General features: G+C 57.1%; 102 protein-coding genes and 1 pseudogene (1 of these 103 running past the window's edge). 60 read left to right on the top strand and 43 right to left on the bottom strand.

Annotated features, from left to right (window positions below; genetic code table 11):
* Positions 1-16, bottom strand: partial view of an ABC transporter substrate-binding protein gene (locus ACIQT8_RS06925; RefSeq protein WP_400964525.1) — the 5' portion only. It extends 1,547 nt beyond the left edge of the window; 16 of the gene's 1,563 nt are visible here — the first part of the coding sequence; the start codon lies at positions 14-16; its stop codon lies off the left edge, out of view.
* Positions 17-50: 34 nt separating this feature from the next.
* Positions 51-773, bottom strand: coding sequence for a FadR/GntR family transcriptional regulator (locus ACIQT8_RS06920; RefSeq protein ID WP_138792238.1), 723 nt, complete (start codon positions 771-773; stop codon positions 51-53).
* A gap of 212 nt (positions 774-985) precedes the next feature.
* Here ACIQT8_RS06920 and ACIQT8_RS06915 point away from each other — a divergent pair, with 212 nt between their 5' ends.
* From ACIQT8_RS06915 to ACIQT8_RS06905, 3 genes are all read left to right on the top strand, one after another.
* Entirely contained in the window at positions 986-2,116 is a 1,131-nt protein-coding gene (locus ACIQT8_RS06915) for an N-acetylneuraminate epimerase (protein WP_400964524.1), read from the top strand.
* Between the two features lie 67 nt (positions 2,117-2,183).
* The gene (locus tag ACIQT8_RS06910) at positions 2,184-3,161 is read left to right on the top strand and encodes a Gfo/Idh/MocA family protein (protein ID WP_400964523.1); all 978 of its coding nucleotides are present in this window, start codon (positions 2,184-2,186) and stop codon (positions 3,159-3,161) included.
* 1 nt (position 3,162) lies between these two features.
* Positions 3,163-4,146, top strand: a complete 984-nt coding sequence (locus ACIQT8_RS06905; RefSeq protein WP_138792241.1) for a Gfo/Idh/MocA family protein — start codon at positions 3,163-3,165, stop codon at positions 4,144-4,146.
* A 92-nt stretch (positions 4,147-4,238) separates the two neighbouring features.
* On the opposite strand, the gene ACIQT8_RS06900 is transcribed toward ACIQT8_RS06905, so the two are convergent.
* Positions 4,239-5,282 (bottom strand): SMP-30/gluconolactonase/LRE family protein, encoded by a 1,044-nt coding sequence (locus ACIQT8_RS06900; RefSeq protein ID WP_400964522.1) that lies wholly within the window; start codon positions 5,280-5,282, stop codon positions 4,239-4,241.
* 392 nt (positions 5,283-5,674) lie between these two features.
* Between ACIQT8_RS06900 and ACIQT8_RS06895 the strand changes: the two genes are divergently transcribed.
* A complete protein-coding gene (locus ACIQT8_RS06895) occupies positions 5,675-7,597 on the top strand; it encodes a methyl-accepting chemotaxis protein (protein ID WP_400964521.1) in 1,923 nt (640 codons plus the stop codon).
* A 91-nt stretch (positions 7,598-7,688) separates the two neighbouring features.
* On the opposite strand, the gene ACIQT8_RS06890 is transcribed toward ACIQT8_RS06895, so the two are convergent.
* A complete protein-coding gene (locus tag ACIQT8_RS06890; RefSeq protein WP_400964520.1) occupies positions 7,689-8,588 on the bottom strand; it encodes a LysR family transcriptional regulator in 900 nt (299 codons plus the stop codon).
* A 113-nt stretch (positions 8,589-8,701) separates the two neighbouring features.
* Between ACIQT8_RS06890 and ACIQT8_RS06885 the strand changes: the two genes are divergently transcribed.
* A complete protein-coding gene (locus ACIQT8_RS06885; protein ID WP_400964519.1) occupies positions 8,702-9,874 on the top strand; it encodes a mandelate racemase/muconate lactonizing enzyme family protein in 1,173 nt (390 codons plus the stop codon).
* Between the two features lie 11 nt (positions 9,875-9,885).
* Here the strand turns inward: ACIQT8_RS06885 and ACIQT8_RS06880 are convergent, their stop codons facing one another.
* On the bottom strand, positions 9,886-10,911 hold the full coding sequence (locus ACIQT8_RS06880) for a LacI family DNA-binding transcriptional regulator (protein ID WP_400964518.1): 1,026 nt from the start codon (positions 10,909-10,911) through the stop codon (positions 9,886-9,888).
* A 240-nt stretch (positions 10,912-11,151) separates the two neighbouring features.
* Between ACIQT8_RS06880 and ACIQT8_RS06875 the strand changes: the two genes are divergently transcribed.
* Genes ACIQT8_RS06875 through ACIQT8_RS06855 form a run of 5 tightly spaced genes read left to right on the top strand, consistent with a single transcriptional unit; the run spans position 11,152 to position 16,733 of the window.
* Positions 11,152-12,132, top strand: a complete 981-nt coding sequence (locus ACIQT8_RS06875) for a tripartite tricarboxylate transporter substrate binding protein (RefSeq protein ID WP_138792247.1) — start codon at positions 11,152-11,154, stop codon at positions 12,130-12,132.
* A gap of 58 nt (positions 12,133-12,190) precedes the next feature.
* Positions 12,191-12,670 carry a tripartite tricarboxylate transporter TctB family protein gene (locus ACIQT8_RS06870; protein WP_400964517.1) on the top strand — a complete coding sequence of 160 codons (480 nt, stop codon included), beginning with the start codon at positions 12,191-12,193 and terminating at the stop codon, positions 12,668-12,670.
* Positions 12,671-12,708: 38 nt separating this feature from the next.
* On the top strand, positions 12,709-14,208 hold the full coding sequence (locus ACIQT8_RS06865; RefSeq protein WP_400964516.1) for a tripartite tricarboxylate transporter permease: 1,500 nt from the start codon (positions 12,709-12,711) through the stop codon (positions 14,206-14,208).
* A gap of 47 nt (positions 14,209-14,255) precedes the next feature.
* Entirely contained in the window at positions 14,256-15,992 is a 1,737-nt protein-coding gene (araD, locus tag ACIQT8_RS06860) for an L-arabinonate dehydratase (protein ID WP_400964515.1), read from the top strand.
* A gap of 30 nt (positions 15,993-16,022) precedes the next feature.
* Positions 16,023-16,733, top strand: coding sequence for a ribonuclease activity regulator RraA (locus tag ACIQT8_RS06855; protein ID WP_400964514.1), 711 nt, complete (start codon positions 16,023-16,025; stop codon positions 16,731-16,733).
* A gap of 320 nt (positions 16,734-17,053) precedes the next feature.
* Here ACIQT8_RS06855 and ACIQT8_RS06850 read toward each other — a convergent pair whose 3' ends face one another.
* The 3 genes from ACIQT8_RS06850 to ACIQT8_RS06840 are packed head-to-tail and all read right to left on the bottom strand — an operon-like array spanning position 17,054 to position 20,530.
* Positions 17,054-18,277: an amidohydrolase family protein gene (locus ACIQT8_RS06850; protein WP_400964513.1), complete on the bottom strand. Its 1,224-nt coding sequence runs from the start codon at positions 18,275-18,277 to the stop codon at positions 17,054-17,056.
* A gap of 8 nt (positions 18,278-18,285) precedes the next feature.
* A complete protein-coding gene (locus ACIQT8_RS06845) occupies positions 18,286-19,851 on the bottom strand; it encodes a gamma-glutamyltransferase family protein (protein WP_400964512.1) in 1,566 nt (521 codons plus the stop codon).
* A gap of 1 nt (position 19,852) precedes the next feature.
* A complete protein-coding gene (locus ACIQT8_RS06840) occupies positions 19,853-20,530 on the bottom strand; it encodes a GntR family transcriptional regulator (protein WP_400964511.1) in 678 nt (225 codons plus the stop codon).
* Positions 20,531-20,779: 249 nt separating this feature from the next.
* On the opposite strand from ACIQT8_RS06840, the gene ACIQT8_RS06835 reads away from it, so the two are divergent.
* The 8 genes from ACIQT8_RS06835 (at position 20,780) to ACIQT8_RS06800 (ending at position 30,265) form a co-directional block, all read left to right on the top strand.
* On the top strand, positions 20,780-22,333 hold the full coding sequence (locus ACIQT8_RS06835) for an ABC transporter substrate-binding protein (protein WP_178340646.1): 1,554 nt from the start codon (positions 20,780-20,782) through the stop codon (positions 22,331-22,333).
* An 81-nt stretch (positions 22,334-22,414) separates the two neighbouring features.
* The gene (locus ACIQT8_RS06830) at positions 22,415-23,380 is read left to right on the top strand and encodes an ABC transporter permease (RefSeq protein ID WP_138795819.1); all 966 of its coding nucleotides are present in this window, start codon (positions 22,415-22,417) and stop codon (positions 23,378-23,380) included.
* 11 nt (positions 23,381-23,391) lie between these two features.
* Positions 23,392-24,348, top strand: a complete 957-nt coding sequence (locus ACIQT8_RS06825) for an ABC transporter permease (protein WP_400964510.1) — start codon at positions 23,392-23,394, stop codon at positions 24,346-24,348.
* Positions 24,349-24,357: 9 nt separating this feature from the next.
* Positions 24,358-25,551: an amidohydrolase family protein gene (locus ACIQT8_RS06820; protein WP_400964509.1), complete on the top strand. Its 1,194-nt coding sequence runs from the start codon at positions 24,358-24,360 to the stop codon at positions 25,549-25,551.
* On the top strand, positions 25,548-27,053 hold the full coding sequence (locus ACIQT8_RS06815) for an amidohydrolase family protein (protein ID WP_400964508.1): 1,506 nt from the start codon (positions 25,548-25,550) through the stop codon (positions 27,051-27,053). Before ACIQT8_RS06820 ends, ACIQT8_RS06815 begins: the two co-directional genes overlap by 4 nt.
* Positions 27,050-28,051 carry an ABC transporter ATP-binding protein gene (locus tag ACIQT8_RS06810; RefSeq protein WP_400964507.1) on the top strand — a complete coding sequence of 334 codons (1,002 nt, stop codon included), beginning with the start codon at positions 27,050-27,052 and terminating at the stop codon, positions 28,049-28,051. Before ACIQT8_RS06815 ends, ACIQT8_RS06810 begins: the two co-directional genes overlap by 4 nt.
* Entirely contained in the window at positions 28,048-29,028 is a 981-nt protein-coding gene (locus tag ACIQT8_RS06805; protein WP_400964506.1) for an ABC transporter ATP-binding protein, read from the top strand. Before ACIQT8_RS06810 ends, ACIQT8_RS06805 begins: the two co-directional genes overlap by 4 nt.
* Positions 29,029-29,068: 40 nt before the next feature.
* Positions 29,069-30,265: an amidohydrolase family protein gene (locus tag ACIQT8_RS06800; RefSeq protein WP_400964505.1), complete on the top strand. Its 1,197-nt coding sequence runs from the start codon at positions 29,069-29,071 to the stop codon at positions 30,263-30,265.
* Between the two features lie 88 nt (positions 30,266-30,353).
* Here ACIQT8_RS06800 and ACIQT8_RS06795 read toward each other — a convergent pair whose 3' ends face one another.
* Positions 30,354-31,367, bottom strand: coding sequence for a LacI family DNA-binding transcriptional regulator (locus ACIQT8_RS06795; RefSeq protein ID WP_138795900.1), 1,014 nt, complete (start codon positions 31,365-31,367; stop codon positions 30,354-30,356).
* Between the two features lie 129 nt (positions 31,368-31,496).
* On the opposite strand from ACIQT8_RS06795, the gene ACIQT8_RS06790 reads away from it, so the two are divergent.
* The 6 genes from ACIQT8_RS06790 (at position 31,497) to ACIQT8_RS06765 (ending at position 37,686) form a co-directional block, all read left to right on the top strand.
* A complete protein-coding gene (locus ACIQT8_RS06790; protein ID WP_400964504.1) occupies positions 31,497-32,531 on the top strand; it encodes a Gfo/Idh/MocA family protein in 1,035 nt (344 codons plus the stop codon).
* Positions 32,532-32,543: 12 nt separating this feature from the next.
* Positions 32,544-33,449 carry a sugar phosphate isomerase/epimerase family protein gene (locus ACIQT8_RS06785; protein ID WP_400964503.1) on the top strand — a complete coding sequence of 302 codons (906 nt, stop codon included), beginning with the start codon at positions 32,544-32,546 and terminating at the stop codon, positions 33,447-33,449.
* 92 nt (positions 33,450-33,541) lie between these two features.
* Positions 33,542-34,774, top strand: coding sequence for a sugar ABC transporter substrate-binding protein (locus ACIQT8_RS06780; protein ID WP_138795828.1), 1,233 nt, complete (start codon positions 33,542-33,544; stop codon positions 34,772-34,774).
* A gap of 112 nt (positions 34,775-34,886) precedes the next feature.
* On the top strand, positions 34,887-35,789 hold the full coding sequence (locus ACIQT8_RS06775; RefSeq protein ID WP_400964502.1) for a carbohydrate ABC transporter permease: 903 nt from the start codon (positions 34,887-34,889) through the stop codon (positions 35,787-35,789).
* Entirely contained in the window at positions 35,786-36,613 is an 828-nt protein-coding gene (locus ACIQT8_RS06770) for a carbohydrate ABC transporter permease (protein WP_262528117.1), read from the top strand. Before ACIQT8_RS06775 ends, ACIQT8_RS06770 begins: the two co-directional genes overlap by 4 nt.
* Complete coding sequence (locus tag ACIQT8_RS06765) at positions 36,610-37,686, top strand: ABC transporter ATP-binding protein (protein ID WP_400964501.1); 1,077 nt, start codon at positions 36,610-36,612, stop codon at positions 37,684-37,686. Before ACIQT8_RS06770 ends, ACIQT8_RS06765 begins: the two co-directional genes overlap by 4 nt.
* 144 nt (positions 37,687-37,830) lie before the next feature.
* Here the strand turns inward: ACIQT8_RS06765 and ACIQT8_RS06760 are convergent, their stop codons facing one another.
* The 5 genes from ACIQT8_RS06760 to ACIQT8_RS06740 are packed head-to-tail and all read right to left on the bottom strand — an operon-like array spanning position 37,831 to position 43,041.
* Positions 37,831-38,592, bottom strand: a complete 762-nt coding sequence (locus tag ACIQT8_RS06760) for an ABC transporter ATP-binding protein (protein ID WP_210271325.1) — start codon at positions 38,590-38,592, stop codon at positions 37,831-37,833.
* 5 nt (positions 38,593-38,597) lie between these two features.
* Positions 38,598-39,449, bottom strand: a complete 852-nt coding sequence (locus ACIQT8_RS06755) for an ABC transporter ATP-binding protein (protein WP_400964500.1) — start codon at positions 39,447-39,449, stop codon at positions 38,598-38,600.
* Entirely contained in the window at positions 39,442-40,356 is a 915-nt protein-coding gene (gene nikC, locus ACIQT8_RS06750) for a nickel transporter permease (protein WP_262528120.1), read from the bottom strand. The genes ACIQT8_RS06755 and nikC overlap by 8 nt, the downstream gene beginning before the upstream one ends.
* A gap of 5 nt (positions 40,357-40,361) precedes the next feature.
* The gene (locus ACIQT8_RS06745; RefSeq protein ID WP_400964499.1) at positions 40,362-41,423 is read right to left on the bottom strand and encodes an ABC transporter permease; all 1,062 of its coding nucleotides are present in this window, start codon (positions 41,421-41,423) and stop codon (positions 40,362-40,364) included.
* Positions 41,424-41,448: 25 nt separating this feature from the next.
* Positions 41,449-43,041 carry an ABC transporter substrate-binding protein gene (locus tag ACIQT8_RS06740; RefSeq protein WP_400964498.1) on the bottom strand — a complete coding sequence of 531 codons (1,593 nt, stop codon included), beginning with the start codon at positions 43,039-43,041 and terminating at the stop codon, positions 41,449-41,451.
* A gap of 119 nt (positions 43,042-43,160) precedes the next feature.
* On the opposite strand from ACIQT8_RS06740, the gene ACIQT8_RS06735 reads away from it, so the two are divergent.
* From ACIQT8_RS06735 to ACIQT8_RS06725, 3 genes are read left to right on the top strand one after another with little or no spacing between them, the layout of a single operon-like run.
* A complete protein-coding gene (locus tag ACIQT8_RS06735; RefSeq protein ID WP_400964497.1) occupies positions 43,161-43,871 on the top strand; it encodes a GntR family transcriptional regulator in 711 nt (236 codons plus the stop codon).
* Positions 43,872-44,792: a dihydrodipicolinate synthase family protein gene (locus ACIQT8_RS06730; protein ID WP_400964496.1), complete on the top strand. Its 921-nt coding sequence runs from the start codon at positions 43,872-43,874 to the stop codon at positions 44,790-44,792.
* 13 nt (positions 44,793-44,805) lie between these two features.
* Complete coding sequence (locus ACIQT8_RS06725; protein ID WP_400964495.1) at positions 44,806-45,945, top strand: mandelate racemase/muconate lactonizing enzyme family protein; 1,140 nt, start codon at positions 44,806-44,808, stop codon at positions 45,943-45,945.
* Positions 45,946-46,032: 87 nt separating this feature from the next.
* Here the strand turns inward: ACIQT8_RS06725 and ACIQT8_RS06720 are convergent, their stop codons facing one another.
* From ACIQT8_RS06720 to ACIQT8_RS06700, 5 genes are read right to left on the bottom strand one after another with little or no spacing between them, the layout of a single operon-like run.
* A complete protein-coding gene (locus ACIQT8_RS06720) occupies positions 46,033-47,526 on the bottom strand; it encodes an FAD/NAD(P)-binding protein (protein ID WP_400964494.1) in 1,494 nt (497 codons plus the stop codon).
* Entirely contained in the window at positions 47,523-48,599 is a 1,077-nt protein-coding gene (locus ACIQT8_RS06715) for an LLM class flavin-dependent oxidoreductase (protein WP_400964493.1), read from the bottom strand. The genes ACIQT8_RS06720 and ACIQT8_RS06715 overlap by 4 nt, the downstream gene beginning before the upstream one ends.
* Positions 48,600-48,654: 55 nt before the next feature.
* Positions 48,655-49,389 (bottom strand): ABC transporter ATP-binding protein, encoded by a 735-nt coding sequence (locus ACIQT8_RS06710; RefSeq protein ID WP_400964492.1) that lies wholly within the window; start codon positions 49,387-49,389, stop codon positions 48,655-48,657.
* The gene (locus tag ACIQT8_RS06705) at positions 49,386-50,255 is read right to left on the bottom strand and encodes an ABC transporter permease (RefSeq protein ID WP_400964491.1); all 870 of its coding nucleotides are present in this window, start codon (positions 50,253-50,255) and stop codon (positions 49,386-49,388) included. The genes ACIQT8_RS06710 and ACIQT8_RS06705 overlap by 4 nt, the downstream gene beginning before the upstream one ends.
* Positions 50,252-51,247, bottom strand: coding sequence for an aliphatic sulfonate ABC transporter substrate-binding protein (locus tag ACIQT8_RS06700; protein WP_400964490.1), 996 nt, complete (start codon positions 51,245-51,247; stop codon positions 50,252-50,254). Before ACIQT8_RS06700 ends, ACIQT8_RS06705 begins: the two co-directional genes overlap by 4 nt.
* Positions 51,248-51,462: 215 nt before the next feature.
* Here ACIQT8_RS06700 and ACIQT8_RS06695 point away from each other — a divergent pair, with 215 nt between their 5' ends.
* From ACIQT8_RS06695 to ACIQT8_RS06660, 8 genes are all read left to right on the top strand, one after another.
* The gene (locus ACIQT8_RS06695) at positions 51,463-51,999 is read left to right on the top strand and encodes a sigma-70 family RNA polymerase sigma factor (protein ID WP_400964489.1); all 537 of its coding nucleotides are present in this window, start codon (positions 51,463-51,465) and stop codon (positions 51,997-51,999) included.
* 105 nt (positions 52,000-52,104) lie between these two features.
* Positions 52,105-53,055, top strand: a complete 951-nt coding sequence (locus ACIQT8_RS06690; protein WP_400964488.1) for a FecR family protein — start codon at positions 52,105-52,107, stop codon at positions 53,053-53,055.
* A gap of 132 nt (positions 53,056-53,187) precedes the next feature.
* The gene (locus ACIQT8_RS06685; protein ID WP_400964487.1) at positions 53,188-55,632 is read left to right on the top strand and encodes a TonB-dependent siderophore receptor; all 2,445 of its coding nucleotides are present in this window, start codon (positions 53,188-53,190) and stop codon (positions 55,630-55,632) included.
* A 63-nt stretch (positions 55,633-55,695) separates the two neighbouring features.
* On the top strand, positions 55,696-56,676 hold the full coding sequence (locus tag ACIQT8_RS06680; RefSeq protein ID WP_400964846.1) for an iron-siderophore ABC transporter substrate-binding protein: 981 nt from the start codon (positions 55,696-55,698) through the stop codon (positions 56,674-56,676).
* Position 56,677: 1 nt separating this feature from the next.
* Positions 56,678-57,517 carry a siderophore-interacting protein gene (locus ACIQT8_RS06675; RefSeq protein ID WP_400964486.1) on the top strand — a complete coding sequence of 280 codons (840 nt, stop codon included), beginning with the start codon at positions 56,678-56,680 and terminating at the stop codon, positions 57,515-57,517.
* Between the two features lie 26 nt (positions 57,518-57,543).
* The gene (locus tag ACIQT8_RS06670) at positions 57,544-58,572 is read left to right on the top strand and encodes an iron chelate uptake ABC transporter family permease subunit (RefSeq protein WP_400964485.1); all 1,029 of its coding nucleotides are present in this window, start codon (positions 57,544-57,546) and stop codon (positions 58,570-58,572) included.
* Positions 58,569-59,699 carry a FecCD family ABC transporter permease gene (locus ACIQT8_RS06665; protein ID WP_400964484.1) on the top strand — a complete coding sequence of 377 codons (1,131 nt, stop codon included), beginning with the start codon at positions 58,569-58,571 and terminating at the stop codon, positions 59,697-59,699. The genes ACIQT8_RS06670 and ACIQT8_RS06665 overlap by 4 nt, the downstream gene beginning before the upstream one ends.
* A gap of 60 nt (positions 59,700-59,759) precedes the next feature.
* Complete coding sequence (locus ACIQT8_RS06660; RefSeq protein WP_400964483.1) at positions 59,760-60,158, top strand: RrF2 family transcriptional regulator; 399 nt, start codon at positions 59,760-59,762, stop codon at positions 60,156-60,158.
* Between the two features lie 47 nt (positions 60,159-60,205).
* On the opposite strand, the gene ACIQT8_RS06655 is transcribed toward ACIQT8_RS06660, so the two are convergent.
* A complete protein-coding gene (locus tag ACIQT8_RS06655; protein ID WP_400964482.1) occupies positions 60,206-60,805 on the bottom strand; it encodes a CDP-alcohol phosphatidyltransferase family protein in 600 nt (199 codons plus the stop codon).
* Positions 60,806-60,924: 119 nt separating this feature from the next.
* Here ACIQT8_RS06655 and ACIQT8_RS06650 point away from each other — a divergent pair, with 119 nt between their 5' ends.
* The 6 genes from ACIQT8_RS06650 to ACIQT8_RS06625 are packed head-to-tail and all read left to right on the top strand — an operon-like array spanning position 60,925 to position 66,557.
* Positions 60,925-62,661: a bifunctional alpha/beta hydrolase/class I SAM-dependent methyltransferase gene (locus ACIQT8_RS06650; RefSeq protein WP_400964481.1), complete on the top strand. Its 1,737-nt coding sequence runs from the start codon at positions 60,925-60,927 to the stop codon at positions 62,659-62,661.
* Positions 62,662-62,680: 19 nt separating this feature from the next.
* A complete protein-coding gene (locus ACIQT8_RS06645) occupies positions 62,681-64,003 on the top strand; it encodes a phosphatase PAP2/dual specificity phosphatase family protein (RefSeq protein ID WP_400964480.1) in 1,323 nt (440 codons plus the stop codon).
* Positions 64,000-64,437, top strand: coding sequence for a hypothetical protein (locus ACIQT8_RS06640; RefSeq protein ID WP_400964479.1), 438 nt, complete (start codon positions 64,000-64,002; stop codon positions 64,435-64,437). The genes ACIQT8_RS06645 and ACIQT8_RS06640 overlap by 4 nt, the downstream gene beginning before the upstream one ends.
* Positions 64,437-65,087, top strand: a complete 651-nt coding sequence (locus tag ACIQT8_RS06635; RefSeq protein ID WP_400964478.1) for a lysophospholipid acyltransferase family protein — start codon at positions 64,437-64,439, stop codon at positions 65,085-65,087. The genes ACIQT8_RS06640 and ACIQT8_RS06635 overlap by 1 nt, the downstream gene beginning before the upstream one ends.
* Positions 65,084-66,016 carry a phosphatidate cytidylyltransferase gene (locus ACIQT8_RS06630; protein ID WP_138795856.1) on the top strand — a complete coding sequence of 311 codons (933 nt, stop codon included), beginning with the start codon at positions 65,084-65,086 and terminating at the stop codon, positions 66,014-66,016. Before ACIQT8_RS06635 ends, ACIQT8_RS06630 begins: the two co-directional genes overlap by 4 nt.
* Positions 66,017-66,071: 55 nt before the next feature.
* Positions 66,072-66,557: a hypothetical protein gene (locus tag ACIQT8_RS06625; protein WP_400964477.1), complete on the top strand. Its 486-nt coding sequence runs from the start codon at positions 66,072-66,074 to the stop codon at positions 66,555-66,557.
* A gap of 48 nt (positions 66,558-66,605) precedes the next feature.
* Here the strand turns inward: ACIQT8_RS06625 and ACIQT8_RS06620 are convergent, their stop codons facing one another.
* Both ACIQT8_RS06620 and ACIQT8_RS06615 read right to left on the bottom strand, forming a co-directional pair.
* A complete protein-coding gene (locus tag ACIQT8_RS06620) occupies positions 66,606-67,922 on the bottom strand; it encodes a replication-associated recombination protein A (RefSeq protein ID WP_400964476.1) in 1,317 nt (438 codons plus the stop codon).
* A 227-nt stretch (positions 67,923-68,149) separates the two neighbouring features.
* Positions 68,150-70,561 (bottom strand): membrane-bound PQQ-dependent dehydrogenase, glucose/quinate/shikimate family, encoded by a 2,412-nt coding sequence (locus ACIQT8_RS06615; protein ID WP_400964475.1) that lies wholly within the window; start codon positions 70,559-70,561, stop codon positions 68,150-68,152.
* A gap of 127 nt (positions 70,562-70,688) precedes the next feature.
* Between ACIQT8_RS06615 and ACIQT8_RS06610 the strand changes: the two genes are divergently transcribed.
* Positions 70,689-71,609, top strand: a complete 921-nt coding sequence (locus ACIQT8_RS06610) for a LysR family transcriptional regulator (protein ID WP_400964474.1) — start codon at positions 70,689-70,691, stop codon at positions 71,607-71,609.
* Between the two features lie 63 nt (positions 71,610-71,672).
* On the opposite strand, the gene ACIQT8_RS06605 is transcribed toward ACIQT8_RS06610, so the two are convergent.
* The 10 genes and pseudogenes from ACIQT8_RS06605 to ACIQT8_RS06560 form a co-directional block, all read right to left on the bottom strand.
* Positions 71,673-72,638 (bottom strand): magnesium and cobalt transport protein CorA, encoded by a 966-nt coding sequence (locus ACIQT8_RS06605; RefSeq protein ID WP_400964473.1) that lies wholly within the window; start codon positions 72,636-72,638, stop codon positions 71,673-71,675.
* A 96-nt stretch (positions 72,639-72,734) separates the two neighbouring features.
* Positions 72,735-73,595 (bottom strand): annotated as a pseudogene (locus tag ACIQT8_RS06600) (lipid kinase); the annotation flags it as partial.
* 132 nt (positions 73,596-73,727) lie between these two features.
* Positions 73,728-75,641 (bottom strand): potassium transporter Kup, encoded by a 1,914-nt coding sequence (locus ACIQT8_RS06595; protein ID WP_138795863.1) that lies wholly within the window; start codon positions 75,639-75,641, stop codon positions 73,728-73,730.
* Positions 75,642-75,866: 225 nt separating this feature from the next.
* Entirely contained in the window at positions 75,867-76,766 is a 900-nt protein-coding gene (locus ACIQT8_RS06590; protein ID WP_400964472.1) for a DMT family transporter, read from the bottom strand.
* Positions 76,767-76,923: 157 nt separating this feature from the next.
* A complete protein-coding gene (locus tag ACIQT8_RS06585; RefSeq protein ID WP_400964471.1) occupies positions 76,924-78,723 on the bottom strand; it encodes a thiamine pyrophosphate-binding protein in 1,800 nt (599 codons plus the stop codon).
* Between the two features lie 25 nt (positions 78,724-78,748).
* Positions 78,749-80,038: an NAD(P)/FAD-dependent oxidoreductase gene (locus ACIQT8_RS06580; protein ID WP_400964470.1), complete on the bottom strand. Its 1,290-nt coding sequence runs from the start codon at positions 80,036-80,038 to the stop codon at positions 78,749-78,751.
* 92 nt (positions 80,039-80,130) lie between these two features.
* Positions 80,131-81,252: an enolase C-terminal domain-like protein gene (locus ACIQT8_RS06575; RefSeq protein WP_400964469.1), complete on the bottom strand. Its 1,122-nt coding sequence runs from the start codon at positions 81,250-81,252 to the stop codon at positions 80,131-80,133.
* 27 nt (positions 81,253-81,279) lie between these two features.
* A complete protein-coding gene (locus ACIQT8_RS06570; RefSeq protein WP_400964468.1) occupies positions 81,280-82,053 on the bottom strand; it encodes an amino acid ABC transporter ATP-binding protein in 774 nt (257 codons plus the stop codon).
* Positions 82,050-82,712, bottom strand: coding sequence for an amino acid ABC transporter permease (locus ACIQT8_RS06565; RefSeq protein ID WP_262528155.1), 663 nt, complete (start codon positions 82,710-82,712; stop codon positions 82,050-82,052). Before ACIQT8_RS06565 ends, ACIQT8_RS06570 begins: the two co-directional genes overlap by 4 nt.
* A gap of 66 nt (positions 82,713-82,778) precedes the next feature.
* A complete protein-coding gene (locus ACIQT8_RS06560; RefSeq protein WP_400964467.1) occupies positions 82,779-83,612 on the bottom strand; it encodes a transporter substrate-binding domain-containing protein in 834 nt (277 codons plus the stop codon).
* A gap of 232 nt (positions 83,613-83,844) precedes the next feature.
* Between ACIQT8_RS06560 and ACIQT8_RS06555 the strand changes: the two genes are divergently transcribed.
* The 9 genes from ACIQT8_RS06555 to ACIQT8_RS06515 all read left to right on the top strand — a co-directional run bounded on the left by ACIQT8_RS06555 (position 83,845) and on the right by ACIQT8_RS06515 (position 94,056).
* Positions 83,845-84,744 carry a LysR substrate-binding domain-containing protein gene (locus ACIQT8_RS06555; RefSeq protein WP_400964466.1) on the top strand — a complete coding sequence of 300 codons (900 nt, stop codon included), beginning with the start codon at positions 83,845-83,847 and terminating at the stop codon, positions 84,742-84,744.
* A 224-nt stretch (positions 84,745-84,968) separates the two neighbouring features.
* Positions 84,969-85,961 carry an MsnO8 family LLM class oxidoreductase gene (locus ACIQT8_RS06550; RefSeq protein WP_400964845.1) on the top strand — a complete coding sequence of 331 codons (993 nt, stop codon included), beginning with the start codon at positions 84,969-84,971 and terminating at the stop codon, positions 85,959-85,961.
* 19 nt (positions 85,962-85,980) lie between these two features.
* Positions 85,981-87,318, top strand: coding sequence for an LLM class flavin-dependent oxidoreductase (locus ACIQT8_RS06545; RefSeq protein ID WP_400964465.1), 1,338 nt, complete (start codon positions 85,981-85,983; stop codon positions 87,316-87,318).
* A 63-nt stretch (positions 87,319-87,381) separates the two neighbouring features.
* A complete protein-coding gene (locus tag ACIQT8_RS06540) occupies positions 87,382-88,569 on the top strand; it encodes a M20 aminoacylase family protein (protein WP_400964464.1) in 1,188 nt (395 codons plus the stop codon).
* A gap of 25 nt (positions 88,570-88,594) precedes the next feature.
* On the top strand, positions 88,595-89,134 hold the full coding sequence (locus ACIQT8_RS06535) for a GNAT family N-acetyltransferase (RefSeq protein ID WP_400964463.1): 540 nt from the start codon (positions 88,595-88,597) through the stop codon (positions 89,132-89,134).
* Positions 89,135-89,144: 10 nt separating this feature from the next.
* A complete protein-coding gene (locus ACIQT8_RS06530) occupies positions 89,145-90,947 on the top strand; it encodes an amino acid ABC transporter permease/ATP-binding protein (protein WP_400964462.1) in 1,803 nt (600 codons plus the stop codon).
* A 19-nt stretch (positions 90,948-90,966) separates the two neighbouring features.
* Positions 90,967-91,911 carry an ABC transporter substrate-binding protein gene (locus tag ACIQT8_RS06525; protein ID WP_400964461.1) on the top strand — a complete coding sequence of 315 codons (945 nt, stop codon included), beginning with the start codon at positions 90,967-90,969 and terminating at the stop codon, positions 91,909-91,911.
* 138 nt (positions 91,912-92,049) lie between these two features.
* Complete coding sequence (locus tag ACIQT8_RS06520; protein ID WP_400964844.1) at positions 92,050-92,943, top strand: ABC transporter substrate-binding protein; 894 nt, start codon at positions 92,050-92,052, stop codon at positions 92,941-92,943.
* Between the two features lie 39 nt (positions 92,944-92,982).
* The gene (locus ACIQT8_RS06515; protein ID WP_400964460.1) at positions 92,983-94,056 is read left to right on the top strand and encodes an LLM class flavin-dependent oxidoreductase; all 1,074 of its coding nucleotides are present in this window, start codon (positions 92,983-92,985) and stop codon (positions 94,054-94,056) included.
* 9 nt (positions 94,057-94,065) lie between these two features.
* Here ACIQT8_RS06515 and ACIQT8_RS06510 read toward each other — a convergent pair whose 3' ends face one another.
* The 10 genes from ACIQT8_RS06510 to gluQRS all read right to left on the bottom strand — a co-directional run bounded on the left by ACIQT8_RS06510 (position 94,066) and on the right by gluQRS (position 104,535).
* Entirely contained in the window at positions 94,066-95,004 is a 939-nt protein-coding gene (locus ACIQT8_RS06510) for an aldo/keto reductase (RefSeq protein WP_400964458.1), read from the bottom strand.
* Positions 95,005-95,073: 69 nt separating this feature from the next.
* Entirely contained in the window at positions 95,074-95,934 is an 861-nt protein-coding gene (locus tag ACIQT8_RS06505) for a VOC family protein (RefSeq protein WP_400964454.1), read from the bottom strand.
* Between the two features lie 11 nt (positions 95,935-95,945).
* Positions 95,946-96,554, bottom strand: a complete 609-nt coding sequence (locus ACIQT8_RS06500; protein WP_400964452.1) for an alkylhydroperoxidase domain protein — start codon at positions 96,552-96,554, stop codon at positions 95,946-95,948.
* A gap of 11 nt (positions 96,555-96,565) precedes the next feature.
* Positions 96,566-97,159: a CMD domain protein gene (locus ACIQT8_RS06495; RefSeq protein ID WP_400964450.1), complete on the bottom strand. Its 594-nt coding sequence runs from the start codon at positions 97,157-97,159 to the stop codon at positions 96,566-96,568.
* Positions 97,160-97,176: 17 nt separating this feature from the next.
* Positions 97,177-98,217, bottom strand: a complete 1,041-nt coding sequence (locus ACIQT8_RS06490; protein WP_138795882.1) for a putative FMN-dependent luciferase-like monooxygenase — start codon at positions 98,215-98,217, stop codon at positions 97,177-97,179.
* Positions 98,214-99,893, bottom strand: a complete 1,680-nt coding sequence (locus tag ACIQT8_RS06485) for a dipeptide ABC transporter ATP-binding protein (protein WP_400964448.1) — start codon at positions 99,891-99,893, stop codon at positions 98,214-98,216. The genes ACIQT8_RS06490 and ACIQT8_RS06485 overlap by 4 nt, the downstream gene beginning before the upstream one ends.
* On the bottom strand, positions 99,890-100,771 hold the full coding sequence (locus ACIQT8_RS06480; RefSeq protein WP_400964446.1) for an ABC transporter permease: 882 nt from the start codon (positions 100,769-100,771) through the stop codon (positions 99,890-99,892). Before ACIQT8_RS06480 ends, ACIQT8_RS06485 begins: the two co-directional genes overlap by 4 nt.
* Positions 100,768-101,712 carry an ABC transporter permease gene (locus ACIQT8_RS06475; protein WP_400964444.1) on the bottom strand — a complete coding sequence of 315 codons (945 nt, stop codon included), beginning with the start codon at positions 101,710-101,712 and terminating at the stop codon, positions 100,768-100,770. Before ACIQT8_RS06475 ends, ACIQT8_RS06480 begins: the two co-directional genes overlap by 4 nt.
* Before the next feature lie 48 nt (positions 101,713-101,760).
* Positions 101,761-103,389: a TIGR04028 family ABC transporter substrate-binding protein gene (locus ACIQT8_RS06470; RefSeq protein ID WP_400964442.1), complete on the bottom strand. Its 1,629-nt coding sequence runs from the start codon at positions 103,387-103,389 to the stop codon at positions 101,761-101,763.
* Between the two features lie 246 nt (positions 103,390-103,635).
* On the bottom strand, positions 103,636-104,535 hold the full coding sequence (gluQRS, locus tag ACIQT8_RS06465; RefSeq protein ID WP_400964440.1) for a tRNA glutamyl-Q(34) synthetase GluQRS: 900 nt from the start codon (positions 104,533-104,535) through the stop codon (positions 103,636-103,638).
* A gap of 55 nt (positions 104,536-104,590) precedes the next feature.
* Here gluQRS and ACIQT8_RS06460 point away from each other — a divergent pair, with 55 nt between their 5' ends.
* Complete coding sequence (locus ACIQT8_RS06460) at positions 104,591-105,235, top strand: DNA-3-methyladenine glycosylase family protein (RefSeq protein ID WP_400964438.1); 645 nt, start codon at positions 104,591-104,593, stop codon at positions 105,233-105,235.
* A 3-nt stretch (positions 105,236-105,238) separates the two neighbouring features.
* Here the strand turns inward: ACIQT8_RS06460 and ACIQT8_RS06455 are convergent, their stop codons facing one another.
* Positions 105,239-106,657: a short-chain fatty acyl-CoA regulator family protein gene (locus ACIQT8_RS06455; protein ID WP_400964436.1), complete on the bottom strand. Its 1,419-nt coding sequence runs from the start codon at positions 106,655-106,657 to the stop codon at positions 105,239-105,241.
* 121 nt (positions 106,658-106,778) lie between these two features.
* Here ACIQT8_RS06455 and ACIQT8_RS06450 point away from each other — a divergent pair, with 121 nt between their 5' ends.
* From ACIQT8_RS06450 to ACIQT8_RS06415, 8 genes are all read left to right on the top strand, one after another.
* Complete coding sequence (locus ACIQT8_RS06450) at positions 106,779-108,311, top strand: acyl-CoA carboxylase subunit beta (protein WP_400964434.1); 1,533 nt, start codon at positions 106,779-106,781, stop codon at positions 108,309-108,311.
* A gap of 101 nt (positions 108,312-108,412) precedes the next feature.
* A complete protein-coding gene (yghU, locus tag ACIQT8_RS06445) occupies positions 108,413-109,309 on the top strand; it encodes a glutathione-dependent disulfide-bond oxidoreductase (RefSeq protein WP_400964432.1) in 897 nt (298 codons plus the stop codon).
* A 125-nt stretch (positions 109,310-109,434) separates the two neighbouring features.
* Positions 109,435-109,812 carry a hypothetical protein gene (locus tag ACIQT8_RS06440; protein WP_138795892.1) on the top strand — a complete coding sequence of 126 codons (378 nt, stop codon included), beginning with the start codon at positions 109,435-109,437 and terminating at the stop codon, positions 109,810-109,812.
* Positions 109,760-110,041 carry an RNA 2'-phosphotransferase gene (locus ACIQT8_RS06435; protein ID WP_400964430.1) on the top strand — a complete coding sequence of 94 codons (282 nt, stop codon included), beginning with the start codon at positions 109,760-109,762 and terminating at the stop codon, positions 110,039-110,041. Before ACIQT8_RS06440 ends, ACIQT8_RS06435 begins: the two co-directional genes overlap by 53 nt.
* Entirely contained in the window at positions 110,038-112,047 is a 2,010-nt protein-coding gene (locus ACIQT8_RS06430; protein ID WP_400964428.1) for an acetyl-CoA carboxylase biotin carboxylase subunit, read from the top strand. The genes ACIQT8_RS06435 and ACIQT8_RS06430 overlap by 4 nt, the downstream gene beginning before the upstream one ends.
* A gap of 107 nt (positions 112,048-112,154) precedes the next feature.
* Entirely contained in the window at positions 112,155-114,296 is a 2,142-nt protein-coding gene (gene scpA / locus ACIQT8_RS06425) for a methylmalonyl-CoA mutase (protein WP_400964426.1), read from the top strand.
* Positions 114,297-114,306: 10 nt separating this feature from the next.
* Positions 114,307-114,729 (top strand): methylmalonyl-CoA epimerase, encoded by a 423-nt coding sequence (gene mce, locus ACIQT8_RS06420; protein ID WP_138795896.1) that lies wholly within the window; start codon positions 114,307-114,309, stop codon positions 114,727-114,729.
* A gap of 153 nt (positions 114,730-114,882) precedes the next feature.
* On the top strand, positions 114,883-115,343 hold a 461-nt coding region (locus ACIQT8_RS06415; protein WP_400964423.1), incomplete at its 3' end, for an FAD-dependent oxidoreductase.

The raw sequence follows: 115,343 nt of genomic DNA, 5'->3' as shown, positions 1-115,343 counted from the left end.
TTGCAAACGTTGTCATTGGTTCCCCTTTTTTTGGTATTGAAGTCCGGATGTCATTTTCCAGTCGGCGGCGTCTTGTTGTGTCGGATGACGCGTTCGATACCGTCGTAGTGTTTATCGAGCTGCTCCTTGGCCGCCTTGATGTCGCCAGCCTCTATGGCGTCGACGATTGCCGCGTGCTCGCGCCAAGTTTGCATTGGGTCGGCGTTGCTCAGGTTCACGAAGTCGGATGCCTTGTAGAAAGCGAGCCAGAAAACTTCGAGCAGCCGCAACAGGATTTCATTTTCCTGGCAGCGAAATAGCAGTTGGTGGAAGAGCCTATCCTCATCGGGGAAGCTTTCGCCCTTTTCTGCCCGCTCACGCATCCTGTCGAGCGCATCGCGCAGTTCCTGGATGTCACGGGGTGTGATGCTGGCTAAAGTCTTCTCGATCAGTCCGACCTCAAGGGTTCTGCGAATGATGATGACTTCTTCAATCTGCTGCAGGGCGCTACCGAGGCCGTAGGCAAGATTGTCGAGCAATGGCTCGAATGAAAACGCCTTCACGAAGACGCCAATACCCCGGCGCGATTCAAGGACGCCGACAGATTCAAGCGCCTTGATGCCTTCTCGGACGGAGTTGCGGCTGACTCCCAGTTGTTGTGCAAGTTCGCCTTCAGGAGGCAGTGGAGAGCCGGCTTTCAGATTGTTGTCGTCGATATAGCTCCGAAGGCTCTCCTGCACCGATACGTGCAACAGGGGCGCTTTTTGCAGGGGCTTTATCGTTTTCAGGCTCATCGTCCGTCTCCAGGGTTGGTTGGCTTCGGCTGAAACCTACCCGTTGCTCGTTAATTATCCACTTGTAGGATATCTGTCAACAGGATATTGGGTCTCTATCGTCGATGGGGAGGACCCTCAAGCCTGAGGGACGCCCTCGAGTGCGGTTGGGATCTGAGTGAATTCCACCGTGGCAAATCGATATTTGAAGCAAGCAGCAGCAAGAGGACGCGATGAGAGCAGTGTTACCGGATACGAAATCCGCGCCGAAAGAAGCCCCACAACTGACCGCGTCGCACACTTCAGGGAAATGGCCGGATCTACCCGTGGCGATCAAAGGTGGAATTGGTGTTCAGTTTGACGACGTCGCCTATGTCGGTCTCGGTTCAGCAGGTCGAGATCTCTATTCACTTGATCTGAAAAATCCTGAAGCAGGGTGGAAAGGGCGAGCCCCCTTTCCCGGTGCGCCGACAAACGGTGCGGCTGCCGCGGCAAGTGGTGGCAGGATTTTCGTATTCAGCGGCAATGGGAAGGAGACGCCGGACGCCAAGTCCGCGATCATCTTCGACTGCGTTCATATCTACGACCCTGCAGACGATAGCTGGAGCAGAGTGGAAACGCGCACACCGGTCGGTCTATCTGGTGCAAAAGCGCTATCACTGTCTAACGGCCGCATTGCCATTGTCGGCGGATACAACAAGCAGCTTTTCGACCGATATCTCGCTGACCTATCGGTTCTGGACAAGGACACGAACCCGCTGGAATTTGACCGACTTGTACGCAGCTACATGAGTATGGCGCCGGACGAGTATCGCTGGAACGGTGACGTGCTGTCCTATGATCCCAGGACGAATTGCTGGGGTTTGCTTGGGCAAAATCCGTTTCCGCCGAACTGCGACAGCGCAGCGGTTGCTATCGGGCAGGATGATTTTGTCCTCGTCAGCGGCGAGGTGAAACCGGGTTTGCGAACGGCAGCGGTCAAGAGCGTGTGTTTCAAAGAAAACCTGTGCGACTGGCGACAACTGACAGATCTGCCGAAGCCAGCCTCGGACGAGGTGCAGGAGGGATTGGGCGGCGCTTTTGCCGGTTATGTCGGAAAGCAGATTCTGGTTGCCGGTGGCGTCAACTTCAAGGGCGCTCGTGTAAACGCCGATGCCGGCAACTGGTATGCGCATGAAGGCCTCACCAAAAGCTGGCGTGACGAAATCTACGCATTTGACGGCAAGGACTGGCGTGAGGTTGGAAAACTCCCGCATGGCCTAGCTTACGGCATTTCGTTTTCCGTGCCCGACGGACTGCTGATCGTCGGCGGTGAGGATTGTACAGGCAATGCGCGCGCAGAAGTCTTTGTTGTCAACGTCTGAAACCGGTCTTGGCAGACGATAACAATCAATCTGAACGACAGATATCAACAGCAAATTGGATGGAACGATGAAGCTGGCCTTCTTTGGGGTAGGACATTGGCATGCAGCGATGCATGCGGAATCTGCGCGGGCATCAGGTGCGGAGATTTTGACGGCATGGGATGCGGACGTCGCGAAAGCGCAGAGATTTGCAGACACCTACGGTGCAAAGGTCGTCAGCAGCATTGAAGAGGCGCTGCAACAGGAACCCGATCTGGCTGTCGTCATGGGCAAGCCTTTCGAAATGGCAGATCTTGCCCGGCAAATGATTGCCATCAAAATGCCGATCCTGATTGAAAAACCTGTTGGCGTTTCGGGACAGGTTTTGAAACCGATTGTCGATCTGGCGGAGGAGACTGGCGCTTTTGTCGCTGTCGCGCTGGCGCACAGCTACAGCCCGCTTCTTGAAGAGTTCCGAAAGCTGAAGGAAGACGGGCGACTTGGACCGGTTTCCCATTCCCATTTCCGCCTGATCAACGGTCCTCCTCAGCGATATGTCGACGACGGTTGTGCATGGGTACTGGACGAAGCGATCAGTGGCGGCGGGGCATTGCGAAATCTCGGTGTCCACGGTGTCAACGCGTTCATCGATGTGGTGGGCAATCAGAAAATCGACGTCGTGAGTGCGTCTTTCGGACCCAAAATGCACGGGACAGCGGTCGAAGACTATGCCGTGGTGATCCTGCGTGCCGAAGATGGCAGCATCGGCATGGTCGAAGCCGGATACACCTTTGCGTCAATGAGCAGGGGGATTTTCGAATGGCGTGTTTCAACACGCAATGCGAGCCTTTGTGATCGCGGTGATGTGCTGGAGATCGTCACGCTGGATGACGGTTGCGTCCGTGAAGTTCAAGCAACGCCGGTTGCCAGACGTTACGACGCCATGATGGCGAAAACGATCGATCGGTTACGCGATGGCGGCGAGCCGGCTGTAACGCTCGCGCGCCACTGGCGCGCGATGGACATTATCGACAGATGCTACGCGTCTGCAGGCAGGGAAAAGTAAGATGCTGCAGGTTGGAATTATCGGTGCCGGTCACTTCGGCGCAGAACATGCGCGTGCCTTGAAACACCTGTCCGGTGTCCGGCTGGTCGCGTCTTGCCGTAATGACCCTGAAGGACTTGCTGCATTTACGGCAGAGTTCGGCGGCAAGGCCTATCTCGACTGGCGCGATCTGCTGGCCGATCCGGATGTCGATGCTGTTGTCATTTCGTTGCCGCATCATCTTCATGCCGAGGTCGCGATTGCGGCAGCAGATGCGGGCAAGCATCTCATGGTGGAAAAGCCGTTGGCCCCGAATGTGGTCGATTGTGTCAGGATCATCGAGGCGGCCGACAGGGCCGGGGTTATTTTGATGCCCGGTCACACGATGCGGTTCACCTTGCCGTTCCTGACTGCGAAACGCGCAATGGAAGAAAATGGCCTGGGTGCAATGCGATTTGGCCACAGCCGCATGATCAAGTTCTGGATGGAGGAAAACCGCCGGCAATGGCATCTTTCACCGGAAATGGGTGGTGGTATGCTGTTTACGGCGGGAATTCATGCGCTCGACAGATTGTTGGCTTTTGCGCCAACCCCTGCCACTCATGTCAACGCGATCTCGACCACCGCCTTTCACCAGCAAGCGGCTGATGATGCGGCACTCCTACTGCTCAATTTCGGCGGAGCGGCTGCCGGACAGTTGACGAGCATCGGCTTCAGCAATGGTGCCTTCATTTCCGGGGACGAACTGATCTGTGAAAACGGCGTGATTGTCGTCGACTTCTTCAAGGGGGTTTCGCTTGGACAAGGCAATAAATGGCGCATGCTGGAAAACGCTCTGGAAGAAAATGGCGGCGCCAGAGCTCTGGTTCGTCAATGGGAAGATTTTTTGGGCGCTGTGAAAGATAGAAAGATGCTGTCAGTTACCGGACAGGATGGCCTGCATGTTGTTGCCTGCATAGAGGCCGCGTTCGTCGCGTCGAGAGAACGAAGGGAAGTCGCGATTTAGTTCAGGCTTTCTGTCGGCGCCGTGTCGATACGTGAGAAGGGTCGGTCCTTTGCCAGGACCGGCCCTTCTTATTCTAATGGGCAGGCGTGCTGTCAGACAGCGCCGCGGGTCTCGACGTAGAGTGCATAGACCGAGTGGCTGCTCGCCATGTAAAGACGGTTCTTCTTTGCACCGCCAAAGACGAGGTTCGGGCAACGTTCCGGCAGCTTGATGAAGCCGATCGCCTTGCCTTCAGGGTTGAAGACCTTGACGCCATCAAGGTCTTCCGGCTTTGCACCGGGCGCACCATTGGTTCCCCAGCCGCACCAGATGTTGCCGTCGATATCGACCTTGATGCCATCAAGGCCGCCATTGTCATCAGCCGTAACCAGAGCTGTCTTGTTTGACAGTTCCACGCCATCCTTGCCGACGTCATAAGACCAGATGATGCGATGCGGAGCTGCACGGCCTTCGACGATGTAGAGCTTCTTTTCATCCGGCGAAAACGCCAGGCCGTTGGGGCCTTTCAACTGATCGGTGACGAGATCCAGTTTGCCTTCCGGCGAAATGCGATAAACGGAATGTGGTAGCTCAGGCGTCGCCTTTTCGCCTTCCCATTCACCACCGATGCCAAAGGGGGGATCGGTGAACCAAAGCGAACCGTCCGATTTGCAAATGATGTCATTCGGTGAATTCAGCTTCTTGCCGTTGAAGTTGTTGGCCAGCACCGTGATGGAACCATCGTATTCCGTGCGCGTCACGCGACGGGTCAGATGCTCGCAGGACACGAGGCGACCTTGCTTGTCGCGGGTATGACCATTGGTGTAGTTGGCGTTATCGCGGAACACGCTCCAGGTCTCGTTGGCCTCATCATATTTCATGATGCGGTTGTTGGGGATGTCGCTGACGAGCAGATAGCGACCATCGCCGAACCAGACCGGTCCTTCTAGCCAGCGTGCGCCTGTTGCAACTTGCTCCAGGGTGCTGGAGCTGATGCGGTATTTTGCAAAGCTCGGATCAAGAATCTGGACTGCAGGGTCCGGGTAACGTGCGTTCGGTTGGAACGGCATCGCCTGTGCAGAGGCAAGCTTTGTTGTAACGCCTGTTGCCACGGCGGCAGCAGACAGCGCGAAAATATTGCGGCGTGTAAAATCCACGGAAAAGTGCCCTTCAAGATGATTTTGATGTCATATCAATCTGCCCGCATAGGGGGAGCCTAGAGCATGGCCCGGGGCGGAATTAACGGCAGTCTATTGTGCGCTGCAACATGAGGTGAACGCTGACCTCTCGCCATAGTTAAGCAGTTCGGAACGCCGCATTACAAGATTTTGTAAGAGGTTGATATTTTTCGAAAAGGCCATGTTGCATCGCAATAAAAGTAAGATTTTCTTATCACAATTCTCCTAGCGTCCGAGCCAGGACATATCGATCGATCCCGGTCCCTCGCGCGCATGATGTGCGCCGCCTGCTGCGGCGGTTCCTGCATTCCTTTCCCGCCTGACGTGTTGCAAAGCGTGCCGTCTCTTCAGCGCCGCTCTGAGGTTTTCCGATGCTGCAAAATTTAAAGATCAAGACCAAGTTTCTGATGACAATCGCCATTCTCGGCGTGATTTCGCTTGCTGGACTGCTGTATGTTACGCACAGTTTCAGTGCTGCAAATCAGGCATATGGCAACTTCCTGCAAAATGAGAGCAATGCCGCGACCTTCGGTCCGCGTGGTGCCGCAGGCATGTGGACAGCGACGACGTGGCTTAGCCGTGCGTTGGCGCAGGACCCGGCATCACCCGCATTCAAGGATCTTTCCGCCCGTTTCACCAAGGAAATTGCCGGAGCCCGCGACCGGCTCGCGCAAATCCCCGGTATCGTTCCAAGCCGCAAGGCGGCAATCGATGAATTGATCGCCGGTGCCGATGGTCTGAAGGCGATTGGGGAAAACCTTCTTGCTGCGCACACGGCAGGCGATGAAGTCAAGGTTGCGGATCTCTCCAGCAAGCTTGACCAAGCCATCGTCGATCTCTCCCCGAAATTTGGCGCCAACAATGGCGCCATGGCAGAAATCCTCAATAGTGGTGCAAAGCGGCTTTCTGACGAGGTTTCCACCACGATCCTCTATGCGATCGTTGGCATGCTCCTCGGCATTGGTCTCGCAGTCGTTCTGGCAATGGCGATTGCCCACAAGGGAATTACGGCACCGATGGCACGTCTGCGTGAACGCATGGTGTCGCTTGCCGCCGGCGAAACGGATGCCGAGGTGGTCGGCCTTGATCGCAAGGATGAGATCGGTCAGATGGCCGAAGCTGTCGCGATCTTCCGCACCAACGCCCTTGAGCGCACCCGCCTTGAGCGCGAAGCCGAAGACAACCGCAGCCTTTCCGAGCGCGAGCGCATTGAGCGCGAAAAGCAGCGTGCCCGTGAAGCATCGGAAGTCAAATTCGCTGTCGAAAGCCTTGCGGAAGGCCTGAGCAATCTGTCTGACGGCAATGTCGTCTACCGTATCGAGAAGCCGTTTACCGCCGTTCTCGATGGCGTCCGCAACGACTTCAACGCGTCGGCCAGCAAACTTCAGCGGGCGCTGGAGCAGGTTGCCGAAAATGCACGCAGCATCGAGGCCGGTTCGTCTGAAATCCGATCCGCTGCCGATGATCTTGCCAAACGGACCGAACAGCAGGCCGCGTCTGTCGAAGAGACTGCCGCTGCACTCGAAGAAATCACAACGACAGTCAAGGACGCGGCTCGCCGCGCCCATGAGGCAGGCGTGCTCGTCACGCGCACCCGCGCCGGTGCCGAGAAATCCGGCGAGGTCGTCCAGAATGCCGTCAAGGCAATGGAGCAGATCGAGAAGTCGTCGGGTGAGATCAGCAACATCATCGGTGTCATCGACGATATCGCCTTCCAGACCAACCTTCTTGCTCTCAATGCCGGCGTTGAAGCCGCTCGCGCCGGTGATGCTGGAAAGGGCTTTGCCGTGGTTGCTCAGGAGGTTCGTGAGCTTGCCCAGCGTTCCGCCAATGCTGCGAAGGAAATCAAGGCACTGATCAACAATTCGAACCAGCAGGTCGAGAGTGGCGTGGAACTGGTCGGAGCAACCGGTGTTGCGCTGGAAAGTATTGTTGCCGAGGTGCAGGAGATCAACCGTCACGTGAACGCAATCGTAGAATCGGCTCAGGAACAGTCGTCTGGCCTGCAGCAGATCAACACGGCCGTCAATGCGATGGATCAGGACACGCAGAAGAACGCTGCCATGGTGGAGGAATCCACGGCCGCAAGCCACGGCCTGGCACGCGATGCCGCTGCGCTGAACGCTCTGCTGTCGCAGTTCAAGCTCTCGACCCGTCCTCAATATGCTGTACGTCCGGCAGGTCAGCAGGATGCACCGGCAACCTCTCCAGCCCGTAGTCTCGCGCGCAAGGTTGCATCTGCCTTCTCGGGCAACGCCGCGCTCGACACGTCAAACGATTGGCAGGAATTCTAAGCGGACCAATCGGGCGAATAAGCTACTGCAGATCAAAAAATGCACGCCGCGACCAGCAGGTCGCGGCGTTTTTCGATTGCGGAACTGAAGCCTATGGATGCCGGCCGGGGTCAATCTGAGATGCGATGATGTCACGTATTTCCGGTAGCAAGGGATTGCGATTATCTGGGCTCCAGATGGCGTGAAGCTCTGCCGTGCATTCCTCCCGCATGTCCATCGCGCGAAAGACAACATTGTCGAAGCAGGCGTTCTGAGTGCCTGCGGGCACCACCGCCAGGCCGATCCCGGCGCTGACAAGTGAGAGAATGGCCTGTGAATGGGTCATGCTTTGAACGATGCGGGGTGTGACACCATTTTCCGTCATCACCTTATTCAGCTTCTCATGCAGATATCGCGCTGCCGGCGAAAACATGATGAAAGCTTCCCCACTCAGGGATGTCAGTGAAGGCCGCCGTTTGCTTGCAAGCGGATGCGAGCGCGGGATGGCCAGCATCATGGGCTCTCGCTCGACACACAGGCTCTGGAGATGATGGCTGCCGCTGAGTGGGCGTGACAGCCCAAGATCGACCTCACCAGAATTGATGGATTGAAGCTGCTCGGCCGTTTCCATTTGCACCAGTTCAAGATCGATATGGGGGGCTGCGGCGCGGGCCTGAGCAATGAAGCGCGGGAGAAAGCTGTAAGTGGTGGCGCCCACAAAGGCGATTTTTACCGTACCGACGTTGCCGCGCGCGATCCTTCTTGTTGCCGTTATCGCCGAGTTGCCGAGCTCAAGAAGTTTCTGTGCCTCAATCAGAAATGCCATGCCGGCAGGCGTCAGGACCACGCGTCTGCTGCTTCTTTCAAAAAGAGTGACGTCAAGCTGCTGCTCAAGCAACTTGATTTGCCGGCTGAGTGGCGGCTGGGTGATGTTCAAGCGTTTTGCCGCACGGCTGAAATTCAGTTCCGTTGCAACAACGACAAATGAGCGAACCTGTGTCAAATCCAGCATTTATTCAAATCCGGTATAGATATCCAACAATAAACAACTTGGACTTAAATTGATCGCGGCGCTATCAGTCAAGGTAAGAGATCCCCGAGTGGGGAGCGAAGCGAGGTGATGACATGGATACGCAGTCGGCAAAGACAAACCATCTGCAGCAAAGCGTCGGCAGCGACAGTATTGCCTGGATCAGGCTGTCATCGATCTTTCTGCCTTTGAAAACACCGATCAGTGATGCCAAGGTTCTGACCGGCAGGCAAAAACCTCTGACCGAGGTGGCTTTTCTCTTTGCGGAGATTGAAACGAAGCAGGGGCATAGCGGGATCGGTTTCAGCTATTCCAAACGTGCCGGCGGGCCTGGACAATATGAACATGCAAAGGAAATCGCCAACGTCCTGATTGGTGAAGATCCTAACGATATTGGCAAGCTCTGGAACAAGCTATGTTGGGCAGGCGCCTCGGTTGGGCGTAGCGGCCTAGCCGTGCAGGCGATTGCGGCATTCGACGTGGCACTGTGGGATTTGAAGGCGAAGCGTGCGGGTCTGCCATTGGCAAAATTGCTGGGCGCGCATCGCGACTCTGTTCGATGCTACAACACCTCTGGCGGTTTTCTATCGTCGCCGATCGAGGAAGTTCTTGAGAATGTCGAGCACTCCATTGCGGCCGGCATCGGCGGCATAAAGATCAAGGTTGGTCAGCCGGATATGAGCGTTGACCTGAAGCGCGTCGCGGCGGTTCATGAGCGCATTGGCGGGCGGGCAGCGATGATGGTCGATGCCAACCAGCAATGGGATCGTCCCAGCGCCATGCGTTTCGGACGGCTCATGGAGCCATATAACCTCACATGGATCGAGGAGCCGCTCGATGCCTATGACGTCGAAGGTCATGCGGCACTTGCAGCGCAGCTCGATACGCCGATTGCCACCGGCGAAATGCTGGCGAGTGTTTTGGAGCACATCTCGCTGATCCAGAACAATGCCGTGGACTTCATTCAGCCGGACGCACCGCGCGTCGGCGGTATTACGCAGTTCCTCAAGATATGTGCATTGGCGGAGGCGAAAAAACTGCAGCTCGCCCCCCATTTTGCGATGGAGATTCATCTCCATCTGGCAGCGGCTTACGAGCTCGAGCCGTGGGTGGAGCACTTTGACTGGCTCGATCCGCTGTTCAATGAGCGGCTGGAGATCCAAGGGGGGCGAATGCTGGTCCCAAATCGTCCAGGTCTGGGCATTACTTTGTCGGAGCAGGCTGCACATTGGACACGGTCGACGGCCGAATTTGGCATCCGGCCGTAGCGTCGTTCCTGTCAGGCCGTTCCACGCGCAACGATGTGGAAGTCGATGTTGATCATCGCTTCCACAGTCTCGTCACCGTCAATCTTGCGCAGGATGGATCTTGCGGCTTTCGTGCCAATATCGCGGCGATCGATCCGCACAGTCGTGAGCGGTGGATGGGTGTAAGGCGCAAAGTCGAAATCGCCGAAACCGATGATTGCCAACTCATCCGGCATTCGGCAGCCGCGTGCATGAGCTTCAGCCAGCGCACCGTGTGCCACGACGTCGGAGGAGCAGAACACGCCGAGTGAGCCTTCACCACGATCAAGAAGCTGCGCCATTGCGATGCGCCCGTCCCGGAACGTGGAGGGCGAGTTCATCTCCAGAGCCGGCAACTCGACATCTGCAATCCCCTTCAGACGATTAACAAAACCATCCCGACGTTGCACGGCGCGTGGATCGTTCGCGCCAACCTGCGCATAGCGATCGTAACCCCTGATCAAAAGATGTTCGGCGACCAGCGCCCCAACGGCGGAATGCGAGAAACCAACGGCTGTGTCGAGCGGCGAGGGTGTGGAATCCCATATCTCGACGATTGGCAGCCCCGCACCGGTCAACATGGCACGGGTTTCTTTCATGTGGGTGATGCCTGTCAGGATGATGCCGTCCGGGCGCCGCGCGAGAATTGCACGTGTCAGTTCCAGTTCGCGGCCTGGATCGTAACCGGAGAGGCCAAGCAAAAGCTGGTAACCGGCAGACACCAGCTCGGCATTGAGGCCTTCGATGGTCTCGGCAAAGATGGTGCTTGCGACCGAAGGAACGACGGCCGCGATCAGGCGCGTTCTTCTGGACGCGAGGCCGCCAGCCAGCAGATTGGGCACATAGCCTGTTTTGGCGATCACGCGTTCAATTGCTTCCAACGTGCGAGGTTTGACCAAGGCAGGGGTGTTGATGGCGCGAGATACTGTGACCGGAGAGACGCCCGCCAGCTTGGCGATATCGGCAAGCGTCACCGGGCCGCTTGCCGAGGCATATTTGTTCCTGTCGTGTTCGGACATTGTCATCACTCCTGTCAGAAATGATTTACGCTTTCATTTTTGTATCAATCAAGAGGCAGTCGGAAAAAATCGTCTCTGACACATCAATATATTGAATCTGTTATATTTAAAAAATGGGTCGAATGCTTGCAGGCACGTTTTTTGGCGATACAATGAAAGCGCTTCCATTTCTTCGTTAGGAGGGTTTCGGAGAATGGATCGTTATCACTGGCAGGAGGCCAGAAAAGTGGAGGAAATAACATGAACCTCAAGCGTTTCATGACGCTCGCTGCGGCGACGGCCGCACTATGTACCGTCGCTCTGCAGGCAAGCCATGCTGACGAATACCCGACCAAGACGGTAACGGTGATCGTTCCTTTCGCCGCAGGTGGCAACACAGACACGTTCGGTCGCCTCGTTGCGGAGGAGCTGGACAAGAGGCTGGGGCAGCGCTTCATCGTTGAAAACAAACCGGGCGCAGGTGGCAACATCGGTCTCGGTGACCTCGCGCGCTCCAAGCCGGATGGCTACACGATTGGTATGGGAACGGTCAGTTCCAACGCCATCAACCAAACGCTCTACAAGACACTGCCTTACGACAAGGAAAAAGGCTTTGCGCCGATCTCCCTGATTGCCAGCCTGCCAAACGTTCTTGTGGTCAACCCGGACAAGATCAAAGCCAATTCGGTAGAAGAGCTGGTTGCATTCCTGAAGACGGAGCCAGGCAAACACACCTACGCGTCTTCAGGGGTCGGTACATCCATTCATCTTGCCGGCGAGCTTCTGGCGACCAAGGCCGACATCAAGATTACCCACGTGCCCTATAAGGGCAGCAGCCAGGCTATACTCGATGTCGTTGGCGGGCATGTCGATATGATGTTCGACAATATCCCGACAGCGGCGCAGCAGGTGAAGGCAGGAAAGGTCAAGGCGCTTGCCGTGACAAGCCTTGAAAAAGCAGACCTTCTGCCGGACGTGCCTACGATGGCAAGTGTCATCCCTGGCTTCGAGGCGACCTCGTGGCATGGACTGTTTGCACCTCCAGGCACGCCCCCTGAAATCGTCGAAAAGCTTAGCAAGGAAGTGCAGGCCATCATTGCCGATCCCGCGATGAAATCGAAACTGGAAGCGATGGGTGTAACGCCGGTCGGCAATAGCTCCGCTGAGTTCCAGGCGTTCATCGACAAGGAAACGGCCAAGTGGGCCGAGGTCATCAAAGCCGCCAACGTGCCGCTGCAGTGAGACCATCTGCCGGCCGGATTTTCCGGCCGGCACATCTTTCACACGCGAGTATCATGCCATGCTTAAAATAAGGAACGGCCGCGACTTTCTCGGCGGCGTTACGATGATCTGTGTCGGCCTACTGTTCATCTGGTTCGGCAGAGAACTGCAAGTCGGCAATTCCTTCCAGATGGGACCGGGTTATTTCCCGATCATGCTGAGCCTGCTTTTGATCGTAATCGGCGGCCTGATCGTCTGTCAGTCGATGATGGTCGATGCGGGAGACGATGAACCGGAAGCGTGGAACTGGAAAGCCTATTTCTGCGTGATCCTGGCACCTGTCGGATTTGGTCTGGTGCTCTCAGGGCTTGGTCTGGCGCCCGCCATGTTTTTCCTGATTGCAGGCGTCGCCACCGCCAGCCGTTATGCAAAATGGCGTCACTCCATTCTGCTCGGTCTGTTCATGGCTGCTGCCTCGGTCATTCTGTTTACCAAGCTCCTGTCGCTCCCCGTCAGTGCATTCGGACCTTGGGTGCCGTTCATTGGCGACTTCTTCTGACGCTCGCCTGCCAGCCGCGAAACCGGATTGGACTATTTATGGATATCTTCTCTAATCTCTGGCTCGGTGCATCGACTGCCTTCATGCCGATGAACCTGCTTTATGGCTTTATTGGCTGTCTGCTGGGTACCGCAATCGGCGTGTTGCCAGGACTTGGTCCGACAGCGACCATTGCCATGCTTCTGCCCATCACGTTCGGTCTTCCACCGGAATCCGCCCTCATCATGCTGGCCGGTATCTTTTATGGCGCGCAATATGGTGGGTCGACGACAGCGATCCTGATCAATCTTCCAGGCGAAAGCTCGTCCGTCGTGACGGCAATCGACGGCTATCAAATGGCCCGCAACGGTCGTGCAGGCGCCGCACTCGCGACAGCAGCCCTTGGTTCCTTTTTTGCGGGCACGGTGGCGACCGTTCTCCTTGCTGTCGCGGCACCACCGCTCGCAGCCGTCGCGCTCAATTTCGGGCCTGCGGAATATTTCTCGCTCATGGTGCTCGGCCTAGTGGCTTCGGTCGCACTTGCGAGCGGTTCCCTGCTCAAAGCGTTCGCGATGATCGTCTTCGGTCTGGTCCTTGGCACAGTCGGAACTGACGTGGAAAGCGGTGCACCCCGCTACGTCTTCAACATTCCCGAACTCTATGATGGGTTGAATTTCGTTGCCGTCAGCATGGGCATCTTCGGGATCTGCGAAATCCTGCGCAATCTTGAGAACGAGCAGGAACGTTCGGTTGGCGTCAAGCGTGTGACGGGTTTGATGCTGACAAGGGAAGATTTCCGCCGCATCAAGGGACCTGTCCTACGCGGTACTGCACTCGGCTCGTTCCTTGGCATATTGCCTGGCGGCGGTGCGATGCTGGCATCCTTCGCATCCTATGCAATGGAAAAACGCCTGTCTCCCAATAGCTCCGAATTCGGCAAAGGTGCGATCGAAGGTGTCGCTGCACCTGAATCGGCAAATAATGCCGGTGCTCAGACCTCTTTCATTCCCATGCTGACGCTCGGCATCCCCGGCAACCCGGTTATGGCGCTGATGGTAGGTGCGATGATCATCCAGGGCATCACCCCCGGTCCGAATGTCATCTCGGACGAACCGGATCTGTTCTGGGGCATGATCGTGTCGATGTGGTCGGGTAATCTCATGCTCGTCATCCTGAACCTGCCATTGATCGGGCTTTGGGTGCGTATGCTGACTGTTCCCTATCACCTGCTTTTTCCGGCGATTATCGGCTTCTGCTGCATCGGCGCCTACAGCATCAACAACAGCGTTTTCGATGTGTTCGTCATGGCGGCTTTCAGCGTTATCGGATTTGCACTGAGCAAGTTGCGATTTGAGCCCGCACCGCTGCTCCTCGGTTTCATCCTCGGCCCGATGCTGGAGGAAAACCTGCGGCGCGCCATGCTGATCAGTCAGGGTGATCCGTCGATCTTCGTGCGCAGTCCGCTCAGCCTGTCGCTGTTGATCTTTGCCGTCATCGTACTGGTTCTCGTGCTTTCGCCGAGCATCAGCCGCAAACGCGAAGAAGCTTTCACGGAATAGTGGATCGTCGCGATCCAGAGAAGTGCCGGTCGGCACAGGAGTTTGGAATGGCAGTTAAAAAAAACTACGAGGAATTGCGCTCAGCACGCTGGATGCTGCCGGACGATCAGCGTTCTTTCGGCCACAGATCGCGAACCATGCAAATGGGCTATGCGCCGGAAGACTGGGAAGGACGGCCGATCATTGCGATCATCAATACCTGGTCGGATGCGCAGCCCTGCCACATGCATTTTCGCGAGCGGGTGGAATGGGTGAAGCGAGGCGTGCTGCAGGCTGGTGGCTTTCCGATGGAGCTGCCTGCGCTTTCCCTCTCTGAGAATTTCGTCAAGCCAACGACGATGCTTTACCGCAATATGCTGGCGATGGAGACTGAGGAACTGCTGCGTTCGCATCCCGTCGACGGTGCCGTTCTGATGGGTGGTTGTGACAAGACGACGCCCGGGCTTGTTATGGGGGCAGTCTCCATGGGGTTGCCCTTTGTCTATCTGCCAGCCGGCCCCATGTTGCGCGGCAATTATGCAGGCAAGGCGCTCGGCTCGGGGACCGACGGCTTCAAATATTGGGATGAACGACGGGCTGGCACCATTTCCAAGGAGGAGTGGCAAGGCATCGAGGGTGGAATTGCCCGCAGTTACGGCCATTGCATGACAATGGGAACAGCCTCGACCATGACGGCGATTGCGGAGGCCATGGGATTGACGCTTCCGGGTGCCTCCTCCATTCCTGCCGCTGATGCCAACCACCAGCGCATGTCGGCGACTTGTGGGCGGCGGATTGTGGAGATGGTGTGGGAGGACCTGACACCGGAAAAAATCATCACCCCGGCGGCCGTCACCAACGCGGTGACGGTGGCGATGGCGACCGGTTGTTCGACCAACGCTATCATCCACCTTATTGCCATGGCGCGCAGAGCCGGTGTGCCGCTGGAACTTGACGATCTCGATCGTATCGGCCGCACCACCCCGGTTATTGCCAATATTCGTCCATCCGGTACGACCTATCTGATGGAGGATTTTTTCTATGCAGGCGGGTTACGCGCTCTGATGAAGCAGCTCGGAGACAAGCTGGACCCGACCGCGATCAGTGTCACTGGCAAGCCGTTGGTTGAAGGCCTGGAGGACGTAAAAATCTGGAACGAGGACGTTATCCGTCCGCTCTCCAACCCCGTTTATCACGAGGGTTCCCTTGCCGTGCTGAAGGGCAATCTTTGCCCTGATGGCGCCGTCATAAAGCCTGCGGCTTGTGATGTGAAATTCCACCGGCATAAAGGCCCCGCTTTGGTGGCAAACAGTTACTCTGAACTGAAAACGATCATCGACGATCCGGATTATCCGCTGACGCCGGAGACCGTTCTCGTGTTGCGCAACGCTGGCCCTCAGGGCGGTCCCGGCATGCCGGAATGGGGGATGATCCCGATGCCAAAGGCGCTGCTGAAACTCGGTCTGCGCGACATGGTACGTATCTCTGACGCCCGCATGTCGGGGACGAGTTTCGGTGCCTGTGTGCTGCATGTTTCGCCCGAAGCTTTTGTTGGCGGTCCCTTGGCGCTCTTGGAAACCGGCGATTTGGTGGAGCTCGATATTCCGGCGCGCAGCCTCAACATGCTCGTTTCTGCCGATGAGCTTGAAGCGCGCCGCGCCGCGTGGGTGGCGCCCGAGCCTCGTTATGAACGGGGCTATGGCTTCATGTTCACCAAGCACATCGAGCAAGCCGACAAAGGTTGTGATTTCGATTTTCTGAAGACTGAGTTCGGCGCCAAGGTGCCGGAGCCGGCGATCAATTGACAAAATCTATTGCCCTATCAAGGAGGAACGATGAAATCCGAAACCCGTGACAAGCTGATGGGTGTATCCGTCGCCACGCTCTGCTCGGCGCTCTACAAGCGCGGACTGAAAAACCAGACGATCCAGGACGTTCGGCCGGTCCGGCCGAAGGGCCGCAATATGGTCGGTCCCGCCTTTACCTTGCGCTATATGCCGGCGCGGGAGGATCGCAATCCGATGACGGTGTTTCGTGATCCGAAACACCCGCAACGCCATGCGATCGAAACCTGCCCGGAAGGCCATGTGCTGGTCATGGATAGCCGCAAGGATGCCCGTGCGGCTTCGGCTGGCGATATTCTCATTACCCGCCTGATGGTGCGCGGCGGGGCAGGGGTGGTCACCGATGGTGGTTTTCGCGATGCCATGACGATCGGCGAACTGGATATACCCGCCTACCATCACCGGCCATCCAGCCCGACCAATCTGACGTTGCATGAAGCGATCGATATCAATGTGCCGATCGGCTGCGGTGATGTTGCGGTGTTTCCGGGCGACATCATGGTGGGCGACGACGACAGCGTGATCGTCATTCCGGCGGAAATCGCCGACGAGATTGCCGATGAAGCGGTCGAAATGACAGCCTATGAGGATTTCGTCGTCGAAAGGGTCAAGGAAGGGCACACCATCATCGGGCTCTATCCGGCGACGGAGGAAAGCAATCTCGCGCTCTTTGCCAAATGGCGTGAAGCAAACGGGCGGTGAGCTGTCCGCACAATGTAATTCTTGATGCGATGATGCCTGCTGGTTTGTCATCTGCGGGCATCTTTCGTCATGACGCTTCGAGCTTTTTAATGAACAGATTCCGAAGCAAGACCTAAGGATAGGATCGCGACCCATCCGTATAATAGAAGCGACGCCTGCTCGGTGGCACCTTTCATACCAGAGCAGTCGACGGGTTTGCTCGTAACGACGTATACCAGCACTGAGAAGAGGGCTGCACTCAAGATCGCCGTAGAATAAGCGGTCTTCCGCGATCAAGTGGCCAGGGCAGCAGTGTTCTGCCTTTGCACTCGCGGGTTGGCTTATCTGAGAAGTGCTGCTCTCGGCCGAACGAAGGTCTTCTTGCCGGCCTTCCAGCCAGCGAGTGCCGGTGCGGAACAGCGGATAACGTCGCAGGCATCTGTTGCGTCGAGGATGACGATGTCCGCTGAGGTGCCGACTGCCAGATCATATTGCGCGCCAAGGATTTTCGCTGCCTGTGAGGTCACCATATCGAAAGCAAGCTCGATGTCGGCGTCACGGGAAAGCTGCATCACATTGGCATAGAGATTGGCCATACGTGCCAGCGAGGCGTCGCCGAACGGCGTGAATGGATTGAGAATATTGTTGGTCGCGATTGCTGTCCGGACACCAAGTGCGGACAAGGCATGCGCTGGCGCAATTCCTCGTGGGACATTGCGGGTAAATTGTCGGCCCATGAGGAAGAGATCGGTCGCGGGCAAGACCGTCAGTGCAATACCGGCTGCCGCGATCCTTGTACCGATCATCGCGAGCGTGTCGGTGTCGAGTGCCGAAAGATTGGTGACGTGGCCGATCGTCACTCTGCCTGAATAGCCATTGGCCTTTGTCGCTTCGATCACCGAAGGCAGATGCGTTTTTTCCGGGTCGAGGCTGAAGTCGAGGTGGAAATCAACGTCCACGTCATGTTTTCGCGCCAGTGCAAAGATGCGCCTTACATGTTCCGCCGGATCGATATCGGTATAGGGGCAGCCACCGATCAGATCTGCGCCATCAGCCAAAGCGGCATCAAGCATTGCCTCGGTTTCGGGCTCCTGCGTCAGTCCTTCCTGTACGAAGGCGCAAATTTGAATATCGATGGCGAAGGCATATTCGTCTCGGACCCGCTTGATTGCTTCAAAAGACCGCATTCCGGCGCGAGGATCGATTTCAACGAAGGTTCGCATGCGATTTGTGCCGTGCGTGATTGCTTTGGCAACAAGTGCCGACGCTCTTTCGTAAACGTCTGCCTCAGAAAAATCGGCCTTGGCTTTCGCCGTCTCCCGCACTGCCTCCTCCAGCGTTCCTGCGCAGATGGTGCAGCGTCCAAGAATGCAGGCTTTGTCGAGATGGATATGGCTGTCGACAAAGCCGGGAAAAGCGAAGGCGCCGTCGAAATCCTCCTCCTGCACCGCTTCGCAACGGATTGCGGTTCCAATCTCAACGATCTTGCCGTCTTTGATCGCGATGTCCGACAGTCCCCGCTGTCGCGCGGTTCTGATGTTGCGAAGGATGAGATCGACTTGCATCTGAGCCCTTATACGCCGATAGCGCAGCCATCGCTGCGAGGATCATGTGCGCCGTCCATCCAGCCGTCATCGTTCAGTCTGATGACACCGGCTTGGCCAGAGAGTGGGCTCAGGGCTGGAATGGCAATCACTTCATGACCACGTTCAGAAAGCATTGTCAGTACATCCTGCCCCGCCGCCTCTTCGATTTTGAGGTTGTCGCGGGTGTCCGAGAATGTCCTGCCCAACAGAAAACGTGGAGCGGAAAGCGCCGCAAGTGGATCGAGGCCGTGGTCGATCAGCCTGCTGAGAAGTACGGCCAGCGTCTGTGGCTGGCCGTCGGCCCCCTGTGTCCCGTACAGAAGATGAGGAAGCCCATTCTTCAGGCCAAGCCCGGGATTGAGCGTGTAGAACGGTCGCTTGCCGGGTGCCAGGACATTGGGGCTTGCCGGGTCCGTGCTGAACGCGGCCCCGCGGTTTTGCCAGAGAATACCGCTATCTGGCAGGAGAACGCCACTTCCCCAGTCGAAATAGGTGCTTTGCAGCACGCTTGCCGAGCGTCCCTCGGAATCGACCGCTGCGAGATAGACGGTGTCGCCAGTCTTGAAACCATGTGGCCAGGGCATTGCCGACAAGGGATCAATCGCCGCAGCTTTGTTGGCCAGATTGGGAGGGCTCAGCCAATCGGCGCATTGTTGGGCGACAAAGTTTGGATCGGCGATCATGCCCCGATCAAGAAAAGCCTGCTTCACCGCCTCGACGCATAGGTGAAAAAAGTCTGCAGACGTTGGGTCCAGATCGCCCATGCGGAAATTGGACAGGATTCCCATGATCGCCAGGGTCGCTGTGCCCTGCGAAGGCGGTGGCGGTGCCAGCAGTTCAAGTCCCCGATATGTGATGGAAACCGGATCTTCGATCGTCGCGGCCGTTTTTTGCAAATCACTTCGTCGAATTGGGCTTCCTGCCGCCTCCAGTTCCTTGGCAATGCGATTCCCGAGCGCTCCGTCGTAAAACTCGCGGTGTCCGTGAATGGCAATCTGTTCCAGAACCGTCGCAAGCTCCGGCTGGCGCTGCAGCCCGTCAGTGACGAATGAAGTCGCGACACTGGTCCAGTTCTCGATCTCGCCGCTGCGATAGGCATGCCAATGCTGTTGAGAGCGGCTGACCGGGAAACCCGACGCTGCCAGTTCGATCGCGTCATCAAGAAGAGAGGTGAGAGTTTCGGTGCCTTGCCAATTCTCGCGAGAATAGCTGAGCGCAAGCCCCCAGCTATCGACGACGGCTGCCGTCGTTAGCGCCGAAAGCGGACCGCGTGTTGGAATGACGTCGAATTCGGGCAATTGGGCTGCTGCCTGACCTATGCCCATGATCGCCTTGCGCCGGCCTTCCGGGTCAGCCACGATCCAGATGGCGTCGCCGCCAAGTCCGCAGAAATGCGGATAGAGAACCGTCAGCGCCGCGCCTGCCGCAATCACGGCCTCAATTGCTGTGCCGCCACGGCGCAAAACCTTTGCGCCAGCTTCACTTGCAAGGTGGTGCGGGCTGGTAACAATGCCACGCCTGGAGCGAGCGCCCTTTTCCTTCGTTTGGTGCATGCTATTCGGTAGCCGTCATGTAGTGGCTGAGGATTTCTGCGATATCAGGGCCGTCGTCCTTGTCGTCAGCCTTCGCGCGGTCTTCAACGGCGTGCAGGTGATGATCCATGATACGAATTGCCGTTTCGGCATCCTGATTTTTCAAGGCCTCAATCAGTTGTATATGTTCATCAATGCCGCATTCCGCCGAATGTGGGCGCCCAAAACGGGCGAGGATCAACGATGAACGCGAAACGACCTGGCTGATGAAGTCGATCAACAGTTTAGAGCCGGTCAGCTCGCCAAGCAGAATATGAAATTCGCCTGCAAGCCGAATGGAGCGTGGTGAGGAAGCCTGCAAGGCGCGTTCTTCCTCACGGACATGGCTGATTAGCGCATCAATGCCGTCTCTCGGCATGCGTTTGCACAGCCGTTCGATGACCTCGCGTTCGAGGCAACGGCGTAATGCGAAGACTTCTTCTGCCTCCTCCAGCGTTGGCATGGCGACGGCAGCACCCCGGTTTTGCTTGATCTCAACAAGACCATCAGATGCAAGTCGCAAAAGCGCGTTGCGTGCACTCGTTCGGCTAACACCGAATGTATCGCCGATCGAGTCTTCCGGAAGCTTAGTACCCGGTTTCAACGCCTGCTCAAGAATGGCACGTCGAAGTGACGCGTAGATCGCATCGCTTCTGCTCATGTTCGTGGACATCGCTGTCACTCTCTTTTGAATGCACTTTTGCAAGTCTATTGCACAAAAATTGTACGACATCCAATAAAATAAATTGCATGCAATTTCATATTGATTTTGTATTCTTGTTGATCTAGCCTTTTGAACAATCCGCATAGAATGGCGCAAAAAGCCACCCGCTGGGTTCATTCCGTTGGATGACCGTTCAACGTTTTTGCCTTGTCACAAATATTGCATGCAATCGTAGGGGAACAAATAATGCAATTATCGAAAATTCTGGCGACAGGTGCGGCCCTGCTTGCTTTCACGGCGCCGGTGATGGCTGGGACGCTCAAATGGGGGGCGTCACGCGATATCAGCTCGCTTGATCCGTATTCTTACGGTGACAGTTTCGCCCTGGGTGTTCTGAACCATGCCTATGAGGGGCTGGTGCGCTACAATCGCGATCTCAAACTCGAGCCAGCGCTTGCAACGTCCTGGGAAATCGTTTCCCCGACGACATGGCGTTTCAAGCTCCGCGAAGGCGTTAAGTTCCATAATGGTGCTGACTTTACGGCCGAAGACGTACAGGCGTCGCTTCTGCGGGCGTCCAACCCCAAGTCGCCACTGCGTGGCAATATTCCGGCTTACAAAGGTTCGCGCGTCATCGATGATCATACGATCGAGATTGACGTCTCTGCCAACTATCCGCTTCTGCCGAATGACCTGACGACGATCTACATCTTCGATGCAGGCTGGTTGAAGGATAACAACGCCGAAGCGCCAACGGATGTCGGTTCGGGAACGGAAGGTTACGCCACCTATAACGAAAACGGTACAGGGCCATTCAAGGTCGAGAGCCGGCAGCCAGATGCCAAGACGGTTTTCGTCAAGTTTGATGGCTGGTGGGACAAGCCTCAGCACAATATCGACCGCATTGAGCTGACGCCGATTGCCTCACCTGCGACGCGGGTTGCTGCTCTTCTTGCTGGCGACATCGACTTTACCGACCAGGCGCCAGTTCAGGATTTGCCGAGGCTCGCAGCGTCTCCCGAAGTCAAGATCCTGGAAGGCACTGATCTGCGTACCGTGATGATTGGTTTCAGTCAGCGCGACCAACTGCTGTCGGGTGCGGCAAACCCGATGAAGGATCTCCGTGTCCGTCAGGCCATGCAGCTCGCTATCGACCTCGATCTTATCCAGAAACGGGTGATGCGTGGGAAGTCCCGAAATGCCGGCGCATTGGTCGCGCCGCAAATTCCCGGCTATGACGCAGCACTCGATACGCCTGTCAAGGCTGACCCCGAAAAGGCGAAGGCGCTGTTGAAGGAAGCCGGCGCGGAAGGTTTCGAATTCGAATTCAACTGTGCTGACAGCCTCGTCAATGAAGAACAGATCTGCCAGGCTGTCGCTTCCATGTGGTCGCGCGTTGGCCTGAAACCGAAGCTGGATCAGGGAACGCGTGCGGTCCAGACACCGAAGCGCTCTGCCGGCAAGGTCGATGTTTACACGTTGGGTTGGGCAACATTGCCGATGCTCGACACCTACAGCCTCACATCGCAGGTTCTGCATACGAAAGAAGGCTCTTTCGGCATCTTCAACTGGGGCGGATGGTCCGACAAGGAGTTCGACAAGGTGACGGAAGCCTCTGCCGTTGAAATGGATCAGACCAAGCGCCTGGCAATGGAGGCGGAGTCACTGAAGATCGCCAAGGATCATGCTCTCATGATCCCGTTGCATCAGCAGCCGCTTGCATGGGCGACAAGCGCGAAGGTCAAGGATTTCCCCTTGTTCTCCGACAATCTGCCCCGTTTGTGGCTTGTGCAGATGTAAGTCGCTGCGTCGTCCCCATCGCCTGAACAAGTCAGGCGATGGGGCATTCCTCCTCATTTTTCATTCGGGGACGCTGCGCGCATGATCGCCTTTCTCGTCAAACGTATCGGCAACGCAATTCTCGTGATGCTGACCGTTGCATTCTTCGCCTTCCTCATCTTCCGTTTCCTTGGCGACCCCGTCGAGTTGATGGTCAACGAAAGTGCTACCCAGGTCGAACGCGACGAGTTGCGCGCGCGGCTCGGGTTGAACGAGAGTTTTCTCGTTCAATATGCCCGCTTTGTCGGCAATGCAGCGCAAGGGGAGTTCGGACTTTCCTGGCGCAACCAGCAGAACGTTATCACGCTGATTGCGGAAAGGTTTCCAGCGACCTTCGAACTGGTCATCATCGCAACCATTTTGTCGCTGGTTATCGGTATACCGCTTGGCGTCTTCACGGCCATTGGGCGCGGACGCTGGTGGGCTGAAAGCCTTCAGTTCTCGTCTATTGTCGGTGTGTCGCTGCCAAGTTTCTTTGTTGGCATCATTCTCATCCTCGTTTTCTCCGTCAGCCTCGGTTGGTTGCCGGGTTATGGGCGAGGAGAGGTGGTGAGGCTTGGCTGGTGGTCTACCGGGCTTTTGACCGCGTCCGGCCGTTCCGCCCTTGTGTTGCCCGCGCTGTCACTGTCGCTCTTCCAGATCACACTCGTCATGCGACTTGTCCGTGCAGAAATGCTTGAGACACTGCGTGCCGACTTTATCAAATTTGCCCGTGCCCGGGGCGTCAGACGGCGGGCGTTGTGGTTCCGTCATGCACTGAAAAACTGTTTGATGCCGGTTGTGACGCTGACCGCCATGCAGATCGGCAACCTGATTGCCTTTGCGCTGGTGACGGAAACCGTCTTCCAGTGGCCGGGAATGGGAATGTTGTTCATGCAGGCCGTGACATTCGTCGATATCCCCGTCATGGCCGCGTATCTCTGCATCGTATCTTTCATTTTCGTGACGCTGAACACGGTCGTTGATATCGCTTATGCGGTGATCGATCCACGTCTGCGTGCCGTGTGACCGGAGTTCCCATGAGCTTGACCGACACAGCCCCCAAAGTGGCAACCAGCCAAAGCAAACCGCTCTTCTCGCGTCTGCGCAATTCCGATCTGTGGTGGAGCTTTTGGCATCATCCATCGGCCGTTGTGGCTGCCATTCTCCTCATTCTTCTGATCTGTTCCGCCTTCTTTGCGCCGTGGATCACTGTGCAGAACCCCTATGATCTTGCCTCGCTCGATCTGCTCAATGCGGAAATCCCGCCGATCTGGAACGCAGATGGGCAATGGCCTTTCCTACTCGGCACGGATACGCAAGGTCGCGACCTTCTGTCTGCCATCCTTTACGGATCTCGTGCGTCGATTGTCATTGGTGCGGCATCGGTGGCGGTTTCTCTCATCGTCGGAGCGGCCTTCGGTCTGGTGGCCGGGTATTACGGCAAATGGGTCGACGGCCTTCTCATGCGCGCCGGCGACGTGCTGCTATCGATGCCAACAATGCTGATCGCCATTCTCGTCTCTGCTTTGGCAAGGCAGGCGTTGCCAGCGTCCTTGCGTGAGATCGGAGCTTCGGCGGTTATCGTTCTTGCCATATCACTGTCGGCGTGGGTGCAATATGCCCGTACTGTGCGTGCTCTCACCATGGTTGAGCGCAACAAGGAATATGTGCAGGCCGCACGGCTGATACGTGTGTCCACTTGGCGTATTCTTCTCAAGCACATCCTGCCAAACACCACCACGCCGCTTCTGGTGACCGCGACCTTGAATTTCGGCCTCGGTATCCTGATCGAGGCGACGCTCTCCTTCCTCGGTGTTGGCATGCCGCCCGAGCAACCTTCGCTTGGCACGTTGATCCGCATTGGCAACCAGTATCTCTTTTCCGGCCAGTGGTGGATCGTGCTTTTCCCTGGTCTGCAGCTTTGCCTGCTGGTCGTTTCCATCAATGTCCTGGGCGACTGGCTTCGTGACGCCCTTAATCCCAAACTGCGCTGAGGCATATCCATGAGTGATCTTCTCATCCAAAACACCAGACCGATGGGCGGCGCTGCCGCCGACATCCTCATCAGGAACGGTCGCATCGTTGCGATCGAATCCGGTTTGGTCGCAGATAACGTTACAGTCGAGGATGCCGGTGGCCGCGTCGCCATTCCCGGCCTCGTGGATGCTCACACCCATCTCGACAAGTCGCTGCTGGGATACCCCTGGTACAAAAACGAGGTCGGCCCGCGTCTGATCGACAAAATCGACAATGAACGCGCAGTGAAAAAGGAATATGGCCTTGATGCGCATATCCAGTCCATGCGGCAATCGCTGCAATCGGTCGGCTATGGCACCACGCTCATTCGCACCCACGTCGATATCGACACCGATCAAGGGCTGGTTGCGCTGGAAGGTGTAATGGAAACACGCCGCCAACTGGCCGGTGTGGTTGAAATCGAAATCGTTGCCTTCCCGCAGTCAGGACTGATGCGTCGGCCCGGTACGGTAGAGCTTCTCGACAAGGCAATGGCCATGGGCGCCGATCTCGTCGGCGGGCTTGACCCGTGTGGAATGGATCGTGATCCGAAGGCCCATCTCGATGTGATCTTCGGGCTTGCGGAAAAATACGGCAAGGGCATCGACATCCATCTGCACGAAGGCGGTGAACTCGGTGCGTTTTCGATGGAAATGACCTTCGAGCGTATCAGGGCACTTGGCATGCAGGGCAAGGTGGCTGTCAGCCATGCCTTCTGCCTTGGTCACTCTGACTGGAACATGACGCAGGGATTGATCGATACCTGTGCGGAGTTGGATGTTCCAATCCTCACGACCGCTCCGCCCTCGCGTGAAGTACCGTCACTGAAGCGTCTGCGTGCGGCTGGGGTTCGTTTCGGCGCCGGCGTTGACGGGTTCCGCGATACCTGGGGCCCCTATGGGAACGGCGACATGCTTGAACGCTCCATGTTGCTCGGAATGAAGAACAATCTGCGCCGCGATGACGAATTGGCGATGGCACTTGACGTCTGCACCACTGGCGGTGCGATGGCGATGGATCGCGCAGATCATTCACTTATGATCGGTGGCCGTGGCGATGTCGTAATTGTTGAAGGGGAAACGGTCGGTGAGGCGATTGTAACCCATCAGCTCCGTAAGCTCGTCGTGGCTGCTGGCAACGTGGTCGCACGGGACGGCAAAAGCCTGAAAGTGCGCCCATGAGCAATCTTCAAAGCTGGTCCAGGCTTCCACTTGGCGCACGACCTCCCGGTCGTTGGGCTCTCAAAGCGCGTTTTGTCATCGCGGATCTGCCGCAGGGCCGCCGCCTGATCGAAAACGGCGAGGTCGTTATCGAGGACGATCGGATCATCTGGGTCGGCAGTCAGTTCGAAGGTGAACTCTCTGCCTGTTATGACATGGGCGATATGCTGGTTGGCCCCGGTTTCGTCGATCTCGATGCGTTGTCCGATCTCGATACGACCGTGCTGGGCATGGACAACCAGCCGAGCTGGAAAAAGGGCCGGGTTTGGCCAGCCGATTATGCCGCGCAGGCTTACGAAATGTACTCGGCGGAGGAACTCGCGTTTCAGAAGCGTTACGCCTTTGCGCAACTACTTTTGAACGGCATTACCTCGGCTTTGCCAATTGCCTCCCTCTTTTATCGTGCCTGGGGCGAAACCGTTGCGGAGTTTGAGGCCGCCGCGATTGCGGCGGAAGAGCTGGGGCTGCGCGTCTGGCTCGGTCCTGCTTATCGAAGTGGTGGGGTGATCCTTGATAAAACAGGTGCGATGCAGCCCGTTTTCGACGAGGAGCGGGGGCTTGCCGAGCTCGCTGAGGCCGCATCATTCGCCGGGAGAATTCATGGTGCGGCCGGCGGGTTGATTTCCGGGATGTTTGCGCCGGACCGCGTTGAGACCTGCACGGAGGCGCTGCTGCGACAGACCTTCCTGCATGCCAATGACATGGATCTGCCGGTTCGCCTTCATATGGCGCAGGGCGAAATGGAACTGCAGACCGTGCGCCGCCTGCACGGCAAGACGGCTCCGGAATGGCTTGATGGGCTTGGCCTTCTTTCCCCAAGATTGATCGCGCCACACGCGACGGTCGCGACTGATGATGATCTCGCCCGCTATGCTTCCAACGGCGTGACGATAGCGCATTGTCCGCTGGTGTCGGCCCGACATGGCTCATCGCTGAAATCCTTTTCCCGGGTGAAGGCTTTGGGCATCAATATCGGCATGGGGACCGATACGGCGCCGCCCGACATGGTGTTGAACATGGCGATCGGGCTGATGGCAAATCGCATCACTGAGAGCCGTGGAAACGCCGCGTCTGCCGCGGAATTCTACGATGCCGCGACAGTTGCGGGTGCAAAAGCCCTGGGGCGCAACGATCTTGGACGCCTTGCACCCGGAACAAAGGCCGACATCGCTGTTTTTGATATGGCAGACGGGATGGTCGCGCCGCGCATAGATCCGGTCCAGACGCTGGTTTATGGCGCAACTGGTCGCGTGACCCGTGCAACGATCGTGGATGGTCGTCTGTCGATGCGAGACGGACAGGTTGCGGGCATCGATCTCGCGGCCGCGCGTGGCCAGGCTCAGGTGCAATTTGACGCGCTTGTTGAACGTTACCCGGAAAGAACCTTTGAGCATCCGACCGTCTCGGACATCTTCCCCCCGAGTTATCCGCTGCATGGTTCGAAGAGTGAGGTCACCAGATGACTATAGCCGAGCATTCCGCCGCCTCCGATATTCTTGCGCTTGATGTCAGGGGGCTTTCGGTCGAATTCCCAACCCGAAGCGGCAATCTCCAAGCCTTGACAGATGTCTCCCTCACCATCCGTCGCGGAGAAATCCTGGGTGTTGTCGGCGAATCCGGAGCTGGGAAATCCATGACGGGAATGGCCGTACTTGGCCTTCTGGAGCCGCCTGGACGGATCTGTGCAGGAGAGATCCGGATTGCCGGGCAACGCACCGACAATCTCAGCGATCTGGAGATGGAGGAAGTTCGCGGCCGCATGGTTGGTGCCGTGTTTCAGGACCCGCTTACCTCCCTCAACCCGTTGTTTTCTGTGGGGCAACAGCTGGTCGAGACGATCCGCCTGCATTCGGATCGTAACCGAAGTGAAGCCCGTAGCCACGCTGTCGATCTGCTCAAACAGGTGGGCATCCCCGGTGCGGAAGAGCGTATCGACCATTTTCCGCATCAGTTTTCCGGCGGCATGCGTCAGCGTGTGGTGATTGCACTGGCGCTCGCTGGCAACCCAAAGCTGATCATAGCCGATGAGCCAACCACTGCGCTTGATGTCTCCATCCAGGCGCAGATTACCTCGCTCTTGCGCCGGCTTTGCCGTGACCATGGCACCGGTGTGATGCTCGTAACGCACGACATGGGTGTCATCGCCGAAACAGCAGATCGCGTTGCGGTCATGTATGCCGGGCGGGTGATTGAGATTGGTCCGGTGGATGAAGTTCTGAGCCGTCCCAAGCATCCTTATACCCGTGGCCTGATGGGATCGATCCCGGCACTTGGAGCGCGCGTCGAACGCCTTGCCCAGATCGACGGGGCGATGCCTCGATTGAATGCCATTCCAACCGGTTGCGCTTTCAATCCACGCTGCCTTGAGGCGGGATCGCGTTGTCGACAGGTGCGACCGGCAATGGTCACGGAAGGGCAGGGCGGTGTTGCCTGTCTGGTTCACGATGGAGGTGTGCAATGAGAAGTGCAAGCAATGCATTGGAGGTCGATCAGCTCACGCGTGTCTTCGACGTTTCCGCACCTTGGCTCAATCGCGTCCTCGACCGGAAGCCTAAACGTTACCTCAGGGCCGTACAGGACGTCACGTTCGTCGTAGAAAAGGGAAAATGTCTGGCGCTTGTCGGCGAGTCCGGCTGCGGAAAATCGACCGTTGCCCGGCTTGTGACCGGCCTTTATCCGCCAAGTGAAGGCGCGATCCTTTTTGCGCCAGCGCAGAAGGGCCGCAGCCGCGGCAGGCCGATGGAAGCCCAGATGATCTTTCAGGACCCACATGCGAGCCTTAATCCGCGCTGGCGTGTGGGAGACATTATCGCCGAGCCAATCCGTGAATTCGGCCTAAGGGAAGGCGTCGATGCTATCTCTGCGCGGGTTGCCGAACTTCTGCGCACGGTTGGTCTGTCTCCGGACGATGCAAACCGTTACCCGCATGAGTTCTCGGGTGGTCAGAGACAGCGCATTTCGATTGCCAGGGCGCTTGCCAGTGAACCGGAGTTCCTCGTCTGCGATGAGCCAACCTCTGCGCTCGACGTTTCCGTTCAGGCGCAGACCCTCAATCTGATGCGGCGCCTGCAGGATGAATTTGGTCTGACCTACCTGTTTATCAGCCACAATCTGGCGGTCGTGCGACACATGGCAGACCGCATCGCGGTGATGTATCTTGGAAGGATTGTCGAGGAAGCAGAAACGGAAGCACTTTTCGCCAATCCGCAGCATCCCTACACGAAGCTGCTACTGCAGACCATTCCCGATGTCACCGCACCCAACCGCGACCGCGAACTGATGTGTGGGGAGCCGCCAAGCCCACTCAATCCGCCCAAGGGTTGTGCATTTCATCCACGCTGTCCAATGGCCACTGACCTGTGCAGCCAAACGGCTCCGGAGGTTCGAGCAAGGGACGGCGGCGGAAACGTGGCCTGTCACTTCGCCTCGGCAATCTGACCGCTGCTCGAATGATAAAAATCAGAGGAAACACTCGATCATGACAACAACGATTTTCACCAACGCAAGACTTGCGAACAGAGAACTGCACGATATCCATGTCGACAATGGCCGGATCGTTGCAGTTCAACCGGCGCAGCCACAATCGAACGGCCAAGCTGTCGTCGACATCGCTGGTGATCTCCTGGTTCCAGGTTTTGTTGAAGGGCACATTCACCTCGACACGAGCTTTTATGGTGGGAAATGGGTCCCACATCGCCCCTGCACCAACGGGTTTGACGTACATGAGCGGGTCGCCTTTCAGGCCGAAAACATGGCAAAGGCTGAACCGATGGCAACACGGGCCATCAATCAACTCGAATTGTGCATTTCCCACGGTACGCTTCAGATGCGCAGCCATGTGATGGTCGACGGTTCAGTCGGTCTGAAATCGCTTGAGACAATCCTTGCTGTCAAAGAGCAATACAGGGATCTGATCGATATCCAGTTGGTGGCCTTTCCCCAGAGCGGCATCCTGAAAAGCCCTGGAACGCCGGAGCTTCTCGATGAGGCAATCGGCATGGGTGCTGATCTGATTGGTGGTCTTGACCCTGCCAGTTTCGACAGAGATGTCAAAGCTCATCTCGATGTTGTCTTTGCCATCGCTGAAAAGCGTGGCGTTGATGCCGACATTCACCTCCATGAAGGTGGAAGCATGGGCGCTTTTACGATCGAGGAGATTTGTGCCCGCACCGAAGCACTCGGTATGCAGGGGCATGTGGCAATCAGCCATGCCTACGGTCTGGGGGATCTGCCTCCAGATGCAGCGCGAAAGATTGCCGCGAAGATTGCCAGAAGTGGTATTTCCATCATGACAAATGCACCCGGCCACCACAGCTTCCCGCCGGTGGCGCTGCTGCGTAGCGAAGGTGTCAACGTCTTTAGCGGTAGTGACAATATTCGCGATTCCTGGTGGCCTTACGGCGACGGCGATATGCTGCGTCGGGCAGAAATCATCGGTTACCGCTCCGGTTTCTTTACGGATGCGGATTTGGAGGCCGCTTTTGACATCGTCACGACTGCAGGGGCCAAGGCTTTGAGGCTCGAAGGTTATGGTATCGAAGCCGGCGCAAAGGCCGATTTCGTGGCAATCAAAGCAGAGCATGTGCCCGAAGCGGTTGTCGGTTTCCCCGGAAATCGTCGCGTGTTCAAAGAGGGACGTCTGGTCGCGGACGGTGGGAAGGTCCTCAAACAGTAAGCTACTCAATCTTCCAGACTGCTCAACAGGGCAGTCTGGCAATGGTTCAGGCGCGGAATTAGCCCGTTACAGGCTATTCGTCATGAATTCAGCCACTTGCGCCTTCGATCAAGGTCATTGGCCAGACCTTGTGCTGCGTGGACGGGTAAATCCCTTGATAGGCCGGCATAACGGACAAAAGATTTTCAGCCAGGCTAATTCCGAGATCATGCAGGGAAAGGCCGAATCCCGTCAGAGCGGGCGACAGGAACTGTGTATGCGGACTGTGACGTCCGACGATGGCGATATCCTTGCCTGGTCGCACTCCCGATTCTTCCAGACCTTTGTATAGCCCCGTCACGAGGGTTTCATTGACCAGCGTGATGGCAGATGGCCGCTGAGCGCAGGCGGCAATTTCCTGCGCGACGGCATAGCCTCCAGCCTCGTTGGGTTTGGCTCGAAAGATGTGGTCATCACTCAGCCGCAAGCCATGACGTGCCAGGACAGCACGGCATCGCTCGACAAAAATGTATCCGAGGTTCAGGTCGCCGTGCGGCCAGACGATTCCTATGTCCGTATGCCCCGCGCGGATAAGGCGCTCCATCGCAGTTTCCGCCATTCCCTCGAAATCGAGATCGATCCAGGGCTGCCCGACATCGGTGAGGCTTCGTCCAAGGGCAATGAAAGGGATCTTGTGACGGTCAAGCAGCTCAAAACGGGCATCGTTGCGACGCGTTGCAGACAGGATGATCGCGTCGGCAAAGCCACGCGCGACAGTACGTTGCAAATAGGCGTCCGGATCTTCTGACGACGAGCAGAGCAGCGCGACAAGATCAAGATTATGGCGGGCAAGGACCGTCTGGACACCATCGAAGACGCTCATGAAGAACGTATCGCCCTGACCGGTGATCTCCGGCCCGGTCTGCATCATGAAACCAATCACTCCGGTCGAGCCTTTGCGAAGCGATCGGCCTGACTGATTTGCGACATATCCCAGCTTTTCCGCCGCCTCCAGCACACGCTGACGCGTCTGTGGATTGACATCCGCCTTGCCGTTCAAGGCGCGTGAAACCGTCCCTATCGATATGTCCAAATGTTCGGCCAGTTGGCGAATGCCCTTCATGCTCTCATCCATCGTCATCATCGGTTCTGGAAACAGTATTGACAAAATGTCGGACATGTCCATAGTTACCGTAAACGTTTACGGAGATCGCTGGAGGGCGAAGACCGGGCGTCACATGGGAGGATAATCTTGACATACAACGTCGTATTGTGTGGCTGCGGAGCCATGGCAAAAGGCTGGCTTCGTGCGGTTCAATCCACTCCGGATCTGAAGGCCACACTCAAGGTGGTCGGTCTCGTTGACCTCAATTCGGATACCGCCAAGGCACTCGCCAGCGAGTTTGACTTGGGACAGGCCGTGATTGGAACGGACCTGCGTGCGGTGCTGGAGGAGACGAAGGCCGACATCGTTTTTGATGTGGTCATTCCCGTTGCGCGACACGCGGTCGTCAAGACAGCACTTGGTCACGGTTGCCATGTGCTGAGTGAAAAACCCATGTCCAACTCGATGGAGGAAGCTGCCGATCTGATCCGCGCTGCCCGCGAGGCTGGAAAGGTTCATTCCGTCGTCCAGAACCGCCGCTTCATTTCGGGCGTGCGCCGTATGCGCCGCTTCGTTGAAAGTGGTGCCATCGGGGATGTAACCGCTATTCACTGCGACTTCTTCATCGGCCCGCATTTCGGTGGCTTCCGTGAACAGATGGACAATGTTCTGCTTCTCGACATGGCCATCCACACCTTCGATGCTGCCCGTTATGTCTCTGGAAAGACACCACTTTCAGTCTATTGCCTGGAAACCAATCCGCGTGGCTCATGGTATGCGCACGGCGCATCGGCCAATGCCGTGTTCCGGCTTTCGGATGATGTCGTTTTTACTTATCGCGGCTCTTGGTGCGCCGAAGGTGAACGCACAAGTTGGGAGAGTGCTTGGCGCATTGTCGGTACCAAGGGAATGTTGACCTGGGACGGAGAAGACACCTTCAAGGCTTCCGTTGCGGGTTCCGAGGGTGGTTTGTTGCGCGGGTTTACGTCGGTCGAGGTGCCGCCGCCGCTGCGTGAGGAAGAAACCCATGGCCACGCCAGTGTTATTTCGGATTTCCTGACGGCGATCCGCACTGGCCAAACGCCTGAGACAGCCGGGCAGGACAACATCAAGAGCCTCGCCATGGTGTTTGGCGCCATTGAAAGCGCCCGGTCGGGCCGGTCCGTCGATCTTGCAGCATAGGAAGACAGAGTGATGAGTGAAAAGAACAGCAATTCCATCCGCGTCGGTACCATGGTCAGTGCGACCAAGGGGCAGGCCGCACAGCGCATATCGCAAATTGCCGACATGGGTTTCGAGAGTTTCGAGCCGTTTTTCTGGCAGACAACAAATGGTCAGGACATTGCCGAACTGGGCAAGCGTTGCGTTGAGGCGATCGGCGACAGGGATATCACGATCTCGACGATCGGCATGTTCGGCAATCCGCTTGAACAGACAGATATCGATCTGCAGACCCTGCAGGGCTGGAAGGATTGCATCGACAATGCCCATCACTTCGGCGCCACCTGCGTTGCAGGTTTCACCGGTCGCATTCGTAACAAACCACTGCCGGAAAGCTTGCCGCGCTACCGTGAAATCTGGAGCGAACTTGCCAAGCGTGCGGCCGATAAGGGGATCAAGATCGCCTTTGAAAATTGCGCCATGGATGGCAATTGGACGACCGGTGACTGGAACATTGCTCATAATCCGGATGCCTGGGAACTGATTTTCAACGAGACGCCCGACGACAACATCGGTCTCGAGTGGGAACCCTGCCATCAGATGGTTTACCTGATCGATCCGCTGCCGCAGATCCGCAAATGGGCGCACAAGATTTTCCACGTTCACGGCAAGGACGCGACAATCCGCTGGGACGTCATTCGCGAGCACGGTGTTTTCGGAAAACATCCGTTTGTTTTCATGCGTACGCCCGGGTTCGGCGACAGCAACTGGACCGACATTATTTCCGAACTGCGCCTCGCCGGCTGGTCCGGTTCCATCGATATCGAAGGCTGGCATGACCCCGTTTACCGCGATGCACTGGAAATGACGGGTCAGGTTCATGCGCTTAATCATCTGAAGCAGGCGCGGGGCGGCAACTTCGTTGTCGACCCGACCTGATATCTGCAGACCATAGCAGCAATATGCCGATTGCCGGGGGAGGCTGGCAATCGGCGAGGTGACGTGAAGATAACCCTGAAGGAGGAGAAACAATGGGTATCAGAAAGCATTCAATCGCCTTTGCACTGGCCATGACATGTGCCTCACTTGTCGGTTTCCAGGTGAAAGCGGAAGACGTGACGTTGACGTTGTGGTCGCTCGACCGAGACATCCAGCCGGCGCCGAACCTGATCAAGGAGTTCAACGCCCAGAACAACGGCATCAAGATCGAATATCGCCAGATCCAGTTCGATGATGTGGTCAGTGAGGCAATGCGTGCCTATTCGACCGGCAAGGCACCGGATATCATCGCCATCGATAATCCCAACCATGCGATGTTCGCTTCGCGCGGCGCGTTCCTCGACTTGACCGACAAGATCAAAGGATCGTCTGTCATCAAGCCGGAGAATTATTTCCCCGGACCTTTGAAGTCAGCGACATGGGATGACAAATATTACGGCGTCCCGAAGGCAACCAATACGATTGCACTTTACTACAACAAGGACCTGTTCAAGGCAGCGGGGCTTGATCCTGAAAAAGCGCCGCAGACATGGGACGAGCTTGTCGACGCTGCGCGAAAGCTGAATGATCCCTCGAAGAATGTCTACGGCATCACATTCTCTGCAAAGGCCAATGAGGAGGGGACGTTCCAGTTTCTGCCATGGGCGCAGATGGGTGGCGCGACTTACAAGGCAATCAACAGCGAAGGTGCTGTCCGCGCTTTGACAATCTGGAAGCAGATCCTCGATGAGAAGCTGACGTCACCCGATACACTGACGCGCAGTCAGTGGGATTCGACGGCAACCTTCAATGCCGGCAACGCCGCCATGGCCATTTCCGGTCCATGGGAAATCGACCGCATGCTGAGCGATGCGAAATTCCAGTGGGGAACTGCCCTGCTTCCGGTTCCGCAGGAGGGCGCACAACGCTCGTCTGCGATGGGTGATTACAACTGGGCGATCTTCTCGAAGACCAAGCATCCTGACGAAGCCTTCAAGGCACTGGAGTTCTTCGCATCGAAGGATGCGACAATGTACAAGGACTTCGGCCAGCTTCCGGCACGTGCCGATCTCCCCGTGCCCCCGACAGGCAATGCCCTGAAAGATGCGGCCCTCGCGACCTTTATCGAGCAGCTCAAATATGCCCAGCCCCGCGGTCCGTCTCCGGAGTGGCCGAAGATTTCCAAGGCCATTCAGGATGCCATTCAGGCAGCGCTGACAGGTCAGATGGAGCCCAAGGCTGCACTTGATCAGGCCGCCGAGAAGATCAAGTCGATCGAAGGCTGATCTGGTTGATGGCACGCGCTTATCTGCGCGAGCCAGCAATATCGTTTCCTCCCGGCCGGAACTGCCCGGCACTACGGTGCCGGGTGGTTTCGAACGATGAAAAGAGGTTTTGATGAGACGACTACTCTCCAGTATCAGCGACGGCCGCGGCTTCGACATGATGCTTGTCGGGGTGCCCTTCGCCTTCCTGTTCGCGCTGGCTGGACTGCCCTTGATCTATAATATTCTGATGAGCTTTCAAGAGGTTGATATGTTTAGCCTCGGCAGCTTCATCCGGCCATTTGTCGGTTTTGACAATTACGTTGCCCTCTTTCAGCAACCTGAAACGCTGCCGATCCTCACCAATACGCTGATCTTCGTGGTTGGGTCGATTGCGGGGCAGTTCATCATCGGTTTCGGTCTCGCACTGTTCTTCTGGACGAGCTTTCCCGGCTCCAGCTGGCTGCGTGGACTGTTTCTCGTATCCTGGGTGATGCCTGGCCTCGTTGTCGGGGCTATCTGGAACTGGATATTGTCCGGTGACTTTGGCGTCCTGAATTTCTTCCTGCGTGAAAGCGGCTTGATCGACGGCAATATCTTCTGGCGCTCTGATCCCAACTTCTCGCTTTGGGCTGTCGTTATCGCCAACATCTGGCTTGGAACATCTTTCAATATGATCTTGCTGTCAGTCGGTCTTTCCGCCATTCCCGGCGACCTCTACGAGGCAGCCGAAATGGACGGCGCCAATGCATGGCAGAGATTCTGGACAATAACATTGCCCATGATGCGTTCGACCATCGGCGCGATCGTCTCACTCGGCTTGATCTTTACCCTTCAGCAATTCGATCTGTTCGCCGCAATCACCGACGGTGGACCGAACAATTCTTCCAACGTTGCGCAATATTGGGCCTGGGATCTGTCTTTCCGCCAGTATGACTTCGGCAGGGGTGCGACGATTTCGGTCATCATGACAGTGTTCGTGATGTTTGCTGCTGCGGTTTATGTGCGCTCGACACGACATGAGGTGCGCGGATGAGTGAAACTTCCCGTAACCGTCTGATGCTGGCGATCGCCCTTGTCATGGCGGCGATCTACCTGTTCCCCCTCTACTGGATGTACATCACGGCCATCAAGAGCGGCTCCGAGATGTTTGCTAACCCTCCCAGCTTCTGGCCCTCTTCGGCACAGTGGGGAACATTCGGCTATGTCTGGGAAAGTCGCAACATGGGGCGTTACCTGTGGAATTCCACGGTTATCGCCTTTGGATCGGTCGCGCTGATCACCCTTCTTGGGACTGGCTGTGCCTATGTGCTGGCGCGCTATCGGAACGTCTGGATCGATGCCGGCCTTTTTCTGATCCTCATGTTGCAGGTTCTGCCAGCCTCACTGATGGTGACGCCAATCTTCGTTGGTTTTACGCAGGTAGGGCTGCTCGATTATCCGCGTCTTGCCGTCATCCTGGCGATTGCCGCGAAAAGCATGCCGTTCTTTGTGGTTCTTGTCAGGGCGACATTCATGGCCGTGCCAATGGAGCTGGAGGAAGCGGCGCTGGTTGACGGCAACTCTCGCATCGGCGCGTTTTTCAATATCGTCCTGCCGCTTGCCCGCAACGGCATTCTGGTCAGTGCGATCCTCATCTTCATGCAGGCCTTTGGTGAGTTCGTCTATTCCAAGTCGATGATCCAGGACGTCAGCCTGCAGCCTGCAAGTGTCGGTCTCAACTCTTTCATGGGACCGAACACCAGCGAATGGAACAACATCATGGCCTACGCCACAATGTATGTGACGCCTATCCTTGCGATCTTCGTGCTCTTGCAGCGGCGCATCGTCTCCGGCCTTACATCGGGAGCTCTTAAATGACCCATCAAATTGAACTTACCGGCGTCAACAAATATTACGGAGCCTATCACGCCCTCAGGGATATCGACCTTTCGATCAAGAAAGGCGCCTTCGTTGCTCTTGTCGGGCCATCGGGATGTGGAAAGTCAACGCTTCTGCGTTCTCTGGCCGGGCTTGAAACCATCTCAAGCGGCGATCTGGTCATCGCCGGCGAGCGGATGAACGGTGTCCCGCCGCGAAAACGCGACCTTGCGATGGTTTTTCAGTCTTACGCGCTCTACCCGCATATGACGGTGGAGCAGAACCTGACCTACAGCCTGAAGATCAAGGGTGTCAAAAAGGCGGAAGCCAAGAAGGCGGCGGAGGAGGTGGCTGCCATCACCGGCCTCACAAACCTTCTTCATCGCTATCCACGAGAGCTTTCGGGCGGTCAGCGTCAGCGTGTGGCAATGAGCCGGGCGATCATTCGCCATCCCAAGGCTTTCCTTTTCGATGAGCCGCTTTCCAATCTGGATGCTGCCTTGCGTGTCCACATGCGCAAGGAAATCAGGGCTCTTCACGACAGACTCGGCGCGACATCCGTCTACGTTACGCATGATCAGGTTGAGGCGATGACGATGGCCGACCACGTGGTTGTCATGCGCAGTGGTATCATCGAACAGCAGGGCCGACCGCTTGATCTTTACGACCGGCCGGCCAATCGCTTCGTTGCGGGCTTTATTGGTTCTCCAGCTATGAATTTTATTCAGGGTCGCTCTTCGTCGGACGGAAAATCCCTGATCCTCGATCTAGCCGGCCCCCAGGTCATAGAAGTTGGTCAGCCCTTGCCGTCGGATCAGGAATTGCTTGTCGGCATCCGGCCGGAGCATCTTGTCGTGGTTGCGGCGGATAAACCTGGATTTGATGTTCCCGTTGCCGCAATCGAGTCCACGGGTGCGATGACATATGTGACGACGGCAACAACGCCAGAGATCGTCGTGGTCATGAATGGCAGATCATCACTCGGTTCCGACAAGACCGTTAGGCTCACCTTCGAGCAACAGAACATCCACCTCTTCGACGCAAAAACAGAACAGCGAATTGACGCCGGCTAAACGCACTGTGCGATTTCTCGTGAAATGCAAAATGGCCGACGCGGAGGATATCCGTGTCGGCCATTGGTTATGAGCGTTCAAAGTTGTTCGAGAAAGAGGTGTCGTCACGCCTCGGTCTCGTGGGCGCAAACGTTCGTGCCTGCGCTAGGCTCGCTGATTTGCAGTGACGTAACCGCGGCTGCCATCCATCAGGACCCGGGTGTATGGATGGGTGACCGTTCCCTCAAGCAACTGGCGTTTGGTTGCGACCTCAACAAAGCCGCCATCCTGCATGACTGCGACCCGGTCGCAAAGATGGGCAACGACGGCAAGGTCGTGGCTGACGAGGATGTAGGTCAGAGCTTCACGTTCGCGCAGATCCTTGAGCAGATTGAGGATTTCTGCCTGAATGGAGACGTCGAGTGCCGAGGTCGGCTCATCGAGGAGCAGGATGCGGGGCTCGAGGATCAAGGCACGGGCGATTGCCACGCGCTGGCGCTGACCACCGGAAAGCTGGTGCGGGTATCGGTAGCGGAAATTCAGAGGTAGGCCTACATCACGAAGCGCCTTCTCAATTCGCTGCTGCCGCTGATCCTTGCCATGAATTTCGAGTGGTTCGAGCAACGTCCGACCGATGGTATGCCGCGGATGGATCGATCCGAAGGGGTCCTGAAACACCATCTGCTGTTTGGCGAGCTGGTCACGCGAGCGCTGTTGGCCGATCGCTTCGCCGTCGATTTCAATACGTCCGGTCCATTGTTTGTTGCGGCCGGCAAGAGCACCCAGAATGGTTGACTTGCCGCAGCCGCTTTCGCCGACAAGCCCAAAGGCCTCCCCCTTGGCGACGGAAAACGACACGTCGTTGACTACGCGGACTTGTTGGTGGCCCTTGCCGTAGGATACGGCCAGATGTTCGATGTTGATCATGGACATCAGTTGTTCTCCAGCCACGCCGGATCACGACGCAGCACTTCCAGTCGGTCGTGGGGATGATCAAGGCTCGGCAATGCATTGAGCAGTCCGCGTGTATAGGGGTGCTGAGCATTGTGCAGATCTTTTGCCGCAATGGTTTCGACGATACGCCCAGCATACATGATGAGGACCCGATCGCAGAAACTGCGAACGAGATTGAGATCATGAGAGATGAAGATCAGGCCGATATTTCGCTCGATGACCAGTTCGTCGAGGATCGACAGAACCTGCTGACGCACCGTGACGTCGAGCGCGGATGTGGGTTCGTCGGCAATAATCAGCGACGGGGAGGCGATCAACATCATTGAGATCATGATGCGCTGCCCCATGCCACCGGAAACCTCGTGCGGATAGAGATTATAGACCCGCTGCGGATCTCGGATACGAACACGTTCCAGCATGGCCAGGGTGCGTTCGCGGGCTTCCTTGCGGGACTTGCGTTCGTGGAGGATGACGGTTTCGGCAATCTGGTCGCCAATGGTCATGACCGGATTGAGCGAATATTTCGGGTCCTGCAGGATCATGGAGATACGCTTGCCGCGAATGGCCAGCATCTCTTTTTCCGTCGTCTTCAGAAGATCGACATCCTCGAACCTCATGTGATTTGCAAGCACTCGCGCTTTGGGAGGCTGGAGACCCATAATGGCGCGGCCGGTGGTGCTCTTGCCCGAACCGGACTCTCCGATGATGCCGACTTTTTCCCGCCCGACGTCGAATGAGACGTTGCGGACGGCGGTCACCGAGCCGGACAGGGTTGGGAATTCCACCGACATATTCTTCACGGACAGGATAAGATCAGAAGCGTTAGCCATTTCGGGGATCCAGAATGTCGCGCAGGCCATCGCCCAACAGGTTGAAAGCAAGGCTGACGGTCAAGATTGCGAGGCCCGGGATCGTCGTCAGCCACCAGGCATCGAGAAGATACTGACGGCCGGATGCTGCCATCGCCCCCCATTCGGCCATGGGCGGCTGTGCGCCGAGCCCGAGGAAGCCCAGACCTGCCGCTGTCAGAATGATGCTCGACATGTTGAGCGTCAGGCGAACGATGATCGACGGAGCGCAGAGCGGAACGATATGGCGAAACAGAATGCGCCACATGCCCGCTCCCTGCAGTTCTGCCGCGACAACGAAGTCAGCATTGCGGAACGTCAAGGTTTCGGCGCGCGCGAGACGCGCAATCGGTGGCCAGACGGTCAGGGCGATAGCAATAACTGCGTTCTCAATTCCCGGACCAAGACTGGCGGAGAAGGCCAGCGCCAAGACGAGACTGGGGAAGGAAAGGAAAATGTCGGTCACTCGCATCAGGACGACATCGACCCAACCACCGAGATAGCCGGCCGTGGCGCCAATGATGAAACCGATCGGTGCAACGACGACGGTGACGAGGATACTGATGTAGAGCGTCGTGCGTGAGCCATAGACCAAGCGCGAGAACACATCGCGACCGAACTCATCCGTTCCGAACCAGTGCTGGGCGGATATCGGTTTCAACGCAATTGCCAGATCCTGTGCATAGGGATCGTGTGTGGCAATAAGCGGTGCGAAGGCGGCCACGATCACGAGGCCGAGTACGACAAGAAAACCGCAGAATGCTAAAGGGTTAGCCAGAAGGTTCAGCCAGGCGACATAGACGCCGTGCAGTCTGGCCTGACGTGTTGAGGTGAAATCCTCATTTATGAGCCAGTTATGGAGGGTGGCAAGGGAGCCAGATTTTGTCATGGCGTTCACCGTGTTCTCGGATCGATGAAGCGATAAACAATGTCCGAAAGGAGATTGATCGCGATGGAAATGATGCCGATCAGCAGCACACTGCCGAGTACGGCATTCATGTCGGCAAAGAACAGCGCGGAAGTCAGATATTGACCGAGACCCGGCCAGGCGAACACCGTTTCGATCAACACCGTGCCATCAAGTAGGCCGCAATAGGCAAGCGCCACAACTGTCAGCAATTGGACACGAATATTGCGAAAGGCGTGACGCCAGACGACCGAACGCTGACTGAGACCCTTTGCGCGCGCCGTAAGGACATATTCCTGGCGCAGCTGTTCAAGCATGAAGCTGCGGCTCATGCGGCTGAGATAGGCCATGGCCGCATAGCCAAGGATCAGGGCAGGGGCGATGACGTGATGAAGCGCGCTCCAGAACACCTGCCATTCACCGGCGAGAATGGAGTCCAGTAGGATCGATCCGGTCGGCCCCTCGACCAACCCTTCATTATAGATGTCGATACGCCCACCTCCCGGGATGAGGCCGAATTTCGCATAAAACACAAGGATCACGATGGTTCCGAGCCAGAAAATTGGTGTCGAGTAGCCGAGCAGACCGACGAAACGGCCAAGATGGTCAACCCACGTTCCCTTACGAACTGCGGAAATAACCCCGAGCGGGACACCGAAACCGGCGCCAATCAAGGTTGCCAGAGTCGCGAGCTCGATGGTCGCCGGAAAGACACGGGCCAGATCGCTTGCAACCGGGTTTTTGGTGATGTGAGACTGTCCGAATTCCAGATGTACGACGTCGTTCAGATAGGCGCCGAACTGGACGTAGAGTGGCCGGTCCAGGCCCATTTCCTTGTAGACACGTTCGTATGTGGCCTGATCGGCCTGATCGCCAATGGCAGCTATAACAGGGTCCGCAGGAACAAGGCGGCCAATCGCGAAGGTGATAACCAGAAGGCCGAGCAGGGTTGTCAGGATGACGGCGATGGAAGTCGCAATCTTTCGCAACCCGGACAGCAATTTGCTGCTGTTCGGGCTGCTAACGGTAGTCGCTTGGGAGGAGGTCAAGTTACTTGTCCTTGGCTTGCGGCGATCATTCGCCCTTGGTCACGGTGTCCCAACGGGTCAGCCAGGTGGAGTGACCGACATAACCTTTGACTTCTTTTCGAACGGCCTTGGCATCGGTTCGCTGGAACGAGGTGATCAGGGCGGGAGAAGCTGCGAGATATGCCTTGTTGATCAGCGTATAGAGGTCAGCGCGCTTTGCCTTGTCTGTCTCGTGGGCTGCTGCCGTCACCATGTCCTGGATCTCTTTCGGAACATCCCATGCTGAACGCCAGGCAAGCAGACCGGTCAACTTGGCCTCATCAGCGTTGTTCTTGTTGGTCGCATAGGATGCGAGCACTGCATGCGGGTCAGGAAGACGTTCACCAGAGCGCGCCGAGAAGATTTCAAAAGCGCGATCCCGGAACTTGCCGATGTGGTCGCCACCTTGCAGATCAAGCTTGACGCCGGCCTTTGCCGCATTGGCCTGCAGCGACTGGGCGACCTCGAATTCAGGCGTCACCGGTGTTGCGTAATAGACCTTTGATAAACCGTCCGGATAACCGGCCTCGGCCAGCAACTGCTTGGCCTTATCGATATCCAGCTTGTACGGATTTTCGCTGAGTGCGCCAGGCAGACCTGCAGGAATGATGCTCTGCTGCTTGATGCCGTAGTACTTCATGACAGTGCTGCTCAGGCCGTCATAGTCGATCAGATAGCGGAAGGCTTCGCGAACCTTGGGATTGGAAAGAATTTCGTCCTTCTGGTTGAGGGCCAGATAATAGAAGCCGAAGCCGGGTGTTTTCTGGATTTCGACCTTTCCACCCGCTTCCAGTGCGGCAAGATCTGTGGAAGACAGTCGCGTCGCGATGTCCATATCTCCGGCGTCAACCTGCAGACGTTGCGCCGAGGATTCCGGCAGATGGCGCAGGATCACACGGCGCATGGCCGGCGCTCCCTGCCAATAGTCGGCAAAGGCTTCGGCAATCAGCATTTCGTTGGAGCGCCATGTTCTCAGCGAGTATGGGCCCGAACCCGCATCTGCAGTCTGCAGGTACTCGCGACCCATGTCGCCATTTTCCTTGCCGGCGAGGAACGTGCTGTCGAGGATGGAGGTCGAAAAGCTTGCCAGCGACAGAAGGATAAGGTCGGAATTCCAGACTTCTGGCGTTTCGATCACCACGGTCTGGTCGTCAGTTGCGCGGATAAGCTGATCAACGTTGTCAGCCGAAAAGCCCCATTGGCGCAGATCGGTGGATGGGGCAAGGCCGAGCTTCACCAGACGACGCAGAGACCACTCGACATCCTTGGCCGTCAGCGCGTTGCCTGAATGAAATTTGACGCCCGAACGGATTTTGAATTTGAACGTTTTACCGTCGTCGGAGACAGACCAGCTTTCGGCAAGTCCGGGTTGCGGTTCAGTAATCTTGTCCGCCGGCAGAACGATCAGCCGCTCATAGAGATTGGCAACGACTTCTGCAGCCTCAAGCTGGTTTAACTCCTGCGGATCAAGGCCACGCATCGAGGACATGTTGGTCGCGATGACGAGCTGGTCGCGCGGCGTTGCCGCAGCGGCTGCAAATGGAGCGCCGGCTGCGATAGCAGCAGCGCTGGCAAGCATGATGAAGTGACGTCTGAGCATTTTCATTCCTCCCTTGAGGCTCCTCAACCTCGAATGCCAATTTTCATATCGACATCGATCTGAAATCTGGTATATCAGATCTCACAAGTCGATTTGAACGTCAACAGGATTTTGCAACAATGGCTCATCAACCAAGTCTGTCCGGTGGGGTGGGAACCATCGAGAGGCTCGATCCCCAGCTCCAGCTGACCATGCGCGACCATGTGCATCGCATCCTGCGTGGCGCGATCATTGCCGGTCGTTTTGCGCCTGATGAAAAAGTCAATGAACGCCAGCTCGCCGAGCAGTTCGGAGTGAGTACGACACCGATCAAGGAAGCCCTGCGTCAACTGGAGGCGGAGGGGCTTGTCGAGGCGTTGCCGCGTCGGGGGGTGATCATCCGCTTCAACATGAGCTGGGCCGAGGAGATGATCCTTGCGCGTGCGGCTCTCGAATCCATGATCGGTCATCTGGCGGCCAAGCGTATTTCGGCTGAGGCCGCGGGCGCGTTGAAGGCCACGGTCATGCTGATGGATGCTGCCACATCGTCCGGTAACGCGGACGAATTGATCGTGCTCAACGAAACCTTTCATGATCAGATCCACAAGGCGTCGCGCTGTCAGTATCTCGCGCGCCTGATCGAGCGGCAGCAGTTTTATGATGCCAGCATCCGTCGCATCATCCATTCAGATCCCGCCGAACGCGAAAAGGCATTGCGGGAACATGCCGCTATCGCTGCCGCCATCGTTGAGGGCGATGTTGATGGCGCGGAAAAGCAGATGCGTGACCACGTTGTCCGCTCCGGCGAAACATATCTTTCAATCGTTTTCGGAAACAAAGAGGGTAAATAAGTGAGTGAAAAGCTCGAGATCGTCAGAAAAGCACTCGGTGGCATTTCGGGTGTTCCCGTCACCCCGTATCGCGCTGACGGCGCGGTGGATGTCGAAAAGCTCGATGCGCTGATCAAGGGTCTTGCTGCAGCGCGAGTTCATAACCTCATGGCGGCGGGCAATACCGGGGAATTCTTCACCCTGACATTGGATGAAATCAGGCTTGTGCACGCGACGACCATCAAGGCTGCGGCGGGCAAGTCTCTCGTCAGTGCGGCGGTGGGGCGCTCGCTGGCTGATGCGAAGTCGCTTGCAAACGATGCGATTGCCGCTGGCGCGGACGCGATCATGGGCCACCATCCGATGGACCCGTTTGCCGGGCCTTCTTATCAGGCGCGCTATTTCCTTGAACTTGCCGATTTCTGCACGGTCCCGGTCATTGCCTACGTGCGTAGCGACGGTTTCTCGGTCGCCGATTTCCGGTCCCTTGCACTTCACCCCAATATCGCCGGCATCAAGTTTGCATCGCCGAACCTCATGCTGCTTGCTGAGGTTATCCGCTCCACAAAGGACGCACCGGCAATCTGGGTTTGCGGTTTGGCCGAAGGCTGGGCGCCTGCCTTCTATGCCCTTGGAGCTCGGGGTTTCACCTCAGGCCTCGTCAACGTCTTCCCGCAGCGGTCGCACGCCATTCTCCGTGCGCTTGATAACGGTGATTATGCCGGCGCACGCAACCTGATCGATGGCATTGCAGAATTCGAATCTCTCCGAACGAAGTACAACAACGGAGCCAACGTCACCGTCGTCAAGGAAGCGCTTGGCATGCTCGGCAACAATGTCGGTCCGGTGCGTGTCCCTGGTGTCACGGCCTTGAACGAAGGTGAGCGCACGATTCTGCGTGGCGTTGTTGATCGCATCAGCGCCGAAACGCGTGCTGCGTGACGGAGTTCTGACCATGCGTATTACCAGTATCAAGACATACATGCAGCGCGTGGATGACCGTCCACGTCTCTTGCTCAAGATCGAAACCAGCGAAGGCATCAGTGGTTGGGGCGAATGCTACAATCACGGACCAGACTGGGCCCTGCCGCCGCTGCTCGACTATCTTTTCCACCAGATCGAGGGTGAAGATCCGCGCCGGGTCGAGTTCCTTGTTCTCAAGTTGAATCAACAGTGCCGGTTTCCGCCGGGTGCGCTTGGCCTTGCGGCCATTTCCGCGATTGACCACGCTCTGTGGGATATCGCCGGTAAGGCCGCTGGTTTGCCGGTCTACATGCTCCTCGGCGGAAATGTCCGTGATCGTGTGCGTGTCTACTGCGGTGTCTACACAGCGCCTGACGCCGAACACGCCCGTGATCAGACGCTTCAGCTCCACGAAGAATATGGTTATACGGCCTTCAAGCTAAGCCCCTATCGACGCGACCTGCACGCCAGCCGGTGGGGCGAACTCGTCAAGGAAACCGGTGACTGGTTCGGGCGTATTCGCGAGTTGACGCCATCGAACTTTGAATTTGCGTTCGATGCGCATGCAAAGATCTTCGAACCCTATCAGGCCGTGCAGCTTGCTGCGGCGATCGCGTCCTACGACCCGTACTTCTACGAAGAGCCGATCCGGCCGGAACATATTCCGGCTTGGGCCGAACTGAAATCGAAGGTGACGGTGCCGCTTGCCACGGGAGAATCCCTCTACAATCGCTTCGAGTTCCTGTCGCTCCTGTCGGCACGGGGGGCGGATATTATCCAGCCGGACATCTGCGTGGTGGGCGGCGTCAGTGAGATGCGTCGCATCGCCGCGATTGCCGAGGCGCACTATGTGACCGTTGCGCCTCACAATCCGATGGGGCCGCTAGCGACGGCAGTCAACGTGCATTTTTGCGCCGCACAGCCGAATTTCAAGGTCCTCGAATTCAAGCCGCACGTTCACGCGCCTTGGGCGCTCGACCCCTATATGCCGGTAGATGGCCACATGGAACTGCGGCCGGACCGGCCAGGCTGGGGTATCGAAATTGACGAGAAGGTTCTCGAAAAGGACGATTACATCCATTGGGAACGCAAGGTTACCCGCAAACCGGATGGTGCTACAGCTTACCCCTGAGCTCCGATTGATGACACTACAAAACTCCAGCCGACACATGTCAGCTGGAGTTTCTCGTCGTGTCGCCCTGGTTCTGTCTGGATGGCCTCAGGAGGCCAATCGGCTTGGCGTCTGATTTTCCGTTGGATCGAGCACGGTATTGAGTGTGATCGCCAAGGTTTGAGCCTGGGCTCGTAATTCTGTCAGAGAACTGGACTCCCAGGCCACACCCCGCAATGGATGTCCGATCGCGAAAAGATTTCCGTGTTTGATACCATCAAGGCCAATCACGAGACCATCCGGAGTGGCATCGATGCCGAAGCCGGTGTCGTGTCGGCGGACAAGGCCGTTTTGCTGAAGGTGTTTCACGAGAGGTGTCGTTATACGACCCCAGTCGTGTTCCTGGTGTCCCCGTGCATCAACTATGCCATCGACCACGATCACTTCAGGCTGCGTTTTTCTGCGTGGTTGCAATACCACTTGAAGCCGCCCATCGAGAGGGTTGGCTGAGAGCAGCCGGGCGGCCCGGGCCTCAAATCTTCCAGAGCGTCTTGCCGCGTCGACCGCAGCGTAAGACGGCGGCGCGGCGCGATGCGCGGTGACATCCCACAATGCGCGCAGATGGCGCACGAAACGCAGCCGTTCCGTGGTCGTCGCCTTCAGCCACATGGGCAATATGAATGGCCGAAGACTGAAGGGAATAACCTGCCAGTCTCGACCCTCTGCCAGAAGCCTGCGCCTTGCTTTGATCGCCAGCGTCAGAAGCGATCGTGTGGTTTGCGGCAGAGCGTTGGGATCGACAATATCCATCGCCTCACCTGCTGGCCGGACCGGTTCGATGAGGTGGCCACGCCGTGAAATGACATGGTATCGCCCGCGAAAACCACGGGCTTCAAGACTGGCCACTGTATCGACCATGCTGAGGCTTGCGCCGACGATCAGAATGTCCTGCGCTTTGCTAAGGCGATCGAGATTTTTCGACTGCCAGGGTGTGGTCAGTCGCCAGTCATTGGAGAGCGCACCAAGAACGGAATCGGGGCGAAGTGGAAAAACGCCGGTTGCCAGGACGGCGATATCTGCATCGAGTGTTCGACCGTCTGCAAATTGCGCCTTCAAACCGCCGGAGGCGAGGCGATCCAACTTGATGACGTCGGATTGCCAATGCTCGACCTCAATTCCCGAGGCAGCTTGCTCGATTGACTGTCGCAGTTCCTCTTCAACATAACGCCCGAACTCGCCGCGTGGAATGAACAACGTTTCCGCCTCACCATCGGCAAGTGCTGTGCCGTGATCGCGTGCGCTGTTTGCAACCCAGCGTGCCAGATGTCCGATGTCCTGCGGATGGATCGAGAAGTTCCCGGCAGGACCGTTCATCAGCTGGGCGGTTTCTTCGGTGCTATAGGCTTGACCCCGGCCAATTGACGATCGCGGTTCGGCTATGACCACTCGCAGCGGTCTTTGCCATTGTTCGAGCAAACGGATTGTCAGCGCCGCACCCGAGTACCCACCGCCGATGATCAAAATCACCGGTGGTTGGCTACTTGTGGTGTCGCCGCCGAACGATGGATAATTTGCCAGGGACCGATGGATTTCTGCGGTCATGCGGATTCACGCAGCAGGGGCAGGAGTTGATTGCCCTGTCTGGAAATTTCTCGAAGATACGGGGTATCCGACAACACAAAATGCGTGATGCCCAGATCGCGATAGCGCTTCAAAGACCGCGCAACGTCGGTCGGGGAACCAACCAGCCACGTTGTGCCGGCCCCACCACCGCCGAATTTTCCAGGTGCTGTATAGAGGTTTTCGTCGAGCACATCGCCCTTGCTCTGCAGGTCGAAAAGACGTTGCTGGCCAACTGCCTGGGGGCGACGATCATCCACCCAGTCATTCTTGCCGACCCTAGCCATCTCGGCGACCTTCGCTTCCGCTTCGGTCCAGGCCTGCTCCGTTGTATCGCGCACGAAGGTTGTGATCCGCAGTCCGAATTCAAGTGGTGGCAGATTGCGATCCTGCGTTTTGCTCAGCTCTTTCAGCCGGTCGATCCGGGCCGCAATACCCTCAAGTGGTTCACCCCAGAAAAGCTGGACATCCGCCTCGCTGGCCGACACGCGTTCTGCTGCAGCCGATGCGCCGCCGAAATAAAGTTTCGGGGTCAACCGTCCCGGTTTCGGGGTCACCCGAGGAGTGACGGTGGAGTTGTCGACCCAGTAGTGTTCCCCCTTGAACGAGACGTTTTCCTCCGTCCAGAGCCGCCGGACGAGCCGCATGAATTCCTGCGTCCTGCCATAACGTTCAGCCTGATCACCCTCCTGGTCGCCATAGGCAGAGATGCTGTCTTGACCCGATACGATGTTGATCCGCACCCGACCATTGGTGAGGTGATCGAGCGTGGCGATGGATGAGGCGAGATTGGCCGGTCGCCAATAACCTGGACGAATGGCGATCAATGGCTCGAAGGTGCTCGTTCGTGCCGCCAGTGCGGCAGCCACGGTAAATGTGTCGGGCCTGCCCCAACCCGCGCCAAGCAAGGCGCCTTTCCAGCCGTGATCTTCAAGTGCCTTTGCATGGCTGGTCAGGGTTTCAAGACTGTTGTGGTCGTGTTTCACAGGCTCACCGCGATGCCCGGCAACGACCTGATTGGGAATATACCAGAGAAATTCCGACTGTTGTGTCATCTGCTAAATCAATCTGTGCTGAATGAAGGGAAACTGGCGGGCAAATTCCGCCCGCTCAAATGACGTGGGCTGCCTGAAGTGCTGTCAGAACGTCGCTTTTGAGTTCGGCCAGCCGGGCTGCGCGCCGGTCACGGGGGCGAGCGACGTCAACGGCCAGATCGTGCTGGATGCCACCGTCACGCGCACCCATCATGTAGATCCGGTCGCCGAGATAGAGCGCCTCGTCGATGTCATGTGTCACCAGCAGGAAGGAAATGCCCCGCTGTTCCACAAGCTTCAGCACGAGGTCCTGCAGTTTCATGCGCGTGAAGGCATCGACGGCGCTGAAGGGTTCGTCGAGAAGCAGTATGCGCGGTTCGGTATAGAGTGCCCGTGCGATCGCAACGCGCTGCGCCATGCCGCCGGACAGTGCCTTTGGCAAGGTTTCACTATGGCCGGTCAAACCGACATCATCGATCAAGCGGGTGACACGGGCGCGATCGTAACGCGATCCGTCTGCATAACCAATGTTTTGTGCCACCGTGAGCCACGGCATCAGTCGCGGCTCCTGAAACACGAAGGCAACAGGTGGTCCTGAAGAGCTATCGCCAGCCTGACCAGTCCTGACTGAAACATGACCTGAAAAGCGTTTGTCGAGACCGGCAGCAATGCGCAGAAGGGTGCTTTTTCCGCAGCCACTCGGACCCAGCAGCACCGCAGCCTCGCCGTTGTCGAGGCTCAATTTAATGTCGTGCAGCACGACAGTTTTGCCGAATGCTTTTTCCCGGACATCGATATCGAGAAGGCTCATGCCGGGCGCCCTCCGATCGACGTTGAATAGCTGTCGCGCCAGGAAAGGCAGCGATCCTCGATCAGCTTGAAGAGGCTGTCAGAAATCTTGCCAAGCACGGCCAGACAGATGATGGCGATCAATACGAGATCCGGGCGCGAAAGCTCACGCCCATCCGAGAGCATGTAACCGATGCCTTCAGAGGCGGCGAGCAGTTCCGCAGCCACGACACTCAGCCAGGCAAGGGACAGACCGTAACGCAGACCGGTGAAAAGATGTGGAAGCGATGCGGGAATGAGTATGCGCCAAACAAGAACCGGCAGAGGCTGCCGATACATTTCCCCGACCTCCACGAGCTTGCGGTCGACATTGCGGATACCGGAGAACAGACTGAGATAAACAGGAAAGAAAGCGCTTTTGGCGATCAGGACGATCTTCGAGGTTTCGCCGATACCGAACCAGATCATCAGGAGCGGCACCCAGGCGAGGCTAGGAACGGCGCGCAGGGCCTGGAAGCTGGGCTCGAGATACCGTTCCGCCGAATACCACAATCCCACGACAGATCCCACGACGATTGCGAGAAGTGAGCCTACGGTAAAACCGATCAAAACACGCAAGGCGCTGGCGGCAATGTTGGTCCAAAGCGGCCCCTCCGCAAGATACAGGAAGGTCGTATAGAGATCTGACGGGGGCGGCAGCACATAGGGGCTTACCCAACCCATTCTTACAAAGAGCTCGAGCAGAACGAGCGCGCCAACAGGCATGATCGCTCCACGCAGGTCGAGTGACAGCAGCTTTTTGCCAAAGCGGGAAATAGGCCTTGACGATTGCGCTTTTGTCGCCTCGTTTCTTGCCTCGCCCCTGAATTCCTGGGTCGAGAATGTCATGCTCCGAGAACTTTCTTGGCCGGTGCCGGATCAAGAAGCTGTCCAAGGACGTCATCGACATTGGTGCCTGGGCGAAGAACCTCGGAACCGAGCAATGGTGTCGCTGTTTTGATAGAGGCCAGCAGCTCATCACCGGGGACCGGATCAGACCAGTCGCGGCGGTCTACCGTCAGTTTCGTGACCTGTGGATCACTGCCAGTCTGCTGAGTGACGAAGGCAATGAATTCCTCCTTGTTCTCGCGGATCCATTTCTGTGTCTCGACCCAAACGCCAAGTACGCGTTCGACAGCTTTCGGATATTTACCGAGGAATTCTTCCGAGACGCTGAAGACGCTGCCTTCACGCCAGCTCTTATCGCTGAAGATTGCCCGATCGCCGGCAATTTCAGCCTGCGCCGTCTGCGGATCGATACCAACCCAGGCATCGACCTGTCCCTGCTGGAGTGCCGCAAAGCCTTCAGGATGCTGCAGGTTGACGACCTTGAGATCGTTGATCGTCAGGTTGGATTTTGCCAATGCGCGCACCAGTGTGAAATAGGGTGCTGTTCCCTTTGTTACCGCGATTGTCTTGCCCTTGAGATCGGCAACCGACTGCAACGGGGAATCCGGTTTCACCTGGATGATCGAAGAGCCACCCCAGCTTGCGACATAAATGACCTTCAGCGGCACGCCGTTGGCGCGTGACAGAAAGGCGGAAAGGGCGGCGGACCCGGCAAAATCTGTCGAGCCGACTTTCAGGAACTCCAGCGAGTTATTGCTGCCACGCGATTGGACCCATGTGATCTTGGTGCCGACGCCCTTGAAAGCCTCTTCCAGCCAACCCTTGTTCTTGATGAGAAGCGTGTGGGACGAATAAAATCCCCAATCCAGCCGCAGTTCGGCGGGGAAGTCCTGAGACGTTTGTGCCGAAGCAAAACTGACGCCGAAGGGTGATGCGAGAGCGGCACCAGCGCCGATTTTAAGGGCGGTGCGACGAGAGAGTTTGAGAGCCATGTACCCATCCAATATACTAAATCTATAGATTAATAGTTATCGCGTATGTGCGCTGAGGGTCGTGGCAAGCTTTGCTATAAACCAAGTGATTTGAGGAAAATCCATCCTGTGAATCTGCTTTGCGCTTTACGCAAAAACCACAGGTGAAAATACCTCGTGTTGCCAATGGCGAGAAAGTCGACTAGGACGCGAAACATGACTTTAAAAGTCAATAAATGCTGTCCGGGATCGTCAAGGCTGCCGCGTTGAATGACATCGACCAAAATTTGCAGCTCTTCCTCCAGCACCGGTCGGAGCTTGTCGACTATGCAGCCAAAATCGTAGGAGACCGGGCGCGCGGGGAGGATGTGGTGCAGGAGGCATTCATTCGCCTGCGTTCTGCTGCAAAAGAGCAAAAACTCGATGAGCCGATCGGCTTTCTTCGCCGCATCATCCGAAATCTTGCAATCGATATTGTTCGTCACTCATCGGTCGAGAAGGTACGCTTCGTTGACGGCGCGGACTATGAAGCCGTTGCTGAAGACCGCCCCCGTCAGGACAAGATTGTCGAAGACCGAGACGACTTGCGCATCGTTATCGAAGCAATGGCGGAGCTTCCCGAACGGACGCGGAAGGCCCTCGAGATGCATCGGTTTGAGGGTATGAAGCTGAAGGAGATCGCATCTGAACTCGGGATTTCCGTCGCGCTCGCCCATGCGCTTGTCTACGAGGGGCTTGATCATTGCCGCAAACGTCTGTTTCGAAAGCATTGAGCGCTGACATGATATCTGAAAAAAACGCGGGCTCATTCGTCTTATTAATAAGGGTATACAGGAGGGGCTGCTCGGCACCTCTCGGACAGAGGCGGTTCCACTAGGATGCAGCAGGAAAAAGACCGCGCCAACGATGAGGCACTGCACTGGCTTATCGCCCTGCAAGAGGATGAAAATGACGCCGCATTGAAAGCGCGTTTTGAATCCTGGCTGTCTGCAAGCGCCGACAATCGCCACGCCTGGGAAGAATGCCGGCATGTTTGGAACACCTTGGGTGCTGTCGGCCCAAACAGGGAAAAACCTTTAACGGCCTCGCGGAAAAATCGCTCAACTGGCCGACATCTTCTGGCAGGGCTTGCCGGCGCCATGGCTATCTGTCTCGCTGTCGTGTTGCAGCCGGCTGTCAGTCTCTGGCTCGCAGCAGATTATGCAACGGGTGTCGCCCAGACACGCGAAATCCGGCTTGAGGATGGTAGCACGGTCTATCTCGGCGCAGACAGCGCCATATCGGTTTCGTTCGACGCGACATCCCGAAACATCGCGCTCCTCACTGGCGAAGCTTATTTTGATGTGACGCCTAACCCTGCGAGACCGTTCAAGGTCGAGACCGGGAGTATCGAAACGAAAGTTCTCGGGACTGCCTTCAATGTCCGGCGTTCGGGGACCGGCGTCAATGTTTCTGTCAATCATGGGCGCGTTGCCGTTTCGAACGAAGAGGTGGCAGACAACCTGAACACACCTCTCGCCGCCGGTGACTGGGTCAACGTGACATGGGATGGCAATGTCGAGAGGGGTAACGACGCTCCCGAATTGGCTGGTGGATGGCGAACGGGAATGCTTGTCGTCAAAGACCGGCCCGTCACCGAGGTCATCGACGAAATTCGGCGCCATTACAAAGGAACAATTCTGTCTACCGACCGGCAATTGGCGGCATTGAGGGTCACCGGCGTCTATAATCTCAGGCAGCCAGTCGAGGCGCTGAATGCGCTCGTTCAGGCGCATGGCGCACGCGTTCACGAAGTCACGCCCTGGGTTGCTGTCGTGTCGCGCTGGTAGGTGTTTCGACTTTTTTCAAAATATGAGTATTTTTCTCTGAAATTTGTCATGGCTGCTTCGTCCTTGGAATCGAGAGGGCAAAACTGGCTGATGGCCGAACCCTCAAAGTCTAATTCGAGAGGGTTCGGGGTAATGCAGAGAATGAAGGTCGCATCGGCAGGGGTCGCTGGTGCATTGATGGTTGGCACGGCACTCGGCACGCTTTTCATGGCGTCGGCTGCGATGGCACAGGAGGTGCCTGCAGGCACATCGGCAAGAACGGTCGAAAAGCAGTTCAACATCTCGCCGCAATCGCTGCAAAACGCGTTGACCCTTTTCGGTCAACAGGCCGGAATTCAGGTTTCCGTCAATGCGGCGACCATTCGTTCAATTCCTTCGTCAGGTGTGTCAGGGCGGTTGTCTCCGCAGGTGGCGATAGAAAGGCTACTGGCTGGTTCTGGTCTGCCTCACCGATTTACGAGTGCGACCACGGTCGTCGTTGGTTCGTCCGATCAAGGTGCGAATGCGGGTGGTGCGGATACCACTGTACTTGAAGCGATCGTGGTGAAGAGGCAGGGGGCTGTCACAGAGGGGACTGGCAGCTACACCGCTGACTGGATGCGCACTGCCAATGGTCTCGCGCTTTCGCAAAAGGAAACGCCGCAATCGACCAGTGTTGTAACCCGCCAGATGATGGAGGACCGCGGCGAAAACTCGATCAAGGACGTCTTGGAGAACGCAACGGGTATTACGACAAATCAGTTCGAGACCGATCGCTTCAACTTTTATTCCCGTGGCTTCGTGATCGATAACTATCAGTTTGACGGTGTCCCCACGACACTCGATGCGACCTACCAGTATGGAGATGGCGTTGCGGATACGGTCATCTATGACCACGTCGAAGTTGTTCGTGGCGCGACCGGACTGCTGACCAGCGTTGGAGAACCGGGCGCGTCGATCAACTTTATTCGTAAACGGCCAACCGCAGAGTTCCAGGGATCGATCACCGGTCTTGTCGGCACCAACCAGAATTACCGCACCGAACTCGATCTTTCCGGTCCATTGAACCCGGATGGAAGCGTGCGTGGCCGGGTTGTCGGTGCGCTGCAGAGCAAAGAGGATACGATCGATTACTACAGCACCGACAAGAACGTCTTTTACGGTGTTGTTGAAGCCGACATTTCTGATTCAACCATGGTGACTTTGGGCGCTAGCCGTCAGAACACGGATGCCGAAGGCACAATGTGGGGTGGTTTGCCGGCTTTCGACAACACCGGTACTCTGATCGATTGGCCAAAAGGTTCTGGGCTCGGAACGGATTGGACCGGCTGGGAAACAACAGCCACCGATATCTTCGCATCGGTCGACCACACATTTGATAACGGGTGGGAAGCGCATGTGTCCTATGCCTATCAGAAGAACGAATTCGACGCGCCGCTGCTTTACCTTATGGGCAATCCAGATCCTGTGACGGGTCTTGGTCTGAGCACACTTGGTGCGCATTTCATCGGAGACCGAGAGCAGCACGCTTTGAACGCCCGCTTGAACGGAGACTATGATCTGTTCGGTCGCACACACGAATTCGTGGTCGGTGCATATGCTTCACAAGCCAGAGGTCACGTCGATCGTTATGCGCCTGTCGGGACGATGGCGACGGTCGGAAACGTCTTCGACTGGAACCCGGCCTATCCCGAGCCCACATGGAACACGACCCCTCTTGCGACCTGGGACACGGAAGTCCGGCAGGCAGCGATCTTCGCCGCAACGCGGCTTCATGCGACGGATGAGTTGGCCATTACCCTGGGGGCACGTGTCAACTATTGGGACGGTTATAACGACAACACCTATAACTTCTATGATTACAAATTCTCTGGCGTCGTCTCTCCTTATGCTGGCATTACCTATGACTTAACGGACGACGTTTCAGCCTATGCAAGCTACACAAGCATCTACAAACCACAGCAGTTTGAGGACTATAACGGCAACTACCTCGATCCCGTGTATGGCCATAACTACGAAATTGGCCTGAAGGGGTCCTTCCTCGACGACAGATTGAAGGCTTCCGTTGCCATCTTCCAGACGAACCAGAAAGATCTGGCGGAGTATGTCGGCTATGACGCGAGTACGGGCAGATCCTATTATCGTTCGATAGACGGTACGACAACCAAGGGGTTTGAAGTCGAGATCGCCGGCGAAGTCGCCGATGGCTGGAACGTCTTCGGTGGTTTCACGTTCCGAAGCTCGAAGGATAACCTCGGTAAAAAGGTCCAGACGTTCCAGCCGCAGTCCGTTTTGAAGGTTGGCATGACCTACCGGCTTCCCGGTGCACTGGAAAACCTTGTTGTTGGTGGCGCGATGCGTTGGCAGAGCAAGACGGAAAACCTTGCCTATTATTCATCCGCGCCCTCCAGTATCACGCAGAAGAACTATGCAGTCTTCGACCTTATGGCATCCTACGAGTTTGACGAGAACACGACGCTGCAACTCAACGTCAACAATGTTTTCGATGAGCGCTACTACCGAACCATGGGCTTCTACGACTCTGTCTTTTACGGTGATGGACGCTCTGCCACTCTTTCTCTGAAGCGGACATTCTAAGTTGTGAGCCATCCACTGTCGCATTGCGGCAGTGGATGGCTGAAGGAGACTATCGTGAAGCCCATGATTTCGAGACGTCAGTTCTGTTCCGGGTTTTCAGTGGCGGCCGCATTCCCTTTCGCATCCAGGGCGGTATCGGCTGAGCAACAGAACCCTTATCCTCTGACGGTAAATCACGCGCTGGGTGAGACGCGTATTGCCAGTGAGCCTGCACGTATCATCACGATCGGTTGGAACGGAGAGGATGCCGTTGTCGCTTTCGGTTTCGTCCCTGTTGCGATGCCGCGACGTGCTCTCTTCGAGAGTGGGATATTTCCCTGGGTCGAGGAGAAGATCGGAACTGCAAGACCGGTGCTGCTGGCTAATGATCTGGACTATGAGCGCATTCTGCTGCTGAAACCGGATCTGATCCTCGGTGTGTTTTCCGGCATTGATGAAAAGGCTTACCTCCGGCTGTCGAAAATTGCGCCGACGGTGGTTTATCGCTCAGCGCCCTGGCAGGCGGATTGGCGGGAGCAAACGCTCATGACGGGACTTGCTCTTGGAAGAGGCCAGGAAGCAGAACGACTGATCGAAAGGAACAACGCGTATTTGCGCGATCTTGCCAAACAATATTCGGCACTCAACGGCAAGACGTTTACGTTCGGGACGTTTTCTCCAGGAAGCGCTGCTCTCGCTGTCTACCTCCCGTCAGATCCCCGGATCGAACTCCTCCTGGAAATGGGTCTGAGGCCGGCGCCGGGGATAGATGCTCTTGCTGGACAGGAACCGGGCCGGCGCTCCGGTTCAGTTTCGCTTGAAGAGATCGCTTCCATCGACGCCGACATTCTCATCATGTGGTATGGCCCCGGTGCACGTGCAGCGGTCGAGGCTCAACCGCTTTTCAATACGCTCGATGCCGTCAAGCGCGGCTCCTACGTGGCGCTCGAGGACCCTGTTGATGTCTGGTCGACATCGGCGCTCAGCGTTCTTTCCATCCCCTACGGTTTCCCCCGATTTGTGCCACGCCTTGCTGAGGCGGTGGCACGTGCAGACGGACAATGACATGACGATCAACGCAAAGGCACTTTCAGGTGCCGCCGACCACGACCATGACCACCACAATCCCTATGTCGAGGACTATTTTTTTGCCGAGACAGTATCGGTCGCCCGCCTGTCGCCATCGATGATGCGCGTTGTTGTCAGGGTCGATGGCGGTGAGCGGCTCGTCACCAGTGGTCACCCGGATGAATGGGTTCGCCTCGCTTTGCAGCCAAACCCTGAGACACCGGTCACGCTGCCAGTCCTGATGGACAACGGCAAATGGGGACGGCCTGACGGTTCGAAGCATTGCCCGAACCGTCCTTATACCATCCGTCGCTGGGATGCCGGGCGTTGCGAGATGACGATTGACCTCGTGGTCCACGAAGGCGGTGTCGCAGCCACCTGGGCAATCAATGCCAAGGTTGGCGACGTGGTCGGCATCTGCAATCCCGAGGGCCGCTTCTGGATGCCGAAGGGCAGTGAATGGCTGTTGATGCTGACGGACATTACCGGGCTTCCCGCCGTCGGCCGCGTGCTGGAAGAGCTTCCGGCCGGGTTGCGGACAATCGTGCATGTCGAAGTGCCATCCGAGGCCGATCGCCAGCAGATCGAAACGGCCGCAGAGGTTTCCTTCCATTGGCACGCCTGCCACGGACCGAAGCCAGAACGGGCCGGCTACACCGAGCTTTCCCGCATTGCCGGCGAGATCAGGGAACTGCCGGAAGGTCCGGGCTATATCTATATTGCCGGTGAGGCCAAGGCCGTCTCCGATTGCCGCAAACACTTCCGCGATGCGCTCGGTTTTGACAAGAACCGCATCGATGCGATCGGTTACTGGATCGAAGGGCAGGCGCGGGTGTGAGGGATGCCGTCGCGTCCAGGGATCAGGTGACGTCGAGGGCAGGCGGTCTTGCCACGGCAAGAGCGATCCGCTGGAGTACGCTGGTCATCGGTCTTGCCGTGCTGGCTGGGGTCTCTGTTGCCAGCCTGCTGGTCGGCGCACGCCCGATCCCGATTGCGACAGCGATCGATGCGCTGTGGTCCTATGATAGCGGTCTGGCGGAACACATCATCATTCATGATTATCGTCTGCCGCGCACACTGCTTGGCCTGCTGTGCGGTGCCGCCTTCGGTGTCTCGGGGGCCCTGATCCAGGCGGCCACCCGCAACCCGCTTGCCGATCCCGGCATCCTCGGCGTCAATGCCGGTGCCGCCTTCTTCGTGACGATTGCGGTAGGGGTATTCGGATGGCAGTCGATCGACGCCTATCTGTTTGCCGCCTTTGCCGGTGCAATTGTCGTGACGCTGCTGGTCTATGGGCTGGGGGCAACCGGCCGTGACGGTGCCACACCGGTTCGGCTGGTGCTGTCGGGTGTTGCCATTGCCGCGGTGCTCGGCGGTATCGGCTCATCGATCACCCTGTTGAACCCACAGGCCTTCGATGCATTGCGGATGTGGTCGATAGGCTCGGTCGCCGGGCGTGACATCGGCGTGGTCAACGCCGTCGCCCCGTTTATTTTGAGCGGACTGGCGATTGGACTTCTGGCAGCAAGGCCGCTCAACGCCGTGGCACTCGGCGATGATCTGGCCCGCACGCTGGGTGCCGATATCATCAGGGCCCGCATTCTGGTGGTGATCGCCGTCACGCTGCTGGCCGGGGCTGCCACGGCTGCGGCAGGGCCGATTGCCTTTGTCGGACTGATGGTGCCGCATGTGGTGCGCTGGCTCTGCGGACCCGATCAGCGCTGGATCATCGGACTGACGATGATCGGTGCGCCGATCCTGCTCCTTTGCGCCGACATTGCCGGCCGTCTTGTGCTCTACCCCGGTGAACTGGAGGCAGGCATTGTCACCGCCTTTGTCGGGGCGCCGGTGCTGATTGCGCTCGCCCGCCGCAGCAAGGCAAGCGGTCTATGACAGGGTTTCCCGCAAAGCCTGCCGATGGAAACCGCAGCCATGACCGTCAAGATCACGATCAGGTTCACGGTTATCGGCCGGTGATCCGTCTGCTCGGCGAACGCCTTTCGCTCTGCATCGATCCCCGCTTGGCGACCGTATCCATTGTTGTGGTGTTGCTCACCCTGACGATCGCTCTGATCTCGCTGGTCAGCGGAACCTATGAGATCGGCGTCTTCGATGCGCTGCAGGCATTGCTCGGCCATGGTGATCCAAACTCCAACGCCACCGCCGATGCCGATCCGGAGATGATCCGGATGATCGTGGTCGAATGGCGGTTGCCAAGGGTGGCGATGGCCATTCTGCTTGGGGCCGCACTCGGCATGAGCGGGGCGATCTTCCAGTCGCTGACCCGCAATCCGCTCGGCTCGCCCGACATCATCGGTTTTGCGGCCGGTTCCTATAGCGGCGCTTTGGTGGTGATCCTGCTGTTGTCAGGCGGTTATTATGCCGTTGCAGCCGGTGCCCTGGTCGGCGGCATTGTCACGGCATCTGCGGTCTATCTGCTCGCCTGGCGTCGTGGCGTTCAGGGCTTTCGGCTGATCATTGTCGGGATCGGTGTTGCCGCCATGCTCTCGGCCTTCAATGCCTGGATGATCCGTGAGGCGGATCTGCAGGTGGCGATGTCGGCTGCGGTCTGGGGGGCAGGGTCTCTCAACGGTCTTGGCATCGAGCAATTGCTGCCGGCCACCGTCGTCCTTGCTGTCATTATCCCGATGGTCAGCCTGCTCTCCCGTGCGCTGAGGCAGATGGAGATGGGTGATGACATGGCGCGTGCCTCAGGGATCAATGTCAACCGGACACGGTTGTTGATGATGGTGCTGGGCGTGGCGTTGACGGCAACCGTCACGGCTGCGGCCGGACCGATCTCCTTCATCGCGCTTGCCGCACCGCAGATCGCCCGCCGGCTGACACGCTCGGCCGGGACGGCACTTGCGCCATCGGCGCTGATGGGAGGGCTGCTTCTGCTTTCGGCCGACTGGGCCGCCCAGCACGCCTTCGGGGTTCAGCTGCCGGTTGGCGTCATGACCGTCAGCATCGGCGGCATCTATTTCCTATGGCTGCTCGTCCGCGAGGGACGCAGGTGAAGACCGACCGAAGGAAATGCTTCCGACACAACGCATTCAGGGTCAGAGAGAAAAGACCACATGCATTTGAAGCGTGAGACAGTGGTGGCGATTTTTATCCTGATCGCCTGTGCACGGTCGAATGGCGGTCGCGTCAAAACAGCTGAAGCAGCAGAGGCTGCAAACACCTCGAAAGAGTTTGCCGCGCATGTTGCTCTGAAACTCGTTACGGCGGGTTTCCTGGAAACGAAGCGTGGGCGAAACGGCGGGTTGGAGCTTTCCAGACCGGCGGGAGACATACTGCTCGGCGATATTTTATCACGCTTTCAGTTGCAGACTGCGGCGTCGAGGCAACTCGATGAAGACAGCTTTCCTCAGGACAACGTGCTGGATTTCTACAAGATCATCGCAGGCGCTGATCGCGCTGCTTGGGCCTATCTCGATCGCTTCTCGATTGCCGATCTTGCGGGGCTCGACTGAATTTGAAGCTGCTGCCGCGGTGCTTGAGGTCCGCGATGTCGGACTGATCAGTCCGGATCGCGAAGGCCCATCCGCACACGGTTGACGACTGTCCAGATCAACAGGACGCACGCCATGGGCTGCAGATGCCACGTCCAGTCGGGCAGAGTATCGAACATTGCCACGAGAGCACCCAGGGCGCCGAAAAGGGCGGCGCGGTCGCTTTTGCCCATCGGTCCTTCGTAATTCCGGCCTTTGCCATGTGCAACGCCAAGGACGCCGGCAAATTCCGTCAGCGTCGCCAGGAAGATAATGGTGGAAATCCATGGCAGTGAAAACGGGGCAACCAAGGCGAAGGGTATGTAGAGTGCGGCATCCGAGACCACATCGGTGATTTCGTTCAGATAACCACCAAGTGCAGATTGCTGACCATGCTCACGCGCGAGCATTCCATCAACGGCGTTGAACGCCATGCGCAAAAACATCCAGAGTGGTACAAGTGCAAAGAGCCCCGGTTCGGGACGGACGATCAGCAAGGCTCCAATCGCGATCGAAATGAATGCCGCAGCCAGCGTCACCTGATTGGCGGTCATTCCGATTGCGGCCAGTCGTCCAACCATCGGGCGCAACAGGGCCTGAAAAGACGATTTCAGTTTGTAGATCGACATGTCAGTTCGAATCCGGTTGATTGCTTTCACAAATGCAGACGCAAGTTGAGGAAATCAACTGCAAAGGCAGAAACTCGTCTGTATAGAGTACAATGCAAGTCAATGGGAGTGACAATGGCATGATCGAATCCGTGTTTGCGAGCCATGACGGTGTGGAACTCTTCTACCGCACCTGGCCGGCCCGATCCGGCACAGCGAAGGGTGCGATCGTGCTTCTGCATCGTGGTCACGAGCACGGCGGAAGGGTCGCGCATATCGCGGAAGAACTCGGCCTCGATGATTTCGCCTTCTACGCCTGGGATGCACGCGGAAACGGTCGTTCTCCCGGCGAACGCGGCTACTCACCGTCATTTGCACATTCGGTGCGCGATCTCGATTGCTTCGTCCGCCATATTCGCGAGACCGGTGGTTTCACCATGGACCAGGTTGCAGTGGTGGCCCAGAGTGTTGGTGCCGTGCTTGCCGCAACCTGGGTGCATGATTACGCTCCGGACATCCGCGCGTTGGTGCTGGCCTCTCCGGCTTTTGACGTCAAGCTTTATGTGCCCTTCGCCAAGGAGGGCATTGCCCTCTGGCAAAAGCTCAAGGGCACTATTTTCGTCAATTCTTACGTCAAGGCGCGTTTCCTGACACATGATCCCGAGCGCATTGCGTCGTTCGAGAGTGATCCGCTCATCACCCGGCCCATTGCGTCCAACATCCTTCTGGAACTCTACGAGGCCGCCGACAGGGTTGTCGTGGATGCCCGGGCGATCACCGTGCCTACACAGTTGCTGATTTCCGGCAGCGATTTCGTCGTGCGATATCAGCCTCAACATCGTTTCTTCGAAAACCTCGGAAGTACGATCAAGGAACGCCACGTGCTGCCTGGTTTTTATCACGATACGCTGGGCGAGCGGGATCGGGCAAAGGCATTGGACAAAGTCCGTGCATTCATCGCAGCACGTTTCGACGAGTCTCCAGTTGTCGTCGATCTCAGGCAAGCGCATGTTGCCGGTTATAGCCGTGACGAAGCCGACCGCTTGGCAACGCCGTTGTCGATCACCTCGCCACGTGGGTTCTATTGGGCTCTGACGCGGGCCTCTATCCGGTTTGGCGGTCTCTTTTCCAACGGCATCCGGACGGGCGTGCGAACGGGCTTCGATTCCGGCTCGACGCTTGATTATGTTTATGAAGACGAGGCCCGCGGGCTTGGTCCTGGCGGTCGGCTGATCGACCGCCAGTTTCTCGATGCGATCGGCTGGCGCGGTATTCGGCAGCGAAAAATACATCTGGAGGACCTGATCGGCGTGGCATTTGGTCGTCTGCGCGCTGCAGGCAAGCCGTTGCGTGTTCTCGACATTGCCGCCGGTCATGGGCGCTATATTCTTGATGCCGTGGCAAAATTGGACGTGAGGCCGGAGAACATCCGATTGCAGGATTATTCTCCGATCAATGTCGACAGAGGTAACGCACTGATCGCTGAGCGCGGCCTGAAGGATATCGCGACGTTTCAACGCGCCGATGCTTTCAATACAGCCGGATTGGCGTCGGTCGAGCCAAGGCCTACGCTCGCCGTCGTCTCCGGGCTCTATGAGCTTTTTCCCGATAACGCCATGATCGAGGCGTCCCTTCGCGGGCTTTCCCAGGGATTGGAGCCAGGCTCACTGCTAATCTACACGGGACAGCCCTGGCATCCGCAGCTCGAGATGATCGCACGGGCGCTGACCTCTCACCGTGGAGGCGAAGCCTGGATCATGCGTCGGCGCACTCAGCAGGAAATGGACCAGCTTGTCGCCGCTGCGGGTTTCCGTAAGATCGAACAGCGCATCGACAAGTGGGGCATCTTCACCGTGTCGCTGGCCGAACGTATCTGAGGGGAACATGGGGGAGGGAATGACATCCGTTCCGGCGGGCACGCGAGGCGCTGTCGTGCGAGCGGCCGTGCTCTGGCTCCTGTTTCTCGCACCTTTCTTCTATCTCACCTATGGTTTGGCGAACTGGCTGGCATCGCTGCGAGAGCATGTTCCTAACCTTGCTTTCGCCTGGGAAAAGAACGTTCCATTCTTCGCTTGGACGATCATTCCCTATTGGTCGATCAACGCCTTTTATGCGCTGTCTCTCTTTGTCAACGAGACACCGGACGATGTCACCCGCCTGGCGCGCCGTTATCTGACGGCGCAGATCATCGCCATCGCTTGCTTCCTCGCATTTCCCCTGCAGGCCATTTTCGTTCGACCGGAAACTCATGGTCTTCCGGGTTTCATGTTCGATGTCCTTGGTGGTTTCGACAAGCCGTTCAATCAGGCGCCTTCGCTGCACATCGCCCTGCTGGTGATCATCTGGGATCATTGGCGCAGGCGGCTGACGGGCGTTTGGCGGGCGACCTGGCATGTCTGGAGCCTGCTGATCGGGGTATCGGTGCTTACCACCTGGCAACATCACATTATCGACATTCCCACCGGTGCGCTGCTTGGACTGTTTGCGCTTTGGCTTTTCCCTGTCGCTAACGCGTCGCCGCTTTCGGGCTTTACCCTCACGACCGACCGAAAGGCACGGCGGCTGGCGTTCGCCTATGGTGTTGTCGCCGGGGCTTTCCTGCTGTTTGCTGTCATCTCGGTGACGAGCAACGGTGCAGGGCTTTTGTGGCTCTGGCCAAGCCTGGCTTTTCTGCTCGTTGCGATCGGTTACGCTGGCGCAGGGCCGCAGATATTCCAGAAGCAGCAGGACGGGACTGCGAGCCTTGCAAGCCTTTGGTTGCTCTGGCCCTATCGATTTGGTGCACGGGTAAACCGCTGGTGGTGGACACGGAGCCTTCCGGCGGCGGTCGACATCGGTGGTGGCGTTTTTCTCGGACGTGTTCCGAACCGGAGTGAACTCGACCCCTATGCCGCAGTGGTCGACATGACTGCGGAATTTCTGGCGCCTGGCGAAGAGCGCATCAATTGGCGCGCGATCCCGTCGCTCGACCTGATACCCCTTTCTGGAGCAAGTATTCGCGAGGGCGCGCTCGCGATTGATGACGGTCGTGTGCGTGGGCGGGTTCTGATTTGCTGCGCTCTCGGTTTTCAGCGGAGTGCCGCTGTCGCCGCTTGCTGGCTTGTGCGTTCCGGGCGTGCAGCAGACGCGGCTACGGCGGCCGCACAGCTCAAGGCGCTTGGCCGACCGGTTCACCTGAAGTCGACGATCTTTGCGGCGATTGATGAGGCGGCGCGATGAAGGACTGGACAACAGAAGCGGCAGGAGTGGCCCGGAACCTGCGGCGAAACGGCATCGGCGGGGGGCTTCTTGCGCTTTTTCTTCTGGCTGTCGCCCCGGTAACAGCCGGCGCATACGGGTTTACGGCCGCACTGGGATGGTGGTTGCTGCTTGCATTCTGCCTTGTTCCTCTCGCGCTCGCTGCTCACCTCCTGTTTGACGCATTGCTGTTTCGAATGGCCGCATCATACGACAGTGAAGAGGCTGGTCTGATGGTGATTGACGATGTGTTGGCGCGCATGGGACTTCGACCAAAACCAACGGTTCCGGCGCCCCTGTCTCAACGTGTGTCCGGATGCCGTCGGCTTGTTCTCCTGCAATGGTCGGCCCTTTCCATTGGCATCCTGCTCTACGCAGTTCTTCTGCTTGATGCGATGGATGGAGGACGACCTTGATGGGCCACGCCTCTTTGCTTCAGATCGTTTCCGGTTCCGTACTCGCTGTCCTTGCTCGGGGGGTGACAGGTGTGCGGCCTATTTGGGCCGGATCGCCACCGAATGGACGCCAGCGGATCTACTACGCTAATCACGCAAGCCACGGCGATTTCATTCTTGTCTCGACGTGCTTGATCCCGGCTGAGCGCAGCCGGACGGCGGCCGTCGCCGGGGCGGATTATTGGGGATCTGGCCGTGTCCGCCAATTCATTTCCCGCAGGCTGCTGCAAACGGTTCTTGTCGAGCGCAATTGGGTAGAGCGTACGGCCGATCCGATGCAGGTCATGCTTGACGCGCTCGATTCCGGTCAATCGCTGATCTTCTTCCCCGAAGGCACCCGCAACATGACGGAGGAACCGTTGCTCCGGTTTCGTTCCGGCCTCTATAACCTCGCTGCGGCCCGACCGGATGTTGAACTTGTTCCCTGCTGGATCGAGAATATGTCCCGCGTTTTACCCAAGGGCTCTTTATTGCCGATACCACTCCTGTGCCGGGTGGTTTTTGGTGCGCCAGTGACGCTTCAAGAGGGCGAGGACCGCAAGGATTTTCTTGACCGCGCGCGGCAGTCGCTTCTTGCGCTTGCACCCCGAAAGGATGGAAACAGCCGATGACCGAAGACACTACGCGCCTCTTTTTCGGGCTTGTCGGTATCTTGTTGACGGCGAGTGTCATTGCCGGTGTGCTGTCATGGCGAAGCCCCAAACCCTTGCCGTCGACACTGGTCAATCTCAATGCACGCATCAAGGCATGGTGGATCATGGTGGCGGGTATCAGCTTCGCCTTCCTGATGGGCACAGGCGGTGTTTTGCTTCTTTTTGCCTTCGTTTCCTTCGCTGCCTTGCGGGAATATGTAACGCTGACCAATACCCGCCATGCCGACCGCTGGACACTGCTCGGCATGTTCCTGATCATCATTCCGGTTCAATATTATCTGATCTGGATCGACTGGTACGGGCTCTATTCGATCTTCATTCCCGTTTACTGTTTCCTTGCCATGCCTGCGCTCACGGCTATGCGCGGCGATACCTCCCGGTTTCTCGAGCGTGTCAGCGAGCAGCAATGGGGCATCATGCTTGCGGTCTACTGCATCAGCCATGTGCCGGCCCTGGTGACCCTGCCCATTCCCGGCAATGAGGGACGCGGCCTGCTGTTGATCGCCTTCCTGATTGCGACGGTGCAGGGTAGCGACGTACTGCAATATATCTTCGGTAAGCTTTTTGGCCGCCACAAAGTCGCTCCGGGTGTCTCGCCGTCCAAGACTTGGGAAGGTCTGATCGGTGGTATCGCCAGTGCGTCGCTGATGGGCGCGGGCCTCTATTGGTTGACACCTTTTTCGCCCCTCGAAGCCGGCGTTTTGGCCGCGCTCTCTTGCGTCATGGGCTTTTTCGGGGGGCTCGTCGCCTCTGCCATCAAACGTGACCGAGGTGTCAAGGACTGGGGCCACATGATTGAAGGCCATGGCGGCATGCTGGACAGGGCGGACAGCCTGGTTTTTGCCGCGCCCGTATTTTTCCATATCGTCCGTTACGCGTGGACATAGTTGTCTGCAACGCTTCTCCGTAGACCATCAACATAAGTGATTTAAAGGACCGATTATGAAACGTCGATTGCTCGCTGTTGCACTGGCTCTTTTCCCGTTTGCTGCCAAGGCCAACTGCCTGCCGCCGTGGCAGACATTGTTTGCCTGCGACATAGCGGGATCGAGTGCGCGTGCGGAGTTCTGCGAAATCGCCGATCCTGAAAGCCATAAGAGCCTCAAAAGCCATTATTATACTTACGTGGTCGGAACGAAACCGGCAGAGCTCTATTTTGAAGCGGATGGCTACTATTTTTCGACGAAAGACACTGTATCAGATCATCCGACCGACCTCGCAATGGGCGTCGGCTTGGCAAACAAGAACTACGTTTATTCGTTCTTCGTGACAGAAGATAAGACGCTTGACGGAAAGATCCGTGAAGCCGAAATCCGCGTCTACAAGTCTCTGGATGCCTTCAGCAATGACGCGAAGAATAACGAGCAGCTTCGCCTCCAATGCAAAACCAGCTCCATCGTTGCAAATCAGGACAACATTCGTCCCTGAAAAGCGAAAGTCGAAGGCATTCGTCTCTCGGACAGCTGCGGCTGGTAATCAGCGTTTGTCTTCGAAACGGCGCGGGGTGGCGTGACCGGTTACCTGATCCCAGTGTTGGTCCGCTCGCCGTTCGAAAGTTGCGGCATCGCGTGCATCGCTTTGGTAGAAGGCGCCGCGCGGCACGTCCGGGGCATAGTCCTGATCACTCCAGCCGCGCATATCATCGTGCGGGAAGGCGTATCCGACATGGCCGAGTGCGGCAGCACCCTTATAGTGCGCGTCTCGCAGATGCATAGGCACTGCTGACGGTGCTTCATTTGCCACATGGGCGAGTGCCAGCGAAATACCTCGGCAAGCCGAATTCGATTTCGGTGCGCGCGCCACGTGGAGTGCGGCATGCGCCAACACGATCTGTGCTTCGGGATAGCCGATTTTCTCGACGGCATGGAGCGCTGCAACAGCGGTTTGAAGTGCCGTATTGTCGGCGAGGCCCACATCTTCTGAGGCATGGATCATGATACGGCGCGCGATGTAACGTGGGTCTTCTCCGCCATGAACCAGTCGTGCCAGCCAGTAAAGTGTCGCATCCGGATCGGAGCCACGCATGGACTTCACGAAGGCCGAGACGACATCGTAATGCGCATCACCGGAACGGTCGTGGTTGACAGGGGCTGCCGCGTAAGCCTCGTCGACCATCGTTTCCGTGATGAGAACCGGTTTACCCGAAGGATGGCCAACGACAAGTCCTTCCAGGACGGTGAGCGCGCGTCGCGCATCACCTCCTGAGCGCCCGGCGATACGCCTAAGGAGCGCCGGTGCGAGCTGCACCGTGATGCCCTGGCCTTCGAGATGATCAAGGCCACGGCGCAAGACTTCCTCCATCTCCTCGATCGCCAAGGGCTCCAGCTTCAGGATCGTGGAACGGGAGATGAGAGCGGGCGTCAACGTATGATAGGGGTTGCCGGTTGTCGCTCCAATGAAATCAGCGACCCCTTCCTCGCACAGCGCCAGGAGATGATCCTGCTGCGTCGCGCTGAAGCGATGCACCTCGTCGGCAAACAGCAATGTCGGGCGCATCCGAGCCTCGTCCGCTATTTTGCGGATGTCGGCAACGTTGTTGTGTGCCGCATGCAATGGCCTGAAATTCTTTCCGAGCATGTTGCCGATGGCGCGGGCAATGGAGGTCTTTCCGAGGCCGGGCGGCCCGTAGAGAATGATGCTGCCAAGCCGGCCTGCCGCAATCCGGCGACGAAGCATCGTCCCTTCACCGAGAACCTTTTCCTGACCTATGACATCGTCAAGCGTCGCAGGGCGCAATTCAGCGGCGAGCGGCATGGAACCGGGACGGGGTGCTGCATCGAAAAGATCGGTCATGCTGGCCTCGCATAAAGGTTTTCCGTCCGGCCGCTATATCGGTGCTGCCGGTGAACGGGATAATCCTCGTCTATCGGCTCATAGAAGCAGGGTCAAACGACAGAACATGCCAGGTGGGCAAAACTCTGCCCAATGTCAGCCAGTGTTCAAATTGACCTCCTGTCGATGACCGTTATAGCCTCTATGAAAAAGGCCCCGGATTTTTCCGGGGCCTTCTCGAGGTTCTGTCAGTTCTTTTCAGGAAGTGCGTAACCAATCACGTAGTCGCCACGCTCCGGAGAGTTGCGACCTCCTCCGGCGGAAATGACGACATATTGCTTGCCATCACGCGCCACGTAGCTAATCGGCGTTCCCTGACTGCCGACAGGAAGGCGTGCCTTCCAGGCCTCCGCACCCGTCGCGCTGTCGATCGCGCGGAGGTAGAAATCCTGCGTCGCGGCAAAGAACACAAGACCACCCTTTGTCGCCAATGACCCACCGATCGTCGGCATGCCGATTGGTATCGATGCATGCATCTTGATACCGAGGGGGCCAGTGTCCTGAACTGTACCCATTGGTATCTGCCAGGCAATCTTCTGGGTTTTCATGTCCACGGCAGTCATCGTTCCAAAAGGTGGCTTTTGGCAAGGAATACCGAGCGGCGACATGAAGCGGTTCTTGGCAGTGATTGCGTAAGGCGTGCCGACGAGTGGCTGGGCGCTCGATGCCGTGATTTGCGCGTTTTCATCGCCGTTGCTGGCCTTCGCATCTCCGTCATAGGGGACGAGCTGCACTTCGAGACCGAGGCGCATATCGTTGAAGAAGGCATAGTTGCTGGTCGGATCGTAGGACACACCACCCCAGTTGAGGCCGCCGAGCGAGCCCGGCAAGTTCAACGATGCATCAGTGCCAGGTGGTGTGAACAGGCCCGTGTAGCGCATCGACTTGAACTTGACGCGGCATACGAGCTGATCGAAAGGCGTCGCACCCCACATATCCGATTCCGTCAGAGTATCCGCGCCGATCTGCGGCATGCCAACGGAAATCGGCTGTGTCGGAGAATAGGTCTCGCCTGGCATATCACCGGCTGGCACCGCACGTTCCTCGACCTTTGTCAGAGGCTTGCCCGTGAGGCGATCCAGAACGAAGATTTGCCCTGCCTTTGTCCCAAACACCATCGCCGGACGGCCATCGAACTCGATGAGGGTCGGCTGCATCGGGACATCGAAGTCCCAGAGGTCGTCGTGCACCGTCTGGTAACGCCACTTTTCCAGGCCTGTTGTTGCATCTACCGCCAGCATGGTTGCGCCATATTGGCGATCCAGTGGGCGACGCTTTACACCCCAGAGGTCGATGGCTGCGGAGCCAACCGGCATGAATACCGTGTTCGACAACGCATCCCACGACATCGGCGCCCAGACGTTTGGCGTCGATCGCGTCCAGATCTGTCCTTCAGGCAATTGCTTCATTCCCGGATCGCCCGGATCGAAGGCCCAGCGCAATGCGCCTGTCATCACGTCGAAGCCGCGCACGACACCACCAGGCATATCAATCGAAACGTTGTCACCGACACGGCCACCCACAATGATTGTCGTGCCGGCAAGTGTTGGTGCTGACGTTGGATAGTAATCGCCGGTCGCAGCGCCCGGACCCATGCCAACGTTCAGGTCAACAATACCGTTGGCTCCAAAATCGGCGCAGGCAAGTCCGGTATCTGCATCGATCGCGACAAGCTGCCCCTTGGTTGAGTTCATCAGCACCCGGCGTGTGCAAACCCCGTTTGCGGGCAAGGATGCCTTGATGATGGGACTGGACCCTGCTGCTGTTGGTTCGGCAACGGGCTTCGATGCGTCAAAGTAAGCGAGACCGCGGCAACGCTGCCAGTCATCGTTCGTTACGCCGGACTTGAATTCCCACTTCTTCTCGCCTGTTACGGGGTCGAGAGAAACGACATTGTTATGAGGTGTGCAGACGTAAAGAGAGTCATTGACCATCAGTGGCGTGGTTTGGTCTTCCGCGCCGCCGCCATCGCTGACAGGAAGATCGCCAGTCTTGGCCGTCCAAGCGACCGTCAGGTCGCCCACTGTCTCACGATTGATCTGGTCAGCCGGAGCAAAACGGTCGTGATTGTCATTTCCACCGTAGCTCGTCCAATCCGCCGGGCGGGAGACATCCGCCAGCTCAGGCGACGTTTCGTTTCGGATGACACCATGCGGCTGGAACATTCCCCAGACACCAACAGCGCAACCAAGAGCGATGACGACCGCCGTCGCGACGTAGCCGACACTAGAGGCGGCTTTCCCTCTCGCCTTGTTCAGCAGAGGTAGGCTCAGCAGCACCACAATCGCACCGATGGAAAGCGCGAAGTTGCGAGAAACAAGCGGCCAAAATTCTAGCCCTGCATCAAAAACGGACCAGGGAAGGGTTGCAAGCCAAACCAGGAGGAAGAGCGTGGCGCCGAATGGTCGCGCAATTACGATCGCAAGACCCGAAATAACCAGCGCCGCACCGGCGAGGACAAAATACCAGCTTCCACCAAGCAGTGCGAGCTTGCCGCCGAGTGTGACAAAAAACAGTCCTGCTGCACTGATCACCAGCCCCAGCAAAACCAGATAAAGTCGTCCGATCATGTTGATCGGCCGAGGGTTCGAGTTGTTCATGAATGAATCCTTATTTCAGTCGCGCTGGGTGGGAGGAAACCCTGCGCCGACTTGTCGCAGGACTTACGGCGCTCGTATCTATAAGACAAATCGAAATTTCGAAGATATCGATAAGGAAAACCAAACAATGAGTTTGCCGCCTATCCGGCATCTTGAAGCGTTCATGGCAGTCGCCCAAGCGCGCTCGTTCAGGGTCGCATCGGAACGGATGGGGTTGTCGCAACCTGCGCTCAGTCAGAATATTGCGCTGCTGGAAAACTCGCTTGGCGTCACCTTGTTCACGCGCAGCACCCGAAGTGTTCGTCTGACTGCCGATGGTGCCGGACTGCAGGAACGTCTTGCGCCGCTTCTACCTGCGTTGCGTGATGCCATAGAGGTCACACGCCGTCGCGCGGATTCCAACAAAACGCTCCAAGTCGGCATTCTTGCCTCTGCTGCGGTCAAGTACCTTCCTGAAGCGCTCGTGCGATTTAGAGCGAACCATCCCGATGTGGTCGTCTCGGTGCGGGATGGAAGCGCTGATCATTTGTTCGATATGGTGCACCAAGGCAAACTCGATCTCGCCGTCGCAAGCTTTCTCCCGCACGACGACAAGGACGTCCATTTCAGCAAGATCATCGCTGACCCGTTCAGGGCAGTTTTTCGCCGCGACCATCCACTCGCGGGGAAGGGAGCTGTCTCCTGGTCAGAGCTTCTCGACTACGATTTCATTGGAGCCAATGCCGGCAGCGGCACCCGATATGCGGTCGATGAAGCGATGAAGAGCCGGAATATCGCGGTGCGGACGGTCATGGAGTTCGGTCACTACTCTGCGGTTGCCGGCATGGTTGAGGCTGAGATGGGTGTCAGTGCGCTTCCCCGCATGAACTGCCCGCCACCAGGTGATCCTCTTCTGTGCTCGGTCGAGCTGATAGACCCACCGGTTTTCCGCGACCTTGGAATTCTGACGAATAGCCGGGACGGAGGCATCACGCACTATGCGAGATTATTCCATGATGAGGTGGTTCATGCGGCGAGCGTGCTGACAGCCGGCCTGGAAAAATCGTGATCGAGACCCAAAGATCACGGTCGTCCAACGACGCCGAAGTGGCACTCTGCAGCCACTCGCGGCTTAAAGCCAGCCTGTTTTGCGGAAACGATAATAGAGGGTTGCGCAAAGGGTGATGATGACGCCGATGACGGCTGGATAGCCGTATTCGCTCTTGAGTTCCGGCATATGCTCGAAGTTCATGCCGTAGATCCCGGCGATCGCCGTCGGCACGGCGAGGATTGCTGCCCAGGCCGCGAGCTGTCTCGTTATCGCTCCCTGGCGCTGCTGCTCCAGAAGGTTCGAAGCCTCGAAAACGGATGTCATGATGTCACGCAGGCCGCCAACGAGGTTTTCGACGCGGCGAACATGGTCATAGACATCCTTGAAGAACGGTCTGGCATTGTCGTCGACACAGGGTAGCTCCAGATGTGACAGCTTGCCCACCACTTCGGCCATAGGGCCAAGGATGCGCTGGAACTTGATCACCTGTCTGCGCATGCGGAAAATTCGCCTGATCTGCTCAGGTTGCAGGAAGGAGACAAGGACGTGCCTTTCCATGTCGAGCACCTTGTCCTCCAGCGTCTCGACCATCGGAAGATAGCCGTCGACAATGAAGTCGAGGATGCCGTGCAGCACGTAGTCGGGTCCATGGACCAAGAGCTTCGGCGACTGCTCAAGCTGATGGCGCAGTTCCTTGTGGGATCGCGCCGAACCGTGTCTGACCGAGATCAGATGGTTCCTGCCGACAAACATGCAGGTCTCTCCATAAGCGATCTTGTCACCCTCCAGATGGGCAGTCTTGGCGACAACGAAAAGTTGCTCTCCATAGACATCCACTTTAGGCACCTGTTTGCCATTGATCGCATCTTCAACTGCCAGCGAATGCAGGCCGAACATCGTCTGCAGACTGGCCATTTCCTCACTGGTTGGATCGGTCAGTCCTATCCACACGAATTCTCCTTCTGTTGCGGCAAAGGGTTCGTTGACAAGTGGGACTTCCTCGGCACGTTTGCCGTTTCGGTAGAGATAGGAGGCAACGATGGTCATAAAAATCCGATCCGATCAGGCACGACAAGAGCAGAGAGACTAAGACACGGCGTCCCTTGTTCCAAGCTTGTCTCTGAATGTACGATGGCAGTAGGGCTACGGTATGAATACCTTGAGCGCTTTCTCGATGATCGCAAACTGGACCGGGGTTTGCGTCTTGAGTTCGCCGTCCAGATTTACCGGGCGCGGTTTGCTTGTCTCTATCGTCAGAGCTTTGGTCGAAAAGGCGCGAACATCATCCCAATCTCCGTGTGTTCCGCGGCGGATTGCCGGTAACAATCCAAGCAGACGCCACCAATGATCGACTTCTAAACTGTAGAAATCGAGCATTCCGTCCGTTGCCGTGGCATCCGCATGAACGGCCATCCCGCCACCGTAGAAGCGACCATTTCCTACAGAAACCTGTAGGGTCCTAAGCTTCTCTGTTTTCCCGTCGTGGTCGAGATGGGCAGTAAAAAGCCGTGAATTTGCAAGCAGTCGCGCTGCGACGAGGCCATATCCCAGTTTACCCCATCGCTTTTTCGCCTGTTGGGTCAGCGAGGCGGCGAGATCGGCGCTGAAACCGATGCTGGCGACGTTGAAGAACGCGTGCCCATTGGCGGTGCCAAGGTCAACCGCGGTCGTCTGACCTGCTGCAATAACGGCTGCTGCCATTCGAAGATCCTGCGGGATGCCCATGGTTCGAGCAAAATCGTTGGCCGTACCAAGTGGCAATACGCCCAAGGGAAGCCCTGCCTCCAGCAATCCGGGAGCAGCATTGTTCAGGCTGCCATCACCACCGCCAACGATGACGAGGTCTACAGTGTCGCGATGGCGGACGATGAGGTCTGACGCTGATGACAAATCTTGCGAGGGCTCAACGATGCTGATACCCGCCTCTCCAAGGTGATGTCGTGCCTGGGCAAGCCCCTCCCGTCCACGTCTGGAGTGGGGATTGACGAGTAGAAGCGCTTTTTTTGGTCAGCCTTGCGTCGGCGATGGTCTCTGGGGTCATGCAGCATCATATGTGCAGTGCAACACCAGAGTGCAATGAGGCTCTTTTGTCTCAAGCAGTCTTTATCAAAGCCAGGCTGGTCGCCTTCGAAGGCACTAGATCGCCACCTGTTCGCCCAACTCAATAACGCGGTTTGGTGGAAGGTTGAAATAGGCGGACGGATCAATCCCGATACCGGCCAGCGCAATATAGAGGTCTTCCTGCCACCACGGCAGACCCGTATTCGGTGTCGCGATGAGATTGCGGCGGCCGAGATAGAATGAGGTCTGCATGATCTCGAACTTGAAACCTTTTTTCTTGCAAAGCGGTAGCGCCTTGACGACGTTCGGATCGTCCATGAAGCCGAAATTCATGTCGAGGCGCATGAAATGCTTTGAAATTCGGGTGATTTCTACGCGCTCTGAGTTTGAGATGTAAGGCTTGTCATGCGTCCAGATCGTCAGGATCACATTCTGTTCATGAAGGACGTGGTTGTGCTTGAGGTTGTGGAGAAGAACACCCGGCGCTTTGTCCGGGACACTTGTCAGGAACACGGCAGTGCCCGGTACCAAAACAGGCGCATTGCGCGAACCACGATTGATGGAGCCTTCAAGCGACGTGATAAAGGTGTCGAGCGGGATGTCGTTTCGTGCAATCTTTTCTCTGAGATAACGAGACCCTTTTGTCCATGTCCACATGACAAGGATGATGACACCTGCCAGAGCCAGGGGCACCCAGCCGCCATCGTGAACCTTGAGGAGGTTTGCGGCAAGGAATACCGCTTCGATCGCAAAGAGGGGCGCCAGCAGGATTGCTGCAGTGAATGCAGATCTGCCTCTGACGGAACGAAGAAACTGGAAAGCCATCAGCGTTGTGACGACCATCGCTCCCGTTACCGAAATGCCGTAGGCGGTCGCAAGCGATTCCGAATCCCCGAACGAGAAGATCAGGACCAGCACGCCAATGAATAGAACCATGTTAACAGCCGGCACGTAGATCTGCCCAGTGTTCGTCTCGGATGTGAAGCGGATCATGAGCTTCGGCAGGAAACCAAGGTGAACGGCCTGGCGAGCAAGGGAGAACGCGCCCGTTATAACGGCCTGACTTGCGATGACCGTCGCCATCGTCGCCAGGATCACCATCGGAAGCAGTGCCCACTCTGGGTAGAGCAGGTAAAACGGATTTTCGATTGCCGCAGGGGTGCTGAGGACAAGCGCGCCCTGACCGAGATAGTTGAGGGCAAGAGCTGGAAACACAAGGATGAACCAGGCTGCGCTGATGGGTTTGCGCCCGAAATGACCTAGATCGGCATAAAGAGCCTCCGCGCCCGTCACAGTCAGAAACACTGCTCCAAGAACGATGAGCCCGGCCCAGCCCGCGTGCGTGATGAACCAAAGCGCGTTGATCGGATTGAGCGCTTCGAGGATTGTCCAGTCGTCGCCGATATGGATAAGGCCGCCCCAGGCCATTGCCAGGAACCAAACGACGGTAATCGGACCGAAGAACTTTGCAACCGCCCCGGTGCCTTTCGATTGAACCGCAAACAGTCCAACCATTATGAGTGCTGACAACGGTAGAACATAGTCAGAAAAAGCCGGTGTAACCAGCTTCATTCCCTCCAAAGCCGACATCACGGACAGTGCGGGAGTGATCATCGCGTCACCGATGAAGAGAGCAGATCCGACCAGGCCAGCGAAGAACAGCACGGGCATATAGCTTCCTGTCTTCTTCATCAGAAGCGCGAGAAGCGATAGCGTGCCACCTTCTCCGTCATTATCTGCACGCAACAAGAATAGCACGTACTTGAATGTGACGATGATTGTCAGCGTCCAGATCATAAGGGAGATCAGGCCGACAACGTGCTCATGCTGAACACCGTTTGCCGTAAAAGGGCGCAGCGATTCCCTGAACGCGTAAAGTGGACTTGTGCCGATATCTCCGTAGACGACACCAATGGAGCCGAGGAGTAAAACGAGAAACTTTCTTGTCTCGGACCGAGTGCCGGAGACTTGGGAGTTCGAGGACGTCATAAGGTCTCCGGGCGTTCGGTCATTGCGGCTCTTTATGGTGCATCGTGAAACTTCACGCAATTCCCCTGTTCCAAGATCCGGACCGAGGTCGCGAAAATCGCACCATTTGATGCCTGTCACATTTCATCTTTTAGCGACGTGCCTTGTTCGGCAAACGCATGGACCTCACGCTGGGGCTTAAACGCTTTCCGCTTTTTTCGCCTGATTAGGCGAGTGGGCAGTTTGCTACGAAGGACACGACTGTTTTGTAGCCGATTTTCCTGCACGGCTTTCCCAGACAACAAGGAAAAGGCTTGAGCTGACAATCAGAAGCGCTCCGGCAAATACACTGGTCGAGGGGATTTCGGTCCAGATTGCATACCCATAAACGAAAGCCCAGATCAGGCCCGTATATTCGGTAGGTGCGAGTGCCGAGGCAGGAGCATGCCGAAAGCCCTCGTAAAGGAGATATTGGCCGACCGTTGCGATCAGGCCCAATCCGATCATCAGGGCCCATCCCATCAGGTTAGGCGTTTTCCACAGCCATGGCAAGGACAAGGCACAGGCGATCGCAAACAGCAAACTTGTGGTCCACATCTGTGTCAGCGTGGTTTCGGTTCTGCTCACCAGGCGGATCAGAATTGTGCTCCATGCCCAGCAGAAACCGGCAACCACACACAGCGCAGCCGGAATCAAGCTCGGCGAATGCGTTGGATTGGCCGCAATAAGAACCCCCGCAAATCCACCGAGGCACGCGATCCATCTGCCCGCGCCAACCTTTTCTTTCAAAATCAGAATTGAAAGAAAAACCACGATGATCGGTGCAGAGAAATAAAGCGTTGTCAGTTCGGCAAGCCCGAGATGCCGTGCGGAATTATAGAAGAGAAGCCACGCCGTCAGCATCAGCATGGCGCGCACAACCACCGTGCCACGGTACTGGCTCTTCATGATCGATGGGTGACGATAATATTGTGCGAGAAAGCCCGCAATCAGGGCGATGACGAGGCTGCGAATGAACAGAATTTGCGGAACCTCGTAGTCGGCCACCAACCACTTAACGATGGCATCCTGCGCTGCAAAACATGCATATCCACCAGAGGCAAGGGCGATGCCGACAAGTGGGTTGGTATTCGTTGTGTTCGACATCGTCTCAACGTCTTTATAAAGATCTATCTGAGGCGTGTCTTACCCGGTGGCTCGGCGGCAAGCCAGTGTCTCGATTGCCATTTTTACAAGTTCTGACGAGACCTGGAACCGCGATGGAGGACCGGCTGCTGCACGGCCTCCTCGGATGCGTCAAACGTCAAAAATAACGGACCTCCTCGGCCTCGATGCTGAGTGGATCTTTGCCGCGTTTCGTCAGCCAAGAATAGACTGGTGGCACACGATCGGCGATCGATTCCACGTGGATGTCGATCAGGCAGGGGCCGTTCTTATAGGCGAATGCTTCGGAGAGTGCAGCGTCAAGCTCAGCTGAATTCGTCGCCGTCCAAGCCTTGACGTCGAAAGCCTCTGCGATTGCCTGCCCGCGTGGTGGCATGAAGTCGACACCGAAGCACTGGTTATGGCCCTTCAGCCGATGCAGTCCCTTGATCCACCCGAACGTGCCGTTGTTGAACAGCAACAGGATGGCTGGCACCTGCAACCGAACCAGTGTTTCCAGTTCGCCGACAGTCATCCCGAACGAGCCGTCGCCAAACATACCGATCGGGCGGCGTTCCTTGTCGGCGAACCATGCGCCGACGGTTGCCGGTAAAGCCGAACCGAGGCCGCCGAATGCGCGGGGAATTGCGATCCGCGTCCGACGGTCGGTGAGTTTCAGGAAACGGGTCATATGTGGCGTAGGTGTTCCCGCGTCCGAGTAGATATGGGCGGGCTTCCCATAGGCCTCTAACGCTTCATTGAAGCAGCGAACTGCGCGCTCTGGTCTGAGCGGTGAAGCTTCAGAGCTTAAAAGGCTTTCGGCATTGTCCCAGAAATTTGCACGAAGATCATTCAGTTCATCAACCCATTCCTGGGTCCAACCATGATCGGCATCGGTTGGAGCCATTGCGATCAGGCGCTCAAGTACGAGGCGCGCATCGCCTTGGACGGAGACGACGTTCTCGTAGTTGTTAGCCATGATTTCCGGATCGATATCGATCTGGGCGACGCGCTTGTTCAGGGTGATCTTGGGGAAGGTCCAGCCGATGGTGACGACAGAGCCCATTTTCGAACCAACGAAGAGAACGAAGTCGGCGTGCTCCAGCGCCCAATTGGCATGAGGATGAAATCCGTTGTCGCCGATAACGCCGACTGCCAGGCGATGATCGTCCGGCATTGTGCCCTGTCCAGTCATGGTGGTGCATACGGGAATGTTGAGGCATTCTGCGAGTGCGGTCACTTCGGGGCCCGCACAGGACCGGTTCACGCCGCCGCCTGAGACAATCAGCGGTCGACGGCTAGTTGTCAGCAACGACATCAGCGTGTCCAGCTTGTCGGGTGATGGCAGCGTAGGGTAGGCGGGGAACTGTTTGCATTCCGTTTCAACATGGAGCGAGATCCTGGCGGGGTCGACGTTCGCCAGCAGCATGTCCTCAGGGATTTGCAGGTGGACTGCGCCGGGTTTACCCGAACAGGCAACGCGAAATGCTCGGCGAATGATCTCGGGCAGCTTCTCGGCCGACTTCACCTGAACAGACATCTTCGTGATCGGATCGAAAAGGCGTGCGCAATCGAGTTCTGTCAGAACGCCACGTCCTTCACCCGGAAGAGGAATGTCGATGGTCAGCAAGATGACCGGGACGGACGACGAATTGGATTCAGCCACGGGCGGCAGCGAATACATGGCGCCCGCACCCGATGGGCATTCGAAAACGCCGGGTTTTCTGGTGAAGCGACCGTAAGCATCGGCCATGTAGCCGGCAGACCGCTCATCGCGCGCCATCACGTGACGAATTTTGCCTTCCCGCTCCTGCAGAGCTTCATAAAGAGGGACGTTGGTGTCACCAGGCACGCCGAAGATGACTTCGACGCCATAACCGATCAGCATGTCCACTAGAATATCCGCGCCGCGCACGACGATCTCCTTCTGTTTGTGAAAGCAGGGTTGGACAACGTTCATCGCAAGATGTGATCCGCGATGACGCTCATGCATTCTTTCCGGCGAACCTGAATCGACGCGGCGAATAGCAACCTATCTCGTCGCCCTGGGGTTTACCGGAGAGCTGTTCAGCGACGATGCGGCCGGTAATCGGGCCAGTCGCAAAGCCGACATGTCCGTGGCCAAAGGCGTAGAAAACATCCGGGGAGCGCGAGGAGCGACCGATGACGGGCAGGCCATCGGGCGTAGACGGGCGATGGCCCATCCACTTGTCTACCGAGATGTCACGCATCTTGGCCAATGCGGGATAGGTCTTGCGCGCGTGATTGAGCAGGATCTCGACACGTCGCCAGTTTGGCGGCGTGTCGACGGACGCCAGTTCAACCTGGCCGGAAAGACGCAGACCCTTCAGCGTAGGCGTATTGGCCATCTTGCCATCGCTTGGCATGACCGGATGTTGCGGTCCGCCATCGGCAAGAGAAATCACGCCGTGATATCCTCTTTCGCTCTCAAGAGGCACCTTGTCACCGGCCTGTCTTGCGAGGGTCTTGGACCAGGCGCCGGCAGCAACCACGGCCTGATCACATTCGATCATCCCACCGGTAGTCTCTACGCCACGCAGCCGATCTCCATCAAACTTCAGTGCGTTTGCCTTTGCCCTGACGATGTGCAGGCCGCGTTTGACCGCAGTTTCGGCGATACGGGTGATATAGGTTTGGGGATCGACGCAATGGGCGCCGTTTTCTGCCACAACACCGAACGTATAGTGCCCGTCGAGGCCCGGTTCCCGTTGCAGAAGCGCGTCCTTGTCGAGTTCTTTCCATTGAAGTCCGGTCATCCTGCGCAAATGCCACGCCAGAGCTTCCTTCTCGAATGCCTGCCGGTCCGGGTAGGCATAAAGCAGCCCCTCGCGACGGACGAGGTCTGCAACACCGACTTCGGAACTCAAGGCTTCGTGGCGATCCGGACTGTCCTTGAGCAGCCGGTTCAGCGCTCGTGCCGTCGCCTCTACCCGCGATATGGAAGCCCCTGCCCAGAGAAAGCGTAAAAGCCAGGGTGAGAGCCTCAAAATATGGCGCCACCGGATGACCAAGGGGCCATCAGGGTTCATCAGATATCCGGGAACCTGCTTCCAGAGCCCGGGCATGGACATCGGAACAACCGAGGCAGGGCTGATCCAGCAGCCATGGCCGTAACTCGCAGACTGCCGGCCACCCGGTTCGCCACTTTCCACCAGGGTAACCTGATGCCCTGCGCGAAGTAGCTCGAGAGCGCTACAGACACCGACGATACCGCCTCCGATCACGACCGTGTGCTTCGCTGCAGCCTTGGGCATGTGAATTTCCTGATAATGAGTCAACAGTTCACCCTCCCGCCGCAGATAGCCCGCGGTCGGCACTTCATCTCTTTGTCTTTCGACCTGTGGCGTTAGCGCTCTGCGATGACTTTCGCGTTGGAGCGCAGCGATTGCTCCGAAACCCGAATGCCCAGCCCCGGACCATCCGGTACGATGACTTCGCCGTTACGGTTTTCGATTTTGACCTCCAGAACATCTTCGGTCAGCACGTGGTGCGGCATGTAGAATTCGCATCCGAGCGAAATGCCGGGTGTTGCGGCAATAAACTGGGTGCCAGCCGCAAGGGCCACACCACCTTCCCACAACGTGCCGCCATAGCCGGGAAGGCGGGCCGTATCGGCCAATGCCATCAAGGACTGCGCCTCAAGAAGCCCACCGGTTTTCATCAATTTGACCGAAATGGCGTCTGCTGCTCCAAGTCGGATGATTTCCATCAGGTCGCGCGTATCGAAGCAGCTTTCATCGGCCAGGATCGGCGTGTCCAGATCGGCCGCGAAAGATGCCATCGCCGCAAGGCAATCCCTTGGAACGGGTTGTTCAATGAAGGTCGGTCGAAACTGATCGACGTCGCGCAACGTCTTGATGGCACCAAAAGGCTGGAGTGCCTGATTATAGTCAAGGCGAAGGTCGATGGTGTCGCCAAACGCGTTGCGCATGGCTTCAAGATGCGCAAGATCATCCTGATGCGATTTCACGCCGGTTTTCACCTTGAAGATGCGGTTGCCCTGGGGAACCATTTCTTCCATGCGTCGCATGTCCGCGCCGAAATCGGGATCGGCGATCGAGAAGGAGAGGGGGATGGTATCGCGGACCCGACCGCCAAGCAGATCGGCAATCGAAAGGCCTGATGATTTGCCGAGGATATCGAGCATCGCCGTTTCGATCGCGAGTTTCGCCTCGCCATGGCCCACCAGCACTTTTTTCATCTTGATCGTCAGTTCGCGGACGCGATTGACCGGAGCACCGATCACCAACGGGCGAAGATAGATGTCGATCGCCGCAAACGCGGCTTCGGCTGTACCCGTAAACACCTCCCAGGGCGCAGCCTCACCCCAGCCAACCGTGCCGGACGAGGATGTCAGTTCGACCAGCACGCGCTTTACCGTGCCCTTGACGTTTCCCACTCCCTGCAGCCGAGCCATCTTGATCGGGCTTTCGATCAGGAACACGCGGAGTCTATCGATCGTTTCCATCTTGTCTTACCTGCAATCTTGGTCCGCTTACCTTGCGGCCGAACCTTTGTGAAAATGACTGAGAAATGTCTTGGTCGCGTCCATCTGCGGTGCGTCAATGACCTGTTGGGCGGTGCCTTCCTCGACGACATATCCATCGCGCATGAAGACGATGCGATCTGCGACTTCGCGGGCGAAAGCGATCTCGTGGGTCACGATCACCATCGTCATTCCATCTGCTGCGAGCTTTTGCATTGTCTGAAGCACCTCACCCACCAGTTCAGGGTCGAGCGCGGAGGTGGCCTCGTCGAAGAGCATGACTTCGGGTTGCATCGCCAAAGCGCGAGCAATGGCCACGCGCTGCTTTTGGCCGCCGGACAGGGTTTGCGGCGCCTGCTTGGCGCGATCAGCAAGCCCAACCTTTTCGAGTTGGAACATGGCAAGGTCCGTCGCTTCCTTCCGTCCCATGTGTTTCACATGGATCGGTGCTTCGATGACGTTTTCCAGCACCGTCATATGCGGGAACAGGTTGAAATTCTGGAAGACCATTCCCGTTCTGGAGCGAAAGGACGCCAGTGCCTTGATGTTCGGCTGCTTGACCGCTTTGCCAAATTCGAACGTCGTATCGCCGACACGAATGCGCCCGTCGTCGGGGGTAACGAGAAGGTTCATGCAGCGCAGAAGCGTAGACTTTCCCGACCCGGATGGACCGATCAGTGCCAGCACACCGCCCTGGTCAACCTTCACACTGATGTCCTTCAGGACCTCGAGAGGACCGAACGACTTTCGCAGGTTCGAGATTTCGATCATTGGCGTTGTCATCGTGCCTCTCCCAGCTTGCGTTCGCGGTTGCGGACAAAGAGTGTCAGCGGGAAAAGGATGATAAAGTAGGCGACTGCGATCGCCGTATAGGTCTCAAGTGGACGGAAGCTGTCGTGGGCTGCCATCTGTCCCTGGTAGACGAGATCGGGCACCGCGAGAACGGAGACCAGTGATGTATTCTTGAATTGCAGGATCGACTGGTTCATCAGCGATGGCAGCATGCGCCGCAAGGCCTGCGGCAGGACGATCCGGCGCATGGCGAGTGCCGGTGTCATGCCAAGAGCTGCGGCCGCTTCCGATTGCCCTTCATCGATCGATACGATCCCGCCGCGAATGATCTCCGCGTAGAAGGCTCCACCGTAAAAGGAGAGTGCCAGGAGGGAAGCCGTAACCGGTGTCATCTCGATCCCGGCGATGATCGGTAGTGCGTAGTAACACCAGATCAACTGGACAAGGATCGGCGTGCAGCGAAAGATCTCGATCACGGCAAGAGATATGCCGCGCAAAACGGAAAATCGCGAAAGCAGACAGATGGCTTCGATGAGCCCGACGGTCAGCCCGCCGATGATGATTGCGATGGTAAACCCGACTGTCACGCCGAGGCCCTGGAGAAGTAACCATCGGTACTCCCAAAGGGTCCAGAAATCCCATTCGTACATGGTTCAAGTGTCCGGATATCAGAAGTCAGCTGGGGCAGCGGAGGATGGCTCCGCTGCGTTCGGATATTAGATCTCGAAACCGGCCGGGAAATCGGATTCATTTACGCCAACAAGCGCCATGTTGCGAATGATGGCATCTTTAACGAAGCCGCTTGCGCGGTTGTCTTCGATCCACTTCGTCACGTGTGTACGCCAGGTCTGGTCTTCCTCCCGGCGGAAACCGGCATTGGACGTGGTCGAATCCAGAGGTGTCGGTAGAAGCAGCTCGCCGATCGACGGGTTCTTGGCGCGCAGGGACATGGCGAGGACCAGAACAAGGCACTGTGCATCGGCTCGCCTTGCCTGAAGAGCTGCGGTGGCGTCACTTGCGGTTTTCAGGCGGGCGACCTCTGCTTTCGGGGCATGGCGTGTGACCGCAGAATCGTGCGACGAGCCGGCGTCGACCGCAATGCGCATTTCAGGTTTGTTGAAGTCGTCCCAGGTCTGGCCTTCTACACCTTTGCGAACGATCAAGGTGAACGCGTTCTTGAATACGGGGCCGGAAAAATCGATAACTTTCTGGCGTTCCGGTGTCGGGTTGAGGCCGAAGAAGACGTCGATCTTGTCGGCTTGCAGATCAAGCACCGAGTTGCCCCAGGTGGTCTCAGTGATGGAGAGTTTTACGCCGAGATCTTCCGCAAGCTTCGTGCAGATATCGATGTAGAAACCGCGCCAGCTACCGTCAGCAAGGCTCTTTTGATAATAAGGAGCCCCGTCCGCGACAGCGCCGATGCGAAGCACGCCTGAGGCTTTAACCCGCTCCAGAGAATCTGCGGCCAGGACCGGGGTGACAAAGGCACCGATACCTGCGGCGGCAACGCCCATTCCAACCAACTTACTGAAATCTCTTCTTTTCATCATGTTCCCCTTTGTTTTGGGCATCGAATTCTGGTCGATGCCTCCTACCTGCAAAGTCTCTTTGCATTCGCACCGCGGCATCAACGACGTTCTCGCGACTGGCATCAACCGGCCGGGGTGTTGTTTGGGAGCGGATACTCGCCAGATAATTCTTGAACCAGGGGGAGGCAAAATAAAAACGTTGAAAAATCTCCTTTGCATGAATTAAATTCATGATGAAAATCGGGGGAATGCGATGAGACGTTACCTTCCTTCTTTGGCATCCCTGCATGCCTTCGAAGCTGCCGCACGGTACATGAATTTCACCAAGGCAGCCGATGATCTTGGTCTGACACAAAGTGGAATCAGCAAGCAGATACAGAACCTTGAGGAGTTTCTCGGTGTCACTCTTTTTCATCGTTCCGGCCCTCGGCTTGTGCTGACGGAACTTGGCGCCAACTACTATCGGGACGTTGCACTGACGCTCGACAGGTTGCAGGAAATTTCAATCGATGCCGTGCGAGGACGCACGGTAGACAGCTCACTCATGATCGGCACGCACCCGACCTTTGCCGCACGCTGGTTGCCGGAACGGCTATCATCGTTCATCGAGGCTCATTGCGAAATCCCGCTGGAGATCACGACAACAACCCCTGCTATGGATTTCGAGACCACCCGGTTGGATGTGACCGTTCTTCGTGGGGCTGGCACGTGGCTTCATGCCCGAGCGATCGAACTGTTTCCGGAAACCTTGGCGGTCGTTGCGTCGCCGCGCCTCATTCCGTTCGGGCAGAAGCTGCAACCACTAGAATTTTCAAACTATCCAATGCTGCAAAACGCCGGCCGGCCGAGCCTGTGGTTGAATTGGCTGCGGCTCGCCGGACTGTCCTATAGCGGCAGAATTCAAGGTACGCGGTTTTCAAATCACGAGATGATTATCAACGCGGCCCTTAACGGTATCGGCATCGCAGTCGTACCAACATTCTATGTCGAGCGCGAACTGGAAAGCAAAGCGCTCCATATGCCTTTCGGAGAACCGATCCGGTCGGATGACTCCTATTTCGTGGTTTACCCCGAACGAAAGGCCCACAACGCCAACATCATCCTCTTTCGGGATTGGCTTCTTCGCCAAACGAAGAAGCCGGCACACAAATAGCGTTTTTGTAACGCGGGCAAGGGCCGGTTGATGCTTGATTCAAGCTCGGACCAATGATTGTCTGCGCCGCGGCAGCAAAAGACCTCACTGCAAATTGTTCGCTACGTCTGAAATCCCGACAAAGATTTTCTCTCTTTCGACAGGCAATCGGAAATTGCGCCCTTCATTGTCTATAAAATAAGTAGACTAATAAGTGCATGATCGAAACTGCCAGCGAGGCGACGATGTATGCATTGAGTCTGCTCGATAAGAGCCCGATCTCTTCAGAGGAAAATGCCGTCACGGCACTTTCCAATACGGTCAAGCTCGCAAGACGAGCGGAAGAGCTGGGTTATCGGCGGTTCTGGGTTGCAGAACATCATGGAAGCTCCGCCCTCGCGAGTTCGGCGCCTGAAGTGCTTATCGCCTGGATTTTGTCGAACACGTCTCGTATTCGCGTCGGTTCGGGCGGCATCATGCTGCAGCACTACAGTCCCTACAAAGTCGCAGAAGTGTTCAACTTGCTTTCGTCTTTGGCGCCGGGTCGTGTTGATCTCGGTGTAGGCAAGGCGCCAGGCGGATTGCCGCAATCGACAGCGGCCTTGCAAACCTATCATTCTTCCAAACCTGATTTTAATCAGCAGCTTGCTGATCTGCAGACATTTCTAGCCCATTCGCTGGATGCTGACAGATCAGTCGGGGCTTTTCCCGGTCCGCAGCCTCTGGTGGCTGCCGAGCGGTTTTTGCTCGGTGCAAGCCCTGACAGTGCCCGGCTTGCCGCAGCGCAGGGATGGGATTTCGTTTTTGCTGGTCATCTGAATGGCGATCCTGAAAATCTGAGGCTTAGTCTCGAAGACTATCGTGGCAGGAGTGGCGGCAAGGCGCCCATTTTGGCGCTCTCCGCCTATGCGTCCGAAAACGCTGCTGATGCGGCGGCGCTCGTTGGCGAACTGAAGGTGTTCAAGGTTTTCCTTGAAAACGGCCAATCGGCCAGCTTGGGCAGCCACGAACAGGCCGAAGAATTTGCAAGACAGGCCGGCTCAAGGGAATTCCGCATCGAGGAGCGCAAGCCGAGCGTACTGCATGGCACGCCGGATAGCATTCACGCGGAGCTATCGCGACTTTCAGCGCTCTACCAGATCGAGGAATTTATTCTCGAGCCGCCGCCCGTCGGCGCCAACCGACGGCTTGCATCCATAGAGCTTCTGGCTCGCCACCCCCTATCCGCGGCAGCGTAACGTCTTGAGGAGATATCCTATGGCAAATAAGATCAAGTTCGGCATCATGTTGCAGGGCGCCGGTGGTCACATGAACGCCTGGAGGCATCCAAGCAGTCCGGTTGACGCCAGCGTCAATCTCGACTTCTTCAAGACCGTAGCCTTGAAGGCTGAAGCTGCCGGTATCGCCTTCGCCTTCGTGGCAGACGGGCTCTATATCAACGAGAAATCGATCCCGCATTTCCTCAACCGTTTCGAGCCTCTGACGATCCTTTCAGCTCTTGCAACGGTGACGAACAGAATAGGGCTCGCAGGCACCGTCTCCACCTCGTACAGCGACCCCTTTACGATCGCTCGGCAGTTCGCATCACTGGATCTCATCAGTGGTGGACGTGGTGGCTGGAATGCGGTCACGACGCCACTTGAGGGGACGGCCAAAAACTACAGCCGAAACCACCCGGAACACGCGCTCCGATACGAGATTGCCGACGAGTATCTTGAGGTCGTCAAAGGGCTCTGGGACAGTTGGGATGATGACGCATTCACGCGCAACCGTGACAGCGGGCAGTTCTTCGATCGTGAAAAATTGCACACGCTCGGTCACAAAGGGCGCTTCTTTCAGGTTGAAGGCCCGCTCAATATCCAGCGCTCAGCACAGGGGCAGCCGGTCATCTTTCAGGCGGGCTCGTCAGATGCGGGCGTAGGGCTTGCCGGCAAGCATGCCGATGCCGTCTTCACCAATGGCGTTTCGCTCGAGGACAACCAGACCTTTTCACGACGGGTCAAGCAGGCTGCAGTCGCCCAGGGACGATCCGCCGACCACGTCAAGATTTTTCCCGGCATTGGGCCGATCGTGGGCCGGACACAGGCAGAGGCCGAAGAAAAATACAACGTGATCCGCAATCTGATTTCGATAGATGAAGCGCTCGCCTATCTCGGTCGCTTCTTCGATCATCATGACTTCAGTGCCTATGATCTCGATGCACCTTTTCCCGAGCTTGGCGACATCGGCAAAAACAGCTTTCGCTCCACCACCGACCGCATCAAGCGTGTTGCGAAAGAACAGGGACAGACCCTGCGGGAAGCGGCGCTTGGTGCGGCGACACCGCGCGAAGGTTTTGTCGGCACACCTGACGCGGTGGCCAAAAAGCTCATCGAGTGGTTCGATAGCGGTGCGGCTGATGGCTTCATCCTCGGCTTTCCTGTTATTGCCGAGGGCTTTGATGATTTTGCCCGCCATGTTTTGCCGATCCTCGAGGAGCGCGGTTACTTCGACCCGGAGCTGAGGGGAGTAACCCTGCGGGAAAACCTCGATCTTCCTTACCGCCAAAGCGTTTATGCAGGCATCGACGACGAGGCGGAGAAGGCCCACGCATAACGATCGGAACAGGTGAAACACCCGGCCGAGATCGGCTGAAGCCAACCTTCGGAAAGTAAAATCATGAACATCCATATTGACGGCGCGCGTCATCGCGACGACGCCGAACGGACGATCCATGCCTTCATCAGCGAGTTGGTGACGATCCGTCGGGACCTCCATCAGTATCCGGAGCTTTCCTTTCACGAGGGGCGGACCGCAGGCATCATCGCCAAATATCTTCTGTCCTACGGTTACGAGGTGACGGAGGGTGTCGGCGGCTATGGCGTCGTCGCCACCCTCAGGCGGGGGAATGGCGATAAACGGATCGGCATCCGTGCTGACATCGATGCATTGCCAATCGAGGAAGCCACAGACCTTGCCTATTCCAGCCGCAATCCGTGCGTCATGCATGCCTGCGGTCACGATGGACATACTGCTATTTTGCTCGGTGCTGCACGCTACCTCGCCGAACACGGGCGCTTTTCCGGCACGTTGACGCTGATTTTCCAGCCTGCCGAAGAAGTGGGCGCAGGCGCAAAGAAGATGATCGAGGATCGCCTGTTTGAGCGTTTTCCGGTCGATGCGATCTTCGGCCTGCATAACTGGCCGGGCGTAAAGGCAGGACAGTTCGGCTTCGTTGAGGGACCAGCCATGGCCTCGGTCGATCAGGCTTTGATCCGTATCATTGGCCAAGGTGGACATGGTGCCTCACCACACGAAACGGTCGATCCCGTCCTTGCCTCCGCATCCTTAATCACTGCGTTGCAGAGCATCGTTGCCCGCAATGTCGATCCACTGGAAATGGCGGTGCTGACGGTGGGCTCCATTCACGGGGGCTCTGCCTCGAATGTCATTCCTGACAGTGTCGAACTGAAGCTCACGGCGCGAGCCTATTCTCCGGCCGTGCGCGACAGGCTGGAACAGCGAGTGCCGGCGCTCGCCCGCGCCCAGGCTGAAAGCTTCGGCGCGGAGGCGGATGTGCAATATCGCCGCGGTTTCCCACCGGTGATCAACCACATCGAGCAGACCCGTTTAGCCCGTGGCGTGGCAGAGGCCGTTTTTCCCGCTGAACAGGTTGCTGGCGATTTCCGGCCCCGCACGGCGAGTGAGGATTTCGCCTACATGCTTCAACAGCGACCGGGCTCCTATCTCTTTGTCGGCAATGGCGAAAGTGCCCCGCTACACAGCCCACTTTACGACTTCAACGACGACATTATTGCACCGAGCGCACTTTATTGGGCTCGGCTTGCCGAGACCTTCCTTTCATGACCGAACGAACCCGAGGAGAAGCCACGTGAGTGATCGCTTTTATTACACGACACCCCTCGATCCACTGGCGCGGCCACTGATCGAGGAACTGACATTCGAATACGATTCCCGATACGGCAGTTTTTATGATGCCGAAGGCGCGACGAAGGAGATGAACCGTTTCGCGCCGGAAGTCTTTGCGCCGCCGCACGGCAACTTTGTACTGGTCTTACGCGACGGGAAGGCAATTGCCGGTGGCGCCTTCATGCGACACGAAGATCACGGAACGTCCGAAGTCAAACGCGTCTGGACACATTCAGGCTATCGCCGCCAGGGGTTGGCAAAGCGCGTTCTCGCCGAACTTGAAGAACAGGCTCTGCGACAGGGGTATTCGCGCATTTATCTGACCACTGGATTTCGTCAGCCAGAGGCGGTCGGCCTTTATCTGACCAATGGTTACACGGCGCTTTTCGACACCAGTGCGGATCCTGAAACCATCCGCAAGCTGCCTTTCGAAAAGTATCTCTCGGCAAGCCACTTCGTCACGAGCACGGCGAGCCAAATATCTCCCCGGCATGACATTTGAGGCGATCATAATGACGATCTCGACGGATTTTCACGAGGTGCAGGCAACGGGCCAGTCGGCAGCGGTAAAGCGGGGCGACTACTCCCATTACCGGATCGTTCCGGCGCGCTATCCCGCCCGTACAGTCGGAACGATTTTCGCTCTCCTGGTCATTGCTGCTACCGTGCACTCCGTCCTGGGCAATCCGCGCTGGGGCTGGGATGTGTTCGCTGAATGGTTCTTTGCTGAACCGGTTCTGGTGGGCCTTGGTCGCACGCTTCTGCTGACCGCACTCGGTGCCCTTTTCGGCTTCATTCTCGGAACGGGCCTTGCCCTTGCCCGGGTTTCACGCTCGCCGCTTCTGGTCGGCGTATCCTGGACCTATATCTGGATATTCCGATCTATCCCATTGATCGTACTGCTCCTGATCCTCAACAATCTCGGTTATCTGTATGAAACGATTACCGTTGGTGTGCCCTACACCGGCATAAACTTTTTCAGTTGGAACACGACGCAACTGATCACTCCCTTTGCAGCGGCTGTGCTTGGCTTGACACTTAATCAAGCCGCCTTTGCATCGGAAATCATTCGTGGCGGGATCCTTTCCGTCGACCAGGGGCAGTTGGAAGCGGCCTCTGCGCTCGGTTTGCCGCGTCACCGCCAGGCATCGCGGATCGTCTTGCCGCAGGCTATGCGTTCGATTCTGCCGACGGCCTTCAACGACATCATTGGTCTGGCCAAGGGTACGTCACAGGTCTACATCCTGGCATTGCCGGAGTTGTTCTACACAATCCAGATCATCTATCGCCGAAATCTGGAGGTTATCCCTCTGCTGATGGTGGCAACCGTCTGGTATCTCGTCATTCTCACGGTCCTGTCCATCGTTCAGCATTACATCGAGCGGCACTATGCGCGGGGTGCGCTGCGCAACCCTCCACCTTCGATTTTCGCTGCTCTCTATCGAACGATCGTGCCGGCCAGAACAGCGGCATCCGTCACAGCCGATGAGCCAGTGATCAGGACACCCGCCAAGACGACCATCTCGGGTCCCAAGTCCAGCCCGCTTCACACACGCGGCGGCGAGGTGACGATCCACGGCGTTTCCAAAAGTTTTGGTCAGCTCAAGGTTCTCGATGACGTGTCTCTGCGTATTCCAGTTGGCAGCGTAACGACCATTCTTGGTCAGTCAGGGTCGGGTAAATCCACCTTGCTGCGCACCATCAATCACCTCGAACGCGTCGATGACGGCTTCATCGCAATCGATGGTGAACTGATTGGCTACAGGCAGGACGGCGAGACGCTCTACGAACTCAAGGAGAAGGACATTCTGAAGCGACGTGTCGAGGTCGGCATGGTGTTCCAGAATTTCAACCTTTTCCCGCATTTGACTGCCCTGGAAAATCTCGTCGAGGCACCGATTACCGTACGTGGAATTTCGCGTGAGCAGGCAGAAGCAGAAGCACGCGATCTGCTCGCTCGCGTTGGACTGGCGGAGAAGGCACATGCCTATCCCCGCCAGCTCTCCGGCGGCCAGCAGCAACGTGTGGCCATCGCCCGCGCACTCGCCCTCAAGCCCAAGGTTTTGTTGTTCGATGAGCCAACGTCGGCACTCGATCCGGAACTGGTCGGCGAAGTGCTCGACGTCATCAAGGAACTCGCCCGTTCCGGCGCGACGCTGGTGATCGTCACCCATGAAATCGGCTTTGCCCGTGAAGTCTCCGATCAGGTGGTCTTCATGGAACAAGGCCGCATCCTTGAAACCGGTACGCCGGACAAAGTCTTCAGCCGGCCGGACCATCCGCGCACGGCTGCCTTCCTCGCCAAAGTTCTCTAACAATAAGGAAACACCCAGAATGTCTTATACACAAAAACTTCTTGGCATTGCCACGGGCGGCTTCCTGTCGCTTGCAGCGCTGGCGTCCCTCTCGTCGTCCGCCCAGGCGCAAGCGCCTGATCTTTCCCCGGAGCAGAAGGATCGTGTCCGCGCGGAAAAGGTGGAGGCGGCTGCCAAGCTCGTCCCTGACAATTTCAAGCTCGTCACACCGGGCAAACTGACGGTCGCATCCATTCCCGGACGCCTGCCCTTTGCAGTCTATGCCAGTGACAACAAAACGCCCGTCGGAAGCGAACCGGATATCGCCCAGCTTGTTGCTGATAGTCTGGGGCTGGAACTGGAACTGGTGCCGATTGCCTGGGCCGATTGGCCGCTTGGCGTCACATCAGGTCGTTTCGACGCTGCGATCCACAATATTACTGTGACCGAGGAGAGAAAGCAGAAATTCGATTTCTCGACTTACCGCACCGACCTTATCGGCTTTTATGTGCCGCTTAACAGCAAGGTGCAAAGCATCTCCAAACCTGAAGACGTTGCAGGCCTGAAGGTCATCGTTTCTTCCGGCACCAATCAGGAGCAAATCCTGCTGCGCTGGATCGAAGCCAACAAGGCCAAGGGACTGCCGGCAAGCGAGGTTCAATACTATGACGACGAGGCTGTTCTCGATGTTGCCTTGCAGTCCGGACGAGCCGACGCTTATCTCGGTCCGAATGCGACCTCTGCCTATAAGGCTGCACAGGAAAATAAGACCAGGCAGGTCGGGACTTTCTCCGGTGGATGGCCGGAAACTGCTGAAATCGCCGTCGCGACGAAAAAGGACTCCGGGATTGCCGAGGCGATTACCACTACACTGAACGCGCAGATCGAAAATGGCAATTATGCCAAGGCGCTGGCTCGCTGGAACCTCTCGGCAGAGGCCATCAAGCAGTCGCGGACGAACCCACAGGGATTGCCGAAGAGCTGATGAATTCTGCCGCTGTCAAAGCACAGGGCGAAAGGAGCGTGGGCTGTTCGCCGGCCCGTGCTCCAAATATTCTCAACCGGATTGAACAGAATGACGATCATCAGAAAAATCGGCCGTGCAATTGGTGCCGGTCTCCTAATGCTACCGCTTGTGACGGTCAGTGCTCCTGCCGCAGACGACATCTTCGATCTTTCTCCTGAACAAAACGGACGGGTGCGGGCAGAAAAGGACGAAGCCGCAATTGCCGCGATCGCAAGTGAGTTCAAGTTTGTGACACCCGGCAAGTTTACCGTCGCCATATCGCCAGGCGGCCCGCCGCTCGCCACCTATGCAACTGACGCCAAGACCGTGGTCGGTGCCGACCCGGATTACGCTTTGGCCGTTGCCGACAGTCTCGGCCTTCAGCTCGAGCTCGTTCCTGTCGCGTGGGCTGACTGGCCACTTGGCCTCGCATCGGGAAAATATGACGCGGTGATATCCAATGTCGGTGTGACCGAACTGCGCAAGGAGAAATTCGACTTCTCGACCTACAGGCAAGGCCTCCACGGCTTTTTCGTGAAGGCCGACAGCCCGATCAAGGAAATCAAGGAGCCGAAGGATGCCGCGGGGCTGCGGATTACGGTCGGTGCCAGCACCAATCAGGAGCGTATCCTGTTGAAGTGGAGCGACCAGAACGTCGCTGCGGGGCTGAAGCCTATCGAGTTGCAGTATCATGATGACGAAGCGGCGCGCGTGGTCGCGCTGCAAGCGGGTCGCGTCGACGTTATCGTCCAGCCGCACGCACAGCTGGTCTACATCGCAGCGCGCGACAAGAGCATCAAGCGTGTTGGTACGCTCTCCGCCGGCTGGCCGGAAAGGTCGGACGTGGCGATTGCAACCCGCAAGGGGGCAGGTTTGGCAGACGCGCTGACGCTTTCAACCAACGACCTCATCAGGAGCGGCGCCTATGCCAAGATTCTCGATCGTTGGCAGCTTTCGGAGGAGGCCTTACCGGAATCACGCACCAATCCGCCAGGCTTGCCCAAGAGCTGAGACCCGTCCTTTACCGATCACGGCTGAAAGATCCGAGACATGGCATCACGCGCAATTGCAATCCGGCGCATTGGTTTTTTGACGCCGGGAAATTATCCGGACCACGATCCGGCGTCGGGCCTAGAGGCGACGCTCAAGCTGTTTGAGGCGGGCGAAGCGCTCGGCTACGACAGTGCCTGGGTGCGCCAACGTCATCTCGAACATGGAATTTCGTCTGCCGCTGTGTTTCTGGCTGCGGCCAGCCAGCGCACCAGACGGATCGAACTCGGCTCCGCCGTTATTCAGATGGGCTACGAGAGCCCTTTTCGCCTGGCAGAAGATCTCTCCATGGCCGACAGCTTGTCTGGCGGTCGGTTGAATGTTGGTGTCAGTGCTGGACCTCCCCTACATGCAGAACTCGTTGCCCCGCTGGTCTTCGATGGGGATTGGCGGAGTTTTGATTTTTCCTATGGGCGTGTCGAGCGCCTGCTCGCCAATCTTTCCGGCGAATTCATTGGAGACGGCGAGACCTATGTGGTTTCGCCCGGCAATCGCCAGCGGGCGAGGCTGCAACCCTACGCGAGGGGTTTACGGGACAGGGTCTGGTATGGTGGCGGTTCTCTCAAGTCCTGCGAGTGGGCAGGAAAGGTAGGGCTAAACCTCTTGATCGGCAGCCTGACATCGGGTGATGTGTCCGACGATCTTTTTGAGGCGCAGACGATGCAACTGCAGGCATATCGACTTGCACTTCCGGAAGGCCGGTTTCCTCGCGTTGCGGTCGGCCGTGTCATCTTGCCGACCGATAGCGCCGATCCCTCCACGCGTCGAAAATACCAATCTTACGCGGCTAGTCGTCATGAGCGCACGCTTTCGCCGCAGGGGCCGCGCCGGACGTTGTTTGGACGCGACCTTGTCGGCAGCACGAGTGAAATACTTGAGCAGCTCCTTGCCGATCCTGTGCTCGCCGAGGCGAATGAACTTCGCCTCGAATTGCCCTACGAGTTCGCAATTGAGGAATATCTGCAGATTATCAGTGATTTTGCAGAGAAAATCGCGCCGGATCTCGGATGGACACTCTCCACCGCTGACCAGCGAGCCCAACACAGTTCCAAGGCGCATACGTCTTTTGGATAGGCTTTACGCTTAGAATTTCAGGATAGTGGCCTCAGTGAGGGCGTTCCAGAACGCTTCTGGAATGGTCTCGTTGAAGGCTTCAACGGTGCGGTCGACATTGACCGGCTGGGTTGTCGACCAAAGTACGGAAAGAACAGAAGGATAGCGACGACCGAACTGCAGAAGAGCCGCATTTTCCGAAATGTTGAAGTCTTCACACACGGCCTGCAACGCTTGGCGAAAACCGGTATTCGTTTCTGCAAAATACTGGCCACTGGAAAAGGGCGAGGCAGCAATGATCCCAATGCCACGGCTCTCACAGGCGTTGATGACAGGCTGAGCGAGGCTGTGATCGAGAAGAGAAAAACCGCCCGCAAACAACAGGACATCGATATCGAAACGCTCAATGAAGGCCATGGCGATTGCCGGTGTGTTTGCGCCGACCCCGACCATGCGGACATGTCCCGCTTCGCGGAGGTCGAGCAGGGCAGGCATGCCCGTTTCAAGCGCAGCCTCCAACCCTCCCGGGCAAATCGACAGGCCGTGCATGTAGGCAATATCGACAAAAGGCAAACCCAGTCTGTGAAGCGAGGTCTCGAACGAGCGCCAGATAGCGTCATGGCTGTAATCGCAAACCGGCTGGAAGTTCGCATGATAAGGGTAGTGGCGGGTCACCGCTGTGCCACGACCAAAAGGATCGAGATCGACACCGACCTTACTTGATAGAAGATAGTCGGAGCGGTCTTTCCAGGCCAATCCGGCGCCAAGTCGGCGCTCACAAAGTCCGCTCCCATAATAGGGAGCGGTATCGAAGTATCTGATGCCTGCCTGCCAGGCTTTCTCGACGATGTTCTGCGATGTTTGGTCGCCGTCTCTGCCTGGAAGACGGCTCCAACTGCTTGAACCAAGAGAAAGTTCGGAGAACCATGCGTCGTGGCGTGGGTGTTTGCGTCTTGATAGTGAGTTCATTCTATGTCCAGGCAGTAAGGTGATCAGGGGCTGGCGGCTCCTGTTCGAAGCACACCAGCAGATTGACCGTCACACGACAAATTCGATGATGGTTCCGCTGGCGTCACCTGGCGCAACAACAATGTTGCCGCCTTCTGTGACCGAATACGCGACGTCATTATCGGCCAGAACGTTTTTGACGCGTTCGATGTCCGAGACGGAGATGCGCAGCGCGAGCAGACGGTTGGTCTCGTTTTCCCGGGGTGCAACGGATGGGTAAAGCGCTAGCGCGGTGTCTGCGTTGACGAAAAGCAAGGGGGCGGATTTTTCCCCTGTTTTGACACTGAATCCACCCTCTGCCGCAGATACGCTTCCATTGGCGTAGAACCGGGCATAGGTTTCCGCGGTCGCCTGCGGATCTTCGTGAATGCCGACGATCCCCGCAATGGAGATGGCACCATTGTCGTGCTGCTGTAATTCCTTGCGCCAGACAAGATGAGGCGTTTCATGCTGGCAAAGGAAAAAGTGTCCGAGCGGCACGCCATCAGGCTCGAAGCTCAGGGTTCTGAAACTGGCAAGCCCTTCACCACCGCCGGGTAGGGGCAGGGGGCGGGAGAAGGCACTGACATCTCCCGTTGCCAAGCCCAGTTCGGCCAATGCTGGCTTGGCGGCATCGGCGCTCTCAGTGCGATTGGCGATCGCCTTCAGACCTTCCCCGTCCCGCGCCAGCATTTGCCGTTGCGGAAGATTTTGATCCGTCTCCCTGACAATGCCGAGAAGTTCGAAATAGTCATCCGCAAATATGATCGTATGATTTGCCGTTCCCTTCTGCGAACTGTGGAGCCCGCGTGGAGACAGTGTAAAACCGAGTTTTCGATAAACCTCGGAACTTGCGTTCAGATCATCGACCAGCAGATAGGCATGGTCTACGCCGAGTACGGGATGGGGCATGGTCTGGTTTCTCAGGCTTGCGGTGCGGGTGTTGGTTCGCCGATCGACAGCATCAGGCGGTTTGCCCAGTTGAAGAACGCAGCGCCATGCACCACGTCGGAGATTTCCTCGTCCGACAATCCCGCTTGCCGCAGGCGGTTGACATGGTCTTCAGCGAAAGACGAAGGCGTGGATGTCAGCGCGACGGCGGCCGCTATGATGGCATTCCAACGCTCTCCGAGATCAGCAGTGATGCCCTCGTCGAGAAGTTTCTGGATATCCGCTTCACGCTTCGAAAAGTGAGCGGCAAAACGGGCATGGACAGATGCGCAGAAGATGCAGCCATTGGAACGCGACGCGGCGGTGGCGGCCAACTCGCGCTCGGCGCGAGGAAGACCGTCCTTCGTGTTGTAGAAAATGTCGTTGTCAGTCTTCGTCCGGGCTTCCAGAATATCCGGATCACGCACCAGAAGGGCAAAGTAGGGCGATTTGGCACGAGCGCGATCGACCAGCGCTTCGTAGTCGCGGTCTGTCAGTTCAGTTTCCTTGAGCGGCGGCAGCCATGGTGTCCAGCCAATATTGTCACGTGTAAAGGCGACAGGTGGTGTTTCGACGATCGGCTCGATGATGCTGTTGGTCATGATGATCTCCGTTAGGCTGCCAGAACCTTGAGGCCCGCGACGACGCGAATCTGGAAAGCGAGAAAAGAAACAAGCTGCGACAGGGTGACGACACCGGTAGCACTCCAGCCGGCAGACAGGAGTTTTTGCAGATGCGCCGGCTCTGCATCGCGCGGATGAAGGACGAGCAGGTGTGCATGTTCGAGAGCTGCCGCCAGCCGGGGGGGGAGTGCCTTGCGCTCAACATCCGACAGATGCAGTGTTGGTCCTGTGACATCCTCCTGGCTCAACGGTCCGGACGGATAATGGCCGTAAGGGCCGCTTGCCTTGATGGTATCTGCGGCCGCCTTCACCAAAGGCAACAATGTTGCACCCGTCTCTGTCTTGGAGAGCTTTCCGGCGTAGAATTCGGCAATCTTCCACTCACCATGCAAGGCGGCGACAAACGTGGCTATGGCGAAGCGTTCGGTCAGCGATACCTGGCTATCATCTTTCGGAGAAAAGAGCGCTAGCCAGCTTCTTTGTGCATTCTCCTTGGTGATCGGTCGCCGGTTGCGCAGGGTATCGCCGCGTGAACCTGGTTTAATGCCCAGGAGATGATCGATGATGTCTATGGTTTCGGTCATGGAGTGTCTCTTTCCGTCTATTGAGCAGCGATCAGATGAGGTGGTGAGGAACGGGTCCAGCCGAGGGCCGGAGCGACTTCGGCGGCAATCAATTCGATGGAGCGAAGAATATCCGCGTGTGGAGGGTCAACCGAATGCACCTGGAAGGTAATGTCGGTCACACGTGCTAGCGCACTGTCCGCCTTCAGCGACGCGATCACGTCATCAGGCGTACCAACGTGCGTATCCAGCGCCCTTGTAAGATCTTCGATTGTGCTGCCGGGAATCTTGTGGCCGGCCGCGGCAAAACGATCGGCCACACGTCGAAGGCCGATCTCCGCAAGGTCGAGGGCGCGCCGACGGTCATCTGCAACAAAGAGGCTGCGGGAGCCAAGAATTCGGGGAGCACCGCTTTGCGGCAAGGATGACAAATAGGCGTCTATGATGGGGTTCTGGATGTCATCAAGCTTTGCATCGGGAAAGCCGACCGGTCGAGGCTGCGTCCGCGACAGCATCAATCCATGTCCGCTGCGACCAGCGAGCTGCGCTCCAGATGTGGAGAAGGTTGCGAGCCAGACACGGTTCAAAAGATCAGGGACAACAGGATAGAGATGATTCTCGCCCTTGAGAGGTTTTCCCTGCCAGGCGTCATAGAGGGTTGCCAGCTTTTCCGCGTAAACTTCACCCTTCTTGTCTGGATCAATTCCAAAGGCTTCGAAGGATTCCCGCGTTCCGCCTGTCCCGAACCCGACCTCAAGCCGCCCGTTGGATAGGAGATCCAGAACCGCTGTGTCTTCTGCGACCCGGAGAGCGTTCTCCATTGGCAGGGTAATCACGCCCGTTCCAAGCCGGATCGACGAGGTTTTAGCCGCGACATGGGCAAGAAAGACGGTGGGAGAGGGAAGGCCGCCTTCATCGGCATGGAAGTGGTGCTGTGCGATCCATGCACTGTCAAAACCGTGTGTTTCGGCGTGGATGATCTGCTCCGTCGCCAACCGGTAACGTTCGCCAGCGGGTACGTCATCGAGAAGGCGCGTGAAAAATCCCAGGCGTTTGCTGGTGGGTATCTGATTGGTCATGAGTGCAATCCTGCTGCGGCTGTTTGCCGGCTTGCGGCAGTCAAATGAAGCGCCTTTCCGGGGATCGCTTCGATAAGTTCGCGCGTGTAGGCGCTGGACGGATTGGAAAACACATTTTCCACTGGCCCGTAGTCCACCTGTTTGCCGTTATGAAGAACGGAGACCGTGTCGGCGATCTGCCGTACAACGGCGAGATCGTGGGACACGAAAATATAGGTCAGGCCCAGATCTCTTTGCAGTTCAGCCAGGAGATTCAGAATTTGTGCCTGAACCGTTACATCCAGCGCGGAGACTGCCTCATCGAGAATGACCACTTCTGGTTCCAGGATCAGAGCGCGAGCAATTGCAACACGCTGACGTTGCCCGCCGGAGAGGGCGTGGGGAAATCTTGATAGAACATCTGCGGGAAGTCCGACCTTCTCGATGATCGCTCTGACACGGATGTCTCGCTCATCGCGCGGTATCTTATCGAAATTCAGTAGCGGCTCCTCGACAATCGCCCGAATGGTCTGACGCGGATCCAGTGACGCCCAGGGATTTTGATAGACGAGCTGGACCTTGCGTCTTAGTTGCCGCAGTGCTTCGGATCGAAGGTTCGCAATATCGATGCCGGCGATCTGCACATCGCCGCCGCTAGGCTTCTGAAAGCCGGCGATCGTTCGGATCGTCGTTGTTTTGCCCGAGCCGGATTCGCCGACAATGGCATGTGTCGTGCCGCGTGCGACGCTGAAAGAAACTCCGTCAACGGCGCGGAAATTTCTGTTTCCCGACAGACCAAAAGTCTGAATGAGGTCCGTGACGGTAACGATTGCAGGCTGTTGCGTCGTCATCGGGGAACGGGCTGGTACAGATGAGAGTGCCGGTGCGTCCGACAGAAGCTTGCGTGTATATGCACTGCGTGGTGCAGACAGAACCTCCTTTGTCACACCCTGCTCCTGAATTCGCCCGCCCTGTAAAACGACAATCCTGTCGGAGCGATCTGCAGCGACGCCGAGATCATGTGTCACCAGCAACAGAGCCGTTCCATACTCGCGACGAAGATCGTCAATGAGATCAAGAATGCGCTTTTGGACCGTGACATCCAGTGCCGACGTCGGTTCATCGGCGATAATGAGTGCGGGCCTGAGCGCGACGGCGATGGCGATCAGCACGCGCTGTTTCATGCCCCCGGACAACTCGTGCGGATATTGCCTTGCGCGCAATGCGGGATCAGAAAGACCAACCTGGGTCAGCAGTTCGATGACGCGCTTGTCTGCTTCCCGGCGCGAGATCCGTCCATGAATGCTGAGCATCTCGCGAACCTGCTCGCCGATGGTCAAGACCGGGTTGAGTGAGTTGCCCGGGTCCTGTGGTACAAGGCTCACCACCGTGCCCCGGATGTTTCTCAGCCGTTTTGCATTCCAGTGGGATATCTCTTCTCCATTGATGCGGATGGATCCGGCTTCGACGCGACCGTTATCGGCAAGCAAACCGATGACAGCCTGTGCGGTCGATGTCTTGCCGGAGCCACTTTCCCCGACCAGGGCAACGACTTCGCCAGGATTGACACTGAAAGAGACACCATGGACCACAGTCGTACGATCGGAGGGGCCGGCATAAGATATCTGGAGATCCCGGACATCGAGGATGGGTGTCGCTGCTGTCGCAACGACGGTGTCAGGCACAGGAATGCTCATGGCGCCTTCTTTCCGATAGACTGGCTGATACGATTGGCGGAAAGAACGACCGCGACGACGATGAGGCCGGGTGCTGCAGTCAACCACCAGGCGGTGGCCAGGTAATTGCGCCCTTCCGCTATCAACAGGCCCCATTCGGGTGTGGGAGGTGGAGCACCGTAGCCAAGGAAACCGAGTGTCGAAATCTGCAGGATTGCCCAACCGAATTGAACGGCCGTGTAGGCGACGACTGACGTGAGGGAATTCGGCAGGATATGTCGCCAAAGGACCTTGCCAAACGTGCCGCCGCTACCGAATGCCGCCTCTACATATTCCGCGCCGCGGACCCTGATGACTTCCGAGCGCATCAGGCGCGCAAAGCCGGCGATGGCTGTGGCACCAACGGCGATCGCCGCATTCATCGTTCCGAAGCCGAGCAGAATGATGATGCTGAGTGACAGCAACAGCGTCGGGATCGACAGCAAGACGTCGACAAATCGCATCAGTATTTCGTCAAACAGTCCGCGAACCGATCCGGCAAGAAGGCCGAGCACTGTGCCTGCAACAAGACCGACACCCACCGCTGCTATCGCACCGGAGAGCGAGTTGACGGCACCGTAGACGATGCGGGCAAAAAGGTCGCGGCCGAGTGAATCCGTCCCAAGGAGATGGACAGCAGACGGTGCTTTCAACTGCCCGCCGGGAACCCCGAGTAACGGATCGTAAGAGGTGAACAAGCCCGGCGCGACGGTCCAGAGAAGAACGAGACCGATTACAAACCATGCAAGCGCCAAGCTGATGGGGAAACGTACCAACCTGCTGGTCAGGCTTTTTTGCCCGCGACCGGTTCGATTTGCCGCTGCCTTCGGGAGGACATCGTAGTTATCGGCAGTGGTCATTTGCTGTTTCCGTTCGTGGTTCTCAGGCGCGGGTCGAGAAGTGGGTAGGCAAGATCCACAGCGAGGTTGATGGCGACGAAGGCGGCTGCCGAAATCACGACGACAGCCTGAAGAACAGAGAGGTCCTGATTGCTGACAGCTTTTTCCGTCAGTCCGCCAATGCCGTTCAGCCCGAAGACTGTTTCTGTAACAACTGCGCCGGCAAGCAACTCACCGAACAGAACCCCGGCAATTGTGAGGGTCGGTAGCAGCGCATTTCGGGCAACGTGCTTCCAGAGCAAACGGCTTTCGCTCGCGCCCTTGGCGCGGGCCACCGACACAAATGGACGCGTGCGAATTTCGTCGATGTTGCGGATGAGGATCTGCGCGAGTGGAGCCGCGATCGGTACAGCAAGAGTGGCGACCGGCAAAGCCAAGCTTTCCCAGGGGCCAGGGTTGATGACAGAGACCAGCTTCAGCCTGAAGGAAAAGATCTGGATGAGCATGATCGCCAACCAGAACACCGGTATCGAAATGAATAGCGCCGGCACCGACTGGATCGCATTTCGCAGCCAGGCGAAGGGCGCCATTGACGAAAGGAATGCGATCAGCACAGCCAAAAGAAACGCGGCGGCGAAACCAAGACCGGCCAGTTTCAATGTCGGCGGAAGATTGGTTGCGAGTTGTGCTGAGACGGATACCCCTGCCTGGAGAGAGTACCCGAAATCACCCTTCAGGAAGTTGGTGAGCGTACTGAAATACTGCACGAACACACTGGAATCGACCGCGTAGGATTCTCTGATCTCGCGGATCTGATCGGCGCTGAGCCCAAACTCTGGGTTCAGAAATTTGATCAGAACGGCGTCGCCAGGCATCGCCTGCAGCAGAATGAAAGACAGCGTGAATGCGGCCCAGAGTACGAGCAGCGCCTGGCCGACCCTTCCGACGACATATCTTGTCATATTGCGTCTCCGGAAAACGGGACGGCGTGAGCGCCGCCCCTGAAAGGCTTACTTGTCGAGCCAGGTGCTGTAGAAGGAAGGCCGACCGACGGCTTCGAACGCGACGCCCTTGACATAAGGAGCGCCGGCGAATGCCTGTGGCTCCTCAAAAAGCGGCACCGCATAAGCCTGTTCCAGCACATATGCCTGAGCATCTTTGACGGCGTTCAGACGTTTCTCGCGATTGGGTTCAGAGGCAATGTCATTTAGAATGGCATTCAGCTTGTCGTCGGAGAAGGACTTTACCTTGTCGCTGGTTCCGCCCTTCTGCAGCAGCAGATTTCTATTGGTCGGATAATACTGGCTTTTGACGACATCCGGATCGGCGCGACCCACCATGGCCACAGCAACAGGTGTTTTCGCCGGATCGAGTTCATCGACCGTCTTGCTGCCGGCATCGCCCGCGAGCACGTTGAATTTGACGCCGATTTTTGCCCACTGCTGTGCGATCAATTGCAGCGTCGCCCGGCTCTGAGGCTGCGGCAGAGACTCGTATCCTGTCAGGACGAGCTGCTGGCCATCCTTGGCACGAATCCCGTCTGGTCCGAGCTTGTAGCCTGCCTCATCCAGGAGGGCTTTCGCCTTTTCTGGATCGTACTGAAGCTTGTCGGTCTGCGGTACATAACCGATGGCACTCGACGCGAGGATCGAGGTAGCCTTTGGATAATTCTTTGAAAAGATCGTGGAGATGATCTCGTCGCGATTGACGGCGAGAGACAGACCCTGGCGGACACGGAGGTCGGCAACAAGCGGGTTGTCGGCGCGGAAGACAATGGAGTTGTTCACGCCGCGCGTGCCGGGGGCGTAGATATTGAAGCCTTGGGTTTCCACCTGAGGCTCATCATAGGCCTGGATCTGGCGAATATAATCGGCCTGTCCGGCGAGAAGCGCGCCAATACGAACGCTGTCTTCCCCGGTGATGATGTACTTGATACCATCGAGATAGGCGCGGCCCTGATGATCAAGCTTCGCAGGTCCCCAGTTGTAGTCCTCGCGTGCTTTGAGATCGAGCGACTTGCCAAGCGTTTCAGCCGAAACAACGAAAGGGCCTGAGCCGATGATCTTGGTTGCGTCGCCAAGCTGTTCAAAGGGAAGCTCAAGTGTCTTGAGCGACACGATGCCGGAGCCAATGACGGATGTACCCTGAAGGAAGCCAGGTGAGGGCTTCTTGAAATGGAACTTCACTGTCAGTGGATCGATGACTTCGCTGCGATCATAGTTGTTGACGACTTCGGAGACAGGCTGTTTGAGCGCCTTGTTGCCCAGTCCGAAGGTGTCGAAGTTCTTGGCGACCGCCGCAGCGTCAACTGGTGTGCCATCAGAAAAGGTGATCCCCGGGCGCAGTTTGAATGTGTATTCCGTTGCATTATCATTGACTTGCCAGGTTTCGGCCAGCCATGGCTCAATCTCGAGCGTTTTGGGATTCTGGTAGGTCAGCTTATCGGTGATCTGGTTGAGGATGCCGCCATTCGGATAAAAACCGCCGGCTGGTGGGTAGAGATTGGTGTGTGCCTGTTGCTCAAGATAGACAAGTGTTCCGCCTTTGACAGGTTGATCAGCCGCGCTGCTTTGCGACGTCAGGGCGGAAGCGGCCAGGAGGCCAAGGCTTAGGGCAATAATTTTTCGATAAGGCGTCATCGGCAAAATCCGTCGTTAATGGTTTGCCGATCCTATGAGGAAAACTCATAAATCTATCGATTTTATATTCTATTTTCCTGGCAAGCTGCGGAATGTTCTTTTGTTGATTTTTCGCAATGAGGAACTGCTTTTCACGGGCGGGAAAACCCGATCAAGGGTGAGCATGTTGCCGTCTGCTGCTATCGTCGTCACGCTGTGCATCAGTCAGGTCGGCAGACGACATTCTCATCACCATCATACCGTGGATCAGTCGAGACCTATGAGACGGCGAATATCTGCAGCGGTAGCGCCTGCTGTTTTGAGTGCGGCAAGACCAGTGCTGCCTTCACTTTTCGAAAGCTTGCGTCCGTCAGATCCCAGGATCAGCCGGTGGTGATGATAGAGTGGGGCGGGCAGATCAAGCAATTGCTGCAGCAGCCGGTGGATGGCGGTCGCAAAAAATAGGTCCATGCCTCTTACAACATGGGTAATCCCTTGCAGTGCATCGTCCAGCACAACGGAGAGGTGATAGCTCGACGGCGCATCGGAGCGAGACAGGATAATGTCGCCCCAGACCGCGGGATCAACGGCAATTTCTCCCGTTTCACCATCACCGCTTTCTCGCCAGAACAGCGAAGCGCCCGCTGTTTCTATTGCCTTTTTCATATCCAGCCGCCAGGCAATCTGTCTTCCCGATGAGAGCAGTGCGGCGCGATCGGTCGTTGATCGCTCCCTGTCGATCGATGGATAGTGTGGCGCACCATCAGGATCGCGCGGCCAGATTTTGCCATCCTCTTCATGAGCCCTGACGAGCGCCTTCGTTTCGCCGCGACTTAAAAAGGCCGGGTAGGCCAAACCTGCGTTTATGAGGTTCTCAAGTGCACGGCGATATTCGTCGAAGTGCTCGGATTGGCGGCGAACCGGCTGCTCCCAATCGAGTCCAAGCCAATGGAGATCGTCGTAGATCGCTTCTTCGAAATCCGGTGTGCAGCGCGTCCGGTCGATATCCTCGATACGCAGCAGAAAGCGTCCCCCAGCTTCCAGAGCCATATCGTGGTTCAGGAACGCGGAGAAGGCATGTCCCAGATGCAAGGGACCGTTTGGGCTCGGTGCAAAACGATAAACAGGCTTTTGACGGGCGGGCGAAGGCATGGTTTCTTCTGCCATGTTTTGTAGCGCTTCGCCATCCGGCTTGAAATAAGCGCAGTCATGGTAGGCGCAAATGAAGATTATCAGGGGTATCGACGAGATCAGCGAAGGTCTTGATCATCTTGTGCGTCTCGATCCACATCTCCAGCCAGTCGTCGAAAAAGCCGGGTCGCTGGAACTGCGTCTTGCTGAGCCAGGTTTTGCGGGTCTGGCCCATATCGTCGTGTCACAAATGGTGTCCCGTGCCAGTGCCAACGCAATATGGGGCCGGATTGTCGCGGGAACGGGTAAAGTCACTGCGGAGAACTACCTTGCTGTCTCGTCAGAGCTGCGTGCCGGTTTTGGCCTTTCAGGCGCCAAGGCGCGCACGTTGGAAGGTTTGGCCGAGGCTGTCATAACCGGTGAGATCGATCTACAGGCTGTCAGTCGGATAGAGGCGCCTGACGCACTTGCACAACTGACAGCTTTACGCGGCATCGGTCCCTGGACGGCTGAAGTTTATCTGATGTTTTGCGGCGGACACCCCGATATTTTTCCGGTGGGGGATGTGGCTCTAAGAGCGGCGGTTGGACACGCGCTGGTGCTGGAGAACCGGCCGGAGGCAAAATGGCTGATGCAGCGTGCCGAGGTTTGGACGCCATGGCGATCAGTTGCGGCCCGTTTGTTCTGGGCATATTACGCCAGTGTCATGCGGCGCGATGCGATACCATTGCCTTGATCGTCAGTAGTCCACGATCTGATAGGGCAATGGGCCACGAGAACGGTGGTCGACATGCAGTTTGCGCTTCAATGGCGGCACGGCACGCTGCACGCAATCGACACGCTCGCAGACGCGACAGGACACACCAATGGGTTTGAAAGAGGAGGTGTTGGCGAGATCCAGCGTGTCAGCGTAGACGAAATTGTCCGCATGGGAAATTTCACAGCCCAGTGCGATGGCATAACGTGGTCTGTCGGCATCGAAACCGGCGCTTGCCTTCTCGATCTGTGTGGCGATGGACAGATAGCGCACCCCATCCGGTGTTTCGGCAAGCTGGCGAACGATGCGGTCAGAGCTTTCAAATGCCTGATGGATGTTCCACAGCGGACAGGCCGCACCAAAACGGGCAAACTGCAACTTTGTCGCACTGTGTCGCTTGGTAATGTTGCCGGCCCGGTCGATCTTGGCAAAAAAGATCGGGACGCCCTTCATGCCTGGCCGCTGCAGCGTGCTGAGCCGATGAGCAACCTGCTCCAGACTGGCGCCAAAACGCGCCGACAGCAGCTCCAGATCGTGACGTAGCTCTTCGGCCGCCCGGTGGAAGTGGCGGTAGGGCAGAACAAGCGCCGCGGCGAAGTAGTTATGAAGTCCGATGCGACAGATTTCTTTCGCTTCCGTTGTCCGCAAACCAGCATTCGACAAGACATTTTCGATTGCGTGACCGGCATCAAGCTGGGCGATCTGCAACGCCACCTGAAAGCTGCGCGTCGCAAGAGGCGCATAACCGTTAATTGTCAGCGTCTTTCGTTCTGGATCGAAGCGCCGGATCAGGGTGCCGGCTGCATCCGCTCTTTCAATGCGGATGGCATGGTTTTCACGCAGATGGGCAGAAAGGATGCCGTAGGTCTCACCGCCATCGATTTCCAGCTGGTTTGCCAGGTTCTCGGCAAGTGTGTCGATTTCATCGACATAGTTGTCAACAAAATGAAAGAAGTCTCTGACCTCCTCGTATGGCGTGGTTTCCACCTGAGAGGCACCTCGTCCCAGGCTTTCATCCAGACGAAGCAGTTGCTCGCTGTTCTGGCGATAGGCCTGATGGGCACGCAACAATGCGTGCGCGAAACCTGGGGCGTTTTGGGCGATTAGCTTCAATTCCTGCAAGCCTGGCTCGTAGTTCAGGAAAAGAGGGTCTTTCAGGGCTTCTCGGACGGCCGATACGAGGCGGTCACTCTCGCCCGCCGAAAGTTCGGCCATGTCGAGCTGAAATTTTTCCACCAGGGTAACGAGGACAGCCGCCGAAACCGGGCGCTGGTTGTTTTCGATCTGGTTTAGGTAGCTTGCCGAAATACCGAGCCTTTCTGCAAACTGTGCCTGCGTTGTGCGGGCGTTCTCGCGCAGGCTGCGCACTTTGCGGCCAATGAAGAGTTTTTCTGTCGCCATGTTTGCAACTTTGCAAATTTCAATATTGCAAATACTTATTGCACACATACGCACACGATCAAGCCTTCTTGGCAGCTTCATTCTCGGCTATTGATACCCTTGCAAATTGCGTGGAGGAAACATGTCAGGCATCATCGACCAACTGGAAGCCCGCCGAGCCGAAGCACGGATGGGAGGCGGCCAGAAACGCATTGATGCGCAACATGCCAAGGGCAAACTTACTGCCCGTGAGCGTGTCGAGGTGCTTCTTGATGAGGGGTCCTTCGAAGAATACGACATGTACGTCACGCACCGTGCGGTGGATTTTGGGATGGCGGACCAGAAGATCGCTGGTGATGGCGTTGTGACCGGCTGGGGGACTATCAACGGGCGGCAGGTTTACGTCTTTTCACAGGACTTCACCGTGCTCGGTGGCTCGCTTTCCGAAACGCATGCACAAAAGATCTGCAAGATCATGGATATGGCGGTTCGAAACGGCGCGCCTGTCATAGGTCTCAACGACAGCGGCGGCGCGCGTATCCAGGAAGGTGTTGCTTCCCTCGGCGGTTATGCCGATGTGTTCAAGCGCAATGTCGTGGCCTCCGGCGTCGTGCCGCAGATTTCGGTAATCATGGGGCCGTGCGCGGGCGGAGCGGTCTATTCTCCCGCCATGACTGACTTCATTTTCATGGTCCGTGATACGTCCTACATGTTCGTGACGGGACCGGACGTAGTAAAGACTGTGACCAATGAGATTGTTACGGCTGAAGAGCTTGGCGGTGCATCGACCCACACAAAGAAATCTTCGGTTGCTGATGGTGCTTATGAAAATGATATCGAGGCGCTGGAAGCTGTGCGCGCTCTTTTCGATTTCCTGCCGCTGAACAATCGCGACAAGCCGCCGATCCGTCCGTTTTACGACGATCCGGCCCGGCTTGAAGCGCGTCTCGATACACTGATCCCGGATAGTTCCAACAAGCCCTACGACATGAAGGAGCTGATCCACGCGCTGGCCGATGAGGGCGATTTCTTCGAGCTTCAGGAAGCTTTCGCCAAGAACATCATCACCGGTTTCATCCGTCTCGAAGGCCAGACGGTTGGTGTTGTCGCCAACCAGCCGATGGTGCTTGCCGGTTGCCTGGACATTGACAGTTCCCGCAAGGCAGCACGCTTTGTCCGTTTTTGCGATGCCTTCAACATTCCGCTCCTGACATTGGTCGATGTGCCTGGCTTCCTGCCGGGAACGGCGCAGGAATATGGCGGCGTGATCAAACACGGCGCCAAGCTGCTCTTTGCTTATTCGGAAGCGACCGTACCAATGGTCACGCTGATTACCCGCAAGGCTTACGGTGGTGCCTATGATGTCATGGCGTCGAAACATATTGGTGCTGATGTGAACTACGCCTGGCCGACAGCAGAAATCGCGGTTATGGGCGCAAAGGGGGCTGCTGAAATCCTCTACCGCTCAGAGCTTGCCGATCCAGAAAAGATTGCTGCCCGCACCAAAGAATATGAAGAGCGCTTTGCAAATCCCTTTGTTGCGGCAGAACGTGGCTTCATTGACGAAGTCATCATGCCACATTCATCGCGTCGTCGCATTGCGCGTGCCTTCGCTGCCTTGCGCAACAAGCAGGTCGAAACCCGGTGGAAGAAACATGACACGATACCGCTATGAAGAAGGCGACCTTTAAAAACGCTTCGGCAACCTTACTATAGTGATGTTGAGGCGTCCGGTTTGATCCGGCGCGGTCTTTCAGAAGCACAAGGACAGATTTCATGGCCGAGAATTCCCCCGCAGATAATTTCCCCGCCGGTTACGTGGTGCCGAAGGTCTGGACCTGGGACAAGGGCAATGGTGGTGCGTTTGCCAGTATCAACCGGCCGATCGCCGGTCCGACGCAGAAGAAGGAATTGCCTGTCGGCAAGCACCCCTTGCAGCTTTATTCGCTGGCAACACCGAACGGCCAGAAGGTCGGGATCATGCTGGAGGAATTGTTGGCTGCAGGTCACAAGGGTGCCGAATACGATGCATGGCTTATCAAGATCGGCGACGGCGATCAGTTTGGCTCCGGTTTTGTCAGCGTCAATCCGAATTCAAAGATTCCTGCATTGATGGATCACTCCACGCCGGAACCAACACGGGTGTTCGAGAGTGGCTCCATTCTGGTCTACCTCGCAGAAAAATTCGATGCGTTTCTGCCTAAGGAACACAAAGCCCGTACAGAAGCTTTGAACTGGCTGTTCTGGCAAATGGGCTCTGCACCATTCCTCGGTGGCGGTTTTGGTCACTTTTATGCCTATGCGCCGATCAAGATTAAATACGCCATCGACCGTTACGCGATGGAAGTGAAACGCCAGCTCGACGTGCTCGATCGGCATCTGGCTGAAAACCGCTATCTGGCAGGAAGCGACTATTCTATCGCCGACATGGCTGTCTGGCCCTGGTATGGCAAGATTGCACTCGGTCAGGCCTATGGCGATGCAGGTGCATTCCTTGAAGCGGACGGCTACAAGAACGTCATGCGCTGGACGCTGGAGATTGGCGAACGCCCTGCTGTAAAGCGCGGGTCCATGATCAACAAGACCTCTGGCGATCCGTCAGAACAACTGCATGAACGCCACGATGCCTCTGACTTCGATACGAAGACGCAGGACAAGATCGGCAAGGCATGATCAAAGCGCCTCTCGCAAACGTGCGATGGGTTTGGCGAGAACGGCGCGCAACGAAATAAAGCTGAAAGCATGTCGCGAATCTGAAAGACCGCGACATGCTCTAGAAGACGAAAAAGGGAAAGACCATGGCGAACCTGCCTGAAATGACCAAACATAGGGGATTTCCGTCCGGCATGCCGAGCACGGGTGTCCAGTTCACGATACGTCGCGCCAATCCAAAAGGGGTGACGCCTATCAAGATGATTCCGAGAAGGGCACGCAACGACACCAAGGAACACCGCATCGACGCTGCCTTCCTGCACTCGCTCTGGCATCATTTCGGTGCCGAACCATTCGAGCGCGGTAATCTCGATGCTGCCCGCCTCAACCTGCTATTTGGCCGTGAGGTCGTGGCCGCAGACAAGAACTTCGATCCGCTTTCATACCAGGCAATGCTGAGGATCGACGAACGTGTTGCGCGGCAGAATTTCCCGGAGTCTTTCGAGAACTTTTTCGAGATTTGATGTCGTTGCCCGCCAGCAAGGACCACGGTTCGATGTCGACAGACACCAAGTTCCTGAGTTTGGGCAGCGACATGGAAAACCGGTAACTCTGGTGGTCGATTATGACCGCATGCGTGCCGATGGTTACAGTTTTTATCATGCCGACAATGGTGTCTGGCTTGCCGATGCGGTTCCTGTCGCGAATTTCGCATTGACTGAAAATTACGTCGCGGGAGGCGACGGCAAATGATCAAGAAAATTCTCATTGCCAATAGAGGCGAAATCGCCTGTCGGGTTATCAAAACGGCGAAGAAACTGGGGATCGCCACAGTTGCGGTTTATTCCGATGCCGATGCCAATGCGCTGCATGTGAAAATGGCGGATGAGGCGGTCCATATCGGACCGGCGCCCTCTTCTCAGTCATATATCGTCATTGAGAAAATTCTCGATGCGATCAAGAAAACCGGCGCAGATGCCGTGCATCCAGGCTACGGGTTCTTGTCGGAAAATGCTGCATTCGCCGAGGCTCTGGAAAAGGCGGGCGTGACCTTTATCGGTCCACCGGTCGGTGCCATCAAGGCGATGGGTGACAAGATCACCTCCAAGAAGCTGGCGGCTGAAGCGGGTGTTTCGACCGTACCCGGCCATATGGATTTGATCGCGGATGCCGATGAGGCGGTGAGAATTGCTATCGAGATCGGTTATCCGGTCATGATCAAGGCATCTGCTGGTGGTGGCGGCAAGGGCATGCGCATCGCCTGGAATGATACGGAAGCACGCGAGGGGTTCCAGTCTTCGAAAAACGAGGCGAAGGCCTCCTTTGGTGATGATCGGATCTTCATTGAAAAGTTCGTGACCGAACCGCGCCATATCGAAATTCAGGTCTTGGGGGATAAGCACGGGACAGTGCTCTATCTCGGCGAGCGCGAGTGCTCCATCCAGCGTCGAAATCAGAAAGTCATCGAAGAGGCACCGTCTCCGTTTCTGGATGAGACGACACGCCGCGCGATGGGTGAGCAGGCTGTGGCGCTGGCCAAAGCCGTGGGCTATCACTCTGCCGGGACTGTCGAATTCATCGTCGATGGCAAGGCGAACAAGTTCTATTTTCTTGAAATGAACACCCGTCTCCAGGTGGAGCATCCCGTTACCGAGCTTGTGACGGGCATCGATCTGGTCGAACAGATGATCCGTGTCGCATCCGGAGAAAAACTGACTTTCCGTCAGGAAGAGGTGACATCAAACGGCTGGGCGGTCGAAAGCCGTCTTTATGCGGAAGATCCCTATCGTAATTTTCTGCCATCAATCGGCAGGCTGACCCGGTACCGTCCACCGCAGGAGGGATCTCGGGACAACGGTACCATTGTCCGCAACGACACCGGTGTTTTCGAGGGCGGCGAAATCTCGATGTATTATGATCCGATGATAGCAAAGCTCTGCACGTGGGCGCCGGATCGTCTAACTGCCATTGATGCAATGGCGGATGCATTGGATCGGTTTGAGGTCGAAGGCATCGGTCATAACCTGCCGTTTCTTTCTGCAGTCATGCAGCACGAGCGTTTCCGCGACGGCCGTCTGACGACCGGCTTCATAGCCGAGGAGTTTCCGGATGGCTTCACCGGGGTTGATCCTGACGAAGCGATGACACAAAAATTGTCGGCGGTAGCCGCTGTTATCCATCAGCGTCTCCAGGCCCGAGCAGTCGAGATTTCCGGTACCATTGGCAACCACCGCCGTATCGTTGGAAATGACTGGATCGTGTCGTCTGGTGTATCGTCAAACCACCGGGTCCGAGTTGAGGCAAACGCCGATGGAGGCATTGCCCGCTTCGAAGACAATGAGGCGCTGACAGTCTCTACCAGTTGGTTGCCGGGGCTGACACTCGGCCTGTTTAAAGTTGATGGTGAGGTTCTTGCCATTAAGGTTGATCTTACTGTTTCAGCCATTCGCCTTCGGCTGCAGGGTGTCGATGGGCTTTTCCGGGTCCGTAGCCCTCGCGTTGCAGAACTCGCGCAACTGATGCCGGAAAAGCTGCCACCAGATACATCGAAATTGCTGTTGTGCCCCATGCCCGGGGTCATCACAGGCATCTCTGTTCAGGAGGGAGAGGATGTCGAAGCCGGTCAGGCACTCGCGACCGTCGAGGCGATGAAGATGGAGAATATCCTTCGTGCTGAAAAGCGCGGACGCGTTTCAAAAGTTGCCGCCAAACCGGGTGACAGTCTCGCTGTGGACGAAATCATCCTGGAATTCGAATAGCTGGGAACGGATTTAAGGCGCGGGCGGTTGTCCCGGCGTCAACAGGGTCACGGCTGCACTTGTGGCAGGCCGTGAAAAACGCAGAGACGGCAGAAGGGATGAGGTGCATGTCCGACGAAAAGAAGCGCAACGACTGGCAGCTTCTTGCCGAAAAGGAACTGAAGCGTTCGCCCGATGATATTGTCTGGCATACGCCGGAGGGTATCGACATCAAGCCGGTTTATACGGCCAGTGACATTGCTGACGTAGCCCATCTCGATAGTCTTCCCGGGTTTTCTCCTTTTGTGCGCGGTCCTCGTGCCACCATGTATGCCGGTCGTCCCTGGACAATTCGCCAATATGCCGGTTTTTCGACGGCAGAGGCGTCCAACGCCTTTTATCGCAAGGCATTGGCTGCCGGACAGCAAGGCGTTTCGGTGGCTTTCGACCTTGCAACACATCGCGGTTACGACAGCGACCATCCGCGTGTTGAGGGCGACGTCGGCAAGGCCGGAGTGGCGATCGACAGTGTTGAGGATATGAAGATCTTGTTCGACGGCATTCCGCTCGAGAAGGTTTCTGTCTCGATGACCATGAATGGCGCCGTCATTCCGGTTCTGGCGAATTTCATAGTTGCGGGAGAGGAGCAGGGTGTTTCGCGTGCTGAGCTTTCGGGCACCATTCAGAACGACATTCTCAAGGAGTTCATGGTCCGCAACACGTACATCTATCCGCCCGAGCCGTCGATGCGTATCATTGCCGATATCATCGAATACACGGCGAAGGAGATGCCGAAGTTCAACTCGATTTCCATTTCCGGCTACCACATGCAGGAAGCTGGAGCGACGCTGGTCCAGGAACTTGCTTTCACGCTGGCAGATGGCCGTGAATATGTCCGTGCCGCACTCGCCAAGGGCTTGAATGTCGATGATTTCGCCGGCCGCCTATCATTCTTTTTCGCCATCGGCATGAATTTCTTCATGGAGGCGGCGAAGTTGCGTGCCGCACGTCTGCTCTGGTCGCGCATCATGGAAGAGTTCACCCCCCAAAAGCCATCTTCGCTCATGCTCCGCACCCATTGCCAGACATCAGGCGTATCGCTTCAGGAGCAGGATCCTTATAACAATATCGTGCGTACTGCTTTCGAGGCGATGTCCGCGGTTCTCGGTGGCACGCAGTCGTTGCATACCAATTCCTTTGACGAGGCGATTGCCCTGCCGACGGAGTTTTCGGCACGTATTGCCCGCAACACCCAGCTTATCCTTCAGCACGAGACCGGTGTGACCAAGGTTGTCGATCCCCTGGCTGGTTCCTACTATGTCGAGAGCCTGACGACAGAACTGGCAGAAAAAGCCTGGGCATTGATCGATGAGGTCGAAGCCCTTGGTGGGATGACCAAGGCTGTGGCCGAAGGCTTGCCCAAGCGACTGATCGAGGAAGCTGCGACCCGCCGTCAGGCAGCCGTAGACAAGGGCGAGGAGGTCATTGTCGGGGTCAACCGTTACAGACTTGAAACGGAAGACGAAATCGAGGTTCTCGATATCGACAACGCGGCTGTGCGGGCGGCGCAAGTTCGCCGGATTGCGGATACGAGGCGGCGTCGAAACGCCAAGGAAGCAGAATCTGCCTTGGCAGCTTTGTCCGAGGTGGCGCGCAGCGGAACGGGCAATATTCTCGAGGCTGCCGTGGTGGCTGCCCGGGCCCGCGCGACGGTCGGCGAGATATCTGATGCACTTCGCTCGGCCTACGGGGACCATGCGGCAGTTCCAGAAGTGGTCAGCGATATCTACGGTGAAGCCTATAAGAACGAGCCGGAGCTTGCTACACTCGCTGCCCGCCTTTCGGGCGTGGTGGAAAAGGTTGGCACCAAACCGCGCATCATGGTCGCCAAGCTTGGACAGGACGGACATGATCGCGGTGCGAAGGTCATCGCTTCGGCCTTCGGTGATATTGGTTTCGATGTGATTGCCGGGCCGCTGTTCCAAACCCCGGACGAAGCCGCTGACCTCGCCGTGAAGAACAGAGTGCATGTCGTCGGCATGTCGTCACTGGCGGCGGGGCACAAGACGCTTGCTCCGCAGCTTGTCGAAGCCCTTAAAGCCAAGGGCGCACAGGATATCATCGTGGTGGCCGGTGGGGTCATTCCGCGTCAGGACTACCAGTTCCTGCTCGACCACGGCGTTTCGGCCATTTTCGGACCGGGCACCAATGTCATGGATGCGGCCAACAAGGTGCTCGACCTTCTGGAAGGCATCCGCCGCAACGCGTGAGGAAACAGGAATGTTTGGAAAACTGAACCACATCGCCATCGCGGTGCCGGATCTCGATGCCTCCGTGGCGCATTACAGGGCACTCGGGGCTGCCGTGTCGGAACCGCAATCGCTGCCGGAACATGGCGTGACCGTCGTGTTCATTCAGGCCGACAATACCAAAATCGAGTTGTTGTATCCGTTGGGAGAAGGCTCTCCTATCGCTGCGTTTCTCGGCAGGAATCCAATGGGCGGTATGCACCATATCTGTTTCGAGGTGCCTGATATTTTGGTCGCCCGCGACGGTCTTGTTGCGAAGGGCATTCGTATTCTCGGAGATGGAGAACCCAAAACAGGTGCACATGGCAATCCGGTTCTCTTTCTACATCCCAAGGACATGTCGGGAGTGCTTTACGAACTGGAAGAAGTCAAATCCCCGCCGACACATGTCTGAAACACAACTGCCGTAGGGCTGCGTCGACTTAAGACATGCGCGTGAAATCGAATGTTCGTTTCCTTTCTTTTGACATTCGTTTAATTTTCGTTTTTATGGTTGCTGTCTTTCAACGGGCCGAGGAAATCGGCCCGGTAACGACGTGGAGGCAGCATGTCTGGCAAAAAAATATACGACATTTTCGTGATTGGCGGCGGCGTGAATGGCTGCGGGATTGCGCGCGATGCGGCAGGCCGTGGTTATTCTGTTGCGCTTGCGGAAAAGGGTGATTTTGCCTCTGGCACGTCGTCTGCTGCAACCAAGCTGATCCATGGCGGTCTGCGTTATCTCGAGCATTACGAATTCCGGCTGGTGCGCGAAGCGCTGATGGAGCGCGAGGTGCTGTGGGCGATGGCGCCGCACATCATCTGGCCGATGCGCTTCGTGCTGCCGTTCCAGAAAGGCGGCGTGCGCCCGGCCTGGCTGATCCGGCTCGGCCTGTTTCTCTATGACCACCTGGGTGGCCGCAAGCTGTTGCCGGCGACGAAGACACTCGACCTGCGCCGTGATGTGGCCGGCAAGCCGCTGAAGCCGGTGTTTGCCACGGCATTCGAATATTCCGACGGCTGGGTCGA

The organism is Agrobacterium sp. NPDC090273 (assembly GCF_044772305.1).
GTDB lineage: Bacteria > Pseudomonadota > Alphaproteobacteria > Rhizobiales > Rhizobiaceae > Agrobacterium.
This window is presented reverse-complemented; position numbering and strand designations above follow the sequence as displayed.

What these genes read in the sequence shown, in the direction of transcription:
- ACIQT8_RS06920 (WP_138792238.1), bottom strand. Translation starts at nt 773, where the DNA reads ATGAGCCTGAAAACGATAAAGCCCCTGCAAAAAGCGCCCCTGTTGCAC.
- ACIQT8_RS06915 (WP_400964524.1), top strand. Translation starts at nt 986, where the DNA reads ATGAGAGCAGTGTTACCGGATACGAAATCCGCGCCGAAAGAAGCCCCA.
- ACIQT8_RS06910 (WP_400964523.1), top strand. Translation starts at nt 2,184, where the DNA reads ATGAAGCTGGCCTTCTTTGGGGTAGGACATTGGCATGCAGCGATGCAT.
- ACIQT8_RS06905 (WP_138792241.1), top strand. Translation starts at nt 3,163, where the DNA reads ATGCTGCAGGTTGGAATTATCGGTGCCGGTCACTTCGGCGCAGAACAT.
- ACIQT8_RS06895 (WP_400964521.1), top strand. Translation starts at nt 5,675, where the DNA reads ATGCTGCAAAATTTAAAGATCAAGACCAAGTTTCTGATGACAATCGCC.
- ACIQT8_RS06890 (WP_400964520.1), bottom strand. Translation starts at nt 8,588, where the DNA reads ATGCTGGATTTGACACAGGTTCGCTCATTTGTCGTTGTTGCAACGGAA.
- ACIQT8_RS06885 (WP_400964519.1), top strand. Translation starts at nt 8,702, where the DNA reads ATGGATACGCAGTCGGCAAAGACAAACCATCTGCAGCAAAGCGTCGGC.
- ACIQT8_RS06880 (WP_400964518.1), bottom strand. Translation starts at nt 10,911, where the DNA reads ATGTCCGAACACGACAGGAACAAATATGCCTCGGCAAGCGGCCCGGTG.
- ACIQT8_RS06875 (WP_138792247.1), top strand. Translation starts at nt 11,152, where the DNA reads ATGAACCTCAAGCGTTTCATGACGCTCGCTGCGGCGACGGCCGCACTA.
- ACIQT8_RS06870 (WP_400964517.1), top strand. Translation starts at nt 12,191, where the DNA reads ATGCTTAAAATAAGGAACGGCCGCGACTTTCTCGGCGGCGTTACGATG.
- ACIQT8_RS06865 (WP_400964516.1), top strand. Translation starts at nt 12,709, where the DNA reads ATGGATATCTTCTCTAATCTCTGGCTCGGTGCATCGACTGCCTTCATG.
- araD (WP_400964515.1), top strand. Translation starts at nt 14,256, where the DNA reads ATGGCAGTTAAAAAAAACTACGAGGAATTGCGCTCAGCACGCTGGATG.
- ACIQT8_RS06855 (WP_400964514.1), top strand. Translation starts at nt 16,023, where the DNA reads ATGAAATCCGAAACCCGTGACAAGCTGATGGGTGTATCCGTCGCCACG.
- ACIQT8_RS06850 (WP_400964513.1), bottom strand. Translation starts at nt 18,277, where the DNA reads ATGCAAGTCGATCTCATCCTTCGCAACATCAGAACCGCGCGACAGCGG.
- ACIQT8_RS06845 (WP_400964512.1), bottom strand. Translation starts at nt 19,851, where the DNA reads ATGCACCAAACGAAGGAAAAGGGCGCTCGCTCCAGGCGTGGCATTGTT.
- ACIQT8_RS06840 (WP_400964511.1), bottom strand. Translation starts at nt 20,530, where the DNA reads ATGAGCAGAAGCGATGCGATCTACGCGTCACTTCGACGTGCCATTCTT.
- ACIQT8_RS06835 (WP_178340646.1), top strand. Translation starts at nt 20,780, where the DNA reads ATGCAATTATCGAAAATTCTGGCGACAGGTGCGGCCCTGCTTGCTTTC.
- ACIQT8_RS06830 (WP_138795819.1), top strand. Translation starts at nt 22,415, where the DNA reads ATGATCGCCTTTCTCGTCAAACGTATCGGCAACGCAATTCTCGTGATG.
- ACIQT8_RS06825 (WP_400964510.1), top strand. Translation starts at nt 23,392, where the DNA reads ATGAGCTTGACCGACACAGCCCCCAAAGTGGCAACCAGCCAAAGCAAA.
- ACIQT8_RS06820 (WP_400964509.1), top strand. Translation starts at nt 24,358, where the DNA reads ATGAGTGATCTTCTCATCCAAAACACCAGACCGATGGGCGGCGCTGCC.
- ACIQT8_RS06815 (WP_400964508.1), top strand. Translation starts at nt 25,548, where the DNA reads ATGAGCAATCTTCAAAGCTGGTCCAGGCTTCCACTTGGCGCACGACCT.
- ACIQT8_RS06810 (WP_400964507.1), top strand. Translation starts at nt 27,050, where the DNA reads ATGACTATAGCCGAGCATTCCGCCGCCTCCGATATTCTTGCGCTTGAT.
- ACIQT8_RS06805 (WP_400964506.1), top strand. Translation starts at nt 28,048, where the DNA reads ATGAGAAGTGCAAGCAATGCATTGGAGGTCGATCAGCTCACGCGTGTC.
- ACIQT8_RS06800 (WP_400964505.1), top strand. Translation starts at nt 29,069, where the DNA reads ATGACAACAACGATTTTCACCAACGCAAGACTTGCGAACAGAGAACTG.
- ACIQT8_RS06795 (WP_138795900.1), bottom strand. Translation starts at nt 31,367, where the DNA reads ATGAAGGGCATTCGCCAACTGGCCGAACATTTGGACATATCGATAGGG.
- ACIQT8_RS06785 (WP_400964503.1), top strand. Translation starts at nt 32,544, where the DNA reads ATGAGTGAAAAGAACAGCAATTCCATCCGCGTCGGTACCATGGTCAGT.
- ACIQT8_RS06780 (WP_138795828.1), top strand. Translation starts at nt 33,542, where the DNA reads ATGGGTATCAGAAAGCATTCAATCGCCTTTGCACTGGCCATGACATGT.
- ACIQT8_RS06775 (WP_400964502.1), top strand. Translation starts at nt 34,887, where the DNA reads ATGAGACGACTACTCTCCAGTATCAGCGACGGCCGCGGCTTCGACATG.
- ACIQT8_RS06770 (WP_262528117.1), top strand. Translation starts at nt 35,786, where the DNA reads ATGAGTGAAACTTCCCGTAACCGTCTGATGCTGGCGATCGCCCTTGTC.
- ACIQT8_RS06765 (WP_400964501.1), top strand. Translation starts at nt 36,610, where the DNA reads ATGACCCATCAAATTGAACTTACCGGCGTCAACAAATATTACGGAGCC.
- ACIQT8_RS06760 (WP_210271325.1), bottom strand. Translation starts at nt 38,592, where the DNA reads ATGATCAACATCGAACATCTGGCCGTATCCTACGGCAAGGGCCACCAA.
- ACIQT8_RS06755 (WP_400964500.1), bottom strand. Translation starts at nt 39,449, where the DNA reads ATGGCTAACGCTTCTGATCTTATCCTGTCCGTGAAGAATATGTCGGTG.
- nikC (WP_262528120.1), bottom strand. Translation starts at nt 40,356, where the DNA reads ATGACAAAATCTGGCTCCCTTGCCACCCTCCATAACTGGCTCATAAAT.
- ACIQT8_RS06740 (WP_400964498.1), bottom strand. Translation starts at nt 43,041, where the DNA reads ATGCTCAGACGTCACTTCATCATGCTTGCCAGCGCTGCTGCTATCGCA.
- ACIQT8_RS06735 (WP_400964497.1), top strand. Translation starts at nt 43,161, where the DNA reads ATGGCTCATCAACCAAGTCTGTCCGGTGGGGTGGGAACCATCGAGAGG.
- ACIQT8_RS06725 (WP_400964495.1), top strand. Translation starts at nt 44,806, where the DNA reads ATGCGTATTACCAGTATCAAGACATACATGCAGCGCGTGGATGACCGT.
- ACIQT8_RS06720 (WP_400964494.1), bottom strand. Translation starts at nt 47,526, where the DNA reads ATGACCGCAGAAATCCATCGGTCCCTGGCAAATTATCCATCGTTCGGC.
- ACIQT8_RS06715 (WP_400964493.1), bottom strand. Translation starts at nt 48,599, where the DNA reads ATGACACAACAGTCGGAATTTCTCTGGTATATTCCCAATCAGGTCGTT.
- ACIQT8_RS06710 (WP_400964492.1), bottom strand. Translation starts at nt 49,389, where the DNA reads ATGAGCCTTCTCGATATCGATGTCCGGGAAAAAGCATTCGGCAAAACT.
- ACIQT8_RS06705 (WP_400964491.1), bottom strand. Translation starts at nt 50,255, where the DNA reads ATGACATTCTCGACCCAGGAATTCAGGGGCGAGGCAAGAAACGAGGCG.
- ACIQT8_RS06700 (WP_400964490.1), bottom strand. Translation starts at nt 51,247, where the DNA reads ATGGCTCTCAAACTCTCTCGTCGCACCGCCCTTAAAATCGGCGCTGGT.
- ACIQT8_RS06695 (WP_400964489.1), top strand. Translation starts at nt 51,463, where the DNA reads ATGCTGTCCGGGATCGTCAAGGCTGCCGCGTTGAATGACATCGACCAA.
- ACIQT8_RS06690 (WP_400964488.1), top strand. Translation starts at nt 52,105, where the DNA reads ATGCAGCAGGAAAAAGACCGCGCCAACGATGAGGCACTGCACTGGCTT.
- ACIQT8_RS06685 (WP_400964487.1), top strand. Translation starts at nt 53,188, where the DNA reads ATGCAGAGAATGAAGGTCGCATCGGCAGGGGTCGCTGGTGCATTGATG.
- ACIQT8_RS06680 (WP_400964846.1), top strand. Translation starts at nt 55,696, where the DNA reads ATGATTTCGAGACGTCAGTTCTGTTCCGGGTTTTCAGTGGCGGCCGCA.
- ACIQT8_RS06675 (WP_400964486.1), top strand. Translation starts at nt 56,678, where the DNA reads ATGACGATCAACGCAAAGGCACTTTCAGGTGCCGCCGACCACGACCAT.
- ACIQT8_RS06665 (WP_400964484.1), top strand. Translation starts at nt 58,569, where the DNA reads ATGACAGGGTTTCCCGCAAAGCCTGCCGATGGAAACCGCAGCCATGAC.
- ACIQT8_RS06660 (WP_400964483.1), top strand. Translation starts at nt 59,760, where the DNA reads ATGCATTTGAAGCGTGAGACAGTGGTGGCGATTTTTATCCTGATCGCC.
- ACIQT8_RS06655 (WP_400964482.1), bottom strand. Translation starts at nt 60,805, where the DNA reads ATGTCGATCTACAAACTGAAATCGTCTTTTCAGGCCCTGTTGCGCCCG.
- ACIQT8_RS06650 (WP_400964481.1), top strand. Translation starts at nt 60,925, where the DNA reads ATGATCGAATCCGTGTTTGCGAGCCATGACGGTGTGGAACTCTTCTAC.
- ACIQT8_RS06645 (WP_400964480.1), top strand. Translation starts at nt 62,681, where the DNA reads ATGACATCCGTTCCGGCGGGCACGCGAGGCGCTGTCGTGCGAGCGGCC.
- ACIQT8_RS06640 (WP_400964479.1), top strand. Translation starts at nt 64,000, where the DNA reads ATGAAGGACTGGACAACAGAAGCGGCAGGAGTGGCCCGGAACCTGCGG.
- ACIQT8_RS06635 (WP_400964478.1), top strand. Translation starts at nt 64,437, where the DNA reads ATGGGCCACGCCTCTTTGCTTCAGATCGTTTCCGGTTCCGTACTCGCT.
- ACIQT8_RS06630 (WP_138795856.1), top strand. Translation starts at nt 65,084, where the DNA reads ATGACCGAAGACACTACGCGCCTCTTTTTCGGGCTTGTCGGTATCTTG.
- ACIQT8_RS06625 (WP_400964477.1), top strand. Translation starts at nt 66,072, where the DNA reads ATGAAACGTCGATTGCTCGCTGTTGCACTGGCTCTTTTCCCGTTTGCT.
- ACIQT8_RS06620 (WP_400964476.1), bottom strand. Translation starts at nt 67,922, where the DNA reads ATGACCGATCTTTTCGATGCAGCACCCCGTCCCGGTTCCATGCCGCTC.
- ACIQT8_RS06615 (WP_400964475.1), bottom strand. Translation starts at nt 70,561, where the DNA reads ATGAACAACTCGAACCCTCGGCCGATCAACATGATCGGACGACTTTAT.
- ACIQT8_RS06610 (WP_400964474.1), top strand. Translation starts at nt 70,689, where the DNA reads ATGAGTTTGCCGCCTATCCGGCATCTTGAAGCGTTCATGGCAGTCGCC.
- ACIQT8_RS06605 (WP_400964473.1), bottom strand. Translation starts at nt 72,638, where the DNA reads ATGACCATCGTTGCCTCCTATCTCTACCGAAACGGCAAACGTGCCGAG.
- ACIQT8_RS06595 (WP_138795863.1), bottom strand. Translation starts at nt 75,641, where the DNA reads ATGACGTCCTCGAACTCCCAAGTCTCCGGCACTCGGTCCGAGACAAGA.
- ACIQT8_RS06590 (WP_400964472.1), bottom strand. Translation starts at nt 76,766, where the DNA reads ATGTCGAACACAACGAATACCAACCCACTTGTCGGCATCGCCCTTGCC.
- ACIQT8_RS06585 (WP_400964471.1), bottom strand. Translation starts at nt 78,723, where the DNA reads ATGAACGTTGTCCAACCCTGCTTTCACAAACAGAAGGAGATCGTCGTG.
- ACIQT8_RS06580 (WP_400964470.1), bottom strand. Translation starts at nt 80,038, where the DNA reads ATGCCCAAGGCTGCAGCGAAGCACACGGTCGTGATCGGAGGCGGTATC.
- ACIQT8_RS06575 (WP_400964469.1), bottom strand. Translation starts at nt 81,252, where the DNA reads ATGGAAACGATCGATAGACTCCGCGTGTTCCTGATCGAAAGCCCGATC.
- ACIQT8_RS06570 (WP_400964468.1), bottom strand. Translation starts at nt 82,053, where the DNA reads ATGACAACGCCAATGATCGAAATCTCGAACCTGCGAAAGTCGTTCGGT.
- ACIQT8_RS06565 (WP_262528155.1), bottom strand. Translation starts at nt 82,712, where the DNA reads ATGTACGAATGGGATTTCTGGACCCTTTGGGAGTACCGATGGTTACTT.
- ACIQT8_RS06560 (WP_400964467.1), bottom strand. Translation starts at nt 83,612, where the DNA reads ATGATGAAAAGAAGAGATTTCAGTAAGTTGGTTGGAATGGGCGTTGCC.
- ACIQT8_RS06555 (WP_400964466.1), top strand. Translation starts at nt 83,845, where the DNA reads ATGAGACGTTACCTTCCTTCTTTGGCATCCCTGCATGCCTTCGAAGCT.
- ACIQT8_RS06550 (WP_400964845.1), top strand. Translation starts at nt 84,969, where the DNA reads ATGTATGCATTGAGTCTGCTCGATAAGAGCCCGATCTCTTCAGAGGAA.
- ACIQT8_RS06545 (WP_400964465.1), top strand. Translation starts at nt 85,981, where the DNA reads ATGGCAAATAAGATCAAGTTCGGCATCATGTTGCAGGGCGCCGGTGGT.
- ACIQT8_RS06540 (WP_400964464.1), top strand. Translation starts at nt 87,382, where the DNA reads ATGAACATCCATATTGACGGCGCGCGTCATCGCGACGACGCCGAACGG.
- ACIQT8_RS06530 (WP_400964462.1), top strand. Translation starts at nt 89,145, where the DNA reads ATGACGATCTCGACGGATTTTCACGAGGTGCAGGCAACGGGCCAGTCG.
- ACIQT8_RS06525 (WP_400964461.1), top strand. Translation starts at nt 90,967, where the DNA reads ATGTCTTATACACAAAAACTTCTTGGCATTGCCACGGGCGGCTTCCTG.
- ACIQT8_RS06520 (WP_400964844.1), top strand. Translation starts at nt 92,050, where the DNA reads ATGCTACCGCTTGTGACGGTCAGTGCTCCTGCCGCAGACGACATCTTC.
- ACIQT8_RS06515 (WP_400964460.1), top strand. Translation starts at nt 92,983, where the DNA reads ATGGCATCACGCGCAATTGCAATCCGGCGCATTGGTTTTTTGACGCCG.
- ACIQT8_RS06510 (WP_400964458.1), bottom strand. Translation starts at nt 95,004, where the DNA reads ATGAACTCACTATCAAGACGCAAACACCCACGCCACGACGCATGGTTC.
- ACIQT8_RS06505 (WP_400964454.1), bottom strand. Translation starts at nt 95,934, where the DNA reads ATGCCCCATCCCGTACTCGGCGTAGACCATGCCTATCTGCTGGTCGAT.
- ACIQT8_RS06500 (WP_400964452.1), bottom strand. Translation starts at nt 96,554, where the DNA reads ATGACCAACAGCATCATCGAGCCGATCGTCGAAACACCACCTGTCGCC.
- ACIQT8_RS06495 (WP_400964450.1), bottom strand. Translation starts at nt 97,159, where the DNA reads ATGACCGAAACCATAGACATCATCGATCATCTCCTGGGCATTAAACCA.
- ACIQT8_RS06490 (WP_138795882.1), bottom strand. Translation starts at nt 98,217, where the DNA reads ATGACCAATCAGATACCCACCAGCAAACGCCTGGGATTTTTCACGCGC.
- ACIQT8_RS06485 (WP_400964448.1), bottom strand. Translation starts at nt 99,893, where the DNA reads ATGAGCATTCCTGTGCCTGACACCGTCGTTGCGACAGCAGCGACACCC.
- ACIQT8_RS06480 (WP_400964446.1), bottom strand. Translation starts at nt 100,771, where the DNA reads ATGACCACTGCCGATAACTACGATGTCCTCCCGAAGGCAGCGGCAAAT.
- ACIQT8_RS06475 (WP_400964444.1), bottom strand. Translation starts at nt 101,712, where the DNA reads ATGACAAGATATGTCGTCGGAAGGGTCGGCCAGGCGCTGCTCGTACTC.
- ACIQT8_RS06470 (WP_400964442.1), bottom strand. Translation starts at nt 103,389, where the DNA reads ATGACGCCTTATCGAAAAATTATTGCCCTAAGCCTTGGCCTCCTGGCC.
- gluQRS (WP_400964440.1), bottom strand. Translation starts at nt 104,535, where the DNA reads ATGGCAGAAGAAACCATGCCTTCGCCCGCCCGTCAAAAGCCTGTTTAT.
- ACIQT8_RS06460 (WP_400964438.1), top strand. Translation starts at nt 104,591, where the DNA reads ATGAAGATTATCAGGGGTATCGACGAGATCAGCGAAGGTCTTGATCAT.
- ACIQT8_RS06455 (WP_400964436.1), bottom strand. Translation starts at nt 106,657, where the DNA reads ATGGCGACAGAAAAACTCTTCATTGGCCGCAAAGTGCGCAGCCTGCGC.
- ACIQT8_RS06450 (WP_400964434.1), top strand. Translation starts at nt 106,779, where the DNA reads ATGTCAGGCATCATCGACCAACTGGAAGCCCGCCGAGCCGAAGCACGG.
- yghU (WP_400964432.1), top strand. Translation starts at nt 108,413, where the DNA reads ATGGCCGAGAATTCCCCCGCAGATAATTTCCCCGCCGGTTACGTGGTG.
- ACIQT8_RS06440 (WP_138795892.1), top strand. Translation starts at nt 109,435, where the DNA reads ATGGCGAACCTGCCTGAAATGACCAAACATAGGGGATTTCCGTCCGGC.
- ACIQT8_RS06430 (WP_400964428.1), top strand. Translation starts at nt 110,038, where the DNA reads ATGATCAAGAAAATTCTCATTGCCAATAGAGGCGAAATCGCCTGTCGG.
- scpA (WP_400964426.1), top strand. Translation starts at nt 112,155, where the DNA reads ATGTCCGACGAAAAGAAGCGCAACGACTGGCAGCTTCTTGCCGAAAAG.
- mce (WP_138795896.1), top strand. Translation starts at nt 114,307, where the DNA reads ATGTTTGGAAAACTGAACCACATCGCCATCGCGGTGCCGGATCTCGAT.